Below are 115,343 nucleotides of genomic sequence, written 5' to 3'. Positions count from 1 at the left end.
GGAACGCCTCCCGCTCCAGCATCCGCGGAGGGCGCAGGTGGGCCACCAGCTGGCGCTGCGTCTCGCGCACGTACGTCAGCCCGAACCCGAGGGCCTCGGCGGCCACGGGACGTCCATCGAGATCGAGCGGAACCAGGTTCGGCACCCCGTACTGCTCGCAGACGGCCTGGTGTTGCTGGGCATCCGGCTGGCGAGGCTCGGGCCGCACGGTCATGCGGACCTGACGGGCTTCCGTCCACGCCCGCAACCACGCGTACGCGGCATCCTCCTTCGCCGGCTCGTACACCAGGACCTCGCTGGGCCGCCACTGTTCGAAGAGATCCGCGAGCGGCCCTTCATCCGCGTATTCGGCGCACCACACCTCCCCCGTTGAGATGTCGATCACGCCGGTCCCCCATCGCCCGCCCCGGTACACGGCAGACGCCAGGTACCGGGGACCGGCCTCCCCCTCCTGCACGTGGGTTCCCGGCGTGACCACCCGCACCACCTCACGCCGAACCAGCCCTTTCGCCAGTTTGGGATCCTCCATCTGCTCGCAGATGGCGACAGAATACCCTTGGTCAATCAACCGGGCGATGTACTGTTCGGCGGCGTGGTACGGCACCCCGCACATCGGGACTCGCCCATAGCTCCCGGCGTCCCGCCCGGTCAAGGTAATGTCGAGCGCCCGGGCGGCGGTGACGGCGTCGTCCATGAACAGCTCGTAGAAGTCGCCCAGCCGGAACATCAGGAGCGCGTCCGGGTGCTGGGCCTTTGTTTCCAAATACTGCTTCATCATGGGTGTCAACGACACGTCCGTACCCTCCCGTCGTCGGATCTGGCGGTCCGCAGCAACCTCATGCGAACGGGCCACAGCGGGGTCAGCCGCCACCGGCAGCACGCCGCGCCGCGGACCGCACCCTCTGTGGCCCTCGCTCCCTCAATCGCGTTCCCCGCAGGTGCACCCGGTTCCGTTCGGTCCCTGGCCGCAACCCAAGCGTGGACCGCGTTCCACCGGGACCCGATCCGACAGCCGGTTGAGCAGCAGTTGCACGACCCCTTGCATCAGCTCGTTGAGCTCCGCCTGCGCCTCTTTGTACTGCATGGCGACCGGGATCTCGTACAACTCATGCTCCAGCTTGGCAATCTCCGCATCCAACTCGCGGACGCGGGGATGATCGGCCGGAAACACCGCCTGCAGCCCCAGGCTGTTGTTGGTCTTCAACTTCAAGGTTTCAAACAGTTGCTGGGCCCGGCGGTTGTTCTCCATCTTCGCACGCGCCTGCCAGAACCGTGCGGCAGCGTCCGAGCAGCCGATCATCCGCGCGATCTCGTCCGCTTTGCGCAGCAGGGCATCCCGGCTCATGCCAACGCCCCCTGCGGCACGTCCACCAACTGGCCGCGGAGCGTCCAAGACTGCGGTTGCTCAATGCGCACGTTCACCAATTGGCCGATCAACGACGCGGGCCCCGGGAACAACACCAGTTTGTTGGTGCGCGTCCGGCCGGCCAGCACGTCGGCGTTGGTCTTGCTGCGGCCTTCCACCAACACCTCGACCGTCTGGCCGGCGAGTGCGCGATTCTTTCGCAGGCTGATGGCCGCTTGGAGCTCATTCAAACGCTGCAGCCGCTCCTTTTTCTCCGCCTCGCTGACATCGTCCGGCCAGCTCGCCGCAGGCGTGTGTTCGCGCGGCGAGTAGATGAACGTGAACGCGTTGTCGAACTGGACTTCCTCCACCAGGCGCAGCGTGTCTTCGAACTGGGCCTCGGTCTCCCCGGGGAAGCCGACAATGATGTCGGTCGTCAGCGTCACACCAGGGATGGCGGCGCGGATCTTGTCCACCAATGCGAGGTAAAACTCGCGGCTGTGGCTACGGTTCATCCGTTTCAAAACCTGGTTGTTCCCCGATTGGACCGGCAGGTGGATGTGTTCCACCACCTTGTCGCATTCGGCGATCGCCCGAATCAGTTCGTCCGTGAAATTCCACGGATTGGACGTGGTGAACCGGATCCTCGCCAATCCCGGGACTTCGTTGACCTGGCGGAGAAGCCCCGCGAAGGTCACATCCCCGAGGTCCACGCCGTAGTCATTGACGTTTTGCCCGAGCAGAGTCACTTCGCGCACCCCGCCGGCGGCCAACTCCCGCACCTCGCCGACGATGTCCTGCGGCAGGCGGCTTCGTTCCGCCCCGCGGGTGTACGGGACGATGCAATAGGTGCAGAATTTGTTGCAGCCGTACTGCACGTTGATCCACGCCCGCACGCGGTCCTGCCGCAGCTTCGGGATGTCCTCGACGGTGACGGCCGCTTTGTCCCACACCTCGAGCACCGTGTCCTGGCTGTGGCGCGCCCGGGTCACGAGCTGCGGAAGCCGGTGAATGTTGTGCGTGCCGAAGACGAGGTCCACCCAAGGGAACTTCTCCAGCACCATCTTTTGCACGCCTTGCTCCTGCGCCATGCAGCCGCACAGGCCAATCAAGAGCTCCGGATTCCGGTACTTCAGGGGCCGAATCCGGCCGATCTCCCCGAACACCTTGTCCTCCGCGTTCTCCCGCACGGCGCAGGTGTTGAACAGGATGAGATCCGCGTCTTCGTCGGCGCCCGCCGGCTCGTAGCCCATCGCACTCAACAGCCCGGCCATCATCTCGGTGTCGTGTTCGTTCATTTGACAGCCGTAGGTCTTGATGACGAACCGGTACGGTTCTCCGGACGGTTTGCGGCCCACCTGGCAGCCTTCGGTCAGCGCTGCCGCATCCCACCGGATGCGCTCCACCGGATTCGGGCGGTGGGTGCCAAAGGTGATCCCGGCACCCGGTTGAAGGCGGCCTTGCCGCAATTTATGAATCAAGTTCTCCACGACTTCCACCTCGCCAATTCGTCCCACGTGGGGGCACTTGCCTACCGTTCATGATATCATACTCACGCTCCGCCACGCGGAAAGGGAGGGCTTGTCCCGGCGCCCGGCTCGTTCACCGGGCGGTGCGCCGCGCCAGCGTCTGCAGGTGGTCGAGAATGCCGGCGAGTGATTGGGTCCAGATGTCCGGCTCGTCGAACTTCATCGGCTTCGAATTGGCTTCGAAGAACCAGGGACTGCCGCCCGCGTCCACCCCGATGTCCATGGACATCTCTCCGAGCCGCTGCCCGTAATGTGCGTCGATGGCTTCGGCACAGGCGATGGCCATGTCGTCCACCCCTTGGTTCACGCGCTCCCCCTTCTCTCCGAACACACTCGTCAACACGTCCGACGCGCTGGCGATGCGGCCGCCGTTGGGCACGTGCGTGGTGATGGTGTTGCTCCCGGCCACCCGCACCCCTTTGCCGACCACCGTCCACCCGCCATCCCGCTTTTGCAGCAACACACGAAAATCGCAGGGACGCCCCTGGTACCGAATGAGGGGAACGGCCGCCTGGATGACGTAGCGGCCCGGGAGGCGGTGCCGGCAGACGAGGCGCCACAGGGGTTTCCAGCTGTCGGCCCAGTAGACGTGGCACCGGCGGTGTTTCAACACGGCCAGCCGAAACCCGCGGCCCTGACGGTCAATGCGCATGATGCCGTGACCGATGCTGCCGCCGGTCGGCTTCAGATACACCCCTTCGTGACGGCTCAACAGCCGGTGCAGTGCCGACGCCCCAAGGTCCGTGGCGGACTCGGGCAGATAACGATTCAATCCCGCCTGGTGGATGATCTGGTAGATGACCGATTTGTCGAAGTACCCTGGGTTGAACGCCGGGATGTCCAGTTCCTCCAACGCATGTTTCGCGTGCACGGAGACGGGATGCCGCTCCAACATGCGATTGGGGATTCGGTTGTACACCGCCTCCGGCCGAGGGCACGGGATCGCCACCCACCGGCCCGGCCCCAGGCGAACGTATCCTTCCCACCAGTCCCCTGTCCGGACGCGGTCGACGGGCAAGACGTAGACGAACGCGCGGCGGGAACGGCCGGTTGCCGCGATGGCGCGAAAGTCCCCTCGGTTCCCCTTGAAAGAGGCGCCGTCTCCGGCTGCCAGGACGGCAAAGACAGGTCCCGCGGAGATTTCCCCGTGATGGACGCTCACCCGGGTGGGGTGACGGTACACGACGCCGCGTTTGGGGACCGCATGGATCACCGGCACCACCACGTTCGAGACACGCGCCCGGCTGCCCGCAGCACGCGGGATGCCGGCGGCGGCAGACATGTACAGGAACATGGTGATACGGCCGCCGGACTGCACCCAGATCAACTCTCCGTTCACTGGTGTCCTCACGCGTCGTCAACCTCCTGTCTCATCGCCGCCGCTGGCGCCGATGCAGGCATCCGCGGTCAGGCATGCGCTGCCGACCGCCGCACGGCCGTCCGCGGGACGGCTTTCCGGCGCCGAACCGGGATCCCCCACACGGTGCGCACGTCCACGGACTCATCCCAGGTTTGGCCGGCCCAAATGAGTTCGAACAGCGGCTCGATGTACTCCCGGTATCGCGGGTACTCGGGCAACTCCTGCAAAATCGCGTGGTTGCGCTTCACAATGGGCAGCAGGACGTCCTTGCGCGCTTGGTAGAACGCCAGCTGAATGTTTTCTTCGTACAGGTCGAACACCGGGAGATCCCGGTGATGTTGCGCCACCAGGTAGGCGATGCAGAATGCCGCCGCCGTTATCTCCGGGCTCACGACGAAGCTCGCCGGCGTGCGGTATTCGAAGCCCCCGTGATCCTTTTGTCGAACGTCCCCTAGAAACCCGTACCGCGTCCGCCTCAGCCGGCCTGTCTTCGGGTCTTCGACCATCATCAGGGGCAGGCCCAGGTAGTTGTCGAGGACGCGCACGAAGTGGCTGGAATACGGCACGTTCGAGAAATGGATGTGCCCACCCGTGCAATACGGCCGGAACGGCATGCTGCCGGCCAGCCATTGAATGCCGGGCCGCGAGATGCGGTCACTGGCCTCCTCCATGACGGCGTGCAGGTTCGCGACCAGCCTGAGCGGGTCCGCATCGGGCTCTGGCCGCAACTCCATCAGGGGGAGCCGTTGGCCGTCGAACTGCACACTCCGGTCATCGCACCCCACTCTCCCTTTGCGCGAAAGGAATTTGCTGGCAAGCACCATCCGGCCGGCCGCGTTGCGGAGCATGAGCTCGACGTCCGTCCCAATCCGTACCGGAGCCTCTGTCGACCGGCCCGCACCTTCCTCGCGGTCGATGTATTGGTCAATCGCGTGGCTGAACAGTTCGAGCATCCTTCCCATCAACACCGGGCTCGGGGTGACGTCGAGCACGTACAAGACGCCCTGCGGGGCCATGCCGATGCTCACCATCCCGTGATCCAACCCGACGGCATGCAGCGCTCGGCACGCCAATTGCAACACGCGCGCCGTCAGCTTCTCCTCATCGAACGGCACCTCGCGAAAGGACGCCTGAACGTTCCGCAGGCGTTGGTTCAGCCACACGGGGGCGCGGTCCGAGCGAAAGCATGCCAACGGGGTCAGGTCAAAGATCGGAATCCGGTATTGGCGCAGGAGAGACGGCGTGTCCCCGTTCCTGTCCCGGCTGTACACCCGCACCCCGACCCGCCTGAGAAAGCGGACCATCGCGGAGCGGGATCGCGTGCGCGCCACCGCGTTCTGCGGGTTGAGCACCCGGGCCTCGGGGGCATCCGACTCGGCTGAGTCCCCCCAGCGGATGACCGTGTCCTCCGGCCTCAATGCGGATACCGACCTGTACTCGCGCAGTCGCCCGACGCGGCGCAGCAGTCGCTGCGCAGACGACTGCCCGGCGTGCAGCAGATAGCAGGCCATGGCCACCTCTCCTTTCCTGCCGGCAGTCTAGCGCTGCTGTGCCAATCGAATGGCGTACTCTATCGGACGGGTGAACGACAGGTCCACGAGGTCCTGCCGCCCTTTGTCGGTGGAGGACGCCTTCCACGGCTTCGAGTTCACCTCGAGCACCCACACCTTGCCCGACTCATCAATCGCCAGATCCACCCCCAGCTCACCCAGCGGCTTCCCGCACTGGCTCTCGATCACGCTGGCAACCCACCCCGACGCACGGCGGACCTGTCCGCGGACGCGGTGACGGCGCTCCTCCGATGCGAATGCTTCGCGCAGGACGGTGTCGAGCGGCATCGCCTCTCCGCCGCTGGCCAGATTGGCCGTGAACTCCCCCGCCTTCGCGACCCGCACGAACATCTTCGTGCGCTTCCACTCTCCGCTCCCGTCCCGTTGCAGGACGATGCGAACGTCGAAGGGCCGCCCGCGGAACCGCGCCACCGGAACACCCTCCTGCAGCACGTGCGGGGTTTGTTGCAGCCTCCGGTGAATCGCGCCGACCACCGCCTCCGCGGTGCCCACCTTGTTCTGCGTCCGGCCAGACTTCTGCCGAACTTCGTATCGGAAGGTCCCGTCTGCCTCCCGCGTCACCCGGACGATGCCAAGCCCGAGACTGCCGTGAACCGGTTTGATAAAGGTCACGGGATAGCGCTTCAGGAAGGCGGCGGCTTGCCGGGAATTCGAGTACTTTTCGGAGTAGGGCACGAGCGCTCGCGTCTGTCGGTCATTCCAGAGCCATTCATGCACGTTCCACTTGTCGAAAAACCCGTCGTTGAAAATGCGGTTGGCGTACATCCGGCTCAGCTGCATCCGCCGGTCCTGGTATTTCTTGCTGCGTTCCAATTTCCGCGAAACCACCTGATCGTAGATCGCGTCCGGCAGCGGCATCCGGTCCGGACGCCACGAACCGTCCTGGAAGACAAAGGCGCGGACGGTGCCGCGGCCAAAGTCGACGTCTTGGATGCCGAAGATATAGACCAAGGCACCTAACTTCTGCCCTGCCTGCACGAGTTTCTCCAGAACCGGAAGTTGCTTGGTCCACCGCAGGGTCTTCCGTCTTTCGTTCCAGACCGGGTTGCACAGGATCCCGATGGTCGGCCCGACGCGTACCGTTCCGTCCTCCAGCCGGGCGCGGACCGCGTCGACCGGTAATCCCAGGAACACAGATTGCGATACCCCGCTGCTCACCCACAGGCGGTCCGGGGGAACACCGGGATCGAGCCAGACGGCGGCGTCCGTGCGCCGAAGGCCGCAGGTCACAGACGCATGCTGACCGGGGCTGAGGGAAAGGAGTCTGCCATGGGAAGGATGGAGACGGATCATCCGCCGGGGACTTGGGAAAACCGATATGAAGATCGGGTCACCATCCTTCATCCGTGGATTCCCCTTTCCGCGTGCTTCCGGGTGAATGGACCCTTGTCGCCCTGATAGCATATTCCACCAGGGCTTCGAGTGACAGTTCCCGGACACGCCGGTCCAGCGATCTCAGCATTCGCCTCCCGGGCGTGGGATTGACCTCAAAAACGACCGGTGTCCCGTCGGATCGCAATCCCAGGTCCACGCCGACCTCCGCGTAGGCGCCATACGTTTGCCAGAGGCGCTCCGCCACCGCCAACGCCACATCGTCCAAACGCGACAAGATCTGGGCATGCTGCGACAGCCCCGCCAACGACAGGGCTTCTTCCGCCAGAATGGCTTGGCCTCCGGTGTGAATATTGGTGGTCACGGATCCGATGGCGCCGACACGCGCCACGCGCGCTATGATGTCGGGGCCGTCCACATACTGCACCAGCCAGCGGAAGTCGAAAGGCCGGCCGTCACGGGTGTGCGGAAGCGGGATGGTTTCCTGCACGAGGCACTGCTCGAGCCCGGTACGACGCCAGAAGGACTGGAAGGATGAGAAATCTTGAAAACTCGCCTGGCGCACGCGGGTGGACGGCTGAAACGTCTTGCCGTGCGGTTTGGCGTCGCGCGGGACGACGCGCTCTTCCCACCGGACGTCCCCTCCGGCAGCACTCCGCCGGACGCGATAGATGGAGATACCCTGCGCGCCGGCGAGGGGCTTGACGTAAACGTCGGGCGCCTGCAGCAGCGCGTCGTACACGTCCTGCACGTTGTGCGCGAGCCGGGTCCAAGGCGCGAATGGCTGCAACTGCCGATCCCCCGTCAGCAGGCGGTAAAAGGTCCACTTGTTGCTCACAGCCCGGGGCAGCGTGTGCAGAACACCCCGGCGGACAAACAGCGCGAGGTCCTCCCGTACCCGCGCCGGTGCAGCGCGAAAGGATCCGGACCGGCGCAGCACCACGTCGGGGAGGGCGATCTTTCCTGCCTGCCAACGGTCTCTCGCGGGATCGTACAGAAATCCTCGTCCGTGCCGCGCGTAACCGGGCGGGAGGACCACCACCTCGACACCGTACGCCTGGCCGACGCGCCACAGATCCGCGCACATGCGGGTCTGTTCACCGAACGGACGGGTCCGATTCGGCTCCACATTCACGTACAAGCCGAGGCGCACCCCGTCCCCTTCCGCCTCCTCGGCAGCATCTGTAGCATGGAACAAAAAAGGGGCGTTTCCGCCCCACAGGAATCCGGCTCGGGCGCCGGTGAGACCGACCCGGCGGCCACCGCCGTCACCGTTCCTCCATGTCCACTTCCTCGAGCAGCTCTTCGTCTTCCTCAAGGAAATCCTCTTCTTTCTTCTCCGCCAGCTCGCACGTGACCACGCACAGCTTGGTGCGGCCCACGACCTCCACCGCCAGCTCCTTCTCGCAGCGGACCAAGATCTCAGAACCGTTGCCCGTGACGGTGGCATCCAGGCAGTTCGGGTTCTGGACGACCTTGACCTGCACTTCGCGGCTGTCCCGGTCGGCGGTGGTATCCAGGTCGCGCAGTGCAATCTGCTCGACGTAGGAAACCGTGTCCTTCGCGACGGCCGTCTCGGAGTTGCCGTTGTACGAGTACCACACGTTGATGTCGAAGCGGCCATGCACTTCCACATAATCGCCGACCAGCTCCGCGTCGTAGGTGTGGTTCATGATCCAGCAACCGCCGATGGTGGTCGGGCGATTGGCAGGGCGGATGGTGTACGTGGTCTGCGAATACTTGCTGCCGCGCCCCACCACGGCGTTGGCCACGATCTCGCGGTAGCTGAGATCCTTGCTTGAGAGCACCATGCGACAACCTCCCCTCTCCTTCTCAGCTCCGGGCGAATCCTGCGCGCCTTGCATTCGCCCAGTCCTGACGTACTGCATCCGTATGCTGGGCCCCTGTCGCTGGTTCCAGCGCCGCCAGGGCGGTGCGCCCACCCCGCGCACCTCGCCACATCGTATGCAACCCCTGACCGGCGTGTCATTCGCCCGTGGGCCATATCCCAGATTCGGGCTCATCCCGGCACGCGGACGCCTCCGGCGCAGGCGTCTGGCACACGCCGCGCCGCAACCGCGGCCGGCACCGGCTGCGCGCCCATCGCGTCCATAAAAAAAGCCCCCAGTCAGGGGGCTTTGTGCGTCACCGCACAGGTCCTCCGCACTGTAGGGCCGCCCGGCCGGCGGTCCCCGACAGCACGTCATCGATTGGGGAGCGCTTCCGTGAGAAACCGATCGAAATTTTTCCACAGGATCTTCTCGCCCAGATCCCGACCGTACCGGTTCACCACCTGCTCCGCGAACGGTGCGTAATCGGCCGCGTCCGCCAAACCGGGGAGCGGGTGGGAAGCCCCGTCGAAGTCGGACCCGAAGCCCACGCAGTCTTCGCCGCCAAGATCCAGAATGTGATCGAGATGGCGGAACACGTCCTCGCTGCTCGCCCGCTCGAGCGGGGCCACGAAACTGGCCTCAAACACCAGGCCAATCCACCCCCGCCGGCGGATGAGGGCCCGAATCACCTCGTCCGGTAGATTGCGCGGATGGGGATGCACGGCGCGCGCGTTGGCGTGCGAAGCCATCACCGGGCCGTCCATCAGCGCCAGCACATCCGACATGCCGGCGTCGGAGAGGTGCGCCAGGTCGAGCCACATGCCGAGCCGGTTCATCTCCCGCACCACCTGCCGCCCGGCCTCGGTCAGGCCGGCGCCGCGGGGTTCCCGGCATCCGTCGGCCAATTCGTTGGCGTCATTCCACGTCAAGCCCACGCCGCGCACACCGAGATCGTACAGAACGCGCAACAGGGCCGTCTGCCCGCGCAGGCAGCCGCCCCCCTCGAGCGATAACAGTGCTGCGAGTTCTCCGCGCTCCCGGGCCTGCCGCAGTTCCTCACGGGAGCGCACGGGCGCGACCTGACCGGCCCGCACGACTTCCCGGTAGAAGAGATCCACACACGTCAGCACCTGTTCCAGTTGGGTCCCGCTCTGGCGGTGCGGGGGGACGTACAGGGCGAATACCTGCGTGCACACGCCGCCTCGCCGCAGCCTGCAGTAGCTTGCTCGCAATTCTGAATCCCCGTGAAAGGCGGCTCCGTCCCCGAGCATCCGCCAGAGGACATCCACGTGGGCATCCGCCACTCGGTTCGCGGTCACACCATCGCCCCTCTCTATGCGCCCGGGGTCACCGAGGTTCGACAATCAGTTTGATGGCGGTGCGTTCTTCCCCGTCGATCACGATGTCGGTGAACGCAGGCACACAGATCAGATCGACGCCGCTCGGCGCCACAAACCCGCGCGCGATAGCGACAGCCTTGACCGCCTGGTTCAACGCTCCGGCCCCGATGGCCTGAATCTCCGCGGAACCATGTTCACGCAGCACACCCGCGAGAGCCCCTGCCACAGAGTTCGGATTCGACTTTGCGGAAACCTTTAAGACGTCCACGCTCGGGCAACCTCCTTGAAAGACCTCGGGACTGGACTAGCACATTATATCGATATTCGCCGCCCCCCCGATTATTCCTTCGGCCGAAGCCACCCGTCCTCACCCTGGCTCGCACAGGAAGATCCGCTCGATGGAGCGCGCCCGGCCCGACTCGTCGTCCAGGTCCACCTCCACGGCGCAGAACTGGCGCGGTCCGCCGGCCACCTGGAACCGCACCGGCAAGTGCGTGCGCATCTTCCGCAGCACCAAATCCCGGTCCATGCCGAGGATGCCGTCGCGCGGCCCGACCATGCCCACATCGGTGATATACGCCGTCCCTCCCGGCAGCACGCGCTCATCCGCGGTCGGCACGTGCGTGTGCGTCCCGACCACCGCGGATACCCGACCGTCGAGATGCCATCCCATGGCCAACTTCTCCGAGGTCGTCTCCGCGTGCATGTCGACCAGCACATGCCGGATGTGCGGGTGCGCGGCGAGGATGCGATCCACCTCGCGAAAGGGACAATCCAACTGACTCAGAAACGTGCGGCCCATCAGGTTGATGACGAGAAACGGCTTTCCCGCCACCTTGCACACCGTGTACCCGCGTCCCGGCGTTCCCTCCGGAAAATTGGCCGGCCGCACGATGCGTGCGTCTTCCTCCAGCAGCGCTTCCGAATCCTTCTGATCCCAGGTGTGATTGCCCATCGTGATAATCTCGACGCCCGCGTCGTACAGCGCTTCGCAGGCCAGCCGATTGATCCCGCGCCCGTTCGTCGCGTTTTCCCCGTTGGCGACGACCAGATCGATTCGCCGGGCGCGCAGCAGGCCCTTGAGGACCTCCCGCACGTAGTCCTGACCCGGCTTTCCGACGATGTCGCCGATGAACAGTACTCTCACCTCTGCCCCTCCGCCCCGCCGAACCGGAAAAAATAGAGTAGCCCGGCGGCTACTCTATTTTGCGTATTCCACGGCTCTCGTTTCTCGAATGACAGTGACCTTGATCTGGCCAGGGTAATCCAGCTCGTTTTCAATCTTCTTGGAAATTTGCTTGGCCAGCCGAACCGACTCCGCATCGTCGACCAATTCCGGTTTGACGATGATGCGGATCTCCCGTCCGGCCTGAATGGCGTAACACTTGTCGACTCCATCGAAGGATTCCGCGATGGACTCCAGCCGCTCGAGGCGCTTCATATAGATGTCCAGCGTCTCCCGGCGCGCCCCCGGGCGGGCCGCCGAGATCGCGTCTGCCGCCGCCACCAACACCGACACCGGGGAGGCGAATTCCACGTCTCCGTGGTGCGCGGCGATGGCGTTCACGACCACCGGATGCTCCTTGTACCGTTTCGCAAGGTCGACGCCGATCTCGACGTGGGAACCCTCCACCTCGTGCGTCACCGCCTTGCCGATGTCGTGCAGCAATCCTCCTCGCCGCGCGAGATGGACATCCAGGCCCAGCTCGGACGCCATCAGGCCGGCCAGTTGGGCGACTTCGACGGAGTGCTTCAGCACGTTCTGCCCGTAACTTGTCCGAAACTTCAAGCGCCCGACCAACTTGACGAGATCCGGATGAATCCCGTGCACACCCGCTTCGAACGCCGCCCGCTCGCCTTCCTCCCGAACGAGTTCGTCGATCTCGCGGCGGGACTTCTCCACCATCTCCTCGATGCGGGCCGGATGGATGCGTCCATCGGCGACCAACCGTTCCAACGCCACGCGGGCGACCTCGCGCCGAACCGGATCGAAACCGGACAGGATGACCGCTTCAGGGGTATCGTCGATGATCAAGTCAATCCCGGTGAGCGTCTCCAGGGTCCGGATGTTTCGGCCCTCCCGTCCGATGATGCGGCCCTTCATCTCATCGTTGGGCAGGTTGACCACCGAGACGGTGATCTCGGAGGTGTGGTCGGCAGCGCAACGTTGAATCGCGGTCGCGATGATGTCGCGCGCCTTCTTCTCCGCCTCCAGACGGGCCTGCTGTTCAATCTCCTTCATCAGGACCGCCGCGTCATGGCGGCTCTCCTGCTCCACCTGGGAGAGGATGAGCTGTCTCGCCGCCTCTTGGGTCAGCCCGGAGATGCGTTCCAATTCCTCGAGCTGGCGTTGATACAGCGCTTCAACCTCCGCCTGGCGCTCCTCCAAGCGGCGCTCGGCCTCCCGCAGGCTGTCCGATTTGCGCTCGAGCGATTCCAGCTTTCGGTCCAGGGCTTCCTCCTTCTGCAGGATGCGCTTTTCCAGCTTCTGAATGTCCGCCCGGCGTTCCTTCAATTCCCGCTCCGCCTCCTGGCGGATGCGGTGCGCCTCTTCCTTCGCCTCCAACAACGCTTCCTTCTGCTTCGCTTCGATGTCTCGCTGCGCAGACTCGATGATCTGTAAAGCTCTCGCCTCGGCGGCGCCGATCTTCGATTCGGCCATCTGGCGCCGGACGACGTACCCGGCACCGAACCCGGCCAGCAGCGCCACCAACGCAATCACTAGCCACGCAAAGGCCTGCATAATGAAACTGCCTCCTTGCTCTCACCCTTGACGCAGTGGCGATCAGGGCAGGTCAAACGCCTTCGAGCTAGAGGCCGTAAATGATACGCATTTTCATTGTATCCGGCTTCGGCAATCATTGTCAAGAAAACGGATCGGGCGGGTCGAGATCCATTTCTCGCAAAACTTCGAAGATGAGGGATGCGGGGAAACCTTTCCGCTGCAGGTACGCCGCGAGGCGATGACGAAGTCCGTTCTCAGCCCGGAAGGCGTGCTTCCTCACGTACGCCTGGGCCAGCTTTCGCGCCGCCGCGCGCTCACGTTCGCGCGCCTCCGGGTGGTCCACGGCGGACGCCGCATCGTGCCGCCCCACACCGCTCTGCCGCAGCCGCCACGCCAACTCCCGCCGGCTCATCCGGCCGCCGTTGACCTCGGCGTAGTCCCGTGCATACGCTGCGTCGTCCACCACACCTTGCGAGCGCAGTTCTTCAACCACCCGCTGTGCCACGGCCTCCTCGACACCCCGCCGTGCGAGGTACGCGAGCACTTGCGCCGCTGTCCGTGGGCGGGCCTTCAGGTACGACAGGGCCCGGTCACGCGCCGTCCCGACCGCCGCGCACCGCTCCAAGGCGGCGATGTCGGCGTCCGTCAGCCTCATGCCCGTGCGCCCGCCGAATTCGACCCAGTCTCGAATCGGCACCATGAGCGGCTCCCGTTCCGCGAACACCACCCGGGTCCAATGGGGGAGGCCCGGCGCCTCCTCCACCCGGATCACCGTGAAACCCGCGTCATTCAAAATCGAACGCGTCCTCGCCCGGATCCGCCGAGGTCTCCGCCTTCCACGCGGCGCCGAGCTGGAAGGCCTCGCGGATCTTCTGTTCAATCTCATCCGCCAACTCCGGATGCTCTTTGAGGAACTGCTTCGCGTTCTCGCGCCCCTGGCCGAGCCGCTCTTCTCCGTACGAGTACCAAGCGCCGCTCTTCTGAATCACATCAATCTCGGTGCCGATGTCAATCATGCTGCCTTCCCGGGAGATCCCCTCGCCGAACATGATGTCCACATCGGCCGTCTTGAACGGAGGCGCGACCTTGTTCTTCACCACGCGGATTTTGACCCGGTTCCCCACGACCTCGTTGCCCTGCTTGAGCGCCTCCGTGCGCCGCACCTCGAGACGGATGGTGGAGTAAAACTTGAGTGCCCGGCCCCCGGTGGTCGTCTCCGGATTGCCGAACATGACCCCGACTTTCTCCCGGATCTGGTTGATGAAGATGGCGATGGTCTTCGATTTGGAGATGGCCCCCGCCAGCTTGCGCAACGCCTGGGACATCAGCCGCGCCTGCAGCCCGACGTGGGAATCGCCCATGTCGCCCTCGAGCTCGCTCTTGGGCACCAACGCCGCAACGGAGTCGATCACGATGATCTCCACCGCCCCGCTGCGCACCAGCGCCTCCGCGATCTCCAACGCCTGCTCGCCGGTGTCCGGCTGCGAAATCAAGAGCTCGTCCGTGTTAACTCCGAGCTTCGCGGCGTACACCGGGTCAAGCGCGTGCTCCGCGTCGATGAACGCGGCCTGGCCGCCGCGCCGCTGCACCTCCGCCACCGCGTGCAGGGCCACCGTCGTCTTTCCCGACGACTCCGGTCCGTAGATCTCGATGATCCGCCCGCGCGGATACCCGCCCGTTCCGAGGGCGATGTCGAGCGCGAGAGACCCGCTCGGCACCGTTTCGAGATTCATGCTGGAGGACGCCTCGCCGAGGCGCATCACGGCTCCCTTGCCGAATTGCTTTTCAATCTGTTTCAGCGCCAAGTCCAATGCCGCGCGTCGATCGTTCATTCAGCACCATCCTCGTCCGGATTCATTCCCTGCGACCAATTCCATTCGTGATCTCGAGCCGCTTTCCTGCTTCCTATTGTATCAGGTTCAGAGATTCGTGCAAACATATGTTCGGTTTAATGCAGTGGGACGCGGTGCTCCGCTTCTGCTGCGCAAGCCGCTTCGCGCCGCGTCCCACCGCATCCGCTGTTGACGTTTCACGAGGTGATACGCATATCACAAACGGGATAAAACGCCCAGCCACCATAGGCGAAGAAAAGTACCCGCTCCGCTTCGCGCTGTGTGCCAAACCCTCGTCGCCCCATGGGCGTTTCGCGAAGTGTCTGGCGCAGCAGAAACGAAGCGAAACGCCCATGGGGAATCAAAAAGGCGCCCCCTCCAAGAGAGGGCGCCCCGCGATGAGACCTCCCGCCGCGGCATCACGCCGCACGACAGCCCCCGGCGGGGGTCAGCGGCGGCTGCGCGGCCGGGCCGGCTCCATGTTCACCCGCATGCCGCCCCAGCGGCTCTGGCGCAGCGACTCGTAGACGAACGGCGCCGAATCCTGCTCGATCTCGACGAACGTGAAGCGGTCGAAAATGTCGATCTTCCCGACCGCCTGGCCGGGTACGCCCGCCTCCTCCGAGATCATGCGCACCAGGTCTCCCGGGGTGACCCGGTTGCTGCGCCCGATGTTGACGAAGAACCGCACCATCCCGGGCGTGGCGCCGGTGTCGCCAAAATCGTAATCGGCCTCCTCGCGCGCCTCAAGCTCGCCCGCGGACGCCAGCTTCAGGGCGGCGCAGGCGATGTCGACCGGATCGTGCTCATCGATGATGCTGTCGAGGATGGCCCGGTAGTGGCCGAGGCCTCCGTTCTGAATGGTCTCGATGATGCGCTGCCGCCACATCTCGGCCTGCCGTTCGGCCACGTCCGCCAAGGACGGCACCTCGCGCGCCACCATGCGGGCCTTGGTCTCGCGCTGGATCTGCTTGAGCAGCTTGAACTCGCGCGGTGTGACCAGCGTGATCGCCAGACCGCGCTTGCCTGCGCGGCCGGTCCGGCCGATGCGGTGCACGTACGACTCGGGGTCTTGCGGGATGTCGTAGTTGATGACGTGCGTCACATTCTCCACGTCCAATCCGCGGGCGGCCACGTCGGTCGCGACGAGCAGTTCAATCTCGCCGGTGCGGAACTTCTTCATCACCCGATCCCGCTGGGCCTGGCTGAGGTCCCCGTGCAGCCCGTCGACCAGGTAGCCGCGCGCGATGAGCGCCTCCGTCAGTTCGTCCACCCCCCGCTTGGTGCGGCAGAAGACGATGCCGAGCTGCACCTCTTCACTGTCGATGATTCGGCACAGGCTCTCCAGCTTGTTGCGCTCGAGCACCTTGTAGTAGACCTGATCCGTCAGCGGCACCGTCACCTCGCCCCGGTTGACGGTCACGTGTTCCGGGTCGCGCATGTAGCGAAGTGCCAGCCGCTTGATGTCGTCCGTGAAGGTGGCGGAGAACAGCAGCGTCTGCCGATCCGCAGGCGTTTCGCCGAGAATGGCCTCGATGTCCTCGATGAACCCCATGTCCAGCATCTCGTCCGCCTCGTCCAGCACCACCATCCGCACGTGCTGCAGCTTCAGCGTTCCGCGGTGGATGTGGTCGAGCACGCGCCCCGGCGTGCCGATGACAATCTGAACGCCCTGCTGGACCGCCCGGATCTGGTGGCCGATGGATTGGCCGCCGTAGATGGGCAAGGTGCGAACCCGTTTGTACTTGCCGATCTTCCGAAACTCACCCGCCACCTGAATGGCAAGCTCCCGGGTCGGGGTGAGCACAAGCGCCTGCACATGTCCCTCCGGGCCGACCCGCTCGACCACCGGAATGCCGAAGGCCGCCGTCTTTCCGGTGCCCGTCTGCGCTTGACCGATGACGTCGTGCCCCTCCAATATCAACGGGATACAGGCCGCCTGAATCGGGGACGGCTCCTCGTATCCCATGTCGTCGATGGCTTGCTGCACCCGTTTGCTCAACGCAAAATCCGTAAATGTGGTCATGCTGTCACCTGTCCATTCCATTCAATTCGCGCCCGCGCGCGGTTCGTAGCCGGCCAACGCCTGCCACATCCGCCACAACACCTGCTTGCTCGCGCGCAGGCGAATCTGTTCGCGGGAACCGCGCAGCTGCAGGCGGTACACCTGCGTCCCGCCGGCACCTGCCACCGCCACATACACCAACCCCACCGGCTTCTCCGGTGTCCCGCCGTCCGGCCCTGCGATCCCGGTGGTGGCCATGCCCCAGTCGGCGCCGAACAATCGCCGGACGCCCTCGGCCATGGCACGCGCCGTCTGCTCCGAGACCGCGCCGAACTCGGCCAGCGTCGCCGCGGGGACGCCCAAGACCTGTTCCTTCACCCGGTTGTGGTAGGCCACCACGCCGCCGAGGTAGTATGCCGAGCTGCCGGGCACTCCCGTGATCATAGAGGAAAGACCGCCGCCCGTGCAACTTTCCGCCACCGCCAGCGTCTCGCCGCGCGTCCGCAACAGCTTGCCGACGACGGACGGCAGGGACTCGTCGTCGACCCCGTAGATGTACCGGGAGAACCGCTGCCGAAGCTCGGTCTCGACCTCCGCAATGCGCGCGCGGGCCGCCGCCTCGTCCGGCGCGCTGGCGGTGATGCGCAACAGCATCTCGCCCTCTCCCGCCAGGGGAGCCACGGTCGGATTGGCCTGCGCCAGCAGGTGCGGAATCTGTTCGTCCACATCCGATTCGCCGATGCCGCAGAAGTGCAGCACGCGGGAGACGAGCACCTGCTCGTGGGGAAACAGACGGCGCAGCCGGGGCAAGACCTCGTTGCGCAACATCGGCACCATCTCGAGCGGCGGCCCGGGGAGCAGGAAATAGTGCACGCCACCCGCCTCGATGTACAACCCGGGCGCGGTCCCGTTCGGATTCGCAATCATCTCTCCGCCCTCGATGCACAGGGCCTGCTTGCGGTTTTGCTCCGGCATCTTGCGCTGCCTGGACCGGAAGTACGCCTCAATCTGGCGCAGCGCCTCCTCCGACATCACCAGCCTGCGGCCGAGAAATTGCGCCAGCGCCTCCTTGGTCAGATCGTCGGCGGTCGGACCGAGTCCGCCGGTGACCACGACGACATTCGATCGCGATGCGGCGACGCGGAAGGCTTCGACGATGCGGCCCATGTTGTCGCCCACCGCGCTGTGGTGATAAATAAAAAAGCCGTTGTTCGCAAACTCCAACGACACCGTACGGGCATGGCTGTTGGCGATTTGGCCGAGCAGGATCTCCGTCCCCACGGCCAGGTGCTCACCCCGGCAAGATTCGCTCATCTTCACACCGCTCCCCTGGCATCCAGGGACGCCGTCAGGCGTCCATCTGAATGACGTGCTTGTTTTTGACGAAGTAATCGACCCCGGACGCGAGGGTCATGATCACCATCGCATACACGGCCAGCGTGTCGAACGGAAACCCGATGACAGAGAAGGGGAAGTTGTTGATGATCAACGCGACCATCGCGACCACCTGCGTGGCCGTCTTCCATTTCGCAAGACGGCTGGCGGCAATCACGATGCCTTCCGCCGCGGCCACCAGGCGCAACCCGGTGACGGCGAACTCGCGGCTGATGATGAGGATGGCCACCCATGCCGACAGCCGCTGCATCTCCACCAGGCTGATGAGCACTGCGGAGATCAGGAGTTTGTCGGCCAGCGGATCGAGGAATTTACCGAAGTTGGTCACCAGTTTCCGCTTGCGCGCGATGTACCCGTCCAGCCCGTCGGTGGTCGCGGCGATGATGAACACCAGCGCCGCAATCATCTCGCTGCCGGTGGTGGTCCGGTGGTTGATGGTGACGGTCCAAAAATTGAAACGCACCAGCAGCGTGAACACCACCACAGGAACCAAGAAAATTCTGGCTAGCGTGATGCGGTTAGCCAGATTCAACGAGAACACTCCTCATTCGGCGAAGAGATCGGAGATTCGCGGCCACCCACGCCGTTCATCCTGCTGCCGCCGAGTCCGAATCCCCCACAGTATAGCCCACCTGGAAAACCCATGTCAAAGCCGAACGCCTCAGCCGCGGTAGTTGGTGAACTGCAGCGGCACGGGGAGGTCGGCGTCGCGCAGCGTCCGGATGACCGCCTGGAGGTCGTCCCGGCTCTTGCCGGAGACGCGCAGCTGGTCGCCCTGGATGGACACCTGAACCTTCAATTTTGTATCCTTCACCAGCTTCGTGATCTGCTTCGCGACGTCCTGCTCGATGCCCTGCTGCAGCCGCACCGCCTGGCGCACCGTCCCGCCCGCGGCCGGCTCTATCTTGCCGGGCCGCAGCGCCTTCAGAGACACGCCGCGCTTGACCAGCTTGGATTCCAAGACATCCCGCAGCGCGTTCAGCTTGTACTCGTCGTCGGACAGAAGCGTGATCACGCCCTTTCCGTCGAACTCGATGTCGCTTTTGCTCCCCTTGAAATCAAACCGTGTCGAGATCTCCTTGAGAGCCTGCTGGACCGCGTTCTGCACCTCCTGCAGGTCGACCTCCGAGACAACATCGAAGGAAGCTTCCTTCGCCATTGCACAACCTCCTCAAGCCAGTACCTTCATCGCGATGCCTTCGGGTCAGTCCTGTCCCCGGACGATGACGACGTCGATGGCGTCCTTCGTGTCAGGCAGCGCCAACGGCTGCCCGTTGAGCGTCAACGTCACGCCCGGCACGAATCCGACCCGAATGCGGATCTGCTGTGACCCTTGCCAAGTCCGCGACTGTCCCACCGGGATGGTGTCGCTCGGGTCCACCACCTGTCCATCCACCGTGGCGCGCACCCAACACGCCCCCGTGCTGGCCGTCAACTGGGCGACCATCGGCCCTGTCGTGCTGACCACGTACGTCTGTTGGTGGTTGCTGAACGTTTGGCTGACCACGCGCAGCCCCGGTTGTCCGGCCGTCTCTCCGCCGGTGCCGTTCGCCGCATTCCCCGCCGTGTTGTCCGAGCCGCTGCCAGCCGCCGTGTTGCTCGCCGGATTGCCGGCCGGTGCGGCCCCGTTTTGGACTGCATTTCCGCCCACTCCGGAGGTCCATCCCTCGCGCACCGCTGTCTCGTTCCCCCCGGCACCGGCGGCACCGCGCCCGGGCCTCTCCAAATACCACCATGCTCCCGCCAGGCCGGCGAGCACGGCCACCACCGCCGCCGCCTGTCCTGCGGCGTTCCATCCCCATCCGCCGCGGTGCGCGCGGGCCCGGCCGCGGCCCCGCCGTTCCGCATGAAGGCTGCGGGCGGCAGGCCGCGGGTCTGAAACCCTCGGCCGGGACGGCGTGGGGTTCGGCACATGTCGGCCACGGCCTCCCTCCGCAGTCGGGACACCCCGCGCGGACTTGTTCTCGGACGGTTCCTGCGTCCCCCGGAGAGGACGCCATTCTCCCTCCGACTCCGCGCCCGCATGGAAAGGCGGGACGTCGGGACGCTGGGACGGGGAATCGACGGGCGAGTCGTGGGTCAAGGATGACTCGGGATCGGCGGACGGTTCCTCCGCAGGGCCATCGACATACGCCTCCAAGAGCTGCCGCCCGTCCAATCCCACCGCTTCCGCGTAGCTGCGCACAAATCCGCGCGCATACACATCGCCAGGGAGAATGCTCCAATCGCCGGATTCGAGCGCCTCCAGATACCGTTTGCGAATCTTCGTGGCCGCCTGCAGTTCGTCCAGCCCGATGCCCAGGCGGAGTCGCTGCTCCCGCAGCTGGACGCCCAAAGCACGCAAGTCGCGCATTCCGCAACCCTCCTGTTTTCAAAATGGCCGATCCGTGCGGCAGCCCGTCACTCCCCGTTCCAGCGCGCCGCCTCCTGTTCATACGCCTCATACTGGATCACTTCGTCGGGGTACCGTCGCAACTCTATCAGCAGGTCGAACACATTCCACCCAAAGTGGGAATGGCGTACGAAGATGTCCGGGTGTTCGATGACAATCGGAGCCGGGAGCCCCATCACCTCGTCGACCAGCGCCAGGTGGCGTTCGTCCCCGCGCAAGGTGGACACCGCGCCGTCGATGATGTACACGAATTGGTCCGACATCAACTCGTCGTGCCCCAACTCGCGAAGCATCGTCTGCCGCAGCAGCGTCGACGAGATGAATGTCCACCGCTTGTTGGCGTACACGCTGGCGGCGACAATCGATTCCGTCTTGCCCACGCGGGGTTGTCCCCGTACCCCGATGACCTGGCGGCCGGGGCGTTTCAACAGCTCCCCCAGGAAGTCGACGAGGATGCCCAGCTCATCGCGCACGAACCGGTACGTCCGTGCCTCCGTGTCGCTGCGTTCGATGATCCGGCCGTGCCGCAGCGCCATGCGATCCCGCAAGGTCGGCGTGCGCAACACCGCCAGGTCGACGTCGTCCATCAACTGGAGCATCGTGCGCAATACGTCAATGCTCTCCGGACGCTGCGTGCGGAGCAGGAAGCCACGGCCATACTCTGACACACCGCCGAGCTGCAGGATGTTGAATCCCAACATCCCGAGCAGCGACGCGATGTCCCCGAGCAAACCGGGCCTGTCCCGCTTGATGTGGTATTGGAAATACACCTCGATGCACGGTTGCCCGTCTGCCTCCGGCACCAAACGCGCCACGGCCCCTTTCCAATAGTTTTCCAACCACAGACCGCTTCATGCGATCCCGACCACGGCGGCCCACTGGGCGCGGAGTTGGACAGGCAACTGCCCCCATGCCGCGGTCGGATTGAGGGAACCCGCCTCCAAGGACATTTCCACGCCGCTGACCGACGCCTGCACCCCTGCGGGGACCAGGTTGGGATCGAGTGTTGTGAATGGGGACTGCCTGACCGAGCGCACGCCGCCCTGCCAGTGTCCGCTTGCGTAAGCCGACAAGTCACTGGCGATGGACGCCGCTCCTGGGGCCGCCGGGACGCCGGCCACGCCGGACAAGCCTGGTTGCGGACAGAGGGACAGCACCAAGGTTCCCTGGGCGCGAAGCGTGGACCACTCGGCGGGTGTCAGAGGCCTCGGCGTCACAACGACCTTTGGCAGGGATGCAGGCGAGGCCGACGGGTCCGTCGCAGTGAGGGCCATGACCGGTCTCAGCTGTACGGTGGTGTTGGCGCCGTACAGCCCGGCCAAGGCGGCGGTGATGGCCTCTTTGCCCACCGCGGCGGACCCATCCGCGACCCAACCCACGGTGGCCACGGGCTGGAACGCCGCCAACTGCCCGGCAGTCCATCCCAAGCTGTAGGCCGCATCTGTGAGGTCAACCACAACCTGTGCCACGTGATCGCCGGGGGCCGTTTGGGGAACGCCTCCCACCCATTCAAAGCGCACGTCCGAATGGCCACCTGCCTCCGACCGCGTCTCCTCGGAGGGGCCATCGGGATCAACCACCATGACCAAGCCCACGTGCGCCTGGTTCAGGACCTGGTCGAGCGTGTGCCGCAAAGATCCAGACGAGACACGCGCCACTTGTGTGACAAGCCCTGGTGTCGTCCATACCGGATTGAGATCTGCGTCCGACCAGTGCGGGGGCTTCCCGACCACCACCACTTCGGCGGCCGCCTTCTCGTGCATGGGGCGCATGCTGGCGAGGTCGGGCGCCCCGCACGCGGACACACCGAAACAGGCGGCAAGCGCCAGGACCCACCGCTTCCACATGTGTGCATCCAGCAAGATCGCGTCTCCTGTTCTGTGTGGCGGGGGAGCGCTCGGGCTCACCCGGTTCGTCGCTTCTATTGTAACATGGACTCGTTCACAACGGACTTGCCTTTCCTCCAGAAAGCGCCGATAATAACGGCAAGGGGTGGGGAACCGATGAAAGACTTGGGCGGAGAGCACCTGTCGGTCGCGAAGGCGCTGTATCAATTGGACTTTTACCTCCAAATGCTCGAACTTCCCTTCACGGTGCGAGACCTGTATCGGCGCGCCTATGAACAGCGCCGCGGTGACCGATACGACGACCGCTGGTTGGACCACCTGGCTGAAGACCCGGATGTTGCACAATCCCTGGACGAACCGTTCACCACGAGCACCATCGTCGAGACCTTGATGCGCACCGGCCACGAGCCGATTGTCCGCGCTCTGGTTCGGGAGGTGCGCCGGGCCGATATTCGATACGTGCAGGCATATATGATGGGTACGCCGCGCAGGCGTTGAAGCGAAAGGGCAGCGGAAATCCGCTGCCCTTTCCTTGCCTCCTTTGGGGAACGGCGCGGTGCCGACAGTTTTTATGATCCTCCGGCGTCTCCCTCACCCTCCCTCCGGCGGGGTGGTGACGAACTGGGCCCAGCTGTCGTCCGCGCCCTCTCCCGTGCGGACAGGCAGGGATTGCACCGCCTGCAGAAAGGCGCCCGGTGCGGTCGTGGCAGACACATCGAGTTTTTGGTAGGCGTCCCGGCCGAGATCCGCGCCGCCCACCAACTGTCCGCCGGCCATGAAATACACTTGGGCGTCAACGATGTCCTCCCCTGCGCTGTACACCCTCTGGAAATACGACTGTGCGAGATTCGCCATCTGCGATTCGGCCGCCGCTGCGGCGGACGCATCAATGCCGAGCTCGACCTGCGCCGATACCGTGTATCCGCCCGACACGTTGGGCAGCACCACCAACTCATCCAGCCCCGACACAGGCGCGAGGGAGCGGGCCACCGCCTGGACCACGGTGTCGGGCACATCCATGCCCGCCGTCGCGGCGGGGGATCCCAACGCACCGTTTGACCAGTCCGTCCACCCGCCGCCGAGCTCCGCCGCCAGTCCGCTGGCGCACACCCCATAGACGGCCGAGAGGATACCCACCCATGCCAGCGCTGGGACGAGGTCGGCCAGCCGAAACGATCTCATGGTCATCGACTCCTTGGACAGACTGGTACAGCCTATGTGTCCAAGGCGAGGAAGATTCCGGCCCGTCCCTCGACTCAATGGCTGCGTCCGCCGCGCATGCCCTCTTTGAAACGCTGCCACTCCTCCGCGGTGATCAACACCTCGCGCGGCTTGCTGCCCTCAAACGGCCCGACCACCCCACGCTGCTCCATCTGGTCCACGATGCGCGCCGCGCGCGAGTACCCGACCCGGAACCGGCGCTGGATCATCGACACCGAAGCTTGTCCCGTGTCGACGACGAGATCGACCGCGTCAAAGAACAATTCGTCCAGGTCGTCCGCGGACGCAGGATCGGAAGCGTCGTCGTCGCGGTTGAGGTCCACCGTGTAGACCGCCTGCTGTTGGGATTTCACATATTCCACCAATTGTTCGATCTCGCTCTCCGACACGTACGCTCCCTGCACCCGCACCGGCTTGGACGCACCCACCGGCAGGTAGAGCATATCCCCGCGCCCAAGGAGTTTCTCGGCACCGCCGCCGTCGAGGATGGTGCGCGAGTCGGCCATCGACGAGACCGCAAACGCGATGCGGCTCGGGATGTTGGCCTTGATGACGCCGGTGATCACGTCCACCGACGGCCGCTGCGTGGCGACAATCAGGTGGATGCCGGCCGCCCGGGCCATCTGTGCGATGCGGCAGATGGCGTCCTCCACCTCTCCCGGGGCGACCATCATCAAATCGGCCAGCTCGTCGATGATGACGACGATGTACGGCAGGGCGTCCTCCCCGTCCGCGCGCAGCATCTGGTTGTACCGTTCCAAGTCCCGCGCGCCCCGCTCGGCGAACAGCTTGTAGCGGTTTTCCATCTCCTCGACCACCCGTTTCAGGGCGTAGGCCGCCCGGCGCGGATCGGTGACCACGGGGGCCATCAGATGCGGAATGCCGTTATAGCCGCTCAATTCCACCATCTTGGGATCAATCATCAAGAACTTGACCTCGTGCGGCTTCGCCTTGACGAGGATGGACGCGATGATCCCGTTGATGCAGACGCTCTTCCCGGACCCCGTCGCGCCCGCCACGAGCAGGTGCGGCATCTTCTGCAGGTCGCCGACGATGGGCGCACCCGAGATGTCCCGGCCGAGCGCCAGGGCGAGCTTCGAGTCCACCTGTTGGAACTCGGGCGACTCCAACACCTCGCGCAGCGTGACGATGGAGATCTCGTCATTCGGAACCTCGATGCCGATGACCGGTTTGCCCGGCACCGGCGCTTCGATGCGGATGTCGCGCGCCGCCAGTGCCAGCGCGATGTCGTCGGCGAGGCTGAGAATGCGCGAGACCTTGACGCCGACCGCGGGTTGGATCTCATACCGGGTGACGGCCGGCCCGCGGCTGATCTCGAGCACCCGGGCCTGGACGCCAAAGCTCTCGAACGTGGCCTCCAGCTTCCGGGCGTTCTCCTGCGCCTCACGGTGGTCGAAACCGCCCTTGGGCATCACGGGCAGCGCGAAGAGCTGCAGGGGCGGCAATTGGTACTGGTCGTCGCGGACCGGCACCCCGATGGGATAGGATTCCGGCGCGGACCTGCGGCGCACCTCCTCCTTGACCGGCGCCGCGCGCTCGGGAAACCGGGCCACCAGTTGATTGCCGACCTGCTCCACGGTGACGACGTCCCCTTCGCGCGCACGCCTCTGCCACTGCGCCGAAAAGTCCCGGACGATGGGGCGCTCCTCTTCCTCCTTCGATCCGCCGGCACTCTCGACGACCTCGCCGTCGACAATCAGTTCGGGCTTGCGGCGCCCCCGCCGGCCTGACGGCCCGCTGCGGGATTCGGCCCCCGCCTCCTTCTTCGGCTCCTCCGGGTCCGGACCAAACAGCACCTCGATGTATTGCTTGCTGCCCTTCCACAGCGCCTCCAACCGTTGCTCCATCCAACGTGTCCCCTGTTGCAGGCCGGCCACCAGCGACCGTTGGGTGACCAGCGCCGCCCCGACCAGGCCGCTCATGGAGAGCACCAGGACCGTACCGAGGTCGGAGAAGAGACGGTGACACAGGGCGAACACGGCGGCTCCCACCAATCCGCCCCCCGCTTGCACGGACGCGGACGGGGTCTGCGTCCGCCCCAGGACCACATCCCGCATCTCGTCGACAGCCGCCAAGGTGACTTGCCAGATTGGCACCTCATGGTCGGCGTACATCGCGGCCACGCTCTGATACAGGTCGAACTCCATGGCGGTCAGCCAGACGATGAACAAGATGAGCAGCCCCATGTGGCGGTGATGCCACGGGAACGGGGTACGATGGACCATCATGTAGATGGCGGCATAGCCGAGGAAGACCGGGACGAGGAAGCTCCACGATCCCGCCAGGTAGATGAAGGCCACGTCGAGATACCGCCCGACCAGGCCGAGGCGGCCCAAGGCGAGGGCGCTCAACGTCAACAGTGCCATCCCGACCAGTTCGAATTCCAACACACGCTTCTGATGCTGCTTTTTTCCCATACCAAGAGGATTCGCGGCCGGGGGGCCACTTTCCTGCCCGCCCGCGCCCGACCGCGGGCAGACTCACGGCGTCCGTCCGGAGGCGCCCGGCGGCGGATAGGACACCACGGAACCGGGCTGCCAATCCGGACGCAGGTAGTCCTGCGGATTCGGGCTGATGAGCCGTTCCACCCGCGCTTGCCCCCGGCCGAGCGGGGTGACCACCATCCGGGCGCCCCCCACCTCCATCTCCTCGGTCTCCGGGGACCGTCCCGGCTCTCCGAAGACCCACTCCGGCGGCACAATGGTCCACAGGGTGCTCATTGGACCACCCGCTCCGCCGGCGCCCGTTTCTTTCTGGAGTGGTCTATCATCTCCGACAGCTTCTTCATCGCTTCGCCCAATCCGCCGACGTCGTCAATCAACCCGTACCGTACGGCATCCCGCCCCACGACGGTCGTCCCGATGTCGCGCGCCATCTCCCCGGTGTTGAGCATCAGTTCGCGGAATTTCTCCTCGGAGATGTTGGAGTGATCGACGACGAACCGCGTGACGCGCTCCTGCATGCGCTCCAGGTACTCGAACGACTGCGGTACCCCGATGACCATGCCCGTCAGGCGAATCGGGTGAATCGTCATCGAGGCTGTCTCGGCGATGAACGAATAGTCGGCGCTGACGGCAATGGGCACGCCAATGCTGTGTCCGCCGCCCAGCACCAGGGATACGGTGGGTTTGCTCAGGCTCGCCACCATCTCGGCGATGGCCAGCCCCGCCTCGACATCGCCGCCCACCGTGTTGAGGACAATCAGGAGCCCTTCGACCTGATCATTCTGTTCGACCGCGACCAGTTGAGGAATGACATGTTCGTATTTGGTGGTCTTGTTCTGCGGAGGCAGCGCCATGTGCCCTTCGATCTGCCCGATGATGGTCAGGCAATACACGTTGGAAGCGGCCTGCACCGGATTGGTCTGGCCGAGGGACTCCACATTCTGCGCCACACTCGGGGGAGCGGGCGTCTGCGCGCCGGGGTTCTGCGGGCTTTCCGTCTCGTTCGCCATCCTCGTCTGGGTCCTCCCGTTCCCGTCTCCGCGCGGGTGCGGCGTGTGCGGAGACGTCGTACTTCGGGTTTGTCTCGCGTCTTAGTATGGGTTTCGCGCTCGCATGCCATGCGAGACGTTCCCGGGGAGAACCGAGGGACAAGCGGGCTGACGGGGGCCGCGCGTGCATGCAGCCAGGGGAATGCCATCCGGCATGCGAACAAAACCGGGACGGGAGCGGCTCGCTCCGCCCCCGTCCCGGGATGTGTTGCGCGGTGGACTCATCAGGCCTCCATGATGATGGGCAGAATCATCGGACGGCGCCGTGTCTGGTCGAACAGGAAGCGGCCCAACGTGTCCCGCACAGCCGTCTTCAGTGATGACCACTCGCTGATGTTGTCGGCCACCATGCGGGTGAGCGTCGACTCGACCAAACGGGTGGCCTCGTCCAGCAACGCCTCGGACTCCCGCACGTAGACGAACCCCCGTGAGATGATGTCTGGACCGGACAACACCTGGCCCGTCTCCTTAGAGAGCGTGACCACGACAACCAGGATGCCGTCCTGGGACAACAGTTTGCGATCGCGCAGGACGATGTTCCCCACGTCCCCGACGCCCAGCCCGTCAATCATCACGGTCCCGGCCGTCACCTTGGCCCCAAGGCGCGCATTGCCATTTTCAAACTCGACCACATCACCGAGATCGAGCACGAAGATGTTCTCCTCCGGCACGCCGACTTCCTGGGCCAGACGGGCGTGCGTCCGCTGCATGCGGTACTCCCCGTGCACGGGCAAAAAGTATTTCGGCCGCGTCAGGTTCAGCATGAGCTTCAATTCTTCCTGGCTTCCGTGCCCAGACACGTGGACGCCGCGGTAGATCACGTTCGCCCCCGCGCGGAAGAGTTGGTCGATGGTCCGAGCGACATACTTCTCGTTGCCCGGGATGGGGGAACTGGCGAGGACCACGGTGTCCCCGGGGACGATGTCGATCTTCCGGTGGGCGCCGCGGGCCATCCGCGTCAAGGCGGACATCGGCTCCCCCTGGCTGCCGGTGCACAGCACCACCACTTTTTCCGGCGCCATCTTTCCGATGTCTTCCACGTCCACCATGGTGCCCGGGCGGACATGCAGATAGCCCAACTGCACGGCGATGTGAATGTTGTTCACCATGCTGCGCCCGACGATGGCGACCTTTCGGCCGTGCCGTTCAGCCGCCTCGATGACCTGCTGCATCCGGTGAATGTTGGAAGCAAACGTCGCCAGAATGACCCGGCCGGGGGCCTGCGCGACGATGTCGTCAATCACTTTGCCGACCGTTCGTTCGGACGGCGTAAAGCCTTCGCGTTCCGCGTTCGTGCTGTCCGCCACCAGCGCCAGTACGCCCTCGTTGCCATACGCCGCGAGTTTGTGCAGGTCGGCCGGCCGGCCGTCCACCGGCGTATGATCGAATTTAAAGTCACCGGTGTGGACCACCAGACCCTCGGGCGTCCGAATGGCGAACCCGCCCGTGTCCGGAATGCTGTGATTGTTGTAGAAGAAGGACACTTCAAACGCGCCCACACGGACCTGGCTATTCCCGTCCATACGGACCAGTTTCACGGAGTCCAAGAGACCGTGTTCGCGCAGCTTGTTCTCGACCAGCCCCAGGGTCAACCGCGTCCCGTACACCGGCACATTGATGCTCTTCAGGACATAAGGCAGCCCGCCGATATGGTCCTCATGCCCATGGGTGAGAAAGATGGCGCGGACCTTTTCGCGGTGTTCCAACAGATACGCGATGTCCGGGATGACCGCATCAATCCCAAGCATTTCTTCTTCAGGAAATTTTAGACCCGCATCGACCACAATGATGTCTTCCCCGTACCGGTAGGCGGTCATGTTCTTACCAATCTCACCGACGCCTCCCAGCGGGATGATGGAGAGTTTGGGTTTTCCTCTTGCCAAATTTGCACCTCCGTTCGGCACCCTGCACGGAGGCAGGATCGTGCCGCCTGTCCAAAAATTACAATGACGCCGTTGCGACGCCTCAAAAAAGCCAAAAAAAGAGACACTTTTGGCTTTTTGCGCGAATCACAGGCTTATGTGTCCACGTCTCGCCCCGTCTCCACTCGGCGCAAGCACGCAGATTGTCCCCGTTCACGCGATCGAGCGATGATGACCGAAGTTTGGTATCAAGCCGCACCCGTCACTGTGCCTCTATTATACTCGCAATTGAGCCGTACGACAACTCACCTCAAACGCCCCAGCCGTCCCCCCTCCCCGCTGCGGCACATCCAGGCCTGCGAGCACAAAAAAGGGCAGCGGCTGCGGTGTCAACCCACCGCAGCCGCCGCTCCAGTCGAACGATTCCCTAGGCCGATGCCCGCGCCTCTGCACCGCTTCGATACGCTCACCCCGTGAGCTTGCCCAGCCGGTTCAACTCGCGCCGCAGCTCCTCCACCACCGAGGCCGGCGCCTCCACCAACGGGAGCCGGAGCCCTCCGCCGGGCAACCCCAGCATGCGCAGGGCCGCCTTCAACGGCGCGGGGCTCGTGACGCGGAACAACGCCTCGAAGACGGGCAGCAGGCGATTCGCCCAGTCTCGCGCGGTCGCTGTATCGCCCGCCACGAACGCGTCGATCATCGCCCGCATCTCCGGGCCCACCACGTGCGACGCCACGCTGACGACCCCGTATCCGCCGACGGCCATCATCGGCAGCGTAAACTTGTCGTCGCCGCTGTACAAGATGAGGTCATCCGGCTTCTCGGCCGCCAGCCGCAGGATGTGCGAGAAATCCCCGCTCGCTTCCTTCACCGAGGTGATGTTCGGCACCTGCGCCAACCGCAGCATCGTGTCGACCTCGATGTTCACTCCGGTCCGCGACGGGATGTTGTACACCATCACCGGCAGGTCCACCGCTTCGGCGATGGCCGAAAAATGGGCGTACAACCCCTCCTGGGTCGGGCGGTTGTAATAGGGCGACACCAACAACAGGCCGTCCACGCCGAGGGCCTGCGCTTCCCGGCTCAGCGCGATGGAACCGGCGGTGCTGTTGCTCCCGGTGCCCGCGATGACCGGCACACGGCCGTCCGCAGCGCGGAGCGTCCACTCAAACACCTTCAACTTCTCTTCGTGACTGAGCGTCGGGGACTCCCCGGTCGTTCCACAGGCGACGATGGCCGTCGTCCCGGTGGCAATCAGGTGGTCCACCAACGACTTCAGTCCGCTCTCGTCCAGCGACCCGTCCGAATGGAACGGGGTCGCCATGGCCGTGACGAGTCTGCCGAAATCCACTTTCGGGCATCTCCTTTCAAATTCCACGCCTGGTTACTGGCTCAGTTCGAAGGCCCGGTGCAATGCGCGAACCGCCCGCTCCATGTCCGGCCGCCGGACCAAACACCAGATGGTGGTGTGCGAGTCGGCCGACTGCAGGATTTCCACGCCCTCCTCCTCCAGCGCGCTGACGATCTTCGCCATGATCCCGGGCACCCCCGCAATTCCGGCTCCGACCACGGCCACGCGCGCGCAGTCGGGAACGACCCGCGGTTCGATGCCGAGTTCCCGCACAATGGCGATGGCGGCGGGCGCGTCCCGCTCCGGCACCGTATACGCGACCCGGTCCTGGCTTACATAGATGAAATCCAGGCTGATCCCGCGGCGGGCGGTCTCGACAAAAATGCGCCCGTAGGGAAGCTCCGGGCCGTCCATCACCAACTGTGCAAAGGAAGCCGCCTGCGTGATACCGGTCACGAACCGGTCGGACAGGGCCCCCGACTCCAACGACGTCGTCGCGCTCGTCACCAGTGTGCCCTCATCGTCGGAATGGGTGCTGCGCACGCGGATGGGCACGTTTTTCTGCATCGCGATCTCGACGGCCCGCGGGTGAATCACCTTGGCACCCTGGTAGGCCAGGTTGCAGATCTCGGTGTACGTCACGCGCCGCAGGCGGCGGGCGTCCTCCACAATCCGCGGGTCAGCCGTCATGATGCCGTCCACATCCGTGAAGATGTCCACGTACTCTGCCCCGAGCGCAACGCCCAGCGCCGTGGCCGTCGTGTCGCTGCCGCCGCGGCCGAGGGTGGTCACGTCCCCATCCAGGGTGACCCCCTGAAATCCGGTGACGACGACCACGCATCCCCGCTCCAACGCTTCCAGAATCCGCTCCGGGCGCACCTCCAGGATGCGTGCGTCTCCGTACTGGTTGTTCGTGACGATCCCCGCCTGCGCGCCGGTCAACACGCTCACCTCGTGGCCGCGGGAGCGCAGGAGGCTCGCGAACACCACCGCGGAGATGGTCTCCCCGCACGACATCAGGATATCGAGTTCCCGTTTCCCCACGGCGTCCGTCTCATCCACCGCGCTGAGCAGCGTGTCGGTCGCGTACGGGTCCCCTTTCCTGCCCATCGCCGAGACCACCACCACCACGCGGTATCCTTCCGCCAGGGCGCGCTCCACGTGCCGGACAGCAGCCAACCGGCTCTCGCGGGAGGCGACGGAGGTACCCCCGAACTTCTGCACCAGGATCCTCATGGTTCCCCTCCTTCCTTCCGCTGTCGCCGCCGCGCCTGTCACGCGCCCCGAATCAGCAGCTCGGCAATCTGCACCGCATTCCAGGCAGCGCCCTTGAGCAGATTGTCGGCGACCACGAACATCAAGACGGCGTGATCGTCCGCGAGGTCCTGCCGGATGCGGCCGACGTACGTCTCCCCCGTTCCCGCCGCCATCAGCGGATGCGGGTACAGGGCCTGCGCCGGATCATCGACGACCACCACGCCGGGCGCACCCTCGAGTCGCGCCCGGACCTCCGCGGCCGACACCGGCCGGGTGAAACGCACGCGCACGGCCTCGGAGTGTCCGTACACCACGGGCACCCGCACCGCCGTCGGGCTCACCCGAAGCTCGGGGAGTTCCAGGATCTTGCGCGATTCGTTCACCAACTTCATCTCTTCTTTTGTGTAGTCGTTGTCGAGAAAGACGTCGCACTGCGGCAGGACGTTGAACGCCATCCGGTGGTGCTGCGGTTGGCTGGCCACCGGGAACAACGTCGTGTGCTGCGGATCGCGGCCCTCCGTCTCCGCCATCAACGCGTCAATGGCTTTCTGCCCCATCCCGCTGACCGCCTGATAGGTGGAGACGGTGACATGGTCCAGGCCCAACTCCGCCAATGGCTTCAACGCCACCACCAGCTGGATGGTGGAACAGTTCGGATTCGCGATGATGCCCTTGTGCCAGGCGACGGCGTGCGGATTGACCTCGGGCACCACGAGGGGGACATCCTCCTGCATCCGAAACGCGCTGCTGTTGTCCACGACGACAGCGCCCTGGCGAACCGCCATCGGCGCGAAGACCTGACTCGCAGAAGCACCTGCGCTGAACAGCGCGATGTCGATGCCCTCGAAAGCCGATTCCTCCGCAGCCTGAACCGGGTACGATCTTCCGCGGAAAGACAGGACCTGGCCGGCCGAACGGGGTGAAGCCAACAGGCGAAGTTCCCCGACCGGGAAATCCCGCCGCTCCAAGGTCTCCAGCATGGCCCGTCCCACGGCACCCGTAGCGCCCAGCACCGCAACGTTGTATGTGTCCTTCTTTTGCATGCGCCAATCTCCTTCTCGGGTTGAGTCGGCGAGACCAGTCACGCGCGCGCCTCGCGCCAACGCTCAATCAGAAGCGGTTGAAGCTGGCGCTTTTCCAGCGCGGCCTCGCAGGTGGCAGGGATGAGAGACATCGACGAAACCAGTGAATTCATTTTAACATGCGGCGCATCCTGCCCAAACGGAACGAAGAAAATATTTTTCATGTTGATCAGTTTGGCGATGTTGAATAGATTGAGCCCCAACCCGTCATTCGTGGAGATGGCGATGACGACCGGCCGGTCGTTGCGCAGGGTCGCCTTCGCGGCCATCAGCACCGCCGAGTCTGTCGCGGCATTGGCCAACCGGCTGAGGGTATTGCCGGTGCACGGTGCAATCACCAGGGCGTCGAGCAGCTTCGACGGGCCGAGCGGCTCGGCCTCCGGGATGGTGGTGATGGCCTGTCTGCCCGTCACTTCCTCAATCTTCTCGGCCCACACGCCGGCTTCTCCGAACCGCGTGCTCACTTCGAGGACCGTATTGGAGAAGATCGGCACCACCTGCACCCCCAGCTCGACGAGACGCCGGATGGCCGGGAATACCTCTTCATACGTGCAGTGCGATCCCGTCACGGCAAAACCGATGGTCTTCCCTGTCAATTCCATGATGTTCCCTCCCCCAGGATTCGTCAGGACCGTTCTCCGTTCTCCGACGCGAGGATGCGGCACAGCGTGTCGGCGATGATGCGGCCGGCGGTCTTGGGCGCGACGAGGCCCGGCAGGCTCGGTGCCAGAATGGCCTTCATCCCGCGCCGCTCGGCGTAGCGAAAGTCGGTGCCTCCCGGTTTCGAGGCGATGTCGATGATCACGCATTCCTTGGGCACGTGCGCCAGGACGGCCGCCGTCAGAATGAGCTCGGGGACCGTGTTGAAAATCACGTCGACATCCGTGAGGGCTTCGGCCAGACGGCGAATGTCCACGGGCTGAAGGCCCATCTCGCGGATGCGCGCCACATGCGCCGGCTTGCGCGCCGCCACGCGGACCTTCGCCCCCAAGGCGGCGAGGAGCCGGGCCAAGGTGACCCCGCATCGGCCGAATCCCAACACCGCGATGCTGGACCCGTGGATGGTCATGTCGGTGTGTTCCATGGCCATGGCGATGGCCCCTTCCGCCGTCGGAATGGAGTTGAGGATGGCCACCTCGTCCAGCTCCATCAGCTTGACCAGACGAAGTTGATACGTCGCGCACCACTGTTCCAACGTCGGGCGGCCGATTCCCGAAAACACGAACGTACCCGGACGCAGCGCCGCAAAGTGTTCGTTGGTCAGGCGAATGGGCGCGTCGCTGAACTTGGAGTCCACCCGCCCGTCGTCTTCCATCCCGGCAATTGGCAGCACCACGGCGTCGGCGTCTGCGAAGACGTCCGGATGCGGCTGCGCCTTGACCGTCTCCACGAAGGTGCGCTGCAGGTGATCGAAACCGATCAACGTGGCGCTGGCGTCCAGTTCGGTCGCCTGGGCGACCACCTCAATCATCCGGGCGTCCCCGCCGACGAACACCAGCTTGCGGCCTGTGAGCATCTGTCCATCCCCTTCCCCGTCGCAGATTTTCGCTGCTGTAATGTATGTGTCGGTGTGGGCGGGCGCTACGCTTCGTTTGTGCGACGCAAGACACTCCGCGCCGCGCCCCCCTGCACACAAAAAAGACACCGGCGGGTGCCTGAGCACCCTCGGTGTCCTCACCAAGTCATTTCCATCAGCTGCGCCCGTCAGACGCCGGTGGAGCCAAAACCGCGTTCGCCGCGCGCCGTCGGCGTGAACGTTTCCACCTCCTGCAGACGGGCGATGTACACGGGGGCAAACACGATTTGGGCGATGCGATCCCCAGGGTGGATGACGAACGGCACATCGGCGAAGTTGGTCAAGAGCACCTGAATCTCGCCCGTGTAGTCGCTGTCGATCACGCCGACGCCGTTGGGCAACCCGATGCCGTGCCGCCACGCCAAACCGCTGCGCGCGTACACCAAACCGACCACCCCCGCGTGGGGGAACTGCAGCGCGATCCCGGTTGGCACCCGCACCCGGGCGCCCGGGGCCAGCGTCAACGGCTCCCGGATGCACGCGTGAAGATCCATCCCGGCCGCCCCCGCCGTGGCGTAGCGCGGCACGTAGTCAGGGCGGAACAGGTCGGAGACTACGCGGTACTGAACCGTCAGCTCCGCCGCGTCCGCGCGCCCGGGGCCGGCCGTCTCGGCAGAGATCCGGATCTCCGCTGACTCGGATGGCGTCCGCTTCATTGGAACCGCTCCAGCTCCTCGCCGTCCACGGGCCCCACCGCAGCGATGGCGAATTTCTGCTGCAGGATGTCCCGCGCCACCTGCCGCACGTCATCCACGGTGACCGCGGTGATTCCGTCCAGCGTTTCGTCCAGGGTGACCTCCCGCCCGAGCAACAGCTCGTTCTTGCCGAGACGGCTCATTCGGCTGCTCGTACTCTCCAGGCTCAGCATCATGGAGCCTTTCACCTGCTCCTTGCCCTTGCGCAACTCCTCCTCGGTCAAGCCCTCTTCAGCCAACTGGGCGCAGATGCCGCGCACCAGAGTGAGCACTTCCGCCACCGTCTCCGGCGACGTCCCGGCATACACGCCGAACATGCCGCAGTCCCGGTAGGCAGAGTGAAACGAGAAGACCGAATAGGCGAGCCCTCTCTCTTCGCGGATCTCCTGGAACAGGCGCGAACTCGGGGAATTCCCGAGCGCGTTGTTCAGCAACACCAGGGCGTACAGACGCGGATCGCCCACCGGCAGGCCAGACACCGCCAGGCACACGTGCACCTGCTCCGTGTCCTTCCGGCGCACGTGCACCTCGCGGGCGAAGCCCGGCACCGCGAGCCCCAGCTGCTCACCGCGGGGTGCAGCCGGGAAGGCCTGCCCGAAATGACGTTCCACCGTCGCCACCGCCCGCTGCTCCGGCACGTTTCCGGCGACGGCGATGACGATGTTGTCGGGCGTATAGTGTGCCTGCACGTACCGCTGAATGTCGGCGCGCGAAAACGACAACAGGTTCTCTTCGCGGCCCAGGATGGTATATCCCAACGGATGGGAACCGTAGACCCCGGACGCAAGCACGTCCATCACCAGCTCATCCGGGGTATCCTCGTACATCCGGATCTCCTCGATGACGACCTTCTTCTCCTTCTCCATCTCCTCCGGTGCGAACTGCGAGTGCAGGAGCATGTCAGCCAGCGTGTCGACCGCCGTCTCGAAGTGTTCGTCGAGCACCTTGGCATAGAAACACGTGTATTCTTTCGACGTGAAGGCGTTCACCTGGCCGCCGATTCCGTCGAATACCTCCGCCAGTTCCCTGGCCGAGTACCGTTCCGTCCCCTTGAACAACAGGTGTTCCAAAAAATGACTGATGCCGTTGTTTTTCGGGTTCTCGTACCGCGACCCGGTGCCGATCCAAAGTCCGATGCTGACTGATCGCATCGTGGGGATCTCCTCGCCCACGACCCGGATGCCATTTGCCAGCGTCGTCTTATACGCCATCTCCCAGTCCTCCCCGCCAGCGTGCGCCGAACGGTCCAACGCCTGCCGCACGTACAAGCGAGTTCACTATATCAAACCGGCGCCGCCCGGCTCAAGGATCACGGGCCGGAACGAAGCACCGGTGGCGGTGCCGAGGCCCGTTGCTCATGCACCACCGCCTCCACCGTCTTCAACCGGTAGCCCGACTTCTCCAGGGTCTCCAGGATGCGCGGCAACGCGTCGGCCGTTTGCGGTGTCGGATGCATGAGGATGAGCACCCCCGGCTCCAGACCCTGTTGCACGCGCCGCACAATCACATCGGCGGGCGGCTTTCTCCAGTCGATGGTGTCGAGGGTCCACAGGATGGTGTACATCCCCTGCCGCCGGGCCGCCGCCACCGTCCGGCCGTCGTAGCTCCCCGCCGGCGGCGCGAACAAATCGGTCGTCGTCCCCAACGTATGCCGCAGCGAGGCATTCGTGCTGGCCATATTCTGCGCTTGAGCCGCCGCGGAGAGGCGCCGGTAATCGGGATGTCCCCTGCCGTGGCTCCCGATGGCATGGCCCTCCGCCGCAATGCGCTTGGCCAGGTCCGGATGTTTGTCCACCCAGTCCCCGTCCAGGAAAAAGGTGGCCTTGACCCCCGACCGCCGGAGGGTTTGGAGAATTGCGGGGATGGATTCCTCGCCCCAGGAGACGTTGAACATCAGACTGGCCGACTTCTCCTCCTTCGGCCCACGGTAGATGGGCTCGGGCGGCAGGTCGGCCAACCGTCTTTCGGGCGGCGCGCTACGCCACACCAGGTGCAGCCGTCCATCACGGGCAGTCCGCGTGTCGCGCTCGCTCTGGGGAACGTCGAGCACCCAGCCGCACAGCCCGGGGATGGCGTGCCAAACGCGATCGACCCGCGCGTCGACCGGCGGTTGGTCAAGCGCCTCCGCCACACGGACCAGTTGCTGGGACAGCGGATGGGTCTCGGCGTGGGGTTGGGTGACAGCGGCCACCCCTTGGAGCGGCGCCGGCGAGGCCGCGACCGCCGCCCATGCAAGCGCGAACAATGCCAGTCTCATCCCGGATCATCCCCCCGTCTGCGTGCATCGCTGTCGCTAGCGTGCCCCAAACAGACGAAAAATCCTTCCTGACCCATTCAGGAAGGATGTTGGCCCGGTATGGAAACGTCCCGTCAACGTAACCCGGTCCGCGCACCCGGCCGCGGCCTTGCATCCGCCCGCGGCTTGGCGTCCGGCCTCGACCCCGGCCGGCTGGTGTTGGGCCGCCGATCCGGCCGGTCTGCGCGCTCTCCGCGCTGCGGCCCCGCCTCCGCCGGCACCTGGCCGCTCTCGCGCAGCGCTTCCTTCCGGGACAGGTTGATGCGCCCCTGGCTGTCGATCTCGGTCACCTTGACCATGATCTCGTCGCCGACCTGGCACACGTCCTCCACCTTCGCCACGCGGCCCAGGTCGAGTTGCGAGACATGGACCAGACCTTCCTTGCCGGGCAACACCTCGACGAACGCCCCGTACTTCTCGACGCGCGTCACTTTGCCGAGATACGTCTTGCCCACTTCGACCTCGCGGGTGATGTTCAGGATGTGCTCCTTCGCCGCTTCAAGGCCCGCCTTGTCAGGGCTAGAGATGTACACGGTCCCGTCCTGCTCGATGTCGATCTTGACACCGGTCTCGTCGATGATCTTGTTGATCACCCGGCCGCCGGGCCCGATGACGTCCCGAATCTTGTCCGGGTGGATGTGGATGGCCACCACGCGCGGCGCGAACTTGGACAGTTCCGGCCGCGGCGCCGCGATGGCTTCCGCCATCTTGCCGAGGATGAACAGCCGTCCCTCATGCGCCTGATTCAGCGCCCGTTCCAGGATGTCGCGGTCAATCCCGGCGATCTTGATGTCCATCTGCAACGCCGTCACGCCGCGTGCCGTCCCGGCGACCTTGAAGTCCATGTCTCCCAGGTGATCCTCCAGGCCCTGGATGTCCGTGAGGATGGCCACCTGATCTCCCTCTTTCACCAGGCCCATGGCGATGCCGGCCACCGGCGCCTTGATGGGCACGCCCGCGTCCATGAGGGCCATGGTGCTGCCGCAGATGCTGGCCTGCGAGGTCGATCCGTTGGATTCCAAGATCTCGGACACGACGCGGATGGCGTACGGAAATTCCTCCGGCGGGGGAATGACCGGATCGAGCGCCCGTTCGCCCAACGCCCCGTGGCCGATGTCACGGCGGCTCGGGGCGCGCAAGGGCCGGGCCTCACCGACGCTGAAAGGCGGGAAGTTGTAGTGATGCATGTACCGGTTGGACTCCTCGAGGTCAAGCCCGTCGAGGATTTGCTCGTCTCCCAGCGCCCCCAGCGTGCACACCGACAACGCCTGCGTCTGCCCGCGCGTGAACAGCCCCGACCCGTGTGCGCGCGGCAGCAGCCCCACCTCGCAGGAGATGGGCCGGATCTCGTCCAGGCGCCGCCCGTCCGGCCGGATGCCTTCGTACAAGATGGCGGAGCGCACCTCTTCCTTCAGGATGTCGTGCAGGATGTCGTCGATCTCCTTGTCCCGTTCCGGGTACTGCTCCGCGAACGCCTCGTGCACCTCCGCGCCGACCGCGTCCACCGCCGCCTCCCGTGCCTGCTTGTCAGGATTCCGGACGGCGGCCTTGATCTTCTCCGTCGCAAAGGCGCGGATGACCTGATTCAGCTCCGGATCGACCGTCTGCAGCACCACTTCCCGCTTCGGCTGCGCAACGTCCTCCGCGAACACCTCAATCTCCCGGATGATGGTCTTCACGGCCTCGTGGCCGAACAGGATGGCCTCCAGAATGACGGATTCGGGGACCTCGTTGGCGCCTGCCTCGACCATCACGATGGCGTCCTTTGTCCCCGCGACGACCAGGTGCATCTCGCTCCGCTCCGCCTGGGCGACGGTCGGGTTGATGACGAACTCGCCGTCCACCCGTCCGACGATGACGCCCGCAATCGGCCCCGCGAACGGGATGTCGGAGATGGTCAGGGCCGCGGACGTCCCGATCATCGCCGCGATCTCCGGGGCGCAGTCCTGGTCCACCGACATCACCAGGTCGACCACCTGCACCTCGTTGCGAAACCCGTCCGGAAACAGGGGGCGAATCGGGCGATCGATGAGGCGCGAGGCCAACACCGCCTTCTCGCTGGGACGCCCCTCCCGTTTGATGAAACCGCCCGGGATCTTGCCGACCGCGTAGAACCGCTCCTCATAGTTCACCGTCAACGGAAAAAAGTCGAGTTCCTTCGGCTCTTTCGAAGCGGTCACCGTCGCCAGCACCACCGTGTCTCCGTAGCGGACGTTGACGGCGGCTGTGGCCTGTTTGGCCAACTTGCCGGTCTCCAGCACCATCGGGCGGCCGGCCACCATAAACTCGTGTCTCTTGTACATCAGTTCCAACATCCTCCTCTGATCTGCCCGTGGCGGTTGTGCGCCATGATCCATTCCATGCTGTCCATACCATTATGTATATTGTCTCCGTCCGAACGGCAAGTGAGTCCGGCCTTCCCATCCGCACGGGGCGCAAAACGCGTGAGAATGTAAAACAAGCGGGCCGAAGCCCGCCGTTACTTTCGAAGACCGAGCGACTGGATCAACTGCCGGTAGCGGTTGATGTCCTTCTTGCGCAGGTAGTTCAACAGGTGCGCGCGGCGGCCAATCATCTTGTACAGACCGCGCTTCGAGTGATGGTCCTTCTTATGGACACGGAAATGCTCGGTGAGTTGGTTGATGCGTTCCGTCAGGATGGCAATCTGAACCTCCGGAGAACCCGTGTCCGATTCGTGCAAGCGGTACTTCTCGACGATCTGCTTCTTGTCCTCTTGAGTCAGCACAGGGATGATCCTCCTTCGTTGACGAAGCGAATCCCTGCCACGGAGATGCCGTTGGAGGAAACGCACATCCACGAGGCAGTTCCTGTCCCTCTGCGCGATTCCGCTGCCGCTTCGTTGTATGGGACCCACCCATTATACCACACCTCCGGCTGACCGCAACGCGGCCAAGCCGCGTCATTCGGAGGCGCCGAGCACCTGCCGCGCAAACGTGACGTCCCGCTTAATCTGGGCCTTCAGCGCATCCAGGCCGGGGAATTTCTGCTCGTCCCGGACCTTGCGCAGGAAGGATACGCGAAGCTCGCGTCCATAGAGGTCTCCGGAGAAATCGAGCAGATGGACCTCCATGCGGTACTTTCGCCCGTCGACCGTGGGCCGGTAACCGGCGTTGAGGACGCCGAACCAGTGCACAACACCTGACGGCTCCCCCAACACCTCGACGGCCACGGCGTACACGCCGGGCGCAGGCAGGACGTAGTCGTCCAGTCCGTCCAGATTGGCCGTCGGGAATCCGATGGTCCGCCCAATGGCGTCGCCGTGGACCACCTTCCCCGTCACGCTGTACGGACGGCCGAGCAACGCCTCCGCCGCCTCGACGCGCCCGTGGGCCAACAATGCCCGGACACGAGAGCTGCTGACCTTCACCCCGCCGGCTTCCACCGGCTGCACGATGCTCACCGGAACCCCCATCTCGGCGCACATCCGGGACAGGTCCGAGGCATCCGCGCTCCCGCCCTGCCCGAAGTGGAAATCGAAGCCGACCACCACCCGCTGCAGACGGAGCGACGCCAAGTGCTCCCGGACGAACACCTCCGCAGGCGTCCGGGCGTAGTCCTTCGAAAACTGCACATCGTACAACCGCTGCACGCCGAAACCCGCCAGGATCCGAATCTTCTCCGGCAGCGGCGTCAAGCTCCGGTCGTATCCCGGCTTTTGCGCGAACACCCAGGCAGGATGCGGCCAGATGCTCATCACGGAGAGCAGAGCCCCGTTGCGGTGCCGTTGCGCCTCGCGCAGGATCGCCTGATGCCCGATGTGGATCCCGTCAAATTTGCCGATGGCCAGAACCTGCGGCCCATCGCTCTTGGGCGGCCGTCCCGAGACGACGATGCACTCCATAGGCTACCGTTCCTTTTTCCAGAATACTTTCTTCGGGCGCAACCGCTGCGCTCCCGGCGGCCCTTCCGCCTGCACGACCGCCACCAGCTCCCCGCCGGTGGTGACGCACGCTGCGAGCGAGCCCCCGGGTACCCGGATGCCTGAGACCACGCGCTGACCCTGGGCGAGTTTCGCGGCTTCCTCTTCCGTCACGGCGATTCGCGGCCACCCGCGCAACGCTTCCGCCGGCGGCAAGAGATACGCGGCCGGATCGGGGGATTGCCGCCAGTGGTCAAAGTCCACCGCCTCACCAATCTGGAAATGGCCGGACGCCGTCCGGCGCAACGACCGCATGTGGGCCGGAACGCCGGCCAGCCGGCCCCAATCCCGGCACAGCGCGCGCACATACGTCCCCTTGGAACAGCGCACGCGGAAGCCCGCCTCCGCGATGGCCCCTGGACGAAACCACAGGACCGCCAATTCTTCGATGCGCACCCGGCGCACCGGGGGTTCCACCGGCTCGCCGCTGCGGGCGTATTCGTAGAGGCGCTTGCCGCCCACGCGCACCGCGGCGTACAGGGGCACCGCCTGTTCGACGTCCCCCACGAGAGCGGTCGCCGCCTCCCGAACCACCGCCTCGTCGAGCCGGCTCGCGTCGGCCTCAGCCACCACCCGGCCCGTCGCATCGTCTGTGTCGGTCGCCCGCCCGAAGGCGATGACGCCTTCGTACTGCTTCTCCTCGGCCGCCGCAAATTCCAACAACCGGGTGGCCTCTCCCACGCAGATCACGAGGACGCCGGTGACGTCCGGATCGAGCGTCCCGGCATGACCCACACGCCGCGTGCCCAACACCTTACGCACGCCGTCCACCACGTCGTGCGACGTCAACCCTGCCGGCTTGTCCAATACGAGCACTCCGGACGGCAAGCCGCTCACGCCTCCGCCAGCGCCTCTTCGATGCGGGCGCACACCTGATCGATGGCTTCCGGGAGATCGCAGGTCAGCACGCAGGCCGCCGCCCGCACGTGGCCGCCGCCTCCCCAGTGTTGGGCGATCCGGGAGACGTCCACCGTCCGCTTGGACCGCAGGGAGACCTTCACCCGTCCGCCCCCGATCTCGCGGAACAGCGCTCCCACCTCGACGGTGTCGATGCTGCGCGGAAAGTTGACCAGCACCTGCGTGTCGTCGTCCGTGCAGCCGGCCCCTTCCAACATCCCTTCGGTGACGTACACGATGGCGTAGCGCCCGTCCTCCGACACGGTCAGGTTGTTCAGGGCCATCTGGATGAGCCGCATCTGCGGCCACGTCCTGGACTCCAGCGCCGGCTCGGCGACATCGTACGGGCGCACACCCGCCGCCACCAGTTCGGCCGCGATCTGGTGCACCTCGCGCGTCGTGTTGGGCAGGGAAAAACCGCCGGTGTCGGTCAAGATGCCGGTGTACAGGCACGTCGCCAGGTCGGCCGTCAATGGGATCTGCAGTTGGCGCACGACGTGATAGACCAGCTCGCACGTGGCCGCCGCCTGTTCGTCGACCAGCCAGGCGGTGCCGTAGCGGGGATTCGTCTGGTGATGGTCGATGTTCACGATGCGCGCGCCGTCCGCAATCACGCCCCACAGTTTCTCGAACCGGCCGCGGTCCGCACAATCGACCGCGACCACGTTTTGAAACTGCCGGTCGATCCCGTTGGAAATCGGGTAGGCCAAAGAGAACATCGGCAAAAACGAAAACCGCTTCGGCAGTGGCTCCTCCACCACGAACTGCCACGATTTTCCCAGGGCGCTGAGCACGTGCGCCATGGCGAGGGCGCTTCCCACGGCGTCGCCGTCCGGCCGCTCGTGGGTGACAATCAACCAGTCGTCCGCCTGGCGGACGGCCTCGGCCACCTGAATCAGTTCCTCTCCGCGGCGAGGCGCTGGTTCCCAAGTCTGAGACCCGCGGGCCGTCTCGCTGCCGTTCATGAGCGTTCCTCCTCGGAGGTATCCGCCGGCGCCGGTCTGGACGTGCTGTGCAACTGACGGATCACCGTCTCAATGTGCGCGCTGTACTCGCCCGACTCATCCAAGCGGAAGACCAGCTCCGGCGCCACGCGCATGCGCAGGCGCCGCGCGACCTCCCCGCGGAGGAACCCGGCGGCACGCGAAAGCGCCTCCATGGTCCCCTGCTTGGCGTCCGCGTCGCCGAACACGCTGACAAACACCTTGGCGTGCTGAAGGTCCCCCGCCACTTCGACACGGGTGATGGTGGCGAAACCGATGCGCGGATCCTTGAGCTCGGTGCGCATCAGTTCCGCAATCTCCTTTTTCATCTGCTCCGCCACGCGTTGCGCGCGGATCCGGGACATACATTTCCCCCCTCGCCACGGCCGGCAGGCCGGGGCGATTCATGTGTCAACCGCCTTTATTCTGGCTTGACAGCCTCCATTTTAAAGGCTTCGACGACGTCGCCAACCTTGATGTCGTTGAACCGCTCCAGCGTCAGGCCGCACTCGAACCCGCTGGCAACCTCCCGGACATCATCCTTGAAGCGTTTGAGCGAGTCGAGTTTGCCTTCATACACCACGACCCCGTTGCGGACGAGGCGGCACTCCGCGTCACGCGTCAATTTGCCGTCCGTGACGTAACACCCGGCGACCGTGCCCACCTTGGAGATGTGGAACACCTGGCGGACCTCCGCGTGGCCCAGCACGACCTCCTTGAATTCGGGCTCGAGCAGGCCCTTCATGGCCGACTCCAACTCGGATGTGACGTCGTAAATCACGCGGTACAGCCGGATGTCCACCTTGTGCTCTTCGGCGGCGCGTGCCGCATTGGTGTCCGGCCGCACCTGGAACCCGATGATGATGGCGTTCGACGCGTTGGCCAAGGCCACATCCGACTCCGTGATGGCGCCGACCCCGCGGTGGATCACCTTCACCCGTACGCCCGCGACGTCGATCTTCTCGATGGACCCCACGATGGCTTCCACCGATCCCTGCACGTCCGCCTTGACGATCACGTTGAGCTCCTTGACATTGCCCTCCTGGATCTGGCGGTACAGGTCGTCCAACGTGACGCGCGCCGTGGTCTGCATCTGTTCCGCCTTCTCGCGATTGGTGCGCTTCTGCACCAACTGGCGCGCAGCCCGCTCGTCGTCGTACACCACGAACAGGTCGCCCGCGCTCGGCACCTCGCCCAGCCCCTGGATCTCCACCGGGGTGGACGGGCCCGCTTCCTTGATGCGCTTGCCGAGGTCATTCGTCATCGCCCGAACCCGGCCATACGTGGTACCGGCCACGACGATGTCGCCCACGCGGAGCGTGCCGTTCTGCACCAGCACGGTCGCCACCGGCCCCCGGCCCCGGTCCAGCTTCGCCTCAATCACCGTGCCGCGCGGACGAGCCTTCGGATTGGCCTTGAGATCCTGCAGGTCAGCGACCAACAGGACCATCTCGAGGAGCTGATCCAGCCCTTCCTTCTTGAGCGCCGAGATGTTGACGAACACCGTGTCGCCGCCCCACTCCTCGGCCACCAGGCCGTATTGGGTCAGCTCCTGCTTCACCCGGTCCGGGTTGGCCTCCGGCTTGTCGATCTTGTTGACCGCCACGATGATGGGCACGTTGGCCGCTTTGGCGTGGTTGATGGCCTCCACCGTCTGCGGCATCACCCCGTCGTCCGCGGCAACCACCAGGATGGTGATGTCGGTCACCTGGGCCCCGCGCGCCCGCATCGTCGTGAACGCCTCGTGGCCCGGCGTGTCGAGGAACGTGATCTTGCGTCCGCCGACCTCGACCTGGTACGCGCCGATGTGCTGCGTGATGCCGCCCGCCTCCGTCGCCACGACACGGCTCTTGCGGATGGCGTCGAGCAGGGTCGTCTTGCCGTGGTCGACGTGGCCCATGATGGTGACCACCGGCGGCCGCGCCACCAGGTCCTCCGGATTGTCCGCCTCGACCAGCATATCGATGGCCTCTTCGTCAACCGGCTCCTTGACGACCAGCTCCACCCCGTATTCACTGGCGATGAGTTCCATCGCGTCGGTGTCGATCTCCTGGTTGATGGTCGCCATGACGCCGAGGAACAGGAGCTTCTTGATGATCTCCGACGCCTCGCGATGCAGCAGCTTCGCGAACTCGCCGACCGTCATCGGTCCTTCGACGGTCACCTGGCTCGGCACATCGGCTCGGCCATTGCTGCCCGCACGGCGCCGGCCGCCGGCCCGCTGCACCAGCTTCTCCTCGTTGAAGCGCTCCTTGCGATCGCGGTCGAAGTCCTTATGCCCGCGCTCGCGCTCTTTTTCCTTGGCTTTCGACGCCGGGCTCACCGGTTTCTGGGCCACCGCGGCAGGCCCCCGGCCGGCGCCACCGCCAAAGCCGCCCGGCCGGCCGCCACCGCGGGCTCCGCCGAAGCCACCGCCGAAATTCCCGCGTGCGCCGCGATCCCGGCCTTCCGTGAAACCGCCGGGCCGGCCCCCGCCGCGAGCCCCGCCAGAGCCGCCGAAGCCGCCGCGAGGACCGCGGTCCCCGCCGGATCCGCCCGCACCACGGCCGGGCCCCCGGCCGGCGGGCCGCCCGCCGGCGTTTCTGTCGCGGTCATGGCCGCCGCGCGGGCCGCGGTCCATGCCGGCACTCCCGCTCTGTGCGGCCGAGTTCCGGCCGCCCGCGCTCGCGGCCCGTCCATCGCGGTCGTAGCCGCCGCGATCTCCTCCATTGCGCTCGTATGCGCGGCCGCCGCGATCCCCTCCGTTGCGGTCCGCGCCGCGTCCATTCCGATCCTGACCTGGCCGATCGGCACGATCCATCCCAGTGCGAACCCCCGTCTGGGCGCGCGCGTCACCCACGCGGCCCGCTTCCATCCGAGAGGCGGCCGGCCCGCCCGCCGGCCGGTCTCCCCGTTCCGCCGCTGCGGAAGCAGCCGACCCGGGCGCTGCCCCTGCCGGCGCGGAAGGACGGCCCGCCGGCTCGGCCGCGGCCCCCGCACCCGCCGCCGCAGCCCGTCCGTTGCTGCGGTCTGCATCCGGACGCCCCGGCCGAGCCGGTGCCTGGGATCCCGTCGCGCTCTCTTGCCCGCTCTTCCGCGCGCCATCCCGCCAACCGCCATTGCGATACGGCCCATCCGCGCGCGCCTGCTGCTCCTGCCGCTGTTGTTCCAGACGCGCCGCCCGCTCGCGCGCCCGCTGCTTCTCCCGCAACTCACGCTCCATCTCGGTGGCATGGCGCTGAGCCGCTCGTTGCTTGACATCGGCGAAGAACTGCTCGACCTTTTTCACCATATCGTCATCCATCACGCTCATGTGGTTGGCCACGGGCACGTCGAGGCGGTTGAGGATAGTGAGGATCTCCTTGCTCGACATGTTCAATTGCTTTGCGTACTCGTACACCCGCAGTTTCGTCAAAGGCTTCACCCCCGCAGAATTCCCCCGTGTACTGCAACAGCTTCTCGGTGAACCCGGGGTCGGTCACACCCGCCATGACGGTCGGCCCGCGCCCCAGCGCGCGGCCCAACTCGTTCCGGTCGAAACACGAGACCATCTGTATCCTGTAAAACGCGCACTTGTCGCGCACCTTCTTCTCCGCATTCGCGCCCGCGTCCGCCGCTAGCAGCACCAATCGCACCCGGCCCTTGCCAAACGCCGCCAGCACCGCATCGCTGCCCGCGATGATCCCGCCGGCGCGCTGTGCCAGCCCCAGGAGACCCAGAGCCCGCGCACGTGCCCGGTCCGCCTGCGATTCACGCGCCACCCGGGGACACCTCCGCCAGCCTCGCCTCCAGTTCGTCATACACGCCTTCCGGGATGGGATGCTTCAGCGCCCGTTCGAGCGACTTGCGCTTGCGCGCCTGGCGCAGGCAGTCCGGATTGGCGCACAGATACGCTCCGCGGCCGTTGCGCTTGCCCGTCGGATCGAGCAGGATCTGCTCCTCCGGCGTCAGGACCACCCGGATCAATTCCCGCTTCGGGAACATCCCCTGGCACCCCACGCATTTGCGCAAGGGCAGTTTTCGCTGCCGTTGCATGCCCAAAGCCCCCTCGTCATCACGGTTCGTTCAGCCAGTCGGCCGACAGCGTCCCGACCTCGTCGTCGTCCTCGAAGTCGGTGATGCGCCCGAACATCCCCAGCTCGGCGGCCTGCGTCTCGCTCTTGATATCAATCTTCCAACCGGTCAGCTTCGCGGCCAAGCGCGCGTTCTGACCTTCCTTGCCGATGGCCAGCGACAGTTGATGGTCGGGCACGACCGCCCGCGCCACCTTGTCCTCCTCGAAGATCTGGACCGAGACCACCTTGGCCGGGGACAGCGCATTGGAGACGAACTCGGCCGGGTCGTCGCTCCACTTGACGATGTCAATCTTCTCTCCGCCCAGTTCATTGACCACGGCCTGTACGCGCATCCCGCGCGATCCGACGCAGGCCCCGATGGGATCGACCTCCGGATTGCGGGAGTGCACCGCAATTTTGGAACGGTGACCCGCCTCCCGGGCGACGGCCTTAATCTCGACGACGCCGTCGTAGATCTCCGGCACCTCCAGCTCGAACAGCCGCTTGAGCAACCCGGGATGGGTGCGCGAGAGAACGACCTGCGGCCCTTTGCTGGTGCGCTCCACCCGGGTGATGTACGCCTTCACCCGGTCGCCGGGGCGAAACCGGTCAGTCGGCATCTGTTCGGACACCGGCAGCACAGCCTCCGTCTGGCCCAGGTCGACGTACGTCGCGCGGGCGTCCTGCCGCCCGACCACGCCGGTCACAATGTCCTCGGCCCGGTCGACGAATTTGCTGTAGACGATGGACCGCTCCGCCTCCCGGATGCGCTGGGTGACGACCTGTTTGGCCGTCTGTGCCGCAATCCGTCCAAAATCTCTCGGCGTCACTTCAATCTCTACGATATCGCCGAGCTGGTAGTTTGGATGGATGTCCAAGGCGGCGTCCAGGGAGATCTCCAGGCGCGGGTCCTGCGGCTCCTCCACCACGGTCTTGCGGGCGTACACCTTCACCTCGCCCGTGTCCCGGTTGATCTCCACCCGCACATTCGGGGCGGAATTGAAGTTGCGTTTGTATCCTGAGATGAGCGCCGCCTCGATGGCCTCCAACAGGGTGTCCTTGTCGATCCCCTTTTCCCGCTGCAACTGTTCCAGCGCGTCGATGAACTCGGCATTCATGACACGGCTCCTCCTCCCTTCCTACAACTGAACGGCCAACCGCGCTGCGGCGATCTTTTCCATAGGGATCCGGGCCGTCTTGCGGACCCCTTTGACCGCGTACGAGAGGGTCAGGGATTCCCCGTCATACTCCGTGAGCTCTCCCTCGAACACCTTTTGACCCTGCCAGGGTTCGTACAGGGAGACGTGCACGAATTGTCCGATGGCCCGTTCGAAGTCGGACGGTTTCTTCAGCGGGCGTTCCGCGCCTGGGGAGGAGACCTCAAGGAAGTAAGAAGAGGGAATCGGGTCCACTTCATCCAACCGTTCCGAGAGGCGCTCGCTGACGCGCGTGCAATCGTCGATGTCGACTCCGCCCTCCTTGTCGATGAACACCCTCAGGTACCAGTTGGCACCCTCTTTCTTGTACTCCACATCGACCAGTTCCACGCCCACCTCTGCGGCGATGGGTTGGGCCAGTCGCTCCACGATGTCCGTCACGCGTTCCTTGGGCACACCCGTACCTCCTTCGGCCTGTTCGTTCCCATGCGGTGCCCCGGGTGCCAGCCGCCCCGCTCCCGCCGGTGCGGCCCCTGTCCGCGCATGCTCCCGCGCTCCATCGTCAGCCGTCCACACCTCGCGACCCCGCTTCATACAGCGAAGAGTGGGGAACCCCACTCTTCGCGTCACAGCCTATACGAAGTCTAACGATCCGAGTATACCACCTTCTGCCGCTGCCTGCAAACACTGATTTCTTCGCCATTCGCCCCGTCCCGGTTCGCCGGCAGGAATCCGTGCCGGGCATCGCGAACCCTACCCGGGTACTCTTCACAGGAAGGCGGCTGATGACATTGCAAACTTCCCTGGAGACCGGCCACCTCTTGGTGATCACCGGCAACATGATGTCCGGCAAGACGGAAGAGCTCATTGCCCGCCTCCGCACGGCGGAACGGATTGAATCCATCCGCGCCCAGGCGGCCCGCCGCGACGGCCGCGCCTACACCCCGCGCCGCATCGGGGTCTACAAGCACGGGCTCGACCGGCGCTACTCCGCGACCGAGATCGCCAGCCACGGGGGACAGCGCGTCCCGGCCACGCCGGTCAGCAGCGCGCTGGAGCTGTTGGCGCGCTGCCTCGAGGACGGCGTTCGCGTCGTCGTCTGCGACGAAGTCCAGTTTTTCATGGAACGGGATGAGGAAGGTTGGGTGATTGTCCGGGTCCTGATGGAACTCCTGCGCCGCGGATGCCAGATCATGGTGTCGGGTCTCGACAAGGACTTCCGCGGGATGCCGTTTGGGCCGATGGGCGACATCCTGGCCCTCGCGGACGAACGGGTGAGCCTCACCGCCACCTGCATGCGCTGCGGTGCGCCCGCCGTCCTCCCGCAGCGGATCATCAACGGACGGCCGGCCGACTGGAACGATCCGGTCGTCTTCCCGGGCGCCACCGAATCCTACGAACCGCGCTGCCGGCGCTGCCATGAGACCGTTCCCCCAGAAACCCTTACCTGGGCAGAGGCGGCTGTCGCGCGTGAATCCTCCAGACCTCTTCCACAGTGAGCGCGGACGGCGGGCGGGTCGCGGAGAGGCTCGCGTGAGCGCAGGAGCGCAGCCGCACGCCCGCCGTCTCTCCGTCAGAACAGCGACAACTGGTTCGTCTCGGGCAGCCCCTTCAGGCATCCCAGCTGTTCCAGCACCTCGATGACGTTCCGCCCGACCCGGCTTCGCTCCTGGAGGTCCTCCACGGACAGGAACGGCCCGTCCTGGCAAGCCTGGTACAGGCTCTTGGCGGCCGCCTCGCCGATGCCCGGCACCGCCGCGAACGGCGGCAGCAAGGCGTTTTCCTCCTCCCGGATGAGAAACTGCGTCGCGTGCGACTGCATGAGATCGACGGGCAGGAAGCGGAAGCCGCGCACCACCATCTCCAGCGCCACCTCGAGCACCGTCAGCAGGCTCTTCTCCTTCGGCGATGCGCCATTGCCCTTCTGCTCAATCTCTTCGATCCTCCGCACGATGGCGTCGCGCCCCTGGACCATCAGCTCGACGTCGAAATCGTCCGCGCGCACGGTGAAATACGTGGCGTAGAACGCCAGCGGGTAATGCACCTTGAACCAAGCGATGCGCATCGCCATCAACACGTACGCCGCCGCGTGGGCCTTGGGGAACATGTATTTGATCTTGCGCCCCGACTCGATGTACCACTCCGGCACCCCGAACTGGCGCATGTATTCCGCGTCCTCTTCCTTCACGCCTTTGCCCTTGCGGATGGACTCCATGATCTTGAACGCGCGCGCCGGCTCCAGGCCCTTGTAGATGAGGTACACCATGATGTCGTCCCGGGCGCAGATGACCTCCGACAGGGTGGCGATCCCGTTGCGGATCAGGTCTTGGGCGTTGTTCAGCCACACGTCCGTCCCGTGGGAGAGACCGGAGATGCGCACCAGCTCGGAGAACGTCGTCGGCCGCGTGTCCTCCAGCATCTGGCGGACGAACTTCGTGCCGAACTCGGGAATCGCGTACGTGCCCGTGGCGGAACGGATGTCCTCCGGCCGGACGCCGAGCGTCTCGGTGCCGCTGAACAGGCCGAGGACCTGCGGGTCGTCCATCGGGATCGACTTCGGATCAACCCCCGTCAGATCCTGGAGCATGCGGATGACCGTCGGATCGTCGTGTCCCAGGATGTCGAGCTTCAGCAGGCAGTTCTCCAAGCCCGAGTGGTAGTCGAAGTGCGTCGTCAGGGTGCCCGCGTTCTTGTCGTCCGCCGGATACTGAACCGGCGTGAAATCGTAGATGGACTTGTAATGCGGCACCACCACCTGGCCGCCGGGGTGTTGGCCCGTGGTGCGCTTGATGCCGGTGCACCCTTTCACCAACCGGTCGATCTCGGCGTTGCGCAGGATGAGCCCGCGCTCCTCGGCGAACTTGCGCACATATCCGTACGCGGTCTTCTCCGCCACGGCGGAGATGGTGCCCGCCCGGAAGACGTGGTCCTTCCCGAACAGCTCCTCCGTGTAGCGGTGGGCCCGCGGCTGGTACTCGCCCGAGAAATTGAGATCGATGTCCGGCACTTTGTCCCCGTTGAACCCGAGGAAGGTCTCGAACGGGATGTCCTGGCCGTCCTTGTGCAGCGCCGCCCCGCAGCGCGGGCAGTCCTTGGCGGGCAGGTCAAACCCGGACCCGACCGAGCCGTCGGTGATGAACTCGCTGTACTGGCACTGCGGGCACAGGTAGTGCGGCGGCAACGGGTTCACCTCGGTGATGTCGGTCATCGTCGCGACCAAGGACGACCCCACGGAACCGCGGCTGCCGACCAGGTACCCGTCCGACAGCGACTTGACCACCAACTTGTGGGCGATGAGATAGATCACCGCGAACCCGTTCTGGATGATGGAGTTCAACTCCTTCTCCAGGCGGGCGGCGACAATGTCGGGCAGCGGATCGCCGTACAGCCGCTTGGCCTTGTCGTACGCCATCCGGGTGATTTCTTCCTCCGCGCCGTCGATGACCGGCGTGAACAGCTCGTCCGGAATGGGCTTGACTTCCTCCACCAGGGCCGCAATTCGGCGGGTGTTCGTGACGACCACGTCGTACGCGTCCGCTCCAAGATGCTGAAATTCCGCCAGCATCTCATCGGTGGTGCGCAGATGCAGGGGTGGTTGCAGCGCCGCTTCCGCCCCGTTTTGGGCCTGCAGGAAGATCTCCCGGTAGATGCGGTCGGACGGGTTGATGTAGTGGGCGTCTCCCGTCGCCACCACCGGGATGTTCAGACGCTTTCCGATCTCCACCAACTGGCGGTGTATCTCGCGGACGCTCTGCACGCTCTGAATGAGCTCCTCACGGACCAGGTTCTCGTAGTGGCTGACCGGCTGGATCTCCAAGAAATCGTAGAACTGGCAGATCTCCTCTATCTCGTCGGTCGTCTTGCCGCGCAAGAACGCCTGCACCACCTCGCCCTGCTGGCAGCCGCTGCCCACCAAGAGCCCTTCCCGCAGCCGCACCAGTTCGCTGCGCGGAATCCGCGGCGTGCGGTAGAGGTACTGGGTGTGCGCCAGCGATACCAGCTCGTACAGGTTTCGCAGCCCGGTCTGGTTCACGACGAGCAACGTGGCGTGGAACGGGCGGGTACGCGTCACGTCCACCCCGCGCGTGAGCTGGTTCAGTTCGGAAAGCCGGGAGATGCCGCGCGCGGCCAGGTCGTCCAACATGTGCGCGAACACCCGGCCCGTGGCCTCGGCATCCGCCAACGCCCGGTGGTGGTTGACCAGCTCCACGGAAAACTTCTGCGTCAACGTCTTCAACTTGTAGTTTTTTTCGCCCGGGTAGAGCACGCGCGCCAGCGCCAGGGTGTCGATCACCGGCTGCCGCCAGGGCTCCATCCCCAGCCGCTGCGCGCATTGGCCGAGGAAGCCCACGTCGAACTCCGCGTTGTGCGCGACCCAGACCGCTCCCTCCGCGAAGCGCCGGAAGCCTTCCAGCGCCTCCGCCAGTTTGGGCTGCCCCACCAGCATGTCGGGGGTGATGCCGGTCAGCTCGGAGATCTTCGGGGACAGCGGCCGCTCCGGGTCAATCAACGTCGCGAAGGTGTCGACGATCTCGCGGCCACGCATCCGCACGGCGGCCAGCTCGATGAGGGTGTCCTCGCGGGCGTTGAGTCCCGTCGTCTCCGTGTCGAAGACGACGTACTCCGTCCGGTCGTCCAACGGGATGTCCTGCATGCGGTAGACAATCGGCGTCCCGTCGTCGACCACGTACGCCTCCACCCCGAGCAACACCTTCACGCCGTGTTTCTTGCCGGCCTGGTAGGCTTCGGGGAAGGACTGAACGACGCCGTGATCGGTCACCGCGATGGCATCGTGCCCCCAACGGGCCGCCTGTCGGATGTATTCCGCCACGGACGGAATGCCGTCGAGGGCGGACATGTTGGAGTGCAGGTGCAGCTCGACCCGCTTCTCCTCGGCCTGGTCCACCCGCACAGGCGCCTCGGCGGGCTGCATGTCCGACACCATGAACACCAGTTCTTTGGCATAGGCGTCGAACTGCACCTGCCCCTGGATACGCACGTACGCCCCGTCGGCAAACCCCTCCAAGGCTTGCTGCTGGCGTTCGTTGTGGATGAACAATTTGGCCGTGATGGAGTTGGTCTCGTCCGTGATGTTGAACTGCACCAGGGTTCGGCCGCTCGGCAAGGTCCGTGTGTCCACCGCGAAGACGCGCCCCTCGATGGCCGCGCGCCGCATCTCGTCCTGGATCTCGTCGATGGAAATCACCGGGCCGTCGATGGGACGCCCGATGGTGAGCGGCTGCACCGGTTCATCGGCGCGCCGGTCCCCACGGCGCCGCCCCTCGCCAAAGGCAGGCTTGTCGCCAAGCGGTTGCGGCCGGTCCGCCACCTCCGCCTGTCTCTGCTCCATCTGCTCCAGGACCTCTTGCACCTGTTGCCGCTCTTCCTGTTCCAGCGCCTCGCGCAGCCCTTGCACGCGCTCGGAGGCCATGGGATGGACCTCAAACGCCACCTGAAGGTTCAATCCGAACCAGCGCGCCGCGGCTTCTGCCAGGGCTTGTCCCGCCTCCTTGCGCGCCAAGTTGCCGACCTCCGCGGCGCTCGTCACCCAGAAGGTCGCCCGCCAGGCGGGAGAAGGGGCTGCAGCAACAGGCGGCAAGCCGACAGCGGCCGCCGACGGGTCCGCATCGGCCGATGCGGGCGCCACGGCGCACTCCGCCTGTCTCAACCACTGGCCTGCCATCGGTTCCCGCTCCGCGAAGTCCTCCACCAGCGCCGCCAGGGCGGCCCGGACCTCGTCCTCCGTCGGGCCGTTCGGCCAGGCAGGCGCCACCCAATGCAGCCCCTCCGTCCGTGGCCCAATTTCGTCGCGGCAAGCCGCATCCAAGCGCCGCACCGCGGTGAGCCACGCCGACCACGGGGACACGTCGCGGACCCCCGCTTCCTCGGCGGCATCGCCCATCCGTTCCTGCCACAGGCGCGGATGGCGCAGATGGACGAACACCTGGCGGGACTTCACCCGCACAATCACTTTTTCCACCGCGTCCAGCGCACCGGGCACGTCCGCCGCTGCAGGTGCCCAGGGTGCGGACAACTGTTCCGCCATCTCTTCTCTTCACTCTCCCGTCCTTCAGAACAGGCGCGTGACATCCCGATAGGTGATGATCACCGCAAACAACATCAGCAATGCGAATCCGACGAAGTGGACGAGACCTTCCTTGCGCGGGTCCAGCGCCCGTCCGCGCACCATCTCGACCACCATGAACAGCAACCGTCCGCCATCCAGCGCCGGGATGGGCAGCAGATTGAAAAGCCCCAGGTTCAGGCTCAAGAGCCCCGCGATGGCGACCACATTCCATAATCCGCTCTGGGCCTGTTCGCCAATGGCGTCCGCGATGCCGACGGGACCGGCGAGATCGTTGAAGCGATGCTGGGAGACCACCTGCCAGTAGAGGTGCAGCGCGTTGACCGAAGTGTGGTACACGGTTGCAAATCCCGAACCGACGGCGCGGACCGGATTGAAGGACAGCGCACGGTTGACGCCGACGACCGGCACGTGGTCGGGCGTCTGCATCGGCGTGACCTCCACCGTGTGAACCGTTCCGGCCCGCTCCACCTCCAGGTGAAGCGGCCGCGGAGGCGTGGTGTCGTCCCGCTGGATGGCGTGGGAGAACTCCGACCACGTCCGAACCGGCTGCCCCTCGACGGAGACGACACGGTCTCCTTTCATCAGACCCGCGTGCTGGGCTGGGGAATCCGGGACGACGCCGCCGATCACGGGCGCGTCGAGCGGCACCCCCGTGTGCATGAACAGCACGGAGAACAATACACCGGCCAGCAGGAAGTTCATCACGGGACCGGCCAGGATGATGGCCGCGCGTTGGTGGAGCGGTTTGCCGAGCATCTGTTCGTCCCGCTCCACCAACGGGATGGCGTTGCGCCGGCTGGTCATCAACCGGGCGCGCGGAACGACCGGAAGCACCCGCGGCCCCTCCCCGAAGTCGAGCGTCATCTCCATGCGGTCCGTCAGGTCCAAGCCGCGCAAGACGCCCACTTGTCCGCGCGGAAGATCGGCGGGCTCGCCGATGGCGCGGATGCGACCCGCCTCGTCCAGCTCCACGGCCAACTGCTCACCGAGGCGAAACAGGGCGTCCTGCGGGATCTCTCCGGCCAGCTGGACCAAGCCGCCGAGCGGAAAGAGCCGGATGGAAAACTCTGTCCCCCGCCGCACCCAGCGGACCAACTTCGGCCCAAAACCGATGGCGAACTGGGGCACCGCCACACCGCAGCGCTTGGCCACCCAGTAGTGGCCGAATTCGTGGATCACGATGCTCACCACGAACACCGCCACCACCGCCAGCGCAGACTTGAGAAACCCCCACAAGACCGCCCATGTCAAACGCCCCACCCGCCTTTCTCGACGGCGCTCCGCGCTTCACGGCGCGCCCACGCATCCATCTCCACAATATCATTCAATGCACGGGGTGTCCCGGGCATGTGCCGGTTGAGGACTTCCTCCACCACTTCGGCGATGCCGGTGAAGGTCAACCGGCCCTCGAGGAAAGCGGCGACCGCCACCTCGTTGGCCGCATTCAGCACACACGGCGCGTAACCGCCCGCCCGGCCGGCCGCAAACGCCAGCCGCAGGCAGGGAAACCGGGTCGTGTCCGGCGCCTCGAACGTCAACGCCCCCACCGACAACAGGTCCAGCCGCGGCCATTCATTTTCGGGACGCGCCGGATGCATCAGCGCGTATTGGATCGGCAGCCGCATGTCGGGGGTGGCCAGTTGCGCCAGGACCGATCCGTCGCGGTACTCCACCAGCGAGTGGACGACGCTCTGCGGATGCACCAACACATCAATCTCATCGTATCCGGCGGAGAACAGGTGGTGCGCCTCGATGACCTCGAGCCCCTTATTCATCAGGGTCGCCGAATCCACCGTGATCTTGCGGCCCATGGACCAATTCGGATGCCGCAGGGCCTCCTCCACGGTCACCTCCCGCAGCCGCTCGAGCGGCCACGTGCGAAACGGCCCCCCCGACGCGGTCAGGATGAACCGCCGCACGTCATGCCGCCGGCTGCCCTGCAGGCACTGAAAGAGCGCCGAGTGCTCGCTGTCCACCGGAACGATGTCGGCGCCATTCGCCCGGGCCCACGGCATCACCAAATCGCCGCCCGCCACCAGGGTCTCCTTGTTGGCCAGCGCCAATGTGGCGCCGCGCGCCAGGGCCGCCCAGGCCGGGCGCAGCCCGGCGGCACCCACGACGGCCGACACGACCACGTCCGAGGGCACCTCAGCCGCCCGCACGAGCCCGTCGGGGCCCACGCCAATCTCCGGTGTCGAGCCTCCCGCCGCAGCGAGCCGGTCCCGGAGTGCCCTGCCCGCTTCCTCGTCCGCCACGGCGACAAAAGCCGGGCGGTACCGCCGCGCTTGTTCCGCCAACCGGTCCACATTCCTACCGGCCGCGAGCGCGGCCACCGCAAACTGATCTGGAAACCGGTCGACGACCTCCAGGGTGTGCATGCCGATCACCCCGGTCGACCCCAGCACCGTCACCGTTCTCATCCCACACGTCCGCCTTTCCGCAGGGGAAGAAAAGGGGCCTTCCGGCCCCTCCGTCATCCCCGTCAATGCATGACATGGGTCAAGACGCACAGCGCCACCGGCGCGGCCAGGAGCAGGCTGTCGACGCGGTCGAGCACGCCCCCGTGACCGGGCAACAGGTGGCCCGAATCCTTCACCCCAGCCGCGCGTTTGCATGCCGACTCGACCAGATCCCCCACCTGGCCGGCCGCCGATACCACCGCGCCAATCCACAGGAACGTCCACCACGGGACCGCCGGGAAGGCCACCGCGCCTACGATGGCGGCGGCCGCAGCCCCCCCGGCCAGACCGGCCACAGCGCCGCTGATGGTCTTCTTCGGGCTGATGTCCGGCCACAGCTTGGGGCCCTGCAGCGAACTGCCCGCGAAGTAGGCGGTGGTGTCCGTCGCCCAAACGGCCACCAACGGCAGGACCAACCACCCGATGCCGAGGTCGCGCAGGGCGGCCAGGGAGGAACCGCCAAATCCGATGTACAGGGCACCCGTCCACAGCATTGACATCTGCCCGGCCGCCGTCCGATTGCGCAGCAACACCGGGAAGGCCAGGGTCCCCATCACCCAGAAGGGCAACCAGGGCGGCCCCAGCCACTCCGGCCGCCACAGGGCCACCGTGACGGTCGCCAACGCCCACACCCCCGGCGCGCTCCGCCAACGCACACCGGTGATGGTGCACCACTCGCGGACCGCGAGCAGGGAACCGGCGAACGCAAAGACCCGCCACGGTACGGGGCCCCAGACCACGATGGCGATGACGACCGCCACCGCCAGGATCCCGGTGATGACTCTTTGCCTCAGCATCGGCCCACCTACTTGATCCCGCCGAAGCGCCGCTTGCGGCGTTGATAGTCACGCAGCGCCTGTTCCAGGTGCTCGCGCGTGAAGTCAGGCCACAGCACGTCGGTGAACCACAACTCCGCGTACGCCGCCTGCCAAATCAGGAAGTTGCTCAACCGGATCTCCCCGCTCGTACGGATGACCAAATCCGGATCCGGCAGGCCCGCCGTCGAGAGATACCTGTCCAAGCGCTCTTCGCTGAGGTCGTCCCAGGACGCGGCACCGGCAGCAACCTCACGGGCAAACGCCTTCACCGCGCTCAAGATGTCCGCTCGGCCCCCGTAGTTGAGCGCGAAGTTCACAATCATCCCCTGGTTCTCCCGCGTGCGCTCCAGGGTTTTGCGTACCGTCTCCTGGGTGTACGGCGGCAGTTGGGTGGTGTCCCCGATGAACCGGACGCGCACGCCACGGTCCACCAGTTCGTCAATTTCGCTGCGAAAGAACTCCTCCGGCAACCGCATGAGGTACTCGACCTCCTGCGGCGGCCGTTTCCAGTTTTCCGTCGAGAACGCGTACAGCGTCAAGCACGGAATGCCCAGTTCATCGCAGGCGCGGATGACCTCACGCACCTTCGTCATGCCCGCCCGGTGACCAGCCACCCGCGGCAGGCCGCGCCGGCTCGCCCAACGCCCGTTGCCGTCCATGATGATGGCGACATGCGCAGGAAGGCCCGCGGCCTCGGCGGACGCCTTCCCCTCCTGTGCCCGGTTTCGCTTGCCGAGGATCCACTTCAGCAACCGGCGTGACCCCCTTGTCATCCCGGCTCGTCGCCTGCACGCGGTCTGCGTCTTAGACCTCGAGGATCTCTTTTTCCTTCGCTGTCGCCGCCTTGTCGATCTCCGCGACAAACCGGTCAGTGAGCGCCTGCACCTTGTCCGTCGCCCGGCGCACCTCGTCCTCCGGCGCGTCGCCCGACTTCTCCAACTTTTTCAAGTCCTCATTGGCGTCCCGGCGGATGTTGCGCAGCGCCACCCGGGCCTCCTCGGCCATCTTGCGGACGACCTTCACCAACTCCTGCCGGCGTTCCTCCGTCAACGGAGGCAGGATCAGGCGGATCACCGAACCGTCGTTCATCGGATTCAATCCCAGGTCCGACTTTTGAATCGCCCGTTCGATCTCGCTCAACAGGCCCTTGTCCCACGGGGCGATCACCAGTTGGCGGGGCTCCGGCGTGGTGATGCTGGCCACCTGATTCACCGGCATCTGGCTCCCATAGTATTCCACCGTGACCTTGTCCAGCATGTTCGGCGTGGCCCGGCCTGCGCGCACCGTCGCCACGTCCCGTTTGAACACCTGAACCGCCTTCTCCATCCGTTCCTCAGCGGACCGAATCACGTCGTTCAGCACGTGTCTTCCTCCCCACAATCGTCCCGATGGGCTCGCCGAGCACCGCCCGGCGGATGTTGCCCTTCTCGCTGATGGCGAACACCAACAACGGGATGTCGTTATCCATGCACAGGGATGTCGCTGTCGAATCCATCACCCCGAGCCCCTGGCTGAGCACGTCGAAAAACCCGAGTTCGTCGTATTTCACCGCATCCGGATTTTTCAGGGGGTCTGCGCTGTACACGCCGTCCACCCCGTTTTTCGCCATCAGGATGACGTCGGCTTCGATTTCCGCCGCCCGCAGGGCAGCGGTCGTATCCGTGGAGAAATACGGATTGCCAGTCCCCCCGGCGAAGATCACCACGCGGTTTTTCTCCAGATGGCGGATGGCGCGGCGCCGGATGTAAGGTTCCGCGACCTGCCGCATCTCCACCGAAGTCTGTACACGGGTATCGACCCCGATTTTCTCCAGGGCGTCCTGCAGGGCCAAGGCGTTCAGGACGGTGGCCAACATGCCCATGTAGTCCGCCGTTGCGCGGTCCATTCCTTGGGCGCTGCCTGAGATGCCGCGCCAGATGTTGCCGCCGCCCACGACGACGGCCACCTGGACGCCCAACTGCACCACTTCGCGGATCTGCTCCGCGATGGTCTGGATCATCGACGGATCAATCCCGAAGCCCTTGTCACCGGCCAACGCCTCACCGCTGAGTTTCAGCACGACTCGTTTGTATTTCGGTGTCGACATCCCGTTTCCTCCGTTCCAAGCCTGGTCCCCGGGGCGGCCGCATGCTTCAGGCCGGTTTTTCGCCGGTTGCAGAAAGGGAACACTCTCGTGTCCCCTTCACACCGTCACGAACGCACCTGCGCCATGACCTCTTCGACAAAATTCGATTCCTTCTTCTCGATGCCCTCACCGACCACGAAGCGGGAAAAGCGGCGTATCGAGATGTTCTCGCCGATCTGGGCGATCTTCTCCTTCACCAGCTGTTCCACCGTCTTGTCCGGGTCTTTGACGAACGGTTGTTCCAACAGGCAGACTTCCTTATAAAACTTCTCGAGGCGTCCCTCGACGATCTTATCCACAATATTCGCCGGTTTGTTCGGGTTTTCGTTGAGCGTCTGCGCGCGCAGGATCTCGCGTTCCCGTGCGACGACGTCCTCCGGCACTTCCTCCCGCCGCACGTACTGCGGCGCAGAGGCCGCGATGTGCATCGCGACATCGTGGACAAACGCGCGGAAATCGTCGTTCTTGGCGACGAAATCCGTCTCACAGTTGACCTCCACCAACACGCCGATGCGGCCGCCGCCGTGAATGTACGAGCCGACGACCCCTTCGGCCGCGATGCGTCCCGCCTTCTTGGCGGCCGAGGCCAACCCCTTCTCACGCAGGACCTCAATCGCCCGCTCCATGTCGCCATTCGTCTCCGCCAGAGCGCGCTTGCAATCCATCATCCCTGCACCTGTGCGTTCGCGCAGCTCCTTGACCATAGCTGCCGTGATCTCCATCTGCCATCCTCCTATCCAGTTGACATCACTGCGCTCCGGCCCGCTCCGGCACAAAAAAGGTGACGAGGCAGAGAATCTCCCGCCACCTCACCGCTCCCGGCCCGATTCAGACCCGGAGACGCGGAGACAGGGAGGCGGAAACCCGCCATCCCATCGTATTCCTTTCATTGTCGAATCCGGCATCGACACCCCGGCCGCCGTCTCAGGCCGTGGTCGTCTCCTCGCCGCCCTGCCGGCCCTCCAGCACCGCGTCCGCCATCTTGCTGGTCAACAGGCGCACCGCGCGGATGGCGTCGTCGTTGCCCGGGATGACCACATCGATCTCGTCCGGATCACAGTTGGTATCGACGATGGCCACAATCGGGATCCCCAGCTTGCGCGCTTCCGCGACGGCGATCCGCTCCTTGCGCGGATCGATCACAAACATCGCATCCGGCAGCTTGGTCATCCCCTTGATGCCGCCCAGGTACTTCTCCAAACGTTCCTTCTCCTTGCGAAGGAGGATGACCTCCTTCTTGGGAAGACGGTCGAACGTCCCGTCCTCCTCCATCACCTCGAGTTGCTGCAGGCGCGCGATTCGGCGCTGAATGGTCGGGAAGTTCGTCAACGTCCCGCCCAGCCACCGCTGGTTGACAAAGTACATGCCGCACCGCTCCGCCTCTTCCCGGACGGCATCCTGCGCCTGCTTTTTGGTGCCGACAAACAGGAGCGTCTTGCCTTCCGCCGCGAGATCGCGGACGAAGTTGTACGCTTCCTCGACTTTGCGGACCGTCTTCTGCAGGTCGATGATGTAGATGCCGTTGCGCTCCGTGAAGATGTACTTCGCCATCTTCGGATTCCAGCGGCGCGTCTGATGTCCGAAGTGAACACCCGCCTCCAGCAACTGCTTCATGGAGATAATCGCCATCGTTCAACCTCCTGTGGTTTGGCCTCCGCCCGCTTCGTCTGCCGGGCCACCTGCCATGCAGGACCGTGCGCGGCATCCGCGGACGTGTGTACTTCGCCTTGGCGAACCTTCACACCGTCCTTAAATATAGCATACGCATCCAGGGCGGGCAACCGGACCGTCCATCCGTCTGCACACGCCGCGGACGACATCCTCAATCGTCCATTTCTACATGGCCCCGGTGCCCGGCCGCGTCATCAAGTCCACCACTCGGTCGACCTCTGCCAGCGAGACCCCCGTCTCCATCGCCACCTGCTCCTTGGATTTTCCGGCCTGCCAGGCCTCCAGGATGCGAAAGTAGCGTTCTGCGTCCGCATCGGCCAGGCCGGACAGCGGGCCCGGTTGCACCTCTTCCGGCATTCCGGTGACTGCGGCGGCCTCCTCCATCGTCGGCGTCCGCCCGGCGGCCCGGGTTGCCGCTTCCGGCGCCGGCGCAGCGTTGCAGCCGGGAAGTGCCTGCTGCAGCGCCGACAGTTGGGTTCGCACGTCTGCCAACTCTTCGCGCAGCCGCGCCAGCTCACTGCGAATCTCGTCGTTCATGCATTCCAGCGCGACGGCCACGTCCGCGCGCAGCCGCGTCCCGTCACCGGCCAGCTCACGGTGGATGTCTTCCAACACGGCGGCGATCCGCTCCGCCTCCTCGGCTGCCGCCCCTGCGTCGGCCGGCGTCTGCGGGGTCCCCCAGGCGTGCTGCAGCCAATCGGGCACCCGCCAACGTCCCGCGACGCGCCCCATCCTGCGCGAGAGCAACCAGGCCGCCCCAGCCAGCAACACCAAAACCAGATAGACCCATGCGGTCTGCCCCATGTGGCGATGCCTCCTCGACTGATGCATTCCGTTGCACGGTCTCGTCGCTTGGTGCGGCACCCGGCTCCCGCGGGGCCGTTCCGCGGCGCCGCCGACGCCAACGGATCAGATCTCATACGACGCGCCGCGGGCCGTGCGAATCGACAACCGGGCGGTGCAGACGTCAAACTCGATGGTCCGTCCCACCTGCCCGCCCGTGTCTTGCGCGACCACCCGGATGCCGCAGGCCTGCAGCGCGGCGAGCACAGCCTCGACGTTGCGCGGCCCCACGCGCAGGAGGTCCCCGCGGCTCGGGGCGAACATCTGGGCGCCTCCCGCCAACTTGGCGCGTACCCGCCGGGGTTCAGCGCCCATCTCACAGAGGCGTTCCAGCAACCAAGGGACGGCGGTCGATCCGTACTTCGCTGCGTTGAACGGCCGGGCGTTCGGCGGTGCGGGGAGCATCACATGCGCCATGCCCGCAACGCCCGCGACGTCGTCGTACAAAACGACGCCCACGCACGATCCGAGCCCCGCCGTACGCAACCGCTGTCCGCAGCGAACCACCGCCGCCTCGGCGATGCCCACCCGCACCACGTCCTCGACCCGCTCAGCCATACGTCCACCCCAGCGCGCCGAACAAGGTCTGCACGCTCGGCGGGTCCGGCAGCAGAAACAGATGCCCGTCGACGTCCGCCCCACCCTGACGGATGGAAGTGCGGATCACGACCGCGTAATCCGCGGTCTGGCCAGTGTCCGTCAACACCGTGCCGAGAATGGCTCCCGCCATGTCCAACGCCACGGCCGGGACCGATTGGACCAAGCGCAGGCCCGTCAGGGAACTGACGGCGGTCACGTACGACCCTCCGAGGATGTTGCCGGCCTCCGCCAGGGCGGACAACTCCATCTCCGAGAAGTCCTCCCCGGGTGTCTCTGCGGCGCCGCCAAACATGCGCTCAACCAATCGCTTCGCGCTCGGCACGGGCAGGAGAAACATCATGTCGCCCGTGACATCCCCGTCGAGCCGCAGCAACACCGCCGCCGTGAGCACCTCGTCACCGCCGACGATGGCGGGTATCTCCTGAAACGAGCAAACACGGGTTTCCGTCACCGAGATGGAGACCCGGTCCTGGACCAGCACCGACAGCGCCGTCGCCGCGTGACCCGCGCCGACATTGCCGATCTCCGCCAAAAGCGCCAGCGTGCCATCCCCGGGCGTCAACCCTGAACTCATCCGGTCACACTCTTCTCCGCTTCACGGAGTTGGCGTTCCTCCGCATGCGACAACACCCGCGTGAGATTGAGCAGGATCAGGACCCGGTCCTCCCGGCGGACGACACCGTGCAGATACTCCGCCTCCACGCCGCCCACCATCGCCGGCGGCGGTTCCACCGCAGACGCGTCGATGGACACGACATCGTCCACCGCGTCGACAATCAGGCCGACCAGGAAGCGTTCCACCTGCACCACCACGATGCGCGTATCCGCGTCCGCCTCCGCCGGCGGAAAGCCGAACCGCTCCCTCAGGTCGAGCACCGGCGTCACGACCCCGCGCAGGTTGACGACACCCTTGATGAAAGGCAGCGTCTTCGGCACGTGCGCAATGGGCAGCATGCGTTCGACCGACTGCACCTGCTCCACCGGCACGCCGTACTGCTCGTCCGCAACGGAAAACAGGATATATTGACGTTCCGACACCCGGATCGCTCTCCTTTCCCATATCTCTTTCTCTGTTCGAGCCACCCTCCGCGCTGTCCGCTTCAGCGCCGGAGCGCCCCGTTCATCCAGGCATGCACATCGGCAATCAGGGCAATCCCGCCGTCCCCGAGAATGGCGGCCCCTGCGAACCAGGGGACCTGTGCCAGATACTCGCCGAGCGACTTGTGCACAATCTCCCGCTGTCCCAGCAGGCGCTCGACCGCAAAGGCCGCCCGCCGGTTCCCCTCGCGGCACACCACCAACCACCGGCCCCCGCCTTCAGTGCCCAGGAGCCACGTGCCCACATCCACGAGGGGGACCAGTTTGCCGCGGTCGTCGAGGACCCGGGTTCCGTGCACCACGCGGACATTCCCGGAGCTGGCGGCGACCACTTCCTCGACCGCGGTCAGCGGAATGGCGAAGATGTGCCCGGCCACCTCCACCAGGAGGGCCTCGAGCATCGCCAGGGTGAGCGGAAGGCGGATCCGGAAGGTCGTCCCCTGGCCACGGACCGATTCAATCTCCACCCGTCCCCCCAGGGACTCCACCTTCTGGCGAACGGCGTCCAACCCGACGCCGCGGCCAGAAATGTCGGAGACGGTCTCCGCCGTGCTGAATCCGGAGGCGAACAGGAATTCGTAGACCTGCTCGTCCGAGAGATGCCCAGCCTGGACCGGGTCCACCAGACCGCGCTCGATGGCGCGGCGGCGCACGCGTTCCACGTCAATCCCGCGCCCGTCATCCGCCACCTCGATGAAGACATGCTGGCCCGACGCGTACGCGCGCAGCTGGATCACCCCCGCCTCCGGTTTTCCGGCGGCGCGCCGGTCTTCAGGCGGCTCCAGACCGTGGTCCGCGGAGTTGCGGATGAGGTGCACCAACACCTCCCCCATCTCGTCGATGATGGTCCGGTCGAACTCCGTCTCCAAACCGGACATCTCGAGCCGGATCTCCTTGTCGAGGGTCTTCGCCAGGTCGCGGACCATGCGCGGAAAACGCTGGAACAGGTACTCGATGGGCACCATGCGCAGGGACATCACCGCGGACTGCAGTTCGCCGGCGATGCGGGCCACGTGATCGCTCAACTCGCGCAGATCCGCCCGGTCGGCCGCCGCCGCGATGGCGCCCAAACGGTTGCGGTCGATGACCAGCTCGCTCAACAGATTCATCAGCGTATCCAACCGCTCCACCGGTACGCGGATGGTGCGATCCGCCCGCGCGCCGCCTGCCCGCGGCCGATCCCCCTCCGACTTCGCCGCGCTGGCCGCCGGTCCGGGCGCACCTGCCGCACCCGTACCGTTTCCACCCGCGCCCGGCGCACTTGCGGATGCTGGCGATGGACCGATGGGCGCGGACGTTCCCGTCCCGGCTGCGGGTGCAGACGATGCGGCCGCCGGTGACCCGGGGATCCAGGGGTGGTAACCCACGGACGCCACCTCAGGCATCTGGGCGATGGCTTCGATGACCGGCTCAGGTTCCCCCTCGAAGGCCATCAGAAACGCAATCGGCCCCGGGATGTCGCCCGCCTGCAGCCGTTCCGCGTCGGGTTCGCACTGGACACAGGTGCCCGCCTGCTCCAACTCCCGCATCACCAGCAGAGCGCGGGCCGCGGGCATCACGCACCCCGCATCCAACGACACCACCACCCAGCCCGTGGCCATGCCCGACGCATGGCCGGCCTCCAACACCCTGGCCGCGCTGTCGGACACCGCCGGGAGCGCACTCTGCGCGGCTGGGGATGGAGAAGCGGTCACCGCCACCTCCGGCGCGGCCGCACCCGTCAACTCCGCGTGCAGCCGGGTCAGGCGTCCTATCGTTTCCTCCGCCGCCACGCCGGCTTCGTTTCCCGCGTCCCGGATGCGCTCCAACAAGCCGGAGAGCACGTCGAGGCTCTCGAACAATGCGTCGACACACGCCCCGCTCACCCGTTCGGGATGGTCGCGCAACACCCCCAACAGATCCTCCAACCGGTGAGTCACGGTCGCCATCGTCTGAAATCCCATCGTCGCCGACATGCCCTTCAGCGTGTGCGCCGCTCGAAACATCGCCGCGAAATCGCCGTCCGCGGCAGCGCCCTGCTCGACGCGCAGACACAATTCGTTCAGGACCTGAAGGTTTTCTTCGGATTCGTCCAAGAATGCCTGAAGGTACTGTAGATTTTCCACATCATGCACTTCCTTGTCAGACTCTGCGGGACAGGGGCAACCGCCTCATGCGCTGTGGCCCTTCTCCGCCTGCCCTCGGCGCAGGCGCTCCCACACCCGGGTCAGGAAACCGGAGAATCCGCCTTGCCGGGGAGCGGGATCGATCCGCAGGTAATTGCGCACCAACTGCTGGTAACACCGTGCGGCCGCGGACTGCGGGAAGGCCGTCATGAGCGCCGTCTGCCGCATCACCGCATGCGGTACGGCGTCGTCTTCCAGCACGTATCCCAGCACGCCCACCGGCGCGTCGAGAAACCGGTCCGCCACCAGCCGCAACTTCTCGGCGGTCAAGCGCCCTTGCACGAACGACTCCGCCCGGTTGACGACCAGCCGCACGGGCGGCAGCGTCCCCCGCAGCGTCAACAGTTTCAGCAGGGCGTACGCGTCCGCCAACGCGGTCGGTTCGGGGGTGGTGATGACAATCAGGTCGTCCACCGCCGAAAGGAGTCGTTCGAAGTTCGGCCCCATGCCCGAGCCGCAATCCATCAGGACGATGTCAAACCGCTCCTGCAGCAGGGACACCTGACCAATCAGACGGGCCATCTGATCGTCCGTCAAATCATGCAGATCCACGAGTCCGCTCCCGGCGGACAGGAAGGGCAGGCCACCCGGCCCGTACTCAATGGCCTCGAGCACGCTCAGCCCCTCCAGCACGTCGACGAGCGACCGTTTGGGCCGTACGCCGAGCATCACTTCGACATCCGCAAACCCGACGTCCGCATCGATGACAATCGGACGGATGTGATGTTGCATCAACCCCAGCCCGAAATTGACACAGAAATGGGTCTTGCCGACCCCGCCCTTGCCGCTCGCCACGGCCACCACCGCCTGCGGGTGCGGCGTGGCGTCCTGGCCCGGATTGTGCTCCCATGCGCGCATTGGCTCTTCCGGCTCCAGCATCAGGCGGCCCCCCCAAAGATCACCCGGAGTAACTTCTCTATATCTGCGACCTCGAGATCATCCGGCACGTTCTGCCCTGTGGTCACATAGGAAAGCGGCAGCCGGTACTTGCACATCAGGTTCAGGATCGCCCCGTGGCTGAGGGTCTCGTCCAGCTTCGTGAAGATCAGCTTGTGCACGGGCAAGGTGTGGAACGCCTCCGCCACCGCGTCCATGTCCTCCGGTTTCGTGGTCAGCGACAGCACCAGATGAACCTCGTCCACGGGCGCGGCCGACAACAACGTCTTCATCTCCTGCACGTACATGTCCATGCGAAAGTTCCGACCCGCCGTGTCGATGAGGATGAGATCCCGGTCTCGCAACCGCTCCAGGGCGCCCGGCATCTCCTGCGGCTGGCCCACGACCTCCAGCGGCACGTTGAGAATGCTGGCGTATGTACGAAGCTGCTCCACGGCCGCGATCCGGTACGTGTCCGTCGTGATCAACCCCACCCGGCGCTGCCCGCCGATGACGTTCAGCGCCGCCAACTTGGCGATGGTCGTCGTCTTCCCCACGCCGGTCGGGCCAACGAGCGCCACCACCCTGGACTTGGCGTCGATGGGCTGCGCTTGCCGGAGTTCTGCCAGGCTGTCGACGATCCGCCGGCTGAGCGCGGTCTTGAGTTGCTCCGTGCGCGCGGGCAAAGACGGGTTGAGGACGTCCTTCTCCTCCGTGGGCCACACCCCGCTCGAATCGATGAGCGGCCAGATCTGCTCCGGATTCACCCCTTGCCGCGCCAACTGCTGCAGGACGCCGCGAAGTCCCAGATCCCGGCCTGCGATGGCCGATTCCAACAACCGCCGGACCTCCGCCAGCTCCTGCCGGACGGATTCGATGGCGGCGCCACCTGCGGGGGCCTCCCCGCGCTCGCTCCCCGCGCGCTCCGCGGTCTCCGCGGAGGCCGCGTTGGCCACACCCGGCACAGCGAAGACGGGATCCGGCGCCGGCGCACCGGATCGGGCGGATGTGCCTGCGCCGGCCGACGGACGTTCCCCTGTCCCGCGGGCGCGGACCACGCTCGCCGACGGACGGACGCCAGCCCCCGGGCGCGCGCTGTCCGCCAGGAGGGGCACGTCGTCTCCGCTGGCGGCGATGACCTCGATGCAGGTGCGCCGCCAGAGGCCGAGCCACTTTTTCACCTTCACTTTCTTCGTGCTCAGGATGACCGCATCCTTGCCGAGTTCCCGCCGGATCATGGCCACCGCCTCCGGCATCTCCCGAACCACGTACCTGCGGATGATCAAGTCAGATTCACCACCCCTCCGCTCTCAATGGCGACCGCCGGATCGATCTCGTTGTACGACAGCACCGGCATTTCCGGCAGCATGCGCGCGAGCCAGCGGCGGACCGGCAGGCGCAGCTGCGGATGCGTCAACAGGGCCGGCGTCTTGCCCAGGGACTGCAGGCGCGTCCACTCCTCCCGCAGACGCCGCACGAGCTGCTGGGCGACATTCGGATCGATCCCGAGGAACGTCCCTGCGTCGGAGGACACCAGCGAGGCCTGAAGCCGCTCTTCCACCGCGGGCGCCAGCGTGACGACCGTCAACGGCTCCCCGGGCATCCGCAGTTGCTGGCAGATCTGCCGCGCGAGCGCCTGGCGCACATACTCCGTCAGGACATCCGGGTCTTTCGTCGTCCGCCCGGCGTCCGCCAGGGTCTCCAGGATGGTGACCAGGTCGCGAATGGAGACGCCTTCTTGCAAGAGGTTGGCCAGAACCCGTTGCACCTGGCCGACGGTCAGGATGCCCGGCACGACCTCCTCCACCAGTGCGGGTGCGGTCGCCTTGACGTGATCGAGGAGGGCCTGCGTCTCCTGACGGCCGAGCAGCTCGTGGGCGTGCCGCTTGAGCACCTCGGTCAGATGCGTCGCGATGACGGAGCTCGGATCGACCACCGTGTATCCCGCCGCCTCCGCCCGATGGCGTGCCTCCGCCGGAATCCAGACCGCAGGCATGCCGAAGGCCGGTTCGCGCGTGGGAATGCCCCCCACGCTCGGATCCTCCTGACCCGGGCTCATCGCCAGCAAGTGTCCCATCAATATTTCTCCGCGCGCCACCTGGACTCCTCGTATTTTCATGACGTATTCTGACGGTTTCAATTGAATGTTGTCGCGCAGGCGCACCACCGGGATGACCAGCCCCAGCTCCAGCACCAGTTGGCGCCGGATGAGCGCCACGCGGTCCAGCAGGTCGCCGCCCTGCTTGGCGTCCACCAACGGGATGAGCCCGTACCCGAACTCGAACTCGATGGGGTCCACCCCGAGCAGGGAGAAGACACTCTCCGGTTTTTTCACCTCTTCGGTCTTCGCCCGCAGCGCCGCTTCCTGCTCCCGCCGCTGCATCTGCGCCGCCTGGCGCTGCACGCGCCAGCCGATGAAGGCGGCGAGGGCCGCCACCGGTCCGGTCCGAAGGATGCCGATGGGCGTGAACAGCCCCAACAGGCCCAATGCTCCGGCGACCAGGTACAGGGCGCGCGGATACTGCAGCACCTGCTGGACCACGTCGGTGCCCAGGTTGGCATCCGACGCCGCGCGCGTCACCATCAGGCCCGTCGCCGTCGACAGCAGCAGAGCGGGAATCTGGCTGACCAACCCGTCGCCGACGGACAGGAGGGTGTAGGTATGGGCCGCCGTCGACGCATCCATGTGATGCATGGCCATGCCGATGATGAAGCCGCCGACGGTATTGATGGCGACAATCAGCATCGAGGCGATGGCGTCCCCCTTGACGAACTTCGAGGCACCGTCCATAGCGCCGTAGAAGTCCGCCTCCCGCTCGATGTTCTGGCGGCGTTGGCGCGCCTCCTGTTCGGTGATCAGGCCCGCGTTGAGATCGGCGTCAATCGACAACTGCTTGCCCGGCATCGCATCGAGGGTGAAGCGGGCCGCGACTTCGGCCACGCGCTCCGCCCCGCGCGTGATGACGATGAACTGGATGACGGCGAGGATCAGAAACACCACAAAGCCGACGACGATGTTGTCGCCGATGACGAAGTTGCCGAACGTCGCGATGACCTCGCCGGCATCCGCCTGCGTCAGGATGAGGCGGGTGGAAGACACGTTGAGCGCCAGCCGGTACAGCGTCGTCACCAACAGAAGCGACGGGAACACGGAGAACTCCAGCGGCTCCTTCGTGTTCATCGCGACCATCAGAACCGTCATGGACGCGAACAGATTGATCACCAAGAGCACGTCGAGCAGGGTCTTGTTGAGCGGGATCACCATCATGACGACAATCCCGATGACCGCCGCCATGACGGCGAGGTCCGACCGTTTCACCGTTTCACCCCTTCGTTGGCGCGATCGCGCAGGCGATACACGTAGGCAAGCACTTCCGCGACCGCCTGGTACAGCTCGCGCGGGATCACCTCGTCCACTTCCACCGTCCGGTACAGCGTCTGCGCCAACGGCCGGTTCTCGACCACGGGCACGCCGTGGGTCCGTGCCAACGAGCGGATGCGGCGCGCCAGGTCATCCTGCCCCTTGGCCACGACCCGCGGCGCCGTCATGGTTGCCGGATCATAGCGCAACGCCACCGCATAGTGCGTCGGGTTCGTCACGACCACGTCGGCCTTCGGCACATTCTGCATCATCCGCCGCATCGCGAGCGCCCGGGCCCGCTGGCGGATGCGCTGGCGGATCTGCGGGTCCCCCTCCTGCTGGCGGAACTCCTCCCGGACCTCCTGGCGCGTCATGCGGATGCTGCGCTCGAACTCGAAGCGCTGCCAGGTCCAGTCCAACAAGGCCAAGGCGGCAAACGCCGCGGCAATCTCGACGGCCAGGCGGAGTGCCAACTGGCCGACGGCCCCGGGCAGGCGGGCGGGATCCACCCCCCCGAGGCGCGCGACGACCCCCGCCGCGTCGTTGGCACCCATGTAGGCGATGCCGCCGACCAACGCGAGTTTGAGCACCGACTTGGCGGCTTCGACGAGCGTCCGCGCGCTCCACAGGCGCCGCAGCCCGGCCAGCGGATCGATCCGCCGCAGATCCGGCAGCAGCAGTTTCGGGACGAACAGCGCGCCCACCTGGGCAAACGCGGTCGCGAGGCCCGCCGCCAGCGCGATGCCCGACACCGGCAACACCATGCGCACGACATGACCAAGGGCGTGGGCGAATAGCGCGCGAATGCCCGTCGGTGTCCAATCCGCGGGCGGATTCTGCGCCAACCCGGACGCCATGGTGGACACGGCCTCATTCCAGATCTGGCTGCCGAATGCGAACAGCGACAGGACGCCGGCCAACAGGGCGATAGCGCCGCTGAGTTCAGGGCTGTGGGGGACACGGCCCTGGCGGCGGACCTCCGCCCGGCGGCGCGGCGTGGCCCGCTCGGTCCGTTCTTCCGCGAACCGCTGCAACGTGAACGGAACCACGGCTCATCCCCCCAACCAGCGCAAACTCTCATCCAGCTGTGCGAACAGATGGGCGAACACCGAGCCGAACAGATCCACCACACCCGGCAGGACGGCCACAAACAGGCCGAGCCCGACGAACAGTTTGGCAGGCAGCCCGACGACGAACACGTTCATCTGCGGGACGGCCCGCGACAGCAGGGCAAACGTGATATCCGTCAGCAACAGTGCCGCGACCAATGGGGCGCACACCTGTACCGAGAGCGCCATCACCGCGTCCATCAGCCGTGCCCACGCGGACCACGCGCCGTCCGGCAGGCGCAGGGCGCCGAGCCCCACGAACCGGTAGGAGTTCATGCACGCGAGCACAAGTCCGTCGAGCCCGTTCAAGCCGAGAAAGTACAGGCTGAACAATGTGGACAGCAGGTTGCCCGTGACGCCGCTCATCTGGCCGCCGACGGGATCCAACAGGGCGCCCGAGGCAAAGCCGATCTGCAGATCGAACAGTTGCCCGGCGATGGTCAGCGCGGCCACCACGGCCGTGGCAATCAGCCCCAACCACATCCCCGTCACCGTCTCCCGCAGGGCCATGTCGACAAACCGACCCGCGTCCGCCAGCGGATCGGGAGGATGTGCAGACGTCAGGTCCGGCGCGATCCAGAGCGCCGTGAATGCCGCCAGGCCCAACTTCGCCCATGCCGGCCACAGCCGGATGGACATCAGCGGCGACGTGGCGACAAACGCGACGACGCGAAGCAGAACCAACAGGTACAACGGATAGTGATTGAGTACAAACGCAACCATGGTTCAGTGCACAAAGTCGTTCAGGTGGCCGAGCACCTGGGCGCTGAAATCCACCAGGATGGTCAGCATCCACGGGCCAAACAGAAGGAGCGCCGCCATCACGGCCGCCACCTTCGGGACGAACGACAGCGTCGGTTCCTGAATCTGCGTCGTGGCCTGAAACAGGCTGACCGCCACCCCGGCCGCCAACCCCAGGCCCAGGATGGGCGCCGTCAACTTGACGACCAACCACATCACTTGAGTCCCAAGGCCGATGATGAAATTCGCGTCCACGTTGCGATGCCTCCTTGCCGCCTCGTCCCGGAACCGCGCCGTTCAGGTGTAGCCGGACAAGAGCGATTTGACGACCAGGTACCACCCATCCACCATGACGAACAGCAAGACTTTGAAGGGCAGCGAGATCATCACCGGCGGCAGCATCATCATGCCCATCGACATGAGCGTCGTCGCCACCACCAGGTCTATCACCAAAAACGGAAGGTAGAGCATGAAGCCGATCTGAAAAGCGGTCTTCAGCTCGCTGATGGTGTACGCCGGGACCAGCGCCGTCAGCGGAATGTCCGCGGGCGCCTTGGGCTCGGGCAGATGCCGGTAGGATAGAAACAGATCCAGGTCCTGGCGGCGCGTATGTTTGGCCATGAACGTCTTGAACGGCAGCTCCGCCCGCTGCATCGCCACCGTCTGGCTGATCTCCCCGCGCAGGTACGGCTGCAACGCCTGGCTGTTGGCGGCCGAAAGCGTCGGCTGCATCACGAACAAGGTGATGAACAACGCCAACCCAATCAACACCTGGTTGGGCGGCGACTGCTGCAGCGACAGGGCGTTGCGGACGAACGACAGGACGACGATCACGCGCGTGAAGCACGTCATCAAAACCAGGATCGCGGGCGCCAGCGACAGCACCGTCAGCAGCAGGACGATTTTCAGCGTCGACGCGACGGATTGCGGCGAATCCCCCGTTCCCACGCTCACCTGCACGCCGGGCAGACCGCCCGCATCGGCACCGGTGTTCGCCGCCCACACGGCGGGATGGACCGCCGCGAGGACGACGATGGCGAGAAGCATCGCGGCGCCAGCTCGGAGCCACGGCCATGCTCGGGGCCGCTTCGTCCGCGAGTTCATCCCCATCAGGTCAGGTCTCCTTTCCTGGCTCACCGGCATGATCCTGCTCTCGCAGACGGCGCATCCGTTCCGACAGGACGCGTGCGAACACCGCCGCCCCGCCGGATGGTTGTGGCTCCCGCGGCGCGGGCGGGAAATGATCGGTCACGTCCGCCAACAGCGACACCTGATCGCCGACGCCGATAAGATAGCGCCGCCCGTGCACCTCGATGACCTGAACCGAGCGGTTGGGCGCCACCTGGCGCGCAGCCAGAACCTGAATCGCTGCCGTATGAGAGAAACGGGACCGGTGCGCCAAATAGCGGATGGCGACCACAGCCAGCGCCAACACCACCGCCAGCGAGAGCAGCAATTGGACGGCCACCCACACCGGATTGCCCAACACGGAAGGACTCACCGTCGTTCACCGTCCGCTCAGCCGAGCACTTTTTTCACCGCTGCAATCACCCGGTCGGCCTGGAAGGGTTTCACCACGAAATCCTTTGCCCCCGCCTGGATGGCGTCAATCACCATGGCCTGCTGGCCCATCGCCGAACACATGATCACGCGCGCGTTCGGATCGGCGGCGCGGATCCGTTTGAGCGCCTCGATGCCGTCCATCTCCGGCATGGTGATGTCGAGCGTGACCAGGTCCGGTTGCAGCTCCTGGTACTTCTCGACCGCCTGCGCCCCGTCGGACGCCTCTCCCACCACTTCGTAGCCGTTCTTGGTCAAGATGTCTTTGATCATCATGCGCATGAATGCCGCATCGTCCACGACCAGGATTCGGTTCGCCACGTGTTGCCCACCTTCCTACACACGTACTGGTCACTCACTGCAGTTTTTTCACCCGGTCCACCGGGCTCAGGATATCGGTCACGCGCACGCCGAAATTCTCATCGATGACCACCACTTCGCCGGTGGCGATCCGCTTGCCGTTGACGAGGATGTCCACCGACTCGCCGGCCAACTTCTCCAGCTCAATCACGGACCCGGGCGCGAGATCGAGGATCTCGCGGATGGACTTGCGCGTCCGTCCCAGCTCCACCGTGACATCCAACATCACGTCGAGCAACAGCGACAGGTTGCGCGGTGCCGCCGCCGGCGGCGCGGGATCGTCGAAATCGGCGAACTGGGGTCGTTTCACCTGGACCTGAGGCGCAGATGAATGCGGTTTTCGCTCCGCGGCCGCAGCCACCTCCGGCGCTGCCGCCCCGTCCAGAGACGCAACGCGCTCCCGCAGGGCGGACGCCTGGTCCTTCGGTGCGTCCGTCGCCGCACGGGACTGCGCGGACGCCGGCGGTGTCTGTGCCTCCGTCGCATCGTCCGGACTCATCGGGGCCTGCGCGCTGTCGCCCGCTCCCATGCCGCGGCGCAGATGATCCAACAGTTCGCGCGCGAACGAGATGGGGACCAACTGCATGATGGAGGAGTCAATCAAATCCTCAACCCGCAACCGGAAGGAGGTCATGACCACCCATTCCTGCTGGCCCAGATCGAACTCGTCTCCGGCCGCGAGATCGACAAACCGCACCTGGGGCGGAGAGATGTTGACCGGATGGCCCAGCAGGGTCGACAGGGCGGTCGCGGCGCCCCCCATCATCTGGTTCATCGCCTCGGCGACAGCGCTCAGGTGCAACTCATTGAGCTCGACATCGACATTGCGCCCGTCGCCGCCCAGCATCAGGTCGGCGATGGTTTTCGCGTCCTCCAACTCGACGGCCAGCGCATTGCTGCCGGACAGACCGGCGGTGAACTCGACCATCACCATCACATACGGCCTCGCCAGGTCGGCCTCGAGGTGATCGCCGCGGAGCACCGACACGCTGGGCGTCGTGATCTCCACGCGCCGCTGCAAGAGAGCGGACAGGCTCGTGGCCGCCGAACCGAAGCTGATGTTGCCGATCTCGCCCAGCATGTCGCGCTCCTCGTCCGACAACGGCGGCGGCCCGTCCGGCTCGGCGGGCGCTGGCGCAGACCACTCGCCGCGCAGGAGGGCGTCAATCTCCTCCTGAGACAGCTTCATTTCGTCGTTCATCGTCGTACACCTCCTCCCACTCGGTCAGCACCTTCACCGCGTAATGTCCGTGCCGCTGACCCGCGCTCGCCGAGAACGTCGGCACGCCATTGACGTACACCGTCAAGGGATCGCGGATGGACTGCTCCAACGGAATGACGTCGCCGACCTGCAGGTCGAGCACGTCCGCCATGCTCAACCGCGTCCGGCCGAGTTCGACGGTCACCTCCGCGGAGACGCCCATCAGGTGCTTCGCCAACCGCCGCTCCTCTTCCTCTCCCCTGCCGCCCGGCTTGCGGCTGTCCATGAACCGCTGCGTGCTCAGCTTCGGCAGGACAGGCTCCAGCGTGACGTGCGGGATACAGACGTTGACCAATCCCGACACCGCGCCGACGCGCGCGCTCATCGTGATCACCAGCACCGTCTCATTCGGGGTGGCCAGCTGCAGGAACTGGGGATTGGTCTCCAGTTGGAGCAGCCGTGGGGAGAGCGTCTCGACGTTGCGCCACGCCTCCGCGATGAACCCCCTCAGGGCGGAAAAGAGCCGTTCCACGAGGACCAGCTCAATCTCCGTCAGTTCCCGCTCCCGATAGGGCCCGTGCACCACGCCGCCCATGAGGCGGTCCAGCATGGCGAACACCACCTGCGGGTTGAACTCCAACACCATCTTCCCAGGCAGCGGGGACAACTCCACCAACTGAATGACCGTCAACGGCGGGATGGATCGGATGAACTCCTCGTACGGCAGCTGGTCGACCGTCTCGACCTGCATCTGAACGACCGCACGCAGCTGTCCCGACAGGTGCGTGGTCACCAAGCGCGCCAGATGCTCATGGATGCGCCGGAGGATGCGGATATGGTCCTTGGAAAACCGCATGGCCCGGCGGAAGTCGTAGTTGCGAATGCGCGGTCCGCCGGACTCTTCCCGGATGTCGTCCGCGTTCAGTTCGCCGCGGTTCAGCGCCGAGAGGAGGGCGTCAATCTCCTCCTGAGACAACACTTCCGACATCTCCATCCCCCCTTTCCGCGAGGTGACACGCTACTGCACGACGATGGTGGCGAAATACACCGCGTCCACCCGCCCCTGTGGCAGCACCCCGTTGATGGCTGCCTTCAAGGTCCCCGCCAGGCGCGTGACGCCTGCCTGCGTGCGCAACTCCTGGGCGGAGAACCCGCGCATGGTCCGGTTGACAACATCCTCGACCTGGGGTTGCATGTCCGCCAGCTCGGTCTTGGTCTGTTCATCATGCGCCTGCAGGGACAGCGTGAACTGGATCAACCCGTCTTGGAGGTTGGTGGTGTTCGCCGGCAAATCCACCCGCAGTTGTTTGAGTTCGCGGGCCGAAGGCACCTGGGACGTCCGGGCCTTGGCGTGGGCCGACTTCCAATACCAATACCCGCCCAGGCCCGCACCGACCACCACCGCGGCGCCGATGATGATGGAAATCATCAGGACGAACGCGCGCCTCAACCCGACTCCTCCTTCTTTCCCTCTGCCGCTATCAATCCGATCCGCCGCAAGTAGGCGGCCATTCGGTCCCCGATCTCCTCCGCCGCCTCGCGCACCACGTACTTGTGCCCGTTGGCCAGCGTGATCACGGTATCCGGCGTCTGCTCGACCGACTCCACCAACAGGGGATTCAGCCACAGCGCGGTCCCGTTCAACCGGGTCAATCGGATCACCGCCATCCCTCCCGGTTCAGGACGCCCGCCTGCGCGGCGGGACCACCGCCGGGTCAGGCCTCCTCATCATCACCGCCATCAGCTGTTCTTCAGGTTGACGACGTCCTGCAGGATGGCGTTGGCGGTGCCGATCACGTGAGAGTTGGCGTCGAATCCGCGCTGGGCGATGATCATCTCCGTGAACTCCCGCGTGAGATCGACGTTGGACATCTCGAGATAACCGCTGGCAATCGTTCCGGTGTTGTCCATGCCGGCCACGTGGAATGTGGGCATGCCCGAATTGGTACCTGCGATAAACAGGGTGTCGCCCACTTTCTCCATGCCGCCGGGGTTGTCCACGGTGGCGATGGCCAACTTGCCGAGGGTCACCCGCATCGTGCCTGAACCGACGGTGCTCCCGCCAGATGTATCGGTGTATTGGAGCATGACCGACAGGCTGCCATCGGGTCCGACCTGCAGGTCGGGTGAAGACGACAGGCTGAAGGTGCGCGTGGTTGGACCGGCTCCATAAGTGATACTGTTACCTACCACGCTCCCCACGTTATAGGTGACTCCCGTGGCGTCCGTGCTCCCCTGCAATGCCACCACATACTTGCTCAACAGGTTATCGAGGTTGACCGGGACGAGTGTGGACGTGTCCAACGCCGGTGGATTGGTCCCCGTGTCGTCCTTGAATGCGAATCCCAAGGCGACCTTGCCGTCCGGCAACACCAAGTTGTGGCCTGAATCCACGCTAAAGTCTCCCTCGCGCGTCAGATACCGCTGGCCGGAGGAATCCGTGACCGTAAAGAACCCGCTCCCATTGATGGCCAGGTCTGTCGGCACGCCGGTCGACTGCGGCGCCCCTTGGGTGAACAGGTTGTCGATGCCAAGGACGCGAACCCCGAGCCCCACCTGTGCCGGATTGGTGCCGCCGGTCCCGGAGGCAGGCGCGCTCCCGCCGGAGATGGTCTGGCTCAGCACATCGGCGAAGTCCACCCGTCCCGCCTTGAACCCGGGCGTGTTCACGTTGGCGATGTTGTTGCCGATGACGTCGAGTTTCGTCTGGAACCCCTGCATGCCGGAAACGGCGGAATACATCGACCTTAACATGCGATTGTTCCTCCCTTCAGGATGTTCACGGAGTGGTTGACGCTTCCGAAGCCGCCGCACCCGACGGCCCAACCGACTGCACCGCGTCGATTGGATATGTTTGACCGTTCACCTGCAGCACGGCACTCCCGTCGTCCGCGAATTTGACGGCCTCCACCATGCCGGTGACGGGCTGTCCCTGTCCGTCGGTGACCGTCACCTGCGTGCCGATCAACTGCTGTACGGCCCCCAGGCGCACCACCTGCAGACTTTGGAGAACCTGGTTCTCCGTTTGGGCCAGGTTGGTCATTTGCTCCAACGCCGTAAACTGGGCCAACTGCGCAAGAAACTGAGAGTTGTCCATGGGTTGCAACGGGTCTTGGTACCGCATCTGCGTCACCAACAGCTGCAAGAATGCGTCCTTGCTCAAGCTGGTGCCGCTCACGCTGCTCGCTGCCACACACGTCACCTCCTAGGCCTCAAGCCCATCCCGCAAATCCGGCCGGATGGCGCTCTGCCCGTTCGGGGCCCTGGCCCCTTGCACGCGCATCGCCTCGGACATCCCTTGCCCGCTGTTGCCGTGGCGCCCACGTCCGCCACTGTCCGTCTGGGATGTGGTCTGACCGAAGACCACTTGGACCATCTGCACGGGAACCCCGCTGGCCCGGACAGAGTCCGCAATCTGTCCCGTCATGCTGCTGAGCCACTGCGTGGTCGCCCACTGATTGGCCGTCAATTGGACCTGAACCCCATCTTCGGACCGCTGAACGGTGACCAGGACGTCTCCCAAGCCTTCGGGATGCACGCGCACCCGCACCTGGTCCGGACCGGCCTCCACCTGATGCACGATGAAGCCGGCGAATTGTTTCGGCACCTCCGGATCGTTGCGGGACACCATGCCTGCCGTCGTCACCGCTCCACTCTCCCATGGCATCACCGACTGCGTCCGCGGTGTGTTCAACACGGCGGCGGGTGCCACCTGCACGAGATCCCATCCCGTTGAGGCGCGCGACGCGGGACGCTCAGGCGCCTGCTCGTTCCGCCCAGGACCTCCGCCTCCCGTTGAAACGGCCACTTGCGAAACGCTCCGGTCTACCGGTTCAATCGGACCGGGCACCTCCGAGATCGCCGCCGACGGTCTGCTGCCGAACGATGAGGGGATCGCCTCTCCGGCCGTCGACACCGCCTGATCGAAACGCGCCCGCACGTTGGCGTTCCACTGCGGAAGCGTCTGGCCTACGGCCCCGTCGTCAGCCCGCCCAGGCATCCGCGGCAGACCCGTCGACCCCGCGTCTGCTTCGTCGACCGACCCACGCTCGCCAGGCTGAGGATCCCCCTCAGCCCCGGCGGTCTTGGCCCCCCTGGATAGGGTGTCGACCACACCCGCGAACTGTGCTGATCCGGACACCGCTGACTGCGCGGCGGGGTGCGCCGTTCCGTGTGCCGGAAGTCCCGGTTGGACCCGCCGGGCGGTCCCCTTCATTCCATGCGCCGACACCAGGTCGGAATCGTCCTGCGCCTGCACGCCATCCTGCACTTGCCCGGCCTCCAGCACCTGCATGGCCTTCTCGGCGGAGCCATCCCGCACCGGTACCGGCGACGCCACGCGTTTGGCTGCCACCATGCCGGCATGCGCGGCCGATCCGCCTTGCACCGGCGACGTCGTGACGGATGGGATCGCACCCTTGTCCGCTTTCATCCTCGTCTCCCCGGGCAGAGGCGCCACCCCGTCGGAGACCCCCGCCCATGCGCCCGCTGCCACCAGGGCATCGAAAAACGCGTTCGAATCGCTCCCATCGCCGGTGTGAGGTTTGCGCCCGGCCTGCGTTCCAACCTTCGATCCCGCCGTCGCATGTCCGCCCGCCATCACGCGCATGACCCATCCCTCCTTTCCATCCATCGCCCGGGCACCATCAACCAGTGCCGTTTGCTGCGCCACTCGCGGCACCGGCCGTCGTCTGGTCACCCGTGTAGGCTGCAGCGGCAGTCATGATGGGCGCCGCCTTGCCCGCCGGAAGGGCCGCCAGCACTTGAGCGGACACATCACTCGGCATCAGGGCCACCACCTGCGCAGCCTCCGACGCCGGCAAACTCTGGAGGAGGCCGGCGGCTTGTCCCGGGTCCATGCCAGCCAACCACTGAGCTTCCTTGGCTGCACGGTCGCGGGCGCTCGCCTGCGCCTGCACTTGTGCCTGCATCTGCGTCAACTGCTGCCTCAGATTGGCCTCGGTCTGGCGCTCCGCCGTCAACTGCTGCTGCAGGTCGTCGATGGTTTTGAGCGCCTCCTGCAGCTTTTGCTGTGTATTCGCCAAGGTCTGCTGCGTCTGCGCCAGCGGTGTCTCCGTCGTCGCTCCGGCGTCAGCGTGGGTGACCCATCCCCTTAGCGTCTGCCACACGGGAACCCCTGCCAGCTGCAGTGCCCCGCCAATCATGGCCACCGTCGCCAGCGCCGGGATGACCACCACCATGCCGACCCACGCCAACATCCACCCGACGGACCGGCGTTCTTCGCTCGCGGAGGACCGGCTCTGCATCAGCCCCCGCGCCTCCACGACCGCGCCACGTGGTCATCCAGTTCCCGCTGCAGCCCGCGCAGGCGCAGGGCGCGGTCGAGCTGAATCTCGCTCTCCAGCGCCAATTCCCACCGCTTGACCTCCCGGTGCGCCTCCCGCACGCGTTGGCGATCCCGCTCCACCTGCGCCTCCGCTTCCGCCAATTTCGCGGTGCCGTGGCGGGCCCGTTGGGTCAATGCCTGCACGTATTCGTGCCACAGGTGCAGGTCGGCACCGGTCCGGCAGCCGTCTCGCCACCGGTACGCCTGCGCCACCGCGTCCTGAACCGCGGCCACCTCGTCCGACGCGGCGTCGCGAGCCCGCTCCGCCCGGACCAACGCCATCCCGGCGACGCGCTCCATGCCCTGCTTCAATTTGAGAAGACGCCCATACCGCCGTCTGCGATCGTTCATACGCTCACCCCCGCCAAGCGGTTCAGTTCTTCCACCGAATCCCCCAAGGTCGCAGGCTCGTCCGCAGACTGAGAGAGAAACTGGGATACTTTCGGAAACATGGACACCGCCACGTCGGCCTCCGCGTCGGTGCCCCGCTGGTAGGCGCCGATCCGCAGCAGGTCTTCCACTTCGCTGTACTTCTGCAACCATGCCCGCACCTGTTGCGCCGCGGCCTTCTGGCGCTCGTCCGCCAGAGCCGGAAACAGCCGGCTCAAGCTCTGCAACACGTCAATCGCCGGGAAGCGGCCCGCGTTGGCCATTTGCCTGGACAAGACGATGTGCCCGTCGAGGATCCCCCGAACCGCGTCGGCGATGGGGTCATTGAGGTCGTCCCCGTCGACCAACACCGTGTAAAACGCGGTGATGACGCCCCTTTGCGCCGTGCCCGCCCGCTCCAGGAGCCGAGGCAACAGCGCGAACACCGACGGCGTGTATCCGCGGCTCGCAGGGGGTTCCCCAATCGCCAGCCCGATCTCGCGCTGCGCCATCGCAAACCGGGTCAGCGAGTCCATCAACAGGTTCACCGACCGGCCTTGATCGCGAAACCACTCCGCAATGGTGGTCGCGACGAACGCAGATTTCAGGCGAATGAGCGCCGGCTGGTCCGAGGTGGCCACCACGATCACGCTTTTGGACAGCCCCTTCTCGCCGAGATCGCGCTCGATGAATTCGTTGACCTCCCGCCCGCGTTCGCCGATGAGGGCAATCACGTTGACATCCGCCGACGTGTTGCGCGCAATCATCGATAACAGCGAGCTTTTTCCGACGCCGCTGCCGGCGAAAATGCCCATGCGCTGCCCTTCGCCCACCGTCAGCAGGCTGTCGATGGCCCGCACCCCCGTCTGCAGGGGGCGGCCGATGCGCGGCCGTTGCAACGGATTGGACGGCAAGGCATCCACGGGACGCCGCTCCTCCGCACGCAGCGATCCCAACCCGTCCAACGGCTCCCCCAGCCCGTCGACCACGCGGCCGAGCAGCCCGTCTCCACACGGCGCGCAAAGGACCTCTCCGGTGGCCAGCACGTCGGCGCCGGGCGCCATGGCCGAGACCTCCCCCATCGGCATCAGCACCAGGCGTTCGTCGCGAAACCCGACCACCTCGGCCAGGCACTCCGCCTCCCCGTCTGCATAGACCCGACAGAGCTCTCCGACGCGCGCCGGCGGGCCGATGGATTCGACCGTCAGCCCGACCACTTTGGTCACGCGGCCGTACAGCCGGTACAGCGGTTGGCCGGCCAAGACTTCCGCGAGTTCAGCCGCCATCCGGTCCATCGCTGGTCCTCCCCCCCCGCGCCAACACCCGCTCCAGCGCGGGCTGCAACAGCTCCAGCTTGGTCTCGAGCCGCGCGTCCACCCGTCCCCAGTCCGAGCGGATCTCGCACCCGCCGGGTGACACCTGGGGATCCGGTATGACCACCACGTCCCACTCGCCGAGCCTTCCCAGGCGCCAACGGGGATGGGCCGCGATGGCGGCGTCGTACTCGCTCGGATGAACGCGCACCTCCGCCCGCGTGCTCTCCGACACCAACCGGAGCAAGTCCCCCACCATCTGCTCCACGTCGGAGGGAGCGGCGACCAATTCGCGCCGGATCAGGCTGCGGATGGCTTCCATGCACACCGCGGCCAGCGAGGCGGGCAGGGTCTGCCACCACCGTTCGCGTTCCGCCTCCATCGCCCGCAGGGCCGCGGTCCACGTGTCCTGAAGTGATTTGCGCTCGCGTTCGAGTTCTTCCGCCGCTTCGGCGCGTCCCTGCCGCAGCCCCTCGTCGAATCCGGCCGCCCGGGCTTCCTCCCACACGCGGTCCCGCTCCCGCATGGCTTCGGCCAAGACCGCCTCGGCCTCGGCCCGCGCCTGTGACCGGAGCGCGTCCGCCTCGGCTTGCGCAGCGGCGAGCAGGTGTTCGCGTACGACCCTCCCGGCGGCGTCGCCGACGGGGTCGCGGTCGGATGGCTCCTTGTCGGCGGCAGAAGGCGCGGACGGAGAGAGCGGGACAGACACCGGAATCACCGCCATGGCGGCGGAATCGTCCGCGCTGGGTGCGCTCCACCACTTCACGACGTTAGACAATGACATCGTCACCTCCGCCACGCGCGACGATGATCTCGCCCGTCTCCTCCAACCGCCGGATCACGCCGACGATGCGCTGTTGCGCATCCTCGACGTCCCGCAACCGCACCGGCCCCATGTATTCCATCTCTTCCTTGAACATCTCGGCCATGCGCTTGGACATGTTGGCGAAGATGACCTCCTGCACCTGCTGCGGTGCAACCTTGAGCGCCAACTGCAGATCCTTTGGATCGACATCGCGGATGACCCGCTGGATGGATCGGTTGTCGAGCAGGACGATATCGTCGAAGATGAACATCCGCTTCTTGATCTCGTCCGCCAACTCCGGATCTTCGACCTCCAGTTGTTCCAGGATGGCCTTTTCGGTCCCGCGATCGACCCCGTTGAGGATTTTCACCACCGCGTCCACCCCGCCGGTGTACTGGCTTTCGATGGAGGCCATCATGGACAGCTTCGACTCCAGCACCTGCTCCACTTCCGAGATCACTTCCGGCGACGTCCCGTTCATCAGGGCGATCCGCCGGGCCACATCCGCCTGCAGCTCGTGCGGCAGCGCGGAGAGCACCACGGCCGCCTGCTGCGGATCCAAATAGGACAACACCAGCGCCATGGTCTGCGGGTGCTCGTCCTGCAGAAAGCTCACCAACTGGCTCGGGTCCACCTTGCGCATGGACTGGAACGGCCGCACCTGCAGGCTCGCCGTCAGCTTCGCAAGCAAACGTTCCGCTTCCTCGGCGCCGAGCGCCTTCTCCAACACCTCCTTTGCGTAGTCGATCCCGCCGACAGAGATGTAATCTTTCGCGACCGCGATCTCGCGGAACTCGCGGACGACCTGCTCCCGCTGTTCGAGATCCACCTTTCGCAGGTTGGCGATCTCCAGCGTAAGCTGTTCCACCTCTTCGCGGGTCAAATTCTGATACACCTTGGCGGCCACCTCGGGTCCCAGGCTGATCAGCAGGACCGCGGCCTTCTGTCTTCCGGTCAATCCGCGTTGTCTCGGCATCGGTCCAGCATCTCCTTCCCTCAGTCATTGGCCAGCCAGGTGCGCAGAAGCCCGGCGAACTCGGCCGGCTTGCGCTCCGCAAAACGCAGGAGCTCTTCTTTCATCCGCTCGTCTTCCGATTTCGGCAGTTGGTCGAGTTCGGCGAGCGCCGCCTGAGGCTCGAGCGCCGCCGCCAGCTCGTCAGAACCGCGCCGGCGGCGCAACCACCACCAGCCGGCGAGCGCCAACGCCGCCACGGCACCGCCGGCGGCCGCCCACGGCATCCACCCCTGCGCCCACCCGGCCGATGCGGAGGACACGGCCGGGCCGTGGAACGGAACCGTCACGACGCTGATGTCGTTGTTGGCGCCCGCCCCCGCCTTCGCGCCGACCGCATTGGTCACAAATGACCGGATCTGGTTGACCACCGCCGGCGTGATCGCAGCGTCGTTCTGATTCAGCATCACGGCCACCTGGTAACCCTGCAGTTGCACCGGGTCGTCGTTTTTCACCGTGTCCACGTAGCTGTTGTCATACGTGGTGGTGGTGTCCGTCTCCGTCGACGAAGAACTCCCGCTGCCCGCGGCGCTCCCGGCATAGGTTGGCAAATTCGGATTCGACGAGGCCTGTCCCGCAGGTCCGCCGGCACTGCCCGTGGTGGAATTGCTGCTCTTGCGCGTCACCTGCGTGCTGCTCGGCAGACCGGTGGTCTGCCCGGGGGCCGGCTGGTAGGTGTGCGCCTTGGATTGGACCTGGTCGAACGTCACGTTCGCGTGGACCATCACCACCGCATTCCCCGGGCCCACGATCTGGTTCAGTCCGGCCGTCAATTGCTGTGTCAACGTCTGCTCCAACTGGCGCCGCAGGGCGATCTCCGCCGACGCCTGCGTCGTGGCGCCCCCCGCCGAATTGGCCGTCGGGCTGCTCAACGCGACCCCGTTTTGGTCGACCACGGTGACGTCGTCAACCGACAGCCCCTTGACGGAATGGGCCACCAACTGCTGAATGCCCGCCACTTGCGCCGACGACAACTGCACCCCCGGCCCCAGCTGGAGGAACACCGAAGCCTTGGCCGTATCCGCAGGTTGCGAGACGAACAACTGCGGGTCCGGCATGACGATGTGCACCTGGGCGTCCGTGACCCCGTTGATGCTCTTGATGGTCTGCGCCAGGCTCTGCTGCAGCACGTCCAACACCTGGACATTAAATTGGTCCTGCGTCATCGCGAACGAACTCGGAATGGAGGCGTAGCCGATGTACCCGGACGACTGAGGCAGACCGGCCATCGCCAACTGGATGCGCGCCGTGTCCGCATCCCTGGCGGGCACCAGCACCGACGACCCCTCCACCCGGCTCGGGATCTTCAAATCCTGCAGTTTGCTCTGTACTTGGCCGAGCGACTTGGCGTCCAAACCACTCATGATGGTGACATAATTCGGGCGAAGGACGATCCACAACACCGTCGCCAGGCAGAGCACCCCGGCAGCCGCCGCGATGGCGAGATTCCGCCGCCGTGCCGGCGCCATACCGCCCCACCACTGGGTGATTCGAGACCACCCGAGCCGAAGCTTGTCGTTCACACCCATCACCCGTATCCGCAGGCGTTACCGGGAACCGCGCCAAGGGCCCCTCAAACCTGCATGTTCATCACACTTTGGTACGCGTTGACGACCCGATCCCGAACCTGAACCACCAAATCGAGCGCGAGGGTGGCCTGTTGTTCGGCGATCATCAATTGATCAATGGTCACGGGACCGCCCGCGGCGTACGAAGCGGCCGTCTGGTCCGCGGCCGTGAGCGTCTGATTGGCCGCGTCGAGCGCCTTGGCCAAGGCGCCCGCAAATCCGGTCCCAGCATCTCCATTGCCGTCCGCCGCGCCGGTGGACGGCCCGGTGGCACCCGCGGCGTTGGCCCCAATCACCGGGTTCACCAGCATGTCCTTCGCCCCCTCTGTCGTCATGTACCCAATCCACAGGCAGGCACGAGTGGACAGGGGATCACTTGCCGATGGACAGCGCATCCATCTGCATTTGCTTCCCCGCGTTGAATGCTGTCACATTCGCCTCGTACGCGCGTGCGGCCGCCACCATGTCGACCATCTCCGTGGAGATGTCCACGTTGGGCATTTGCACGTACCCATTCACCGCGTCCGGGTTGGACGGGTCGTAGACGACCGGAAACGGACTCGGATCCGTCACCACCCCGGCGACGCGAACCCCCGCACCGACGCCCGTCTCCCCGGCGCCCGAGGAGACACCGGTCAACACCTCCGCAAACGTGGGCGCGTTCACCGGTTCCAACTCCACCACCCGGCGCCGGTAGGGCCCGCCTTCCGGCGTCCGCGTGGTCTGGGCGTTCGCGATGTTGCTGGCGATGACGTCCATCCGCAGGCGCTGCGCCGTCAATCCGGAGGCGCTGATGCCCAGGCTGTCAATCCATCCAGCCATGCGTCATTCCTCCTCAGCCTTCAATGGCGGTTTTCAGCCGGTCGAGCCGCATCCGCACGTCTTCCACCAACGTGTTGTAGCGAATCTGGTTCTGCGCCAACTTGGCCATCTCGGCGTCGATGTCCACATTGTTGCCGTTGTTGTCCTCCACGCTCACCCGGTCCGTCACCACTTGCGGTGACACCCGCAACGCCGCGGTCCAGTCCGCCGCCGACGGGGAACCCGCGCCTTCGCGGCCGGGGTCCGGCCCGAGCAGGTACTGCAGCAAATCTTCAAACACTACATCCTGGCGTTGAAAACCCGGAGTGTCGACGTTGGCGATGTTGTTGGCGTACACCTGCTGGCGGAGCTGTGCGGCATTGAGCCCGTTTTGCAACAACTGAAAGACGACCCCGTCCAGATTCACCCGCCGCACCCCTTCCAAATTGGTGGTGTCCTCCACTCGTCGGGCATGTATTTCGTCGCGTGCAGACAAAATCCTGCAATCACCGACAGCGGGATTCGACCGTCTTCGACAGTCGGAAACGGCAGAAACAAGAGGCAGAAACAAAAAAGAACCGCGCACCCCATCGGCATGCGCGGTCTTGTGATGTCCCCGGTTCCCGGTGCTCGCATCCGGGAAGACGCCCATCGGACTGGCGGATTCAGAGGATGAATTGGCTGAGGTCCCGGTTGACCACGATGGACTGCAGCTTCTCGTCCACGTACGCTGGCGTAATCACCACTTCATCCAGATGCACGTCCGGCGCCTCGAAGGACAGGTCTTCCAGCACTTTCTCCACCAGCGTGTGCAGACGCCGCGCCCCGATGTCTTCGGTGTCGCGGTTCACCTGCACCGCCATCTCGGCGATGCGCCGGATGGCCTCATCGGTGAAGCGCACCCGCACCCCCTCCGTCTCCAACAGCGCCGTGTATTGCTTGAGCAACGCGTGCTGGGGTTCGCGCAGAATGCGCTCGAAGTCCTCGGTCGTCAGGCTCTCCAGCTCCACGCGAATGGGAAAGCGGCCCTGCAGCTCCGGAATGAGGTCGGACGGCTTCGCCACGTGAAAGGCGCCCGCCCCGATGAACAGAATGTGATCGGTCCGGACCGGCCCGTATTTGGTCACCACGGTGGTCCCTTCGACAATCGGCAGGATGTCGCGCTGCACGCCTTCCCGAGACACGTCCGGACCGCGGAACTCGCGTCCGGCAATCTTATCCATCTCGTCGATGAAGATGATCCCGTGGTTCTCCACCCGATAAATGGCCTCCGCGGTCACCGCGTCCATGTCGATGAGCTTCTGCGCCTCTTCCTGCGTGAGCACCTTGCGCGCCTCGCGGACGGTCATCTTGCGGCGTTTCATCTGCTTGGGCAGGAGGTTCCCCAGGGCTTCCTGCAGATTGCCCATCCCTTCCGGGCCCATGCCGGGCAAAAACCCCAGCATGCCGGGGGTCTGCTCCTCCACTTCAATCTCCACCAGGCGGTCTTCCAGTTCGCCCATGGCCAATTGCTTCGCCACCCGTCGCCGCTCCGCCAGGACCGATTCGGACGGGCTGTCGGTCGCCTGTTGCATGCCACCGCCGAACAGCATCTCAAACGGGTTTTTCATCCCGCGCCGGCTGTTCGGATCCGGAACCAAGGCGGCGACGATGCGCTCCTCCGCATGCTCCGTGGCCTGCGCGCGAACCCGCTCGCTGTGTTCCGCCTTCACCATCCGGATGCCCGTCTCCACCAGGTCGCGCACCATGGACTCGACGTCGCGCCCGACGTAGCCGACTTCCGTGAACTTGGTGGCCTCCACCTTGATGAACGGCGCTCCGACCAACTTGCTCAACCGCCGGGCGATCTCGGTCTTCCCGACCCCGGTCGGGCCGATCATCAGGATGTTCTTCGGCGTGACCTCCTCCTGCAGCTCCGGCGAAAGACGGGCCCGCCGCATCCGGTTACGCAGCGCGATCGCCACCGCCCGCTTCGCGGCCTTCTGCCCGACGATGTATTTGTCCAGCTCTTCGACGATTTGGCGAGGTGTCAAATCCGGTTTCGCCATCCGCCACACCTCCTCGTTTCCGGCATGCTGGTGTTACAGCGTCTCGACGATGATCCGGTCGTTCGTGTAGACGCAGATCTCCGAGGCGATGGCCAACGACTCCCGGGCGATCTCGGCGACGGTCAGGTGGCTGTGCCTCGCCAGCGCCCGCCCGGCCGCCAACGCATAGGGCCCGCCGGAACCGATGGCGCACACCCCGTCGTCCGGTTCAATCACCTCGCCGCCCCCGGAGACGATGAACAGGTGTTCGCGGTTCATCACCAAGAGCATCGCCTCCAACTTGTGAAGCACCTTGTCCGAACGCCACTCCTTGGCCAATTCGACCGCGGCGCGCTGAATGTCCCCATGAAACTCGTCCAGGCGGTGTTCGAATTTCTCGAACAGGGTGAAGGCGTCCGCCACGGAACCGGCGAACCCCGCAATCACCTGGCCCCGGTACAACCGCCGCACCTTTCGGGCCCCCTGTTTCATGATCATCGTGTTCCCGAACGTCACCTGTCCATCCCCCGCCATGGCCCCTTGGCCATCGCGCAGGATGGCGAATATGGTTGTCGCGTGGATGTCCATTTGGCTCCCCCTCGCCGGCCCCCCGCGCTCAGGCGCGCGGGTGGGTCCGTTCGTATACGCGGACCAACCGTTCGCGTGAAGTGTGCGTGTAAATCTGCGTGGACGAGAGGCTGGCGTGACCCAACAGATCCTGTACGACGCGCAGGTCCGCGCCGCCGTCGAGCAGGTGGGTCGCGAAACTGTGCCGCACCGCATGCGGGCCAATGGGGGCGAGGCCCGGCACGGCCTGGATGCGGGCGAGGAGCACGCGGCGGACGCTGCGGTCAGTCAGACGGCGGCCGAACCGGTTCACAAACAACGCCGGGTCGTCCCACCCCATCTCCTTCCGCTTCGCCAAGTACGCGCGGAGGGCCCGCGCCGCCGCCTCGCCGAACAGCACGTACCGCTCCTTGCCCCCCTTGCCCATCACCAATGCAATGCCTTCCTCTAAATTTACGTCACGGATGTCGAGCTGAACACACTCCGACACGCGCACACCGGTGGCATACAAAAACTCCAACAGAGCCCGGTCGCGCAGGCTCTGCCAATCGTCCCCGCGGATGGAGTCGAGCAGCGCCTTCATTTCCTCCTGATAGTAGAACCGAGGGACGCGCTTTTCCAGCTTGGGTGCCATCACCATCTGCGCCGGATTCTGAGCCATTTGGCCGGTGCGGACCAGATGGCGAAAGAATGTCCGCAGGCAGGACAGGCGCCGCGCCACGGACCGCTTGGCCAGTCCGCGGCGTAGCTCGGAGGCGAGAAACGCGCGCACGTGCGCCGCGTCCACCTCACCCCAGTCCGCCACCCCGCGCCCGGCCAAGAACGCCGCGAAGTCACCGAGATCTCCTGCGTACGCCTCGAGGGTGTGCACGGACCCGCCGCGCAGGGCCCGCCGCTGGTCGAGAAACGCCTCGATGGCGGGCGACAGCGCCGCCATGCGCGCCGCCACGTCCGGGGGAAGCGCATCCGTCTTCACGACGCCGTCACCGCCAAGAACCCTTCGAGGTCACGCAGGGCGCGCTCCGCCATCCGCTGCGCGCGCTCCTTCTTGTCTCGGACCCGCTCCGAGAGCGGCGGAAACAACCCGAAGGTCGCATTCATCGGTTGGAAATGGTCTGGATCCGCGTGCGTGATGTAGTGGGCCAAGCTGCCGATGGCCGTGGTCTGCGGCATGACCACCGGTTCCAGCCCCCGCGCCAACCGTCCCGCGTTGATCCCGGCCACCAACCCCGCCGCCGCCGACTCGACGTATCCTTCCACGCCGGTGATCTGGCCGGCGAAGAACAAGGTGTCCCGCTTGCGCGTCTGGTACGTGGGGCGAAGGGCCGTCGGGCTGTTGATGTACGTATTGCGGTGCATCACGCCGTAGCGGACGAATTCGGCCTCCTCCAAACCCGGAATCATGCGGAAGACCCGTTTTTGCTCGCCCCACTTCAGGTGCGTCTGAAAGCCTACCAGGTTGAACAGCGTCGCCGCAGCGTTGTCCTGGCGCAGCTGCACCACGGCAAACGGACGCCGCCCGGTCCGGGGGTCCGTCAACCCCACCGGCTTCATGGGGCCGAACAACAACGTCTTCTTCCCGCGCCGGGCCATCACCTCGACCGGCATGCAGCCCTCGAAATACTTCTCTTCCTCGAAATCGTGCAGCGGCGCCGTCTCGGCCGAGATGAGCGCCTCATAGAACCGGTCGAATTCCTCCTCGGTCATCGGGCAGTTGAGATACGCCGCGTCCCCCTTGCCGTAACGGGAGGCCAGGAAGACCTTGTCCATGTCGATGGATTCCCTCTGCACGATGGGCGCCGCCGCGTCGTAAAAGTACAGGTACTCGCCGCCGACCACACGCCGGATGGACTCGGACAGTGACGGAGAGGTGAGCGGACCGGTGGCGACAATCACAATGCCGTCGGCGGGAACCTCCGGCACTTCCTCCCGCACCACCTCCACCAGGGGATGCGAGACCAGAGCCTCGGTCACTGCGCCGGAAAACCCATCGCGATCGACCGCCAGAGCGCCGCCGGCCGGGACCGCGTGCGCATCGGCCGCGCGCAGGATCAAGGAATCCAACCGGCGCATCTCTTCCTTCAACAGGCCGACGGCGTTGGTGATGGCCGCCGCCCTCAGGGAGTTGGTGCACACCAGTTCCGCGAATTGATCCGTGTGGTGCGCCGGCGTGGACCGGGTCGGCCGCATCTCGTACAGGCGCACCGGCACCCCTTGGCGGGCCACCTGCCAAGCCGCCTCGGCCCCCGCCAAACCGGCTCCGATCACGATGACCATCGGCATCCCTCCTTCGGCGTTCGGGCGCCGCAGGGACCTTCTCGCCCGCGGCGCCCGCTGTCAGGTCGATTTCCTCCCGTGCTTGCGCCCCGGTTCACCGACCGGTACCGGTTCCGGATGGCCCGCCTCATTGCTGCACACCACCAGCACCTGCCCTTTGGTCCGCTTCTCCACCATGGGATGGCCGCAGACGGGGCACAGGGCGCCGGTGGGCTTGTTCCACAGCACGTAGTCGCACTCCGGATATCCTTCGCACCCGTAGAAGGTCTTGCGTTTGCCCCGCCGCTCCACCAGTTGCCGGCCACACTTCGGGCACGGGACGCCCGCCGTCTTGACGATGGGTTTCGTATTGCGGCACTCCGGAAAACCGGGGCAGGCGAGAAATTTCCCGTACCGCCCGTGTTTGTACACCATCATGCGGCCACATTTCTCGCACTGGACATCCGACACCTCGTCCGGAATGTGGACGTGCTCCAAGTTCTTCTCCGCGCGCTCCAGGTCCTGTTCGAGCTCCCGGTAGAAAGACTGCAGGATGCTGACCCAGTCGGCCTTGCCTTCCTCGACGCTGTCCAGTTCCTTCTCCATCTGCGCGGTGAAATCTACGTCAATCAAATTTTGGAAGTTTTGCACCAGCAGGTCGACGACGATTTCCCCGAGCTCCGTCGGCACAAACCGCTTTTGCTCGAGGACCACGTACCCCCGTTTGAGAATCGTCTCCATCGTGGGGGCGTACGTGCTCGGACGGCCGATGCCGAGCTCCTCCATCGCCTTCACGAGGCTAGATTCGCTGTACCGCGGCGGCGGCTGGGTGAAGTGCTGCTCCGGGTGCAGGTCTGGCGCCGGCAGCGCCTCCCCCTGTTCCACCGGCGGCAGGATCTTCCCCTGCTCGTCATCGGAAGGCGCGTCGTCGCTTCCTTCCGTGTACAGGGCCATGAACCCCGGGAACTTGATGACCGATCCGGTGGCGCGAAACCAGGCCCCCGCCGCCGACACGTCCACGGTCGTCGTGTCGAGCACCGCCTGGCTCATCTGGCTCGCGACGAACCGCTCCCAGATCAATTTGTAGAGACGGTACTGATCTTTGGTGAGATACGGCTGCAGGCTGTCCGGTTCGCGCAGCACGGAGGTCGGCCGGATGGCCTCATGGGCATCCTGGGCGTTCCCCTTGGCCGCATATTGGCGCGCGGATTCCGGCACGTAGGATGTTCCGTACCGGGCCTCGATGTACGATCGCGCTTCCCGCTGCGCGACCTCCGACACGCGCGTGGAGTCGGTGCGCATGTAGGTGATCAGGCCGACCGCTCCTTCGCTGCCGATGTCGAGCCCTTCGTACAGCTGCTGCGCCACCGACATGGTGCGCGAGGCGCGGAAACCGAGCTTTCGCGCCGCCTCCTGCTGCAAGCTGCTGGTGGTAAAAGGCGGGCTCGGATTTCGCCGCCGCTCGGACTTTTTCACCCGCTCGACGGTGAACGTCTGCCCTTCGATCCGGGCCAACAGGGCATCGACCGCCTCCCGGTTGGGCAGCGGCGTCTTCTCGTCGTCGTATCCGTAAAAACGGGCGACGAGCTTCCCGCCCGGCAGCCGGAACGACGCGTCCACCGTCCAGTATTCCTCCGGCTGAAACGCCCGGATCTCCCGTTCCCGGTCGACCACGAGGCGAACGGCGACCGATTGCACGCGGCCCGCCGACAGGCCCTTTTTGACCTTGCGCCACAACAGCGGGCTCAACCGGTAACCGACCAGTCGGTCCAGAATGCGCCGCGTCTGCTGCGCATGGATGAGGTTGAAGTTCAACTTTCGCGGATGCGCAAACGCCTCTTTGACGGCGTCCTTTGTGATTTCGTGAAACACCACACGGCAAGGCGCGTCCTGGTCGAGGCCCAGGAGCGACGCCAGATGCCATGCGATGGCTTCGCCCTCCCGGTCCGGGTCCGCCGCGAGAAACACCTGCTTGGCCTTCTTGCGCGCGTCCCGCAGACTCTTGATGATCTCGCCCTTGCCGCGGATCGTGATGTAATGCGGTTCAAAGTTGTGCTCAACGTCCACACCCAGTTGGCTCTTGGGCAGATCCCGCACATGCCCCATGGACGCTTTGACCGTGTACCGCTTGCCGAGGTACTTTGCGATGGTCTTGGCCTTCGCCGGCGACTCGACAATCACCAAATAATCCGCCAACGTGTTACCTCCCTCGGTTCCCGACAGCCGATAGGCGGCGACCGCCCGTACAGGCGCGATCCGGGTGGGGACCCCGCACAGTTCTATCCATATTATCACCGGGCCTGCTTCATTTGCAAACGACACCCGCCGGCCGCCGGCTCTTACGCACGGTGCACCCGCCGGTATCCTCCACCGGGCCGCTTCTCCACCACCCCCGCCAACTCGAGCTCCAAGAGGCCAGCGTACACCTGCCCGAGTGGCACCTGCAGCCATTCCGCGAGGGCGGCAGGACTCGCCCCTTCTGCCAACGCCTCGTACAATGGCCGCCAGCGCTCCGGGACCGGCGCGGCGGCTGCGGCTGGCCGCCGTTCGCCGCCCCGTTCCTGGATGAGGTCCAGCGGATCGACCAGCGGCTGCGCCCCTTGCTGCAGCAGCCGGTTGGACCCCCGGAACAGCAGGGACGTGATGGGACCGGGAACCACGTACACGTCGCGTCCCAACTCAAGCGCCAGGTCGACGGTGACGAGTGCACCGCTGCGCTCGCCGGCCTGGATCACGACGATGGCTTCGGACAGGGCGGCGATGATGCGGTTTCGCTCCGGAAAGTGGTGTCGGGCGACCGGCATCCCGGGCGGATATTCGCTGATGACGAGACCAGAGGCCACCACCTGTTCATAGAGACGTTGGTGCTGGGCCGGATAACACACGTCCACGCCACACCCGAGCACCGCGGTGGTGCGGCCCGCCGCCAGCGCCGCCCGGTGGGCTTGCCCGTCAATCCCCAGGGCCAGCCCGGACACCACGTTCCACCCCGCTCCCGCCAGCGTCTCCGCCACCCACTGCGCCGCCTCGAGCGCGTACGCCGTCGCCCTGCGCGTCCCGACCACGCCGATGGACCGCGGCCACGGAACCGGGATGTCCCCCTTTGTGAAAAGTACCCGCGGGGGATCGGCCAGGTCGGACAGAGGCGCCGGATACCCGGGGTCCCCCTGTACCAGACAACGGATCCCGCGACGCGCAAGCGCAGATTCCACATCCTTCCCGCGGATCCGTGCCAGCCAGTCGCACACCCCTGACGCGGTGCGCGGACGGACGAAGGCGGCGGCACGAATCTGCTCCGGCCCCGCCTCCAGCACCTGCAGCGCCCCACCGAACCCGTCCGCCAGGCGGCGCAGACTCGACGGCTCCAGGCCCGGGCAGGCAGCCAACGTGGTCCAAGCGGTGCGCTCGTCCATGCGCCTGGCACCTCCTCGCCCTCCATTGTCGGCGGGATCGGCTTCCCACGCCACTCCGGCTAGACGAGGACGTTCACCATGGAAAACCCAATCGCGCGCGGCTCGCCGCAACGGACTTGCGGCCCCGGGGTGGAGATAAAAAAACCGCGGCGGCGCCAGGAGGCGCACCCGCCGCGGTGTCGGCCCACGTTCAAGAAGGACGGTTCACTTCACCTTGCAGCGCTCCAACAGCCCGCGCTCCTCCAGCACCTTGTACAGGGTCGACCCCATCTCCGACGGGGTGGGCGCGACGCGGATGCCGCATTCCTCCATTTTCGCGATCTTCGATGCAGCCGTGCCGCTGCCGCCGGAGATGATGGCGCCCGCGTGCCCCATGCGCCGTCCCGGAGGTGCCGTCGCCCCGGCGACGAATCCCACGACAGGCTTGGTCATGTGGTCCCGGATCCATTCCGCAGCCTGCTCTTCCGCGGTGCCGCCGATCTCCCCGATCATGATGACCGCCTCGGTATCGGGATCCTCGTTGAACATCTTCAGCACGTCGATAAACTCGGTTCCCTTCACCGGGTCGCCGCCGATGCCGACCGCGGTTGACTGGCCCAGTCCCAGGTTCGTCAGCTGATACACCGCCTCGTACGTCAAGGTGCCGCTGCGCGAGACCACCCCGACCTTCCCGGGGGTGTGGATGTACCCTGGCATGATGCCGATCTTACATTCGCCCGGCGTGATGACCCCGGGGCAGTTGGGGCCGATGAGCCGGGTGTGCCGGCCTTCCATGAAACGCTTGACCTTGACCATGTCGAGGACCGGGATGCCCTCCGTGATGCAGATGACCAGGTCCAACTCGGCGTCGACCGCCTCCATGATGGCGTCGGCCGCGCCCGCTGCCGGAATGTAGATCACCGACACATTCGCCCCGGTCTCCTTCACCGCTTCCGCAACCGTGTTGAACACCGGGACGCCCTCCACTTTGGTTCCGCCCTTGCCGGGGGAGGTGCCGCCGACCACGTTCGTGCCGTACTCAATCGCCTGACGGGTATGGAACAAACCGGCGGACCCGGTGATGCCCTGTGTAATGACGCGCGTGTCCTTGTTGACCAAAATGCTCATCGGCACTCTCTCCTTGTCCGCGCCGGGAATTCCGGCCGTACTTGTCGATCCCGATCGCCTCCGGGCGCCCCGTTGCTGCGACGTGGCGCCCTTCCTCTCCTCCGCGGTTCGCTCAGACCAGGCTGACGATCCGCTGCGCCGCGTCCGCGAGCGAGTCGGCCGCGATGATGTTTAGGCCGGACTCGTTGAGGATCTTCTTGCCCTGCTCGACATTCGTACCCTCCAAGCGCACGACCAGCGGCTTGTCCAAGCCCACCTGGCGGGCCGCCGCCACCACGCCGCTCGCAATCACGTCGCACTTCATGATGCCGCCAAAGATGTTGACCAAAATCCCCTTCACCTTGGGATCCGAGAGGATGATCTTGAACGCCTCGGTCACCTTCTCCTCGGATGCGCCGCCGCCGACGTCGAGGAAGTTGGCCGGCTCCCCTCCGTAGTACTTGATGGTGTCCATCGTCGCCATCGCGAGGCCGGCGCCGTTCACCATGCATCCGATGTTGCCATCGAGGGCGATGTAGTTCAGGCCGTACTTGGACGCCTCAATCTCCTTCGGATCCTCTTCGTCCAGATCCCGCAACTCGAGGATCTCAGGATGGCGGTACAGGGCGTTGTCGTCGAAGTTGAGCTTCGCGTCGAGCGCCATGACATCGCCCTCGGCGGTGACGACCAGCGGGTTGATTTCCGCGACGGAGCAGTCTTTGTCGACAAAGCAGTGATAGAGCGCCGTCATGAACTGCGCGGCCTTCTTCACCAGTTCGTTGGGGATCCCGATGCTGTAGGCGAGCTGCCGAGCCTGGTACGGGAGCAGGCCGACCGCCGGGTCAATCGTGGCGCGGAAGATCTTCTCCGGCGTCTTCGCGGCCACTTCCTCGATTTCCATGCCGCCCTCACCGGAAGCCATCATCACCACGCGGCCGGTGTTCCGGTCCACCACCAGGCCTATGTAGTACTCCTTCTGGATGTTGGACAACTGCTCAATCAACAGCCGCTTGACGACCTTGCCCTCCGGGCCGGTCTGATGCGTGACGAGCGTCTTGCCGAGCAATTCGCGGGCATGCTGTTCCACTTCCTGCAACGACTTGGCAAGCTTCACACCGCCCGCCTTGCCGCGGCCCCCGGCGTGAATCTGGGCCTTCACAACCGCCTTGCCGCCCAGCTCCTTTGCGGCCTCCACGGCCTCTTCCACGGTAAACGCCACCTTACCCTGCGGCACGGCGACCCCATAGCTGGCGAGCACCGCCTTCGCCTGGTACTCATGGATGTTCATGGCGAGTCCTCCTTACGTCCAGGTGGTTGCATTGCGTCACCGCGATCCCGCGGAGCACGACAACACAAAAAAGGCAACACCGGGTCGTCTTCGCCGCCAACTCGGGTTCGGCCGGCGAAACGCGATCTCGATGTCCAATCCTTTTCTAAGATAAAATACGGGCGTTCGATTTACAACTCGGAAATGCTTGCATCCCCGGTCTCACACCGGGGATGCAGGGTAAGCCGGGGCAAATTGGGTCAGTGTCCGCGCGCCCACAGGGTCACTGCGCCGGCGACGAAGGAGAACGTCATGCACAACGCGTACACGGACAACAAACGAATGGCCCAGCGATCCCGCAGGACGTGCATGACCAGCGCCAGGACGCTCCCGACGAGCGCCAGCACCCACGTCCAGATGACGCACTCACCCTGCCATCGAAACGGGATGCAGCTGGCCACCGCCGCGACCGCCGAAGCGACCGCCAGCGCCAACGCGCACGCGACCATCCCCCACTGTGGCCAACTGCGCATGCCACGCAGATGATGCAGGCGCTTTCGCGTCTTCCACGCCCGCATGCTGATGACCCTCGCCGGTTGCGGCGCCCGGCCGGGAAGCTTGGTGTTTTGCGGTCTCCCGTTTTGTCCCTGCACCACTCACAACCCCTCACCCGTTTGTCTACGATGGTACCGTGGCGGCCCAGAGTTCGCAAGATCTACTCATTCTATTCAGAATACCATGGACGCGCGTGCATGCGCGGATATATAACAACCTATGCGGAACGCCATATCAACTGAACGGACAAGGGGAGATGCCCGGTGTTGGGATCCGCTGTAGGAGCGGTCTTGGACGGGATCAGCGCGTCGGTGGTCACCGTGGAGGCGGACGTCGGCCGCGGCTTGCCGCAATTTCACATCGTCGGGCTGCCGGATTCCGCGGTCAACGAGTCCAAGCTCCGTATCCGGTCGGCCATCCGCAACTCCGGGCTGGAGTTCCCGAACAACCGCATCACGGTCAATCTCTCTCCGGCCAACGTGCGCAAACGGGGGGCCGGTCTGGACCTCGCCATCGCCGTCGCCATCCTGCGCGCCGCCGGCGGGCTGCCCGCATCCGGGGAGGCCATCGGGTTTGCCGCCGAACTGAGTCTGTCCGGGGGGTTGGCACCCGTCCCGGAGGCGGTGAATCTGGCCATCGGCCTCGCCGCCGCCGGCGTGCACAGCGTGGCCATCGCCTCCGCCCAGACCGGTTCATGCGTGCCCATCCCGCGTCTCACCTGGCACACGTACGCGCATCTTCGCGACCTCATCCACGACCTGCGGACACACGGACACCTTCGCCGACCGTTCGCCCCGCCGCCCATCGTCACCGCGCAAGCGGACGTGGACCTCGTGGAAGTCATGGGCCTGGACGACGTGAAACGAGCCCTCACGCTGGCCGCCGCTGGCCATCATCCCATCCTGCTTGTCGGGCCGCCCGGTTGCGGCAAGACGATGCTCGCCGAGCGCCTGCAGACGCTCCTGCCTGACCTCGCGCCCAACGAAGCCTTGGAGGTGCACGCGATCCACCAGGCAGCAGGAAGCCCCCGCCCGCCGACCCTGCGCCCGCCGATGCGGATGCCGCATCACACCATCGGACAGGCGGGCCTGATTGGGGGCGGCACACCGCCTGCGCCCGGCGAGGTCACGCTGGCACATCGCGGCGTGCTCGTCCTGGACGAGGTGCTCGAATTTCGCCGCGCCGCCCTGGATGCGCTGCGCGAACCATTGGTGCAGCGGGAAGTCCGGCTCACGCGCGGGGGCCGCTCCGTCACGTACCCCGCTTCGTTTCTCCTGGCGGGCACGCTCAATCCTTGCCCCTGCGGCCAGAGCGGATTCGGGACGTGCACGTGCCCGGAAGCGGCCATCCTTCGGTACTGGAGCCATCTGTCGGGTCCGCTGCTGGACCGCATCGATATGGTCGTCCCTGTCCGCCCCGCCCTCAATCAGGCGCACGACGACAGTGCCCGGCGCGTGACCTCCGCCGAACTGCGGGCGGCCGTAGCCAACGCCCGCATGGCGCTGGCGGACCGAACCCGCGGCGCACAAGGAGACCTGCACCCCGGGGACTTCACAGCCGCCGCCCGGAGCCGGCTGCACCTCGCCGCGACGCGTCTTCCCCTGTCCCGGCGCGGCACCCTCGCCGTGGCGCGCCTGGCCCGGACGCTCAGCGTGATGGAAGGACTGGACAGCGTTCAGCCGGCCCATGTGGATGAAGCGATTGCGTTGCGCAGCCCAGGACTGCCCGTGCACCGATAACGTCCTCATTCGTCGCAGACGGATTCGATGGCGCCGCGGATGTGTTCCATCGCGACCACCCGCCGTCCACGCACCGTCAATCCAATCACGTCCACGCGCACGACGGCGGGGGCAGGCCCCGTCCAGTCCGCCAACAGGCGGCGGGTGAGGCGGGCCAACCGCGCGCGTTTGCCCGCCGTGACGGACTCCAGTGCCGCTCCATACCCATCCGTTCGGCGCGTCCGCACCTCCACAATCACCAGAACGCCACTGGGCGTCCGTGCGACCAGATCCAACTCGCCCCAGCGGCACCGCCAATTTTTCCGCTCCACGCGCCAGCCGAGGGCCCGTTCCAGGTACTCGGCTGCGAACCGCTCGCCGAAACGCCCCAAAGCCCGCCGGGTCACCGCTGAACCTCCGCTTGACCGGTCAGCGGGCCGCCCGATACACTGCGGCCAACACCTGTGCGACGACGATGTACAATTCTTCTGGGATCACCGCGTCCACCTCGACCGCCATCAACGCCTCGGTCAACCCGGCATCCTCGTGGACGGGCACACCCGCCTCCCGCGCCCGCTGAAGGATGGCCTCGGCCACGGCGCCGCTGCCCTTGGCCACCACCCGCGGCGCGGCGCCGGACGCCTGTTCATACTGAAGCGCCACCGCTCGCTTTCTCTCCATCGCGCTCCTCCTCCAGGTCCAGAACACGCCAACTGTCCAGGCGCCATCCCGTCGCCGCCAACGCTGCGGCCAAAGGCTCTGCGGCGGCCTCCAAGGCCGGCCGCATCCGTTCCGGCGCGCGAACCCGGACGGACAAGGACGGACGCGCACACACCAGTTCCACGTTGACCTGCGCCTTCGCCACCCGCAGCCCCAACCGAATGCGATGCACCGTCATGCCGTCGGGCCCCGACCGGGTCTGGCGCTGTCCTTCCCATCGAACGGCCGTCATCGTGCCCTGACCCGAGGCAGGCAGGGGCACCCAAAAGAGGCCCGCGCCGTGGACACTTCCATCCGGAGATTGCACAGCCCCCATCATCCGTTGTAAATACACCCAGTGCCGGACGCGCTCCGGGGCTGCGGACACCTCCTCCTTCCGCCAGGAGGCGAAGTCCGTGACGCCAGCGGTGACGGCGTCCCCAAAACCCGGCGCCGTTCCAGGTCCCGACGTTGCTCCAGGTCCCGACGTTGCTCCAGGTCCCGACGTTGCTCCAGGTCCCGACGTTGCTCCAGGTCCCGACGGCGTTCCAGGTCCCGGCGCTGTTCCAGGCCCCGGCGCTGTTCCAGGTCCCGGCGTCATTCCAGGCCCCGGCGTCATTCCAGGCCCCGGCGTCATTCCAGGCCCCGGCGTCATTCCAGGCCCCGGCACAGGTGCCGTTCCGACTCTTGGCTCCGGACCGCGTTCAGATGCCATTCCGGTCCCTGATAGACCCGGTTCGGATGCCGTTTCAGACCCCGGCACCGGACCTGTACCCGGTTCGAATGGCGATCCGCCCCCCCGCAGGGTACCCGGCTCAGGTACCGTCTCAGTCCCAGGTGCCCGAGCCGGCGCTGGAACCGCACCGGTCCACGGGCCTGGCCATCGCACCTCCTCTTCGGGTGCGGTTGAAGCGACGAGTTCGGCCAGCACCGCCCACAACCGTTCGATGCCATGTTGCGCGACCTCCGCCTGGCCGGTCTGGTGCCCCTCGGCCTGTCTTCCCGTGTCGCCGGCCGTGTGGCTGGCCAAGACCGATTCGAACAACAGTCTTCGCCACGCCCACTCGGTGCGCAGCCACGACGGTCGCTCCAAGAGAACGGCCGGCAGGGCCTGCTCCAGGCGAGCCACGTGCGCCAGGCCGACCCCGTCAGCTGCCGTGCCCGGCGCGGCCTGGCGGGTGCGCGCGGCGTGGGAGCCTCGGGCGGCCCCGATCTCCTGCTGGCGGCTGCCCTCCGTCGCCGCACCCGGTCCGCGCACGCTCGCGGTCTCGCGCGCCGGCGGGACCCCTGTCCCCTGCCCGCCCGGCGGAAGCACCGGCCCGGTCACAGGAGTCCCAGCGTGCCTTGGCACGCTCGCCGGACCGGCGCGAAGGATCGCCGATGCAGCGGGGTCGGTCCGTACTCGGCCAACGCCCGAAGGTGCTCCGGCGTCCCATAGCCGGCGTGATGATCAAACCCGTACTCCGGGTACCGTGAGGCCCAAGCTTTCATCCATCGGTCACGCACCACCTTGGCGACAATGGAGGCCGCAGCGATGGACAGACAGCGGGCGTCCCCATCGACGACAGGCAATGCGGGGCGCGCGACGGACGGAAACACAGGGGGATGCGGCCCGTCGGCCAACACCAACCCAATCTCGACCTCGAGTCCATCGACCGCCCGTCCCATGGCCAATCGCGCCGCCTGCAGGATGTTCATCTCGTCGATCTCGTCGACGGTCGCGTAACCGACCGACACCGAAACCGCCTCTTCCACAATCCGTTCGTACAGGACCTCGCGCTGCCGGTATGTAAGCGACTTCGAGTCGTCGACAAAAGCCCATCGCTCCGGGGGGCCGTCCACCACAACCGCGGCGGCCACCACCGGTCCCGCCAGGGCGCCGCGCCCCGCTTCGTCGACCCCCGCGTACACCGACACCGCTTGGACGAGTGCCCGCTCCTGCGCCCACAGCTGCCTGGCACGTTCCAGTGCCGCGGCCTCCTTGGCCTGCGCCCGCATGACCATCCTCCTCTCTTCCCTACTCGTACAATGTCCTCTCTCCAGTCTACCGGGCGCAGGACCGGCTGACCAGCAGGGCGAGAAGAAACCTTGCGCCGACGCGAAACACGGTGTGCCTTCAGCCCCTTGACGGGGCGGGCCTGTCCGACCGCGCGGCCGTCTCCCGGGCCAACGAGTCCGGAGCCCCCGTCTCCGGTGCCGCCGAATCCGGGCCTGGCGCATCCACCGGCGAATCCGGTGGCCACTCCAACGACAGGCGCCCCAGCTTTCCCGTCTGCACCTCGCGCAGGAGCAGGTCCGCCGCGCGCTCCTCGTCCCATGCGCCGCCGCCCCGGCGCAGGCCCCGGCGCTCGGCGATGGCCTGGAGCACCGGCTCCGCCGCCTGCCACAGCCCGCCCGCATCGCCATGATCCAAGATGCCGGTGTCCGCCACCGGAGACGCACCGTACCGCTCTGCCAACGTGTGCGGATAATACCGGGACGCGAACACGATGAAGTACGCGGCCACCAGCAACCGGTCCACCACGTCGGACTTGATGGCCCCCGAGACAGCCAAGGCCAACGCTGCCCGCTGATCCGTCAGCTTCGGCCACAGGACGCCGGGCGTGTCGAGCAGTTCAACCTTGCCGAGCCGGATCCACTGCTGCGTCTGCGTGACCCCTGGACGATCCCCGATCTTCGTCGCGGACCGGCCCGCCAACCGGTTGATGAGCGATGACTTTCCGACATTCGGAATCCCCACCACCATGGCCCGCAGTGGCCGGGGACGCAGTCCACGCCGGGCTTCTTTCTCCCGTACGGCGTGCGCCGCCTCTTCCAATGCCGGGAGAATCCCTTCAATCCCCCGGCCGCTGCGGGCGTCCACCAGGACCACGGGCTGACCGTGCCGGCGAAAGTGATCCACCCAGGCCCGGGTGGCCGCGGGATCGGCCAGGTCCATGCGCGTCATCACCAGGACCTTGGGCCGGCTGCCGAGCATGTCGCGCAGCATGGGGTTGCTGCTCGCCGACGGCAGGCGGGCGTCCACCAACTCCAAGACCGCGTCCACCCGCCGCAGGGCTTCTTCCATTTGCCGCTTCGCCTTGGCCATGTGGCCAGGAAACCAATGGATGGGTTCCACCGTCTGCCCTCCTCGCTGAGCCATAAAAAAAGGAGGACGGTTCCCCGTCCCCCCTGTTTCCGTCCGTTACCGGATCTCTTTGATGCGCGCCGCCTTGCCGGACAGGCCACGCAGATAGTACAGCTTCGCGCGGCGGACCTTGCCGCGGCGTACCACTTCAATCTTCTCCACCTTCGGAGAATGCAGCGGGAACGTACGTTCAACGCCCACGCCGTAGGAGATCTTGCGCACGGTGTAGGTCTCGCTGATGCCGCCGCCGCGCCGGCGGATCACGACGCCCTCGAAGACCTGAATCCGCTCGCGCTGTCCTTCACGAACCTTCACGTGCACCCGCACGGTGTCACCGGGGCGGAAATCCGGGATGTCGGTGCGCAGCTGGTCGCGGGTCACTTCACGCAGGATGTTCATCCGGAACGCCCTCCTTCCCACAGGTGTTCGTACCGTCTCACGTCACTGGCAGAGGAACACCGTAATCACGCCGAACCATTCTACCATATCGGCGCCAAACTCGGCAATCCTGTCATTTCTTCACGACGCTTCATGCCATCCGCCACGGGTCAGCTGTTGGACCGGTGGATATGCACCGTCGCGCTCATCCCCGGGACCAACTGAACGCCGCCGTACCCCGAGAGGTCAATCCGCACGGGCACCGTCTGCGTCACCTTGGTGTAGGTCCCGCTGGTCGTCCCTGACGCGGGCAGCAGCGAAAACAGCGAGTTGGTCGCCCGTCCGATGGCGCTAACCGTGCCCTTGAACGTCTGATCGGGATACGCGTCGAGGTGGATATCGACCGCGTCCCCCACATCGACGTGGCGCACATCGGTTTCGTTGATGTTGGCCACGACGTACAGGTGGTTCAAATCGACCACGTACGCAAGCGGTTGACCAGGCGCCGCCATCTGACCCACCGTCGCATTGACCTGCGTCACCTTCCCGCTGGTCGGGCTGTCCACCTCCGCGGCCTTGTTCACCGCCGCGACCACATTCGGGTCCTTGGCGGCCGCCCCCAGTTGGCCCAGTTCAATCCGCGGATCGACCTTCCCGAGGACCTGCCCCGCCTGCACCGAATCCCCGTCCTTCACATTCCAACTCGTGAGGTTGCCCGCGAACTGCACATTCACCGGATATTTCGGGCCCTCCACAAAGGCGTTGTTGGTGGTGACATAGTTCTCCCGGTTGTAGTAGTAGGTGTACCCGCCGTAGATCAGGCCCAGGATCACCAGCAACGCCACGACGTTCAATACGATGATGCGCCGCAGTCCCACGCGAACACCCCTCTTCTGAGCCACTGCAATGCTTTAGCCGACATAAATTTTATGATGTGTAGATTCGTTTGTCCAGCGCTTGTCCCGGGGGCACCGCATGAAAAAGGCCCCCGTACCGGGGGCCGCCTTCCCTCTGTCCGGCCTGCCGTTCAGTTGACGTTTTCCAACTGCTTGACCAGATCTTTCGGCAGGGTGATCTGGGCCGCCGGCTGATCGATGTCGAAAAAGACGGTGGTGGCGTCCACCTGGACCGTCCCGATCTCGCGGACGGTGCTCACCGATTCCATGTCGACCCGGCGCAACAGGTGATCGCGTTGTCCGACGTAAAACGTATACCGCACGTCGCCCATCTGGCCGGATTGCACCGGCCAAACCAAATCTGCGTCCCCCGCGGACACCCCGCCCGGCCACAAGCTTTGGCCGGACAGGGTCGCCTGATACACGTCACAGTATTCGTCGTTCACGTACACCTTCGGCAACTGGATGAGCGGGGCCTTTTGCTGCATTCCGTTTTGAATGGCCCGGACATACCCCTGGTACGCGTCCGTGTCCGTCAGGGCGGGTGCCGGTGACCATTGTCCGTCCTGGCGGTAGTAGGCAGATTGGCCCTGCTGGTAAAAGTACAGGTCCGTCCCCTGGTCCAGGAGGTCGATGGAGACGCGATCCGGCCGGTTGATGGCGCCATACGCCGAGAACGTGCTGTGAAGCGAGCCCTGCTGAGACTGGACGTCCACCTTGATCATGTACTGATGCGCCCGTTGTCCGGCTTCGGCCGCGGCCAGCACGGTGACCCACGCCGCCTGGGGTTGGGGGACCCCCTGGCCGGTATCCGGCTTGTCGCTGGGTTGTACCGCAGGGCCGCAACCGGCCAACAGCCACCCTGCGACTCCGGCCGCCCCCCACGCCAGCGCGCCCCGCCGCTCATGCCTGCGTTTCCGGCTCACGGATCGTCTCCCCCTTTCTGCGGATTCGGACCACCCAGCCCGCTGCCATGACGACCGCCAGGACGGCGCTCGTGACCGGGACCACCGGCAGGTGATGGCGGCTCAGCACGAAGATATGGCCCGAGCCGTACAGGGTCAGGACGAGCTGCGGCGCTTCCTGCGGCGTGAACTGGATGGTGCGGACGTTCACCACATTGGTCTGAAACACTCGCCAGTTGCGCACCAGCGCACCGTTCCGGTAGGTGTACGAACTGAAATAGCGCACCGGGCTGTTCCGCAACCAACTCGGGTCGTCCGTCAAGATCTCCGGCACGCTGTCTCCCGGGCACCGGACCGCGCCTTCAAACCGCAACGCATCGTTGGGGGCCGTGTACAGCGTCTTCCACGCCCCGTCCACCAGCCCCAGGATGGAAGCCGGCTGCCCGTTGACGAACACCACATCGCGCCCGCTGTTGTCGATGGGGCCGACGACCACATCATTCGGGAGCGGATGTTGCGGATCGCCGTGATAGGTGCTCACCACGCGGCCACTGTCAAGCGAGACGACCTGCAGGAGATTCACGCCTTGCACCAGGAGCTCGTGCGCCCCAGGGGCGGTGAAGGACCCTTGTCCCGCGATCACGCTGCCCGCCACCGGCACGCGGACCGCCTTCCCCTGCCACGTGCCCCGCAGGAAGCCATCCTCAATCGTGAATCCGGCATCGGGCGTCACGCCGAGCCTGGCCAGGACCTGCCCCCAGTTGTGCGTTTCCTCGGTTTGCACGGCATTGCCGAGCCCCGTCACCGCGGCACCGAGATCCGCCGGTGTCAACGACATGCGGGTCAGGTCGTGCACTTCCGCAGCAGGAGCCATGTACTGCAACACCCGGTCTCCGTCGAGGATCCAGTCCGCGCGGACGAACGGGAAAAACGGCGCGATGAAGGGCGTGATGTCCAACCGCGCCAGGTCCTCGGGAGACGCCGGGACGAGGTGAAATCCGTGCGCTGCGGGCGCGAGTTCCACGAATTGATACCGATGGCCGAAGTCGCGCAACATCTCCCCGAGCGCTCCGGGACTGTCCGTGGCTTGCAACGCCTCCCGCTGGATCTCCTGTTGCGTCTCAGGCACATTGGCCAGCGTGATCAACGATTGCCCCTGCCCGGTGTCCACCACCTCCAGCGGGAGGGCGGGCAGATCCGCGGGATCGAATCCGACCCGCGTGTGATACGTCACGCGGAAGTGGGTGAGGAACGTCCATTGGTCAAGCGGCAGCCAGGCGTTCGCCAGCGCCAGGACGACGGCGCTCAAGGCGAGCGGCCAGGGACGTACGCGTCCGAACCACCACGCCAGGACGAACAGGCCCAGGACCATGACCAGCCCGATGGCGGCCGCGGTGATGAGCGGCTTCGCCGCGAGGCGGCTCAATCCCTGTCCGGCCAACAGGGCGAACAGGGTGAAGGTCACCCAGCGGCGCCGTGCTGCGGGCGGGATGCTGGTCCACCAGACCAGGGCGATCGCCATGACGGCCAGGACGCCGTAGACGGAACCGTCCAAGGCGAGCGGCCGAATGAGCCAAACGTTGCACAGGTTCACGAACACCGCCCACGCCACATACAGGAGGACGGACACATTACGCCTCAGGCGCTGCATCGGGCACCTCCTCCCGTTCCCGCCACGCCGATCCCCAGATGAGCAGCAGCATGGCATACGTGAAATAAGCCACGGCCATCGGTGCGAATTCAAACACATTCTCCATCCCGTTGTGGATGAGCACGGCGATGAGCCCCGTCACTCCGCCAATGACGACATACCGATCCCGGCCGCGGACGAACCGCAGGGGACCCCGGAACAGATCCCGCATCAACTGCAGATGCATCGCCGCAAACAGCGTCAATCCGACCAGGCCCGTCTCCGCCAGCGTCTTGGCGTAGTAGTTGTCCGAGTAGATGCCGCCTTTGTAGAGCGAACTGACGGCGCCGCCGAAGTTTCCGACGCCGACGCCGAACAGCGGATTGGTGCTCATGCGGTCGTAGGCGGTGATCCATTTGAAGACACGCCCGCTTTCCGAGGACTTGATCCAGTAAACGGGCGACAGCAGTTCGGAGATCCGGTGATGGATCGGCGGCAAAAACACCGCGACGGCCGCGACGACCACGAGGACCAGCAACAGCCGGCGTTCGAAGCGAACGGCCATGATGACGACGGCCACCGCCAACGCCACCCACGCGCCGCGGGTGGAGGTGAACAGCAACGTCGCCATGCACAGCGGCGTCCCGGCGGCGTACAGCCACCGGCGCCAGCGATCGCGCTCCGCCAACGCCAACCCGAACATCAACGGCGTCGACAGCGCCATATACGCCCCGAGTTCGTTCGGGCTCTGCAACACGCTGAACACCCTGGTGCGCACATGCTCACTCGCATCCACCCAGCCGCCGGGGATCGGGACCGGCAGCAGGTACTGAATGACTCCGTGAATGCCCACGAGCATGGCCACCAAGGCGCCCAGGTGGAGCAGCCTGGGCACATCCTCGGGGGCAATCAGGAACGGGAACAAGAACGTGTACAGGATGTAGTACACGTCGATCCGATACCCCTGGACCGCAACCACCGGTTGCACCAGTCCGGCGAACATGAGGCCCATGCCGAAGAGGATGAACCAACCGGCGTACCGCTGCCAGGGAAACCACTGCGGCCGGTGCCCGGCGATGAACCGTCCCAGCGCGAGGATGGCGAGCACCACCAACACGACCTTGTCCCAGAGGAGCCCCAGGACATGGACGACGGGTTGGCGCAAGGCGAAATCGACCACAGGGAACAGCATCCACAGATAGAGGCACCATCGGGCCCAAGCGGAGTTCGCCAGCCCGGCAGACGTTCCGGACATGGACGGGACAGCCGCGGCAGCGGCGCGATACGTCATAACATTCCACTCCCAAGCGCCCGCGGCCGAAACCAGGCCCGTCAGGCGTGTTTGCTCAGTCATGGTTCAGTGCTTCGACAATTGGAACGCAGGCCGGATCTCGCCGACCCAGGTCCCGGCATGATTGCGCAGCTGCGGCCGGCGAAAGGCCTGGAGCTTCGACACCACCGCTTCGGGGACGAGCCCGGCCTGCGCCAGGGTCTCCACCACGGCAGGATACGCGGCGCGTGCGTTCCCGTCGTCCACCTTTACGCACAGTCCGATGCCTTTCCCCATCACGCCTGCGCAGTACACCCCTTCCGCTCCGGCCTTGCCGAGCACGGTACCCTGGCCGGCGCACATCAGATCAGTACAAAACCGCTCTGTCCCCGCCACCAGGTGCGGATGGGACACCATCGCCCGGGCGATCCGCTCCATAGCGGCCGCCCGGCGGGTCCCGAGGACCGTTGCAGACGGTGCGCTGAAGTGGGCATACGCGCGGGCGAGGCGATCCTGGGGCAGTCCGAACACGGGAACCCCGCACCCGTCCGTACCGAGCACGATGTCTTCCTCCGGGACGCCGGTGACCTCCGCGACCGCTTGCAGAATGAGGCGTTGCACCGGATGATCCGGCTCCAGGTATGTATCGAGATCGGCTCCGAGAAATTTAGCGAGCGCCAGCATACCGGCGTGCTTGCCGGAACAGTTGTTGTGGATGGCCTCCGGCGACGCGCCGCTGCGAAGCAGCCGCTCGTACGACGGCGCGTGATACGGGGGATGGGCGCCACACCGGAGATGGCTGGAATGGATGCCAATCCGCTGCAAAAATGCCAGCACGCGCTCTGTGTGCGCCTCCTCGCCGCTGTGGGAAGCGCAGGCGAGCGCAATCTCCTCGTCACTCATTCCAAACGCGTCCGCCGCGCCGCTCTCGACCAACGGCAGCGCCTGCAATGGTTTCGCTGACGAGCGGGCGTACGTCACCCGGTGCGGATTGCCTGCGGACCAGAGGACGCGTCCCTCGGTGTCCACCACCGCGATGTCCCCCAGATGACGGCTCTCCACCAGCGGACCGCGGACGACTTCGACCAACAGTTCACTCATTCGGATCCCTCTTTGTTCTCTGCACAAGTTTTCGCTGCCGGCGCAGTTCGTACCGCGCGGGCGCGGTTTCGTAGTGGTGACGCTCCTCGTCGGTCTCGGGATACACGGGGGGCACTTCGGTCGGCCGCCCGTCAGGCCCGATGGCGACAAAGGTCAAATAGGCCCGGGCGGTGGTCTTCACCTCACCGGTCATCAGGTTTTCAGATTCGACCCGGACGAACACCTCCATGGAGGTTTTGTGGGTCCAGGTGACGAACGCCTCAAGGCGCACCGCTTCCCCCACGCGGATCGGTTCCAGAAAATCAAGACTGTCGCTGGACGCGGTGACCACCGGCTTGCGCGCATGGCGCATGCAGGCGATGCTGGCGATCTTATCGATGTACCGCATCACGTTGCCGCCGAAGATGGTCCCGTGATTGTTGGTGTCAGGCGGCAGCACCAAATCGGTCATGACGGTACGCGACATGCGGCACGGTTTGGGATCCATCCAGCCTCTCTCCTCCCTTCCGATGGCTCGTCTCCGATGGGTCGTCCTCGCAGGGGCCACATCCCAGTATCCGCAATTCTCATGCCTGGCGTCAACCCAACCTCGCCGCGGAGACTGCGTTCATGAATAGAACGATGGGTTGGGGTTAGGATAACGCACGCACCTGTTCGTATGCCGGAGAGGAGGAAGACGGTGGTGGAAACTGCGGACGCGCTTCTTCGGTTGGCACAGGACGTCTGGGCGTTGGAGCAGGAAGGCGCAAACCTGTCACAGACATGGTACGGTTTTGAGACGCCCGAGGCGGGCGCCCTCAAACGGTTGCACACCGTCAACGGACAAGCGTTGACGAAGCTGGAGCGCCTGGCACAGGGGCTCGACAGCAGGGTTCGCAGTGCCGACGACGGTGATCGACCCCACCTGCAACATGCGTACCACCTGGTTCAGGAGCTGATTCAATCCAGGCGTGCCGTGCACGAGCTGGTCGGCGCCCAACTGGACGGTCGGCGCGCATTTGATGAGGATCTTCGTGCGCTGGGATTGAAGGAACGGGCGGCAGCGCAACAAGCCAGAAAACTGTGCGACACCCTGAAACGGATTCATTGAATGACATGCCCCGGGTCACTTGGACGGACCCGGGCGTGCCGGCTGCGGCAATGTCTGCCATTGCGTCAACAGGCTGGACGGGTTGATGGCCCACTCCCCCCGTCCCGTGTCCCGGTAGACGCCGAAGTGCAGATGCGGCGGAAATTTCCCACTGGTTCCCGGTGGACCGTACCCGCTGCGGCCCACGTACCCGATGACTTGGCCCGGTTCCACCACGTCGCCTCGCTTCAACCCCTTGGCGTAGCTGGACAGGTGTGCATAGTAATAATACATGTTGTTGACGTCGCGGATCCCGATCCGCCAACCGCCATACCGGTTCCAACCCATCAGTTCCACGTAACCGTAACTGCAGGCCAACACGGGTGTGCCGGATGGTGCGAAGATGTCGACACCCTCGTGAATCCGCCGTCCGCCCCAGCTCCTGCCGGCTCCGAAGTTGTGCTTGACCGCGTAGTCGGCTCGTTTCCACACGGGAAAGCAGTGGCCTTTGGGATTCAAGCCGTACCTGTCGAATAACGTCTGAAAGGCCGCGATGCGGTCCATGGCCACCGGGTCCTGGAACAGATCCCAGATGGCCACCTCCCCATCGTCTTCGCCGGACAACTCGTCCAGCCACTCGGCAAGGACAGGGATACGATCCTGCGGATCCCAAGGCAACGCCATCCCGTCCCCGTTTCCGTCACGGCCGAGCCCATGAAACAGGCTGATGGTCGTCGGATCGATGTCGAGCCAGTTGGGATTGTCGATGCCTGCCCACGCGGCGGGCTCGAAGGCGAACCCGTAAAACGGATGGCGCTCCAGGTCACCTTTCGTCTTCATCAGCTCGGCGTATCGATCCACCGCCGCCAGCAACGTCCAGCTGACCCCGGTGTCTGCGGCCGCCTTCCGGTAGATGGGCAACAGCTCCTCCTGCGTCTTGCGCTCTGCGGCACTCACCAGACTGTCCGGAGCCCAACCGGCGACCATCGCCAAGAGGGCACACACCATCACGAAGAACCGTCGTTTGTTCATCGCCCAACCCCCCGGGACAGGTGTACGGGTCCTGTTCGCCACACGGAACACACGGCCCGGTGCTCCCCTTGTTACCCTGTCCCCGTCGGAGGATGGCTATTCCTGCCCGTCCGTACCCAGTGGGCCGGCGATTGCCAATTGCCATATCCCGGTGACCCACGTGTGACCCGCCAGTGACCCGCCGGTCCCGCACGCAAGGCACGAACAAGGGCGGACCTGTGGGTCCGCCTTCGGAAGGGATCCTTGCGTCTTGTCTCTGAACCGCCAGTCAACCAAAGATGGCACGCGTTGTAGTTCGTCGCGTCTGTCTCCACACCGTCTCGAAGCCGGTTTGGATCCAGATGTCCACTGGGTACAGATCCTGATCGGCCTCGTGTGCGACCCTCCTTGCCTCCGCGAATGACGAAAAAGGACCTTCTTGGTAGGCGTGCTCGTCGTCCGCCAGATGATAGTACAGCCAGTAAGCGTTTACCTGCAACGCACCACCGAAGCGCTCCGACAGATTGGGCCGCGCGCACCCTTCGCGAACGCCTCGGTTTACACGTATGTCGGCCGAAGCGTGTCTCATTCAATCCCGCGTGAGAAACGTGAGAAAAATCCTGTGCGCCGGACAGGGCGCGTGTGATTTCCCGCGTCCGTGTGATTCCCCGTGTGTCCATGATATGCTGGAACCGGTGTCCACCACAGGTGTGCATGAAGACGTTGGAGGTGCGATGTTAAACCATGCGGTCGGATGCGATGGAGCCATCAAATGTGACGAAGAGATCAGGGGCGACGGCGCAGCCAGGAACGACGGATGGCACAGGCATGCCGCCGGAGAGACAAGGCGTGGCGCCGGAGGCGCATGGCGTGGAGTCAGAACTGGAGTTGATTGTCCGGTCCACCGAGATCGACGTCAATGGCCACGTCAACAATGCAAAGTTTCTCGAATATCTGGAGTGGGGCCGCGAGGATTGGTACGAACGGTGCGGATTCGACTATGAAACCCTGCGCAGGCTCGGAGTCGTGACCGTGGTCGCGCATGTCAGCGCGAACTATCGCCGGGAAGCCTTCCAGAACGACCGGCTGCGGGTCCGAACACGGCTGACATCCGTCGGCAACACCAGTATGCGCATGGGTCAGTGGATCACGAATCAGCGAGACGAACTCGTCCTGGACGCCGAGTTCGTCGTCGTCACCGTCGATCCCGGCACCCGCAAACCCGTGCGCGTCCCGGACGCATTTCGCGCGCACGTGATGCCGCCCTTGGTGTCCGGTTGAGCCAGGTTTAGCCCGATTACACCAGGTTGGGCCGGTCTGAACCCGTCTGAACCGGGTTGAGGACGGTTGAGGACGGCTAAATGGGGTTGAGCCCGGTGGAGCCAACAGCTCATAGCGTTCCGGCTGACTACGGGACCCTCGGCGCTTCACCCCGCCCCGGCGGGGGATGGCGCCTTCCGTCTTATGTAGGCCATGGCACTGCTCGATCCAGGTCCATCACCTCGTGAGAACTGTAACCGAGCCGGTGCAACATCCGGCGGAACGATTCCGGCAAAGGGGCGTGCAATAGGCGCCCGTCCGCCAATTGGAGCCAACCGGCGTGCAGCCATTGATGCGGTTCGAGATTCGGATCCCGATGCGGTTCCCGGTTCGCGTGCCTCGTGGAAACTGCAGGGGGGCCGGCAACGGGTCTGGCACCACCGTATTTCACGTCTCCCCACAGCGGATATCCCAGGTGGGCGAAGTGGGCCCGAATCTGGTGGGTCCGACCGGTGACCAACTCCACGCACACCACGCTGGTCTGATGAGCCTGTGCCAGCCGCCGGAACCGCGTGATCGCGTCCTTCCCCTGTTCCGGAGATTGTTCCAGCACAAAGGTGCGATTCCGGCGCTCCTCCCGTTCCAGTCGGGCCACGACCTGTCCCTCCGGCGGAACAACGCCGCGCACGATGGCCACATACCATTTCCGAATGCGGTGCTCCTGGAGGTCGGCGGCAATCTTTCGCGCCGCCTCCCCATGTTTGGCGAACAGAACCAGTCCGCTTGTGTTGCGGTCCAGCCGATGTGCGGGCGCAGGGACGAAACGCCGGGCATCGAGATCGCCCCGCGCGTACAGATGTGCCGCCACGCGGTTGGCCAGGGTGTCCTTGTGCTCCCCGGGCGCCCCGTGGGTCAACAACCCTGCCGGCTTGTTGACCGCAATCAGGTCGTCATCCTCGTACACAATCTCGATGTCCGTAGGAACGCCCTGGTATTTCCGCACCGGCTTGCTCACCTGTGAAAAGTCCTCCTCTGCCATGTAGAGGCGGACGACATCACCCTCGGTGAGAACATCGTCCGGCTTCACGCGCTTCCCGTTTCGCTTCACGCGCCCTGTCCGGATCATCTTGTGGATCCCGGATAGGGGGATACCGGGCAACAATTGCCGCATCCACCGGTGGACCTTCTTCCCTGCCTCCATCGGCCCGACCTCGATTTCGACCATCGCCGTGCCTCCTGTGCCGCTCTGTCCTGTATCACGAGAAATTCGTCCCCATGCTGGCTCCGTCGTGCCTCGCACGCGTCCCTCCCACCCGTGCGCCTACCTCTCACGCGTGCGTCCCACATCAGACTCGCCAGACTCCGGACTGCCTGTCACGAGCGACCCGCTCAATGACGGAACAGATGGGTCAATAAGATGGACCAATCATGTGCCAAAACATGAGCCAACCGTCGCCCATTGTAAACCAAAACCTGCGCGACTTCGAATCGGTCATACGTTCGGCGCATGCTTGCGACGTAAGCGTCAAATAGTCCACACCTAGCGCCAAGCCTTGGTCTGCGAGATGATTCCCCCAGAACCCAATCATGGAGGGATCATCGTGACGAAAGCGGAGTTGGAAGAGCTTCGTGAGCTTTGGCGCGCCCGCGTGGCCGACTTCCGGGCCAGCGGACAAACGGGCGCCGCATGGTGTGCTGTCCACCAGATCAAGGAGCACCAGCTGTGGTATTGGGTGGGCAAGTTCAAGGCGGAGCAGGTCGAGCCGCAGCCTCGTTTTGTCCCCATTCATGTCCAGGAACCGACCGGAGAGGTGGACAAACCGCTGTCCGTCCGTGTGGGCCCGGCCATCATCGAGGTCACACCCGGTTACGACACTGAACTGCTGCGCGATGTGGTACGCACGTTGTCCGGCCTATGCTGAACATCGGTACCGGACCGGAACTGCGTGTGTACCTGGCATGCGGCAGCACGGACATGCGCAAATCCATCGACGGCTTGGCAGCCTTGGTTCAGGAGTCTTTCGAGCTGGATCCGTTTTCTCCGTGCATTTTCGTCTTTTGTAGCCGGAAGCGGGACAAGCTGAAAATCCTGTACTGGGAGTACAACGGCTTCTGGCTGTATTACCGACGCCTGGAGCGTGGACGGTTTCAATGGCCTGACACCAGTGCCGGCAAGACCGTCGTCATTGGCCGACGGGAACTGAACTGGCTGCTGGACGGGCTGTCACTCACCCAGCAGAAGGCCCACCCGCAGGTCTCAGCCAAGAGAGTGGTGTGACGGGGAAAATCGCAAAAGATGCCTTTCTAACAAGGGATTTCGGCGGCTGCGTCGAAGTCCTTTTGCATGATGAACACGACGACGGTGACCACCAACCAACCGGAATCCCTGCAGGAACGCTACGAAGCGTTGGAGCGGGAAAACGCGGAGCTGAAAAAGCAGGTGAAGCT

Annotated in this window: 114 protein-coding genes (1 of these 114 running past the window's edge); 7 read left to right on the top strand and 107 right to left on the bottom strand. The window is 65.5% G+C overall.

The genetic code is table 11. The annotated features are described in order from the left end of the window. The 21 genes from mutS to BM357_RS08095 form a co-directional block, all read right to left on the bottom strand. On the bottom strand, nt 1-793 hold the 5' portion of the coding sequence (mutS, locus tag BM357_RS08195; protein ID WP_074951471.1) for a DNA mismatch repair protein MutS. The gene continues 1,892 nt to the left of window position 1, outside the view; the window shows 793 of its 2,685 coding nt (coding positions 1-793); its start codon is at nt 791-793; the stop codon falls past the left edge of the window. Between the two features lie 126 nt (nt 794-919). Beyond that, complete coding sequence (locus tag BM357_RS08190; protein ID WP_074951468.1) at nt 920-1,345, bottom strand: YlbF/YmcA family competence regulator; 426 nt, start codon at nt 1,343-1,345, stop codon at nt 920-922. Next, nucleotides 1,342-2,835 (bottom strand): tRNA (N6-isopentenyl adenosine(37)-C2)-methylthiotransferase MiaB, encoded by a 1,494-nt coding sequence (gene miaB / locus BM357_RS08185; RefSeq protein ID WP_074951465.1) that lies wholly within the window; start codon nt 2,833-2,835, stop codon nt 1,342-1,344. The genes BM357_RS08190 and miaB overlap by 4 nt, the downstream gene beginning before the upstream one ends. A gap of 112 nt (nt 2,836-2,947) precedes the next feature. Next, nucleotides 2,948-4,225 (bottom strand): YheC/YheD family endospore coat-associated protein, encoded by a 1,278-nt coding sequence (locus BM357_RS08180; RefSeq protein ID WP_139234624.1) that lies wholly within the window; start codon nt 4,223-4,225, stop codon nt 2,948-2,950. Nucleotides 4,226-4,281: 56 nt separating this feature from the next. Next, nucleotides 4,282-5,745: a putative amidoligase domain-containing protein gene (locus tag BM357_RS08175; protein ID WP_074951463.1), complete on the bottom strand. Its 1,464-nt coding sequence runs from the start codon at nt 5,743-5,745 to the stop codon at nt 4,282-4,284. A 27-nt stretch (nt 5,746-5,772) separates the two neighbouring features. Beyond that, on the bottom strand, nt 5,773-7,035 hold the full coding sequence (locus BM357_RS08170; protein ID WP_175511483.1) for a YheC/YheD family endospore coat-associated protein: 1,263 nt from the start codon (nt 7,033-7,035) through the stop codon (nt 5,773-5,775). Nucleotides 7,036-7,135: 100 nt separating this feature from the next. Further along, a complete protein-coding gene (locus tag BM357_RS08165) occupies nt 7,136-8,290 on the bottom strand; it encodes a YheC/YheD family protein (protein ID WP_074951460.1) in 1,155 nt (384 codons plus the stop codon). Between the two features lie 115 nt (nt 8,291-8,405). Further along, the gene (gene cotE / locus BM357_RS08160) at nt 8,406-8,948 is read right to left on the bottom strand and encodes an outer spore coat protein CotE (protein WP_074951457.1); all 543 of its coding nucleotides are present in this window, start codon (nt 8,946-8,948) and stop codon (nt 8,406-8,408) included. A gap of 392 nt (nt 8,949-9,340) precedes the next feature. Then, nucleotides 9,341-10,288 carry a dipeptidase gene (locus BM357_RS08155; RefSeq protein WP_245783897.1) on the bottom strand — a complete coding sequence of 316 codons (948 nt, stop codon included), beginning with the start codon at nt 10,286-10,288 and terminating at the stop codon, nt 9,341-9,343. Between the two features lie 28 nt (nt 10,289-10,316). Further along, complete coding sequence (locus BM357_RS08150; protein WP_029420434.1) at nt 10,317-10,577, bottom strand: stage V sporulation protein S; 261 nt, start codon at nt 10,575-10,577, stop codon at nt 10,317-10,319. Between the two features lie 99 nt (nt 10,578-10,676). Continuing rightward, nucleotides 10,677-11,456: a TIGR00282 family metallophosphoesterase gene (locus tag BM357_RS08145; RefSeq protein WP_074951454.1), complete on the bottom strand. Its 780-nt coding sequence runs from the start codon at nt 11,454-11,456 to the stop codon at nt 10,677-10,679. Nucleotides 11,457-11,510: 54 nt separating this feature from the next. Continuing rightward, nucleotides 11,511-13,052 (bottom strand): ribonuclease Y, encoded by a 1,542-nt coding sequence (rny, locus tag BM357_RS08140; RefSeq protein WP_074951450.1) that lies wholly within the window; start codon nt 13,050-13,052, stop codon nt 11,511-11,513. 121 nt (nt 13,053-13,173) lie between these two features. Continuing rightward, on the bottom strand, nt 13,174-13,827 hold the full coding sequence (locus tag BM357_RS08135; protein ID WP_074951447.1) for a regulatory protein RecX: 654 nt from the start codon (nt 13,825-13,827) through the stop codon (nt 13,174-13,176). Continuing rightward, nucleotides 13,820-14,866, bottom strand: coding sequence for a recombinase RecA (recA, locus tag BM357_RS08130; RefSeq protein ID WP_074951444.1), 1,047 nt, complete (start codon nt 14,864-14,866; stop codon nt 13,820-13,822). Before recA ends, BM357_RS08135 begins: the two co-directional genes overlap by 8 nt. 448 nt (nt 14,867-15,314) lie before the next feature. Next, complete coding sequence (locus BM357_RS08125; protein WP_074951440.1) at nt 15,315-16,892, bottom strand: DEAD/DEAH box helicase; 1,578 nt, start codon at nt 16,890-16,892, stop codon at nt 15,315-15,317. 21 nt (nt 16,893-16,913) lie between these two features. Then, nucleotides 16,914-18,185, bottom strand: a complete 1,272-nt coding sequence (locus BM357_RS08120) for a competence/damage-inducible protein A (protein ID WP_074951591.1) — start codon at nt 18,183-18,185, stop codon at nt 16,914-16,916. Nucleotides 18,186-18,219: 34 nt separating this feature from the next. Next, nucleotides 18,220-18,798 (bottom strand): CDP-diacylglycerol--glycerol-3-phosphate 3-phosphatidyltransferase, encoded by a 579-nt coding sequence (gene pgsA, locus BM357_RS08115; RefSeq protein ID WP_074951437.1) that lies wholly within the window; start codon nt 18,796-18,798, stop codon nt 18,220-18,222. A 129-nt stretch (nt 18,799-18,927) separates the two neighbouring features. Continuing rightward, entirely contained in the window at nt 18,928-19,425 is a 498-nt protein-coding gene (locus BM357_RS08110; RefSeq protein ID WP_074951435.1) for a YajQ family cyclic di-GMP-binding protein, read from the bottom strand. A 45-nt stretch (nt 19,426-19,470) separates the two neighbouring features. After that, a complete protein-coding gene (locus BM357_RS20475) occupies nt 19,471-20,619 on the bottom strand; it encodes a helix-turn-helix domain-containing protein (RefSeq protein ID WP_074951432.1) in 1,149 nt (382 codons plus the stop codon). Nucleotides 20,620-20,666: 47 nt separating this feature from the next. Continuing rightward, nucleotides 20,667-21,434 carry a DUF3388 domain-containing protein gene (locus BM357_RS08100; protein WP_074951588.1) on the bottom strand — a complete coding sequence of 256 codons (768 nt, stop codon included), beginning with the start codon at nt 21,432-21,434 and terminating at the stop codon, nt 20,667-20,669. Nucleotides 21,435-21,509: 75 nt separating this feature from the next. Further along, nucleotides 21,510-22,520 (bottom strand): hypothetical protein, encoded by a 1,011-nt coding sequence (locus BM357_RS08095; RefSeq protein WP_074951429.1) that lies wholly within the window; start codon nt 22,518-22,520, stop codon nt 21,510-21,512. A 141-nt stretch (nt 22,521-22,661) separates the two neighbouring features. Here BM357_RS08095 and BM357_RS08090 point away from each other — a divergent pair, with 141 nt between their 5' ends. Continuing rightward, nucleotides 22,662-23,003 carry a hypothetical protein gene (locus tag BM357_RS08090; RefSeq protein ID WP_074951426.1) on the top strand — a complete coding sequence of 114 codons (342 nt, stop codon included), beginning with the start codon at nt 22,662-22,664 and terminating at the stop codon, nt 23,001-23,003. Between the two features lie 93 nt (nt 23,004-23,096). Here the strand turns inward: BM357_RS08090 and BM357_RS08085 are convergent, their stop codons facing one another. From BM357_RS08085 to rimP, 24 genes are all read right to left on the bottom strand, one after another. Next, complete coding sequence (locus BM357_RS08085) at nt 23,097-23,687, bottom strand: hypothetical protein (RefSeq protein WP_074951423.1); 591 nt, start codon at nt 23,685-23,687, stop codon at nt 23,097-23,099. A gap of 74 nt (nt 23,688-23,761) precedes the next feature. Further along, nucleotides 23,762-26,164, bottom strand: coding sequence for an FtsK/SpoIIIE family DNA translocase (locus tag BM357_RS08080; protein WP_074951419.1), 2,403 nt, complete (start codon nt 26,162-26,164; stop codon nt 23,762-23,764). A 63-nt stretch (nt 26,165-26,227) separates the two neighbouring features. After that, the gene (locus tag BM357_RS08075; RefSeq protein WP_074951416.1) at nt 26,228-26,467 is read right to left on the bottom strand and encodes a YlzJ-like family protein; all 240 of its coding nucleotides are present in this window, start codon (nt 26,465-26,467) and stop codon (nt 26,228-26,230) included. Next, on the bottom strand, nt 26,464-27,201 hold the full coding sequence (locus tag BM357_RS08070) for a ClpP family protease (protein ID WP_074951413.1): 738 nt from the start codon (nt 27,199-27,201) through the stop codon (nt 26,464-26,466). The genes BM357_RS08075 and BM357_RS08070 overlap by 4 nt, the downstream gene beginning before the upstream one ends. Nucleotides 27,202-27,464: 263 nt before the next feature. Beyond that, on the bottom strand, nt 27,465-29,123 hold the full coding sequence (locus BM357_RS08065; RefSeq protein WP_074951410.1) for a ribonuclease J: 1,659 nt from the start codon (nt 29,121-29,123) through the stop codon (nt 27,465-27,467). Between the two features lie 445 nt (nt 29,124-29,568). After that, on the bottom strand, nt 29,569-30,453 hold the full coding sequence (gene dapA / locus BM357_RS08060; RefSeq protein WP_074951406.1) for a 4-hydroxy-tetrahydrodipicolinate synthase: 885 nt from the start codon (nt 30,451-30,453) through the stop codon (nt 29,569-29,571). A gap of 33 nt (nt 30,454-30,486) precedes the next feature. Next, on the bottom strand, nt 30,487-31,689 hold the full coding sequence (gene dapG, locus BM357_RS08055; RefSeq protein ID WP_074951403.1) for an aspartate kinase: 1,203 nt from the start codon (nt 31,687-31,689) through the stop codon (nt 30,487-30,489). 38 nt (nt 31,690-31,727) lie between these two features. Then, entirely contained in the window at nt 31,728-32,753 is a 1,026-nt protein-coding gene (locus tag BM357_RS08050; protein WP_074951401.1) for an aspartate-semialdehyde dehydrogenase, read from the bottom strand. A gap of 38 nt (nt 32,754-32,791) precedes the next feature. Then, nucleotides 32,792-33,394 (bottom strand): dipicolinate synthase subunit B, encoded by a 603-nt coding sequence (locus BM357_RS08045; protein ID WP_074951399.1) that lies wholly within the window; start codon nt 33,392-33,394, stop codon nt 32,792-32,794. A gap of 23 nt (nt 33,395-33,417) precedes the next feature. Beyond that, nucleotides 33,418-34,308 carry a dipicolinate synthase subunit DpsA gene (gene dpsA, locus BM357_RS08040; protein ID WP_074951397.1) on the bottom strand — a complete coding sequence of 297 codons (891 nt, stop codon included), beginning with the start codon at nt 34,306-34,308 and terminating at the stop codon, nt 33,418-33,420. 188 nt (nt 34,309-34,496) lie between these two features. Continuing rightward, nucleotides 34,497-34,943 (bottom strand): dUTP diphosphatase, encoded by a 447-nt coding sequence (dut, locus tag BM357_RS08035; protein ID WP_074951585.1) that lies wholly within the window; start codon nt 34,941-34,943, stop codon nt 34,497-34,499. A 77-nt stretch (nt 34,944-35,020) separates the two neighbouring features. Beyond that, complete coding sequence (locus BM357_RS08030) at nt 35,021-36,274, bottom strand: M16 family metallopeptidase (RefSeq protein ID WP_074951395.1); 1,254 nt, start codon at nt 36,272-36,274, stop codon at nt 35,021-35,023. A gap of 98 nt (nt 36,275-36,372) precedes the next feature. After that, nucleotides 36,373-37,320, bottom strand: a complete 948-nt coding sequence (locus BM357_RS08025; RefSeq protein ID WP_074951392.1) for a polysaccharide deacetylase family protein — start codon at nt 37,318-37,320, stop codon at nt 36,373-36,375. A gap of 113 nt (nt 37,321-37,433) precedes the next feature. Beyond that, the gene (locus BM357_RS08020) at nt 37,434-39,662 is read right to left on the bottom strand and encodes a polyribonucleotide nucleotidyltransferase (protein WP_074951582.1); all 2,229 of its coding nucleotides are present in this window, start codon (nt 39,660-39,662) and stop codon (nt 37,434-37,436) included. Nucleotides 39,663-39,838: 176 nt separating this feature from the next. Further along, nucleotides 39,839-40,105 carry a 30S ribosomal protein S15 gene (gene rpsO / locus BM357_RS08015; RefSeq protein ID WP_029420462.1) on the bottom strand — a complete coding sequence of 89 codons (267 nt, stop codon included), beginning with the start codon at nt 40,103-40,105 and terminating at the stop codon, nt 39,839-39,841. Nucleotides 40,106-40,279: 174 nt separating this feature from the next. Continuing rightward, on the bottom strand, nt 40,280-41,221 hold the full coding sequence (locus BM357_RS08010; RefSeq protein WP_074951389.1) for a bifunctional riboflavin kinase/FAD synthetase: 942 nt from the start codon (nt 41,219-41,221) through the stop codon (nt 40,280-40,282). A gap of 3 nt (nt 41,222-41,224) precedes the next feature. Further along, nucleotides 41,225-42,127 (bottom strand): tRNA pseudouridine(55) synthase TruB, encoded by a 903-nt coding sequence (gene truB / locus BM357_RS08005; protein WP_074951579.1) that lies wholly within the window; start codon nt 42,125-42,127, stop codon nt 41,225-41,227. Nucleotides 42,128-42,132: 5 nt separating this feature from the next. Further along, nucleotides 42,133-43,161, bottom strand: a complete 1,029-nt coding sequence (locus BM357_RS08000; protein WP_074951387.1) for a DHH family phosphoesterase — start codon at nt 43,159-43,161, stop codon at nt 42,133-42,135. Further along, complete coding sequence (rbfA, locus tag BM357_RS07995) at nt 43,158-43,544, bottom strand: 30S ribosome-binding factor RbfA (protein ID WP_074951385.1); 387 nt, start codon at nt 43,542-43,544, stop codon at nt 43,158-43,160. The genes BM357_RS08000 and rbfA overlap by 4 nt, the downstream gene beginning before the upstream one ends. A 56-nt stretch (nt 43,545-43,600) precedes the next feature. Next, the gene (infB, locus tag BM357_RS07990) at nt 43,601-46,573 is read right to left on the bottom strand and encodes a translation initiation factor IF-2 (RefSeq protein WP_245783896.1); all 2,973 of its coding nucleotides are present in this window, start codon (nt 46,571-46,573) and stop codon (nt 43,601-43,603) included. Next, a complete protein-coding gene (locus BM357_RS07985) occupies nt 46,455-46,919 on the bottom strand; it encodes a L7Ae/L30e/S12e/Gadd45 family ribosomal protein (protein ID WP_074951381.1) in 465 nt (154 codons plus the stop codon). The genes infB and BM357_RS07985 overlap by 119 nt, the downstream gene beginning before the upstream one ends. Further along, nucleotides 46,909-47,193 carry an RNase P modulator RnpM gene (rnpM, locus tag BM357_RS07980; RefSeq protein ID WP_074951379.1) on the bottom strand — a complete coding sequence of 95 codons (285 nt, stop codon included), beginning with the start codon at nt 47,191-47,193 and terminating at the stop codon, nt 46,909-46,911. Before rnpM ends, BM357_RS07985 begins: the two co-directional genes overlap by 11 nt. Nucleotides 47,194-47,212: 19 nt before the next feature. Further along, entirely contained in the window at nt 47,213-48,331 is a 1,119-nt protein-coding gene (gene nusA / locus BM357_RS07975) for a transcription termination factor NusA (RefSeq protein WP_074951377.1), read from the bottom strand. Nucleotides 48,332-48,352: 21 nt separating this feature from the next. Next, nucleotides 48,353-48,826, bottom strand: a complete 474-nt coding sequence (rimP, locus tag BM357_RS07970) for a ribosome maturation factor RimP (protein WP_074951375.1) — start codon at nt 48,824-48,826, stop codon at nt 48,353-48,355. 329 nt (nt 48,827-49,155) lie between these two features. Here rimP and BM357_RS07965 point away from each other — a divergent pair, with 329 nt between their 5' ends. Then, nucleotides 49,156-49,869, top strand: coding sequence for a thymidine kinase (locus BM357_RS07965; protein ID WP_074951373.1), 714 nt, complete (start codon nt 49,156-49,158; stop codon nt 49,867-49,869). 74 nt (nt 49,870-49,943) lie between these two features. Here BM357_RS07965 and BM357_RS07960 read toward each other — a convergent pair whose 3' ends face one another. From BM357_RS07960 to BM357_RS07725, 48 genes are all read right to left on the bottom strand, one after another. Next, nucleotides 49,944-54,416, bottom strand: a complete 4,473-nt coding sequence (locus BM357_RS07960) for a PolC-type DNA polymerase III (RefSeq protein ID WP_245783895.1) — start codon at nt 54,414-54,416, stop codon at nt 49,944-49,946. Nucleotides 54,417-54,440: 24 nt separating this feature from the next. Next, the gene (rseP, locus tag BM357_RS07955; protein WP_074951371.1) at nt 54,441-55,709 is read right to left on the bottom strand and encodes an RIP metalloprotease RseP; all 1,269 of its coding nucleotides are present in this window, start codon (nt 55,707-55,709) and stop codon (nt 54,441-54,443) included. After that, nucleotides 55,706-56,878, bottom strand: a complete 1,173-nt coding sequence (locus tag BM357_RS07950; protein ID WP_074951370.1) for a 1-deoxy-D-xylulose-5-phosphate reductoisomerase — start codon at nt 56,876-56,878, stop codon at nt 55,706-55,708. Before BM357_RS07950 ends, rseP begins: the two co-directional genes overlap by 4 nt. Before the next feature lie 62 nt (nt 56,879-56,940). Beyond that, the gene (locus tag BM357_RS07945) at nt 56,941-57,714 is read right to left on the bottom strand and encodes a phosphatidate cytidylyltransferase (RefSeq protein WP_074951368.1); all 774 of its coding nucleotides are present in this window, start codon (nt 57,712-57,714) and stop codon (nt 56,941-56,943) included. Nucleotides 57,715-57,722: 8 nt separating this feature from the next. Continuing rightward, on the bottom strand, nt 57,723-58,508 hold the full coding sequence (locus BM357_RS07940) for an undecaprenyl pyrophosphate synthase (protein WP_083430297.1): 786 nt from the start codon (nt 58,506-58,508) through the stop codon (nt 57,723-57,725). A gap of 31 nt (nt 58,509-58,539) precedes the next feature. Beyond that, nucleotides 58,540-59,061, bottom strand: a complete 522-nt coding sequence (frr, locus tag BM357_RS07935) for a ribosome recycling factor (RefSeq protein ID WP_217647681.1) — start codon at nt 59,059-59,061, stop codon at nt 58,540-58,542. A gap of 7 nt (nt 59,062-59,068) precedes the next feature. Then, nucleotides 59,069-59,821, bottom strand: a complete 753-nt coding sequence (pyrH, locus tag BM357_RS07930) for a UMP kinase (RefSeq protein WP_074951362.1) — start codon at nt 59,819-59,821, stop codon at nt 59,069-59,071. Between the two features lie 104 nt (nt 59,822-59,925). Further along, a complete protein-coding gene (tsf, locus tag BM357_RS07925; protein WP_074951360.1) occupies nt 59,926-60,582 on the bottom strand; it encodes a translation elongation factor Ts in 657 nt (218 codons plus the stop codon). 202 nt (nt 60,583-60,784) lie between these two features. Next, nucleotides 60,785-61,489, bottom strand: a complete 705-nt coding sequence (gene rpsB / locus BM357_RS07920) for a 30S ribosomal protein S2 (RefSeq protein ID WP_074951359.1) — start codon at nt 61,487-61,489, stop codon at nt 60,785-60,787. Between the two features lie 207 nt (nt 61,490-61,696). After that, nucleotides 61,697-62,335, bottom strand: coding sequence for a hypothetical protein (locus BM357_RS07915; protein ID WP_074951357.1), 639 nt, complete (start codon nt 62,333-62,335; stop codon nt 61,697-61,699). 105 nt (nt 62,336-62,440) lie between these two features. After that, nucleotides 62,441-62,932 (bottom strand): chemotaxis protein CheD, encoded by a 492-nt coding sequence (locus BM357_RS07910; protein ID WP_074951355.1) that lies wholly within the window; start codon nt 62,930-62,932, stop codon nt 62,441-62,443. Continuing rightward, nucleotides 62,925-63,548: a chemotaxis protein CheC gene (locus BM357_RS07905; RefSeq protein WP_074951353.1), complete on the bottom strand. Its 624-nt coding sequence runs from the start codon at nt 63,546-63,548 to the stop codon at nt 62,925-62,927. The genes BM357_RS07910 and BM357_RS07905 overlap by 8 nt, the downstream gene beginning before the upstream one ends. Next, nucleotides 63,545-64,012: a chemotaxis protein CheW gene (locus BM357_RS07900; RefSeq protein ID WP_245783894.1), complete on the bottom strand. Its 468-nt coding sequence runs from the start codon at nt 64,010-64,012 to the stop codon at nt 63,545-63,547. The genes BM357_RS07905 and BM357_RS07900 overlap by 4 nt, the downstream gene beginning before the upstream one ends. 62 nt (nt 64,013-64,074) lie before the next feature. Further along, complete coding sequence (locus tag BM357_RS07895) at nt 64,075-66,177, bottom strand: chemotaxis protein CheA (protein WP_074951351.1); 2,103 nt, start codon at nt 66,175-66,177, stop codon at nt 64,075-64,077. 45 nt (nt 66,178-66,222) lie between these two features. Then, nucleotides 66,223-67,116: a MinD/ParA family protein gene (locus BM357_RS07890; RefSeq protein ID WP_074951349.1), complete on the bottom strand. Its 894-nt coding sequence runs from the start codon at nt 67,114-67,116 to the stop codon at nt 66,223-66,225. Next, nucleotides 67,116-68,399, bottom strand: coding sequence for a flagellar biosynthesis GTPase FlhF (gene flhF / locus BM357_RS07885; RefSeq protein ID WP_074951347.1), 1,284 nt, complete (start codon nt 68,397-68,399; stop codon nt 67,116-67,118). Before flhF ends, BM357_RS07890 begins: the two co-directional genes overlap by 1 nt. Then, the gene (gene flhA / locus BM357_RS07880) at nt 68,396-70,432 is read right to left on the bottom strand and encodes a flagellar biosynthesis protein FlhA (protein WP_074951344.1); all 2,037 of its coding nucleotides are present in this window, start codon (nt 70,430-70,432) and stop codon (nt 68,396-68,398) included. The genes flhF and flhA overlap by 4 nt, the downstream gene beginning before the upstream one ends. Further along, nucleotides 70,429-71,523, bottom strand: a complete 1,095-nt coding sequence (gene flhB, locus BM357_RS07875) for a flagellar biosynthesis protein FlhB (protein WP_074951342.1) — start codon at nt 71,521-71,523, stop codon at nt 70,429-70,431. The genes flhA and flhB overlap by 4 nt, the downstream gene beginning before the upstream one ends. A gap of 3 nt (nt 71,524-71,526) precedes the next feature. Beyond that, on the bottom strand, nt 71,527-72,306 hold the full coding sequence (locus BM357_RS07870; RefSeq protein WP_074951340.1) for a flagellar biosynthetic protein FliR: 780 nt from the start codon (nt 72,304-72,306) through the stop codon (nt 71,527-71,529). A 3-nt stretch (nt 72,307-72,309) separates the two neighbouring features. Further along, entirely contained in the window at nt 72,310-72,579 is a 270-nt protein-coding gene (gene fliQ / locus BM357_RS07865) for a flagellar biosynthesis protein FliQ (protein ID WP_074951338.1), read from the bottom strand. A 42-nt stretch (nt 72,580-72,621) separates the two neighbouring features. Next, nucleotides 72,622-73,371, bottom strand: coding sequence for a flagellar type III secretion system pore protein FliP (fliP, locus tag BM357_RS07860; protein ID WP_074951570.1), 750 nt, complete (start codon nt 73,369-73,371; stop codon nt 72,622-72,624). Nucleotides 73,372-73,438: 67 nt separating this feature from the next. Beyond that, nucleotides 73,439-73,825: a flagellar biosynthetic protein FliO gene (locus BM357_RS07855; RefSeq protein ID WP_083430295.1), complete on the bottom strand. Its 387-nt coding sequence runs from the start codon at nt 73,823-73,825 to the stop codon at nt 73,439-73,441. 17 nt (nt 73,826-73,842) lie between these two features. Continuing rightward, nucleotides 73,843-74,205, bottom strand: a complete 363-nt coding sequence (locus BM357_RS07850) for a response regulator (RefSeq protein ID WP_074951333.1) — start codon at nt 74,203-74,205, stop codon at nt 73,843-73,845. 34 nt (nt 74,206-74,239) lie between these two features. Further along, nucleotides 74,240-75,445 carry a flagellar motor switch phosphatase FliY gene (fliY, locus tag BM357_RS07845; protein WP_074951332.1) on the bottom strand — a complete coding sequence of 402 codons (1,206 nt, stop codon included), beginning with the start codon at nt 75,443-75,445 and terminating at the stop codon, nt 74,240-74,242. Then, nucleotides 75,408-76,433 (bottom strand): flagellar motor switch protein FliM, encoded by a 1,026-nt coding sequence (gene fliM / locus BM357_RS07840; RefSeq protein ID WP_074951330.1) that lies wholly within the window; start codon nt 76,431-76,433, stop codon nt 75,408-75,410. The genes fliY and fliM overlap by 38 nt, the downstream gene beginning before the upstream one ends. Nucleotides 76,434-76,463: 30 nt before the next feature. After that, nucleotides 76,464-76,895, bottom strand: coding sequence for a flagellar basal body-associated FliL family protein (locus tag BM357_RS07835; protein ID WP_074951328.1), 432 nt, complete (start codon nt 76,893-76,895; stop codon nt 76,464-76,466). Then, nucleotides 76,892-77,107, bottom strand: a complete 216-nt coding sequence (locus BM357_RS07830; RefSeq protein ID WP_029420499.1) for a flagellar FlbD family protein — start codon at nt 77,105-77,107, stop codon at nt 76,892-76,894. The genes BM357_RS07835 and BM357_RS07830 overlap by 4 nt, the downstream gene beginning before the upstream one ends. 78 nt (nt 77,108-77,185) lie before the next feature. Beyond that, nucleotides 77,186-78,199 carry a flagellar hook-basal body complex protein gene (locus tag BM357_RS07825; RefSeq protein WP_074951326.1) on the bottom strand — a complete coding sequence of 338 codons (1,014 nt, stop codon included), beginning with the start codon at nt 78,197-78,199 and terminating at the stop codon, nt 77,186-77,188. 25 nt (nt 78,200-78,224) lie between these two features. Then, nucleotides 78,225-78,638 carry a flagellar hook capping FlgD N-terminal domain-containing protein gene (locus BM357_RS07820; RefSeq protein WP_074951325.1) on the bottom strand — a complete coding sequence of 138 codons (414 nt, stop codon included), beginning with the start codon at nt 78,636-78,638 and terminating at the stop codon, nt 78,225-78,227. A gap of 12 nt (nt 78,639-78,650) precedes the next feature. Continuing rightward, a complete protein-coding gene (locus tag BM357_RS07815; RefSeq protein ID WP_074951323.1) occupies nt 78,651-80,054 on the bottom strand; it encodes a flagellar hook-length control protein FliK in 1,404 nt (467 codons plus the stop codon). A 37-nt stretch (nt 80,055-80,091) separates the two neighbouring features. Next, nucleotides 80,092-80,712 carry a magnesium transporter MgtE N-terminal domain-containing protein gene (locus BM357_RS07810; protein WP_074951321.1) on the bottom strand — a complete coding sequence of 207 codons (621 nt, stop codon included), beginning with the start codon at nt 80,710-80,712 and terminating at the stop codon, nt 80,092-80,094. Next, nucleotides 80,712-81,143 (bottom strand): flagellar export protein FliJ, encoded by a 432-nt coding sequence (locus tag BM357_RS07805; protein WP_074951319.1) that lies wholly within the window; start codon nt 81,141-81,143, stop codon nt 80,712-80,714. Before BM357_RS07805 ends, BM357_RS07810 begins: the two co-directional genes overlap by 1 nt. Further along, nucleotides 81,140-82,456 carry a FliI/YscN family ATPase gene (locus BM357_RS07800; protein ID WP_074951317.1) on the bottom strand — a complete coding sequence of 439 codons (1,317 nt, stop codon included), beginning with the start codon at nt 82,454-82,456 and terminating at the stop codon, nt 81,140-81,142. The genes BM357_RS07805 and BM357_RS07800 overlap by 4 nt, the downstream gene beginning before the upstream one ends. After that, a complete protein-coding gene (locus BM357_RS07795) occupies nt 82,437-83,252 on the bottom strand; it encodes a FliH/SctL family protein (RefSeq protein WP_217647680.1) in 816 nt (271 codons plus the stop codon). The genes BM357_RS07800 and BM357_RS07795 overlap by 20 nt, the downstream gene beginning before the upstream one ends. Next, the gene (gene fliG / locus BM357_RS07790) at nt 83,245-84,255 is read right to left on the bottom strand and encodes a flagellar motor switch protein FliG (protein ID WP_074951313.1); all 1,011 of its coding nucleotides are present in this window, start codon (nt 84,253-84,255) and stop codon (nt 83,245-83,247) included. The genes BM357_RS07795 and fliG overlap by 8 nt, the downstream gene beginning before the upstream one ends. 20 nt (nt 84,256-84,275) lie before the next feature. After that, nucleotides 84,276-85,814 (bottom strand): flagellar basal-body MS-ring/collar protein FliF, encoded by a 1,539-nt coding sequence (gene fliF, locus BM357_RS07785; RefSeq protein WP_074951568.1) that lies wholly within the window; start codon nt 85,812-85,814, stop codon nt 84,276-84,278. 50 nt (nt 85,815-85,864) lie between these two features. Further along, nucleotides 85,865-86,170 (bottom strand): flagellar hook-basal body complex protein FliE, encoded by a 306-nt coding sequence (gene fliE, locus BM357_RS07780; RefSeq protein ID WP_074951311.1) that lies wholly within the window; start codon nt 86,168-86,170, stop codon nt 85,865-85,867. Nucleotides 86,171-86,231: 61 nt separating this feature from the next. After that, nucleotides 86,232-86,681 (bottom strand): flagellar basal body rod protein FlgC, encoded by a 450-nt coding sequence (flgC, locus tag BM357_RS07775; protein WP_074951309.1) that lies wholly within the window; start codon nt 86,679-86,681, stop codon nt 86,232-86,234. Nucleotides 86,682-86,694: 13 nt separating this feature from the next. Beyond that, entirely contained in the window at nt 86,695-87,087 is a 393-nt protein-coding gene (gene flgB / locus BM357_RS20215; RefSeq protein WP_074951566.1) for a flagellar basal body rod protein FlgB, read from the bottom strand. A 238-nt stretch (nt 87,088-87,325) separates the two neighbouring features. After that, a complete protein-coding gene (hslU, locus tag BM357_RS07765) occupies nt 87,326-88,708 on the bottom strand; it encodes an ATP-dependent protease ATPase subunit HslU (RefSeq protein ID WP_074951307.1) in 1,383 nt (460 codons plus the stop codon). Between the two features lie 33 nt (nt 88,709-88,741). Further along, on the bottom strand, nt 88,742-89,275 hold the full coding sequence (gene hslV / locus BM357_RS07760) for an ATP-dependent protease subunit HslV (RefSeq protein WP_074951305.1): 534 nt from the start codon (nt 89,273-89,275) through the stop codon (nt 88,742-88,744). Between the two features lie 28 nt (nt 89,276-89,303). After that, on the bottom strand, nt 89,304-90,230 hold the full coding sequence (locus BM357_RS07755; protein WP_245783893.1) for a tyrosine recombinase XerC: 927 nt from the start codon (nt 90,228-90,230) through the stop codon (nt 89,304-89,306). Then, entirely contained in the window at nt 90,227-91,537 is a 1,311-nt protein-coding gene (gene trmFO, locus BM357_RS07750; protein WP_074951303.1) for an FADH(2)-oxidizing methylenetetrahydrofolate--tRNA-(uracil(54)-C(5))-methyltransferase TrmFO, read from the bottom strand. The genes BM357_RS07755 and trmFO overlap by 4 nt, the downstream gene beginning before the upstream one ends. A gap of 54 nt (nt 91,538-91,591) precedes the next feature. Next, entirely contained in the window at nt 91,592-93,706 is a 2,115-nt protein-coding gene (gene topA, locus BM357_RS07745) for a type I DNA topoisomerase (RefSeq protein ID WP_074951301.1), read from the bottom strand. Between the two features lie 143 nt (nt 93,707-93,849). Continuing rightward, entirely contained in the window at nt 93,850-94,923 is a 1,074-nt protein-coding gene (dprA, locus tag BM357_RS07740; RefSeq protein WP_074951299.1) for a DNA-processing protein DprA, read from the bottom strand. Between the two features lie 204 nt (nt 94,924-95,127). Continuing rightward, entirely contained in the window at nt 95,128-96,030 is a 903-nt protein-coding gene (gene sucD / locus BM357_RS07735; RefSeq protein ID WP_074951297.1) for a succinate--CoA ligase subunit alpha, read from the bottom strand. Between the two features lie 112 nt (nt 96,031-96,142). Then, nucleotides 96,143-97,297 (bottom strand): ADP-forming succinate--CoA ligase subunit beta, encoded by a 1,155-nt coding sequence (sucC, locus tag BM357_RS07730; protein WP_074951295.1) that lies wholly within the window; start codon nt 97,295-97,297, stop codon nt 96,143-96,145. 239 nt (nt 97,298-97,536) lie between these two features. After that, entirely contained in the window at nt 97,537-97,854 is a 318-nt protein-coding gene (locus tag BM357_RS07725; protein ID WP_139234619.1) for a hypothetical protein, read from the bottom strand. Between the two features lie 240 nt (nt 97,855-98,094). On the opposite strand from BM357_RS07725, the gene BM357_RS07720 reads away from it, so the two are divergent. Further along, on the top strand, nt 98,095-99,570 hold the full coding sequence (locus BM357_RS07720) for a YifB family Mg chelatase-like AAA ATPase (protein WP_074951290.1): 1,476 nt from the start codon (nt 98,095-98,097) through the stop codon (nt 99,568-99,570). Between the two features lie 5 nt (nt 99,571-99,575). Here the strand turns inward: BM357_RS07720 and BM357_RS07715 are convergent, their stop codons facing one another. The 12 genes from BM357_RS07715 to BM357_RS07655 all read right to left on the bottom strand — a co-directional run bounded on the left by BM357_RS07715 (nt 99,576) and on the right by BM357_RS07655 (nt 110,042). Beyond that, nucleotides 99,576-99,956 carry a YraN family protein gene (locus tag BM357_RS07715; RefSeq protein WP_074951288.1) on the bottom strand — a complete coding sequence of 127 codons (381 nt, stop codon included), beginning with the start codon at nt 99,954-99,956 and terminating at the stop codon, nt 99,576-99,578. 22 nt (nt 99,957-99,978) lie between these two features. Continuing rightward, entirely contained in the window at nt 99,979-100,230 is a 252-nt protein-coding gene (locus BM357_RS07710) for an EscU/YscU/HrcU family type III secretion system export apparatus switch protein (RefSeq protein WP_074951286.1), read from the bottom strand. After that, entirely contained in the window at nt 100,196-101,575 is a 1,380-nt protein-coding gene (locus BM357_RS19255; protein WP_139234618.1) for a hypothetical protein, read from the bottom strand. The genes BM357_RS07710 and BM357_RS19255 overlap by 35 nt, the downstream gene beginning before the upstream one ends. Then, on the bottom strand, nt 101,572-102,246 hold the full coding sequence (locus BM357_RS07695) for a ribonuclease HII (RefSeq protein WP_074951280.1): 675 nt from the start codon (nt 102,244-102,246) through the stop codon (nt 101,572-101,574). Before BM357_RS07695 ends, BM357_RS19255 begins: the two co-directional genes overlap by 4 nt. 118 nt (nt 102,247-102,364) lie before the next feature. Further along, on the bottom strand, nt 102,365-103,366 hold the full coding sequence (gene ylqF / locus BM357_RS07690) for a ribosome biogenesis GTPase YlqF (protein ID WP_074951278.1): 1,002 nt from the start codon (nt 103,364-103,366) through the stop codon (nt 102,365-102,367). A 66-nt stretch (nt 103,367-103,432) separates the two neighbouring features. Beyond that, nucleotides 103,433-103,774: a 50S ribosomal protein L19 gene (gene rplS / locus BM357_RS07685; RefSeq protein ID WP_029420527.1), complete on the bottom strand. Its 342-nt coding sequence runs from the start codon at nt 103,772-103,774 to the stop codon at nt 103,433-103,435. A gap of 149 nt (nt 103,775-103,923) precedes the next feature. Further along, the gene (locus BM357_RS07680; RefSeq protein ID WP_175511482.1) at nt 103,924-104,631 is read right to left on the bottom strand and encodes an HlyD family secretion protein; all 708 of its coding nucleotides are present in this window, start codon (nt 104,629-104,631) and stop codon (nt 103,924-103,926) included. 149 nt (nt 104,632-104,780) lie between these two features. Continuing rightward, a complete protein-coding gene (locus tag BM357_RS07675; protein WP_074951276.1) occupies nt 104,781-105,575 on the bottom strand; it encodes a hypothetical protein in 795 nt (264 codons plus the stop codon). Further along, nucleotides 105,553-107,205 (bottom strand): hypothetical protein, encoded by a 1,653-nt coding sequence (locus BM357_RS07670; protein ID WP_074951274.1) that lies wholly within the window; start codon nt 107,203-107,205, stop codon nt 105,553-105,555. The genes BM357_RS07675 and BM357_RS07670 overlap by 23 nt, the downstream gene beginning before the upstream one ends. Next, nucleotides 107,186-108,475: an O-antigen ligase family protein gene (locus BM357_RS07665; RefSeq protein WP_074951272.1), complete on the bottom strand. Its 1,290-nt coding sequence runs from the start codon at nt 108,473-108,475 to the stop codon at nt 107,186-107,188. The genes BM357_RS07670 and BM357_RS07665 overlap by 20 nt, the downstream gene beginning before the upstream one ends. Nucleotides 108,476-108,541: 66 nt before the next feature. Continuing rightward, nucleotides 108,542-109,555 (bottom strand): asparaginase, encoded by a 1,014-nt coding sequence (locus BM357_RS07660; protein WP_074951271.1) that lies wholly within the window; start codon nt 109,553-109,555, stop codon nt 108,542-108,544. Further along, a complete protein-coding gene (locus BM357_RS07655; RefSeq protein ID WP_074951270.1) occupies nt 109,548-110,042 on the bottom strand; it encodes an acyl-CoA thioesterase in 495 nt (164 codons plus the stop codon). The genes BM357_RS07660 and BM357_RS07655 overlap by 8 nt, the downstream gene beginning before the upstream one ends. Before the next feature lie 192 nt (nt 110,043-110,234). Here BM357_RS07655 and BM357_RS07650 point away from each other — a divergent pair, with 192 nt between their 5' ends. Then, nucleotides 110,235-110,645: a hypothetical protein gene (locus BM357_RS07650; protein WP_074951268.1), complete on the top strand. Its 411-nt coding sequence runs from the start codon at nt 110,235-110,237 to the stop codon at nt 110,643-110,645. Nucleotides 110,646-110,660: 15 nt separating this feature from the next. On the opposite strand, the gene BM357_RS07645 is transcribed toward BM357_RS07650, so the two are convergent. Further along, nucleotides 110,661-111,656, bottom strand: coding sequence for a M23 family metallopeptidase (locus BM357_RS07645; protein ID WP_074951266.1), 996 nt, complete (start codon nt 111,654-111,656; stop codon nt 110,661-110,663). Between the two features lie 753 nt (nt 111,657-112,409). On the opposite strand from BM357_RS07645, the gene BM357_RS07635 reads away from it, so the two are divergent. Beyond that, nucleotides 112,410-112,916, top strand: a complete 507-nt coding sequence (locus BM357_RS07635; RefSeq protein WP_342741606.1) for an acyl-CoA thioesterase — start codon at nt 112,410-112,412, stop codon at nt 112,914-112,916. 181 nt (nt 112,917-113,097) lie between these two features. Here the strand turns inward: BM357_RS07635 and BM357_RS07630 are convergent, their stop codons facing one another. Then, a complete protein-coding gene (locus BM357_RS07630) occupies nt 113,098-114,120 on the bottom strand; it encodes an RluA family pseudouridine synthase (protein WP_074951263.1) in 1,023 nt (340 codons plus the stop codon). Between the two features lie 376 nt (nt 114,121-114,496). Here BM357_RS07630 and tnpA point away from each other — a divergent pair, with 376 nt between their 5' ends. Together tnpA and tnpB are read left to right on the top strand one after the other, a co-directional pair. Next, on the top strand, nt 114,497-114,817 hold the full coding sequence (gene tnpA / locus BM357_RS07625; RefSeq protein ID WP_245783892.1) for an IS66 family insertion sequence element accessory protein TnpA: 321 nt from the start codon (nt 114,497-114,499) through the stop codon (nt 114,815-114,817). Continuing rightward, nucleotides 114,811-115,173, top strand: coding sequence for an IS66 family insertion sequence element accessory protein TnpB (gene tnpB, locus BM357_RS07620; RefSeq protein WP_074951261.1), 363 nt, complete (start codon nt 114,811-114,813; stop codon nt 115,171-115,173). Before tnpA ends, tnpB begins: the two co-directional genes overlap by 7 nt. Nucleotides 115,174-115,343: the final 170 nt, after the last annotated feature.

Origin of the sequence: Paenalicyclobacillus macrosporangiidus, from assembly GCF_900116805.1 — a bacterium.
In the GTDB taxonomy this organism is placed as follows: domain Bacteria; phylum Bacillota; class Bacilli; order Alicyclobacillales; family Alicyclobacillaceae; genus Alicyclobacillus_H; species Alicyclobacillus_H macrosporangiidus.
This window is presented reverse-complemented; position numbering and strand designations above follow the sequence as displayed.

Coding starts and splice junctions, on each gene's coding strand:
- BM357_RS08125 (WP_074951440.1), bottom strand. CDS start 16,892: ATGACCACATTTACGGATTTTGCGTTGAGCAAACGGGTGCAGCAAGCC.
- BM357_RS08190 (WP_074951468.1), bottom strand. CDS start 1,345: ATGAGCCGGGATGCCCTGCTGCGCAAAGCGGACGAGATCGCGCGGATG.
- BM357_RS08050 (WP_074951401.1), bottom strand. CDS start 32,753: ATGCAAAAGAAGGACACATACAACGTTGCGGTGCTGGGCGCTACGGGT.
- BM357_RS08020 (WP_074951582.1), bottom strand. CDS start 39,662: ATGTACAAGAGACACGAGTTTATGGTGGCCGGCCGCCCGATGGTGCTG.
- BM357_RS07725 (WP_139234619.1), bottom strand. CDS start 97,854: ATGCGGGCGTGGAAGACGCGAAAGCGCCTGCATCATCTGCGTGGCATG.
- hslU (WP_074951307.1), bottom strand. CDS start 88,708: ATGGCGAAACCGGATTTGACACCTCGCCAAATCGTCGAAGAGCTGGAC.
- BM357_RS08030 (WP_074951395.1), bottom strand. CDS start 36,274: ATGGCGTATAAGACGACGCTGGCAAATGGCATCCGGGTCGTGGGCGAG.
- rplS (WP_029420527.1), bottom strand. CDS start 103,774: ATGAACATCCTGCGTGAAGTGACCCGCGACCAGCTGCGCACCGACATC.
- BM357_RS07695 (WP_074951280.1), bottom strand. CDS start 102,246: ATGCGGGCGCAGGCCAAGGAGGCCGCGGCACTGGAACGTGCCAGGCAG.
- rnpM (WP_074951379.1), bottom strand. CDS start 47,193: ATGCAACGGCAGCGAAAACTGCCCTTGCGCAAATGCGTGGGGTGCCAG.
- BM357_RS07890 (WP_074951349.1), bottom strand. CDS start 67,116: ATGCTGGAGCCGGAAGAGCCAATGCGCGCATGGGAGCACAATCCGGGC.
- tsf (WP_074951360.1), bottom strand. CDS start 60,582: ATGGAGATCACGGCAGCTATGGTCAAGGAGCTGCGCGAACGCACAGGT.
- fliG (WP_074951313.1), bottom strand. CDS start 84,255: ATGCCGAGACAACGCGGATTGACCGGAAGACAGAAGGCCGCGGTCCTG.
- BM357_RS07670 (WP_074951274.1), bottom strand. CDS start 107,205: ATGCAGCGCCTGAGGCGTAATGTGTCCGTCCTCCTGTATGTGGCGTGG.
- fliE (WP_074951311.1), bottom strand. CDS start 86,170: ATGCTGGTGAACCCGGTGATTGGGGCCAACGCCGCGGGTGCCACCGGG.
- nusA (WP_074951377.1), bottom strand. CDS start 48,331: ATGAATGCCGAGTTCATCGACGCGCTGGAACAGTTGCAGCGGGAAAAG.
- BM357_RS07660 (WP_074951271.1), bottom strand. CDS start 109,555: ATGAGTGAACTGTTGGTCGAAGTCGTCCGCGGTCCGCTGGTGGAGAGC.
- trmFO (WP_074951303.1), bottom strand. CDS start 91,537: ATGCCGATGGTCATCGTGATCGGAGCCGGTTTGGCGGGGGCCGAGGCG.
- BM357_RS07805 (WP_074951319.1), bottom strand. CDS start 81,143: ATGAACGATCGCAGACGGCGGTATGGGCGTCTTCTCAAATTGAAGCAG.
- dprA (WP_074951299.1), bottom strand. CDS start 94,923: ATGGACGAGCGCACCGCTTGGACCACGTTGGCTGCCTGCCCGGGCCTG.
- BM357_RS07950 (WP_074951370.1), bottom strand. CDS start 56,878: ATGAGAACGGTGACGGTGCTGGGGTCGACCGGGGTGATCGGCATGCAC.
- BM357_RS08120 (WP_074951591.1), bottom strand. CDS start 18,185: ATGAGCGAATCTTGCCGGGGTGAGCACCTGGCCGTGGGGACGGAGATC.
- sucD (WP_074951297.1), bottom strand. CDS start 96,030: ATGAGCATTTTGGTCAACAAGGACACGCGCGTCATTACACAGGGCATC.
- recA (WP_074951444.1), bottom strand. CDS start 14,866: ATGAACGATCGACGCGCGGCATTGGACTTGGCGCTGAAACAGATTGAA.
- BM357_RS08010 (WP_074951389.1), bottom strand. CDS start 41,221: ATGGAGTGCATCGTCGTCTCGGGACGGCCGCCCAAGAGCGATGGGCCG.
- dapG (WP_074951403.1), bottom strand. CDS start 31,689: ATGAGGATCCTGGTGCAGAAGTTCGGGGGTACCTCCGTCGCCTCCCGC.
- BM357_RS07945 (WP_074951368.1), bottom strand. CDS start 57,714: ATGCTGAGGCAAAGAGTCATCACCGGGATCCTGGCGGTGGCGGTCGTC.
- frr (WP_217647681.1), bottom strand. CDS start 59,061: ATGGAGAAGGCGGTTCAGGTGTTCAAACGGGACGTGGCGACGGTGCGC.
- tnpB (WP_074951261.1), top strand. CDS start 114,811: ATGCTGAACATCGGTACCGGACCGGAACTGCGTGTGTACCTGGCATGC.
- BM357_RS07965 (WP_074951373.1), top strand. CDS start 49,156: ATGACATTGCAAACTTCCCTGGAGACCGGCCACCTCTTGGTGATCACC.
- pyrH (WP_074951362.1), bottom strand. CDS start 59,821: ATGTCGACACCGAAATACAAACGAGTCGTGCTGAAACTCAGCGGTGAG.
- BM357_RS07655 (WP_074951270.1), bottom strand. CDS start 110,042: ATGGATCCCAAACCGTGCCGCATGTCGCGTACCGTCATGACCGATTTG.
- rbfA (WP_074951385.1), bottom strand. CDS start 43,544: ATGTCCCGGATCCGCGCGCAACGCGTGGCGGAGCAGATGAAAAAGGAG.
- BM357_RS07825 (WP_074951326.1), bottom strand. CDS start 78,199: ATGTTAAGGTCGATGTATTCCGCCGTTTCCGGCATGCAGGGGTTCCAG.
- BM357_RS08075 (WP_074951416.1), bottom strand. CDS start 26,467: ATGAGCACCCTGTGGACCATTGTGCCGCCGGAGTGGGTCTTCGGAGAG.
- BM357_RS07915 (WP_074951357.1), bottom strand. CDS start 62,335: ATGGGGCAGACCGCATGGGTCTATCTGGTTTTGGTGTTGCTGGCTGGG.
- rpsB (WP_074951359.1), bottom strand. CDS start 61,489: ATGGCGATTATCTCCATGAAGCAGTTGCTGGAGGCGGGTGTTCACTTC.
- fliM (WP_074951330.1), bottom strand. CDS start 76,433: ATGTCGGAAGTGTTGTCTCAGGAGGAGATTGACGCCCTCCTCTCGGCG.
- BM357_RS07665 (WP_074951272.1), bottom strand. CDS start 108,475: ATGACGTATCGCGCCGCTGCCGCGGCTGTCCCGTCCATGTCCGGAACG.
- BM357_RS20475 (WP_074951432.1), bottom strand. CDS start 20,619: ATGCGCGACTTGCGTGCTTTGGGCGTCCAGCTGCGGGAGCAGCGACTC.
- BM357_RS08045 (WP_074951399.1), bottom strand. CDS start 33,394: ATGGAATTGACAGGGAAGACCATCGGTTTTGCCGTGACGGGATCGCAC.
- BM357_RS08080 (WP_074951419.1), bottom strand. CDS start 26,164: ATGGGAAAAAAGCAGCATCAGAAGCGTGTGTTGGAATTCGAACTGGTC.
- flgC (WP_074951309.1), bottom strand. CDS start 86,681: ATGGCTGGATGGATTGACAGCCTGGGCATCAGCGCCTCCGGATTGACG.
- dpsA (WP_074951397.1), bottom strand. CDS start 34,308: ATGCTCACAGGCCGCAAGCTGGTGTTCGTCGGCGGGGACGCCCGGATG.
- BM357_RS07910 (WP_074951355.1), bottom strand. CDS start 62,932: ATGGCTGAGCGGGTCGAGGACGTGGTGCGGGTGGGCATCGCCGAGGCG.
- hslV (WP_074951305.1), bottom strand. CDS start 89,275: ATGGACATCCACGCGACAACCATATTCGCCATCCTGCGCGATGGCCAA.
- BM357_RS08085 (WP_074951423.1), bottom strand. CDS start 23,687: ATGAGATCGTTTCGGCTGGCCGACCTCGTCCCAGCGCTGGCATGGGTG.
- BM357_RS08110 (WP_074951435.1), bottom strand. CDS start 19,425: ATGGCGAAGGAAGCTTCCTTCGATGTTGTCTCGGAGGTCGACCTGCAG.
- BM357_RS07800 (WP_074951317.1), bottom strand. CDS start 82,456: ATGGACCGGATGGCGGCTGAACTCGCGGAAGTCTTGGCCGGCCAACCG.
- BM357_RS07810 (WP_074951321.1), bottom strand. CDS start 80,712: ATGCAGAGCCGGTCCTCCGCGAGCGAAGAACGCCGGTCCGTCGGGTGG.
- BM357_RS08175 (WP_074951463.1), bottom strand. CDS start 5,745: ATGGCCTGCTATCTGCTGCACGCCGGGCAGTCGTCTGCGCAGCGACTG.
- BM357_RS07645 (WP_074951266.1), bottom strand. CDS start 111,656: ATGAACAAACGACGGTTCTTCGTGATGGTGTGTGCCCTCTTGGCGATG.
- BM357_RS07905 (WP_074951353.1), bottom strand. CDS start 63,548: ATGAGTTCAGGGTTGACGCCCGGGGATGGCACGCTGGCGCTTTTGGCG.
- BM357_RS07710 (WP_074951286.1), bottom strand. CDS start 100,230: ATGGAGAGAAAGCGAGCGGTGGCGCTTCAGTATGAACAGGCGTCCGGC.
- BM357_RS08090 (WP_074951426.1), top strand. CDS start 22,662: ATGAAAGACTTGGGCGGAGAGCACCTGTCGGTCGCGAAGGCGCTGTAT.
- BM357_RS07815 (WP_074951323.1), bottom strand. CDS start 80,054: ATGCGCGTGATGGCGGGCGGACATGCGACGGCGGGATCGAAGGTTGGA.
- BM357_RS07940 (WP_083430297.1), bottom strand. CDS start 58,508: ATGACAAGGGGGTCACGCCGGTTGCTGAAGTGGATCCTCGGCAAGCGA.
- BM357_RS07630 (WP_074951263.1), bottom strand. CDS start 114,120: ATGGTCGAAATCGAGGTCGGGCCGATGGAGGCAGGGAAGAAGGTCCAC.
- BM357_RS08025 (WP_074951392.1), bottom strand. CDS start 37,320: ATGAGACTGGCATTGTTCGCGCTTGCATGGGCGGCGGTCGCGGCCTCG.
- fliY (WP_074951332.1), bottom strand. CDS start 75,445: ATGAACGACGAAATGAAGCTGTCTCAGGAGGAGATTGACGCCCTCCTG.
- sucC (WP_074951295.1), bottom strand. CDS start 97,297: ATGAACATCCATGAGTACCAGGCGAAGGCGGTGCTCGCCAGCTATGGG.
- fliP (WP_074951570.1), bottom strand. CDS start 73,371: ATGCTTCTCGCCATCGTCGTCCTCGCGGCGGTCCATCCCGCCGTGTGG.
- BM357_RS08000 (WP_074951387.1), bottom strand. CDS start 43,161: ATGAACGGCAGCGAGACGGCCCGCGGGTCTCAGACTTGGGAACCAGCG.
- cotE (WP_074951457.1), bottom strand. CDS start 8,948: ATGGTGCTCTCAAGCAAGGATCTCAGCTACCGCGAGATCGTGGCCAAC.
- BM357_RS07870 (WP_074951340.1), bottom strand. CDS start 72,306: ATGGTTGCGTTTGTACTCAATCACTATCCGTTGTACCTGTTGGTTCTG.
- BM357_RS08070 (WP_074951413.1), bottom strand. CDS start 27,201: ATGGCGAACGAGACGGAAAGCCCGCAGAACCCCGGCGCGCAGACGCCC.
- rny (WP_074951450.1), bottom strand. CDS start 13,052: ATGCAGGCCTTTGCGTGGCTAGTGATTGCGTTGGTGGCGCTGCTGGCC.
- BM357_RS07960 (WP_245783895.1), bottom strand. CDS start 54,416: ATGGCGGAACAGTTGTCCGCACCCTGGGCACCTGCAGCGGCGGACGTG.